Source organism: Cohnella sp. GCM10012308 (genome assembly GCF_042649185.1).
GTDB lineage: Bacteria > Bacillota > Bacilli > Paenibacillales > Paenibacillaceae > Cohnella.
Map to the genome: position 1 here is coordinate 1 of NZ_JBHRYU010000009.1, position 114,286 is coordinate 114,286.

Below are 114,286 nucleotides of genomic sequence, written 5' to 3' on the forward strand. Positions count from 1 at the left end.
GCAACCTACTGTAGCATGCCTCTGCTCTTTTTAAAAAGTCGAGCGAAATGCGGATGTAAAATTTTACATTAAGGCACTTTTTGAGGAAACTCCTCAATCCAAGGCAGCTTTTATGCAACGCTAGTGAGCCTGTGTCCGTTTCTCGCACAAAAACGCCGTTTCTTCTGAAATAGCGGCTCCTGAGTCCGTCATGACCGCGCATACCTCTCGTCGCGTACTTCTAGCCGCTATCCGCCTACGCCTACGCCTACGCCTACGTCAGCTTAACGCCGCCAGACTTTACCTTGCCCGCGCGAGCAAATAAATAAAATACGGCGCGCCGATGATCGCGACGATGATGCCCGTCGGCGTGTCGGAGATACGGCTGATCGTGTCCGCCGCGATCAGAAGCACGCTGCCCGACAACGCCGACGCGGCAAGCAAAATCTCGTGCCTCGAGCCGACGAGCCGTCTGGCGAGATGCGGCCCGATCAGCCCGATGAAGCTGATCGCGCCGCCGACGGCGACGCAGCTGCCTGCGAGCGCGACCGCCGCGAGGAGCAGCAGCAGCCGTTCGCGCTGCAGCCGGGCGCCCAGACCCACGGACAAGTGATCGCCTAAGCTTAGCACGTTCAGCGTTCTGGCCTTTGACAAGACGAACGGGATAAATACCGCCATCCAAGGGAGCAGCGTCAGCACGAACTTCCAATTGGTTCCCCACAGACTGCCGGCGAGCCAGGTCGCTGCGAACTGGTACTGCTCGGGATTGAGGCGCATCGTCAGGACGACAATCGCCGCGCTGATGCCCGCCTGCACCGCGATGCCCACGAGTATGAGACGCATCACGGAGACGCCGTCCGATTTTTTGTAGGCGAGGAAGTAAACGGTCGCGCCAGCCGCAGCCGCGCCGAAAAACGCAAGGAATGGCAACGTGTACGGCGGAGCGGCGCTAATGGAAGGGCGCAGCGCGACGAACAGGATAACCATGAGGCTCGCGCCTGCATTGACGCCGATAAGACCGGGATCCGCGAGCGGATTGCGGGTGATTCCCTGCAGGATGCAGCCGGCAAGCGCGAAGCCGGCGCCGACGAGCACCGAGATGACGATACGAGGCAGTCTGAACTGGAACAGGATGAGCTCTTGCTTGTCCGTGCCGAAGCCCATAAGCGTTTTGCCGACGTCAAGCGGGCTGAGCCGTATGTATCCGGTGTTCATGCTGATTACGAAAACGACGACGACGAGCAGCGCCAACCCGACGACGGTGGACCATGCCTTCGCTCTTCGTTTGGTGTCCGAGGCTGCATAGATCGACTTCGCGGCCATCACAGCTCCCTCCTTTCTCGTCTGGCAAGATACAGGAGGAACGGCACGCCAATAATGGCGATAAGCGCGCCGACAGGCGTCTCCGAGCCCGGACGCACCATTCTGGCGCCAAGATCCGCAAGCACGAACAGCAGCGCCCCCAGAATGGCCGAGCATGGAATGATCCATCGGTAGCTGACGCCGACCAGGTAACGGGTAATATGCGGCACCATCAGCCCGATAAAACTGACGAAGCCGACGACCGCCACGGACGCGCCGGCCAGAATCAGAATGACGATGGCTCCGATAAACTTGATCAGGCCGACGCGCACGCCGATGCCCGCTGCCGTCTCTTCGCCAAGGCTAAGCAGCGTGATGTACCGAGCCAGCACCATCGACGCGATCAAGCCGCCGCCGATCCACCACAGAATGACGTCCACCTGCGCCCACCGCACGCCCGCGGCGCCGCCGAACAGCCAAAAATCCAGGCTCTGGCCGATCCGGTACTTCAAGGCGATGCCTTCGCTGATCGCGAGCAGGAGCGCCGATACGGCCGAGCCGGCCAGCGCCAACCGGACCGGCGTCAGACCGCCCCGCGACAGGCTGCCCAGTCCGTAGATCAGCGCCGTGGCGCCCGCAGCGCCGGCGAAAGACATCCAGATCAACTGATTGAACAGCAGATGCGGGATAAACGCGAAGCTGATCGCCAGCATGAAGCCCGCGCCCGCGTTGATCCCGAGCAGTCCGGGGTCGGCCAGCGGATTGCGCGTCATGCCCTGCATGACGGAGCCGGCTACGGCGAAGGCGGCACCCGTGAGCGCGCAAGCAAGCGTACGAGGCATCCGCAGCGAGCGGATAATCTGATGATCCGTCAGATCTTTATCAAAGTGCCGGATCGCTTCCCAGACGACGGACAAACTGATATCCTTGGCCCCGATCGAGATGGATAAAGCCATGGAAAATGCGAGCAATACCAAGCCGCCGATCAAGATGACGGAAGCGGCCAGAGGCCGGGTGCGTAGCTTCTTCGTCGAAGCTGCCGCGCCCTCCCCGTTTGAAACTGTTGCCATAGGTTCAATACCTGCCTCGACTCTAACGTTAAATGACTACCGTGCCGCGCTAAATTGAGCTTGGTGAAGACGGCTGTAAATACCGCCGGTCCGTACGAGTTCTTCATGCCTGCCTTGCTCCGCGATACCGTCCTCCGTAACGACGACGATGCGGTCCGCGTCCTTGATCGTAGCGAGCCGATGCGCGATCACAAGCGTCGTGCGGCCTTCGGAAAGCTCGGACAGCGATTGCTGGATCGCGGCTTCCGTCTCGGTATCGAGCGCGGAGGTCGCTTCGTCCAGGATGAGGATCGGCGGGTTTTTCAGGAACATGCGCGCGATGGCGAGCCGCTGCTTCTGACCGCCGGACAGCTTCACGCCGCGCTCGCCGATGATCGTATCCAGACCAAGCGGCTGCGCGCGGATGAAATCCTCGAGCTTGGCTCTGCGCGCTGCAGTCCATATTTCCTCTTCGTCCGCGCCCAGCTTGCCGTAGGCGATATTTTCACGTACCGTCCCGGAGAAAAGAAAGACGTCCTGCTGCACGACGCCGATCTGTCGCCGCAGCGAAGCGAGCTTCATCCGGCGGATATCGATGCCGTCGACCGTGATCGAGCCCCCGGACACCTCGTAAAAGCGCGGCAGCAAGCTGCACAACGTCGTCTTCCCGGCGCCCGACGGACCGACGAAAGCGACCGTCTCTCCCGCCCGGATGGACAGGTCGATGCCGCTCAGCGCCTGCGTATGCGACTCATAACCGAACGATACGTTCTGGTAGCGTATTTCGCCGACGACCTTGCGGACGTCGACCGCATCGTGCGCGTCGGACACGTCCGGTTCGGTATCCATAAGCTCGATGTACCGTTTGAATCCGGCGATGCCTTTCGGATAAAGCTCGATAACCGCGTTTATTTTCTCGATCGGTCTGAACAGCACGTTGGTCAGCAAAATAAACGCCAGAAATTCGCCGTAACGGAGCTCGCCCCGAATGACGAACCAGGCACCCGCGACCATAACGACCAGCGATACGAGACGCATCAGCATATAGCTTGCAGTCGCGCTGCGCGCCAAAATCTTGTAGCCGAGCAGCTTGGCCTTCCGGAACAGCTGATTGTTGACCTTGAACAGCGACATCTCGTGGTCTTCGTTGCCGAACGCTTGCACGACGCGGATGCCCCCGATGTTGTCCTCGACCCGGGCGTTGTAATCTCCCATGCTGCCGAACATTTTGTTCATCGCGCCCGTCATTCTGCCATTGAAATAGATCGACAGCACGATCATCACGGGAACGGTTGCGAAGGTTATGATCGCCATCTCAGGATGGATGTACAGCATGAGACCGAACGCGCCGGCCAGCGTCATGACGGCGATGAACACGTCTTCGGGTCCGTGGTGAGCGACTTCGCCGATGTCCATCAGATCGGTGGACATGCGGGACATCAGATGGCCGGTCTTCGTATTGTCGTAAAATTTGAAGGACAGCTTCTGCAAATGCGCGAACAGGTTGCGGCGCATATCGGTCTCGATGTTGATGCCGAGCATATGTCCCCAGTAGGTTACGACGAATTGCATAAAGGCGTTGAGCACGTATACGGCGAGAAGCCCTCCGCACGCCCACAGGATGGGTTCCCAATCCTTGCTCGGCAAAAGCTTGTCGACAACGTGGTTCAGCGCGAGCGGAAAGCCAAGCTCCAGGAGCGCCGCAAAAATCGCACAGCAAAAATCGAGATAAAACAGGCCTTTATACGGTTTGTAATACGACATAAAACGGCGAATCAAATCCATTTCCTCCCATGGACGGCAGCCGGATAACGTTAGCTCCGCCGTGTGCGTCTGCGTTCCGTCCGTCGGAACGCGATGTGACCAGCATACCCCGCCCGCTCCGGGTTACACAAGGACGAATGCGCATGTTTCAATGATAATGAATATCATTATTGATTTCAATCATTTTTGACAAATGCATGATGAACGACAAACAAAACCGCCGCCTCTCCGAAGAGAATGCGGCGGCTTGATTTTAAGCATTTGTAAGATGCGCGCGATTAACAGCTTATTCGCTAGCGCTGGCGGAGGCCGAAGCGGCCGGGGAAGCCGACCCAGATGCGGCCGGGGAAGACTCAGGCGACGCGGACGCTGCCGGTTCTTCTTCCTTCGTCAGCAGGTTTTCGTAGCCTGCATCCTTTTTGGCCGTTTCGATCCATTCGGATGCGCCTTCGTTCACTTTTTCGTCGAGATAAGCGGACTTCACCTTGTCTTTGGCCGAGTCGTACGTGGATGCCACCGCATCTTTGCGGTCCGTTAAAAGAATGATATGGAAGCCGTTCGGAGATTCGACGACACCGCTCATTTCACCCTTCTTAAGCTTGAAAGCAGCCGTCTCGAACTGTTCGTTCATAACGCCCTTGCCGAAGAATCCTAGATCGCCGCCGTTGGCCTGAGAGCCGGTGTCGGTCGACTTCTCCTTCGCGACCGTCGCAAAGTCTGCGCCGCCTTTAAGATCCTTGAGTACAGCTTCGGCTTCTTCTTTGGTTGCCAGCAAAATATGCGAGGCGCGAACCTGCTCGGCCGTATCGAAATTGGCTTTGTTCTTATCGAAATAGGCTTTGAGATCCTCTTCCTTAGGCGCGAGCTTCTTTTCGAAAATCGCGCGAAGCTCGACTTGCGGCAGAATCTGGTTTTTCTTGTACGCTTCGAGCGTCGTGCCGCTCGAAGACAAGGCGTTTTCAAAATCGGCGTCCGTCGCGAAGTTATATTGCGCCTTGATCTTGACGACTTCCTGATCGACGGCTTCCTGCGCAGCCGCTTCGGTCAGGCCCGCTTTTTCGGCTTCGCCTTCGATCAGCTTCAGCGTCATATAGTTATCGAGCATGGAGCCCGCCTGGTCCTTGCCGACCTGATCGTACATGACCGTATAAAATTCGTTTTTGGTAATGTCCTTCCCGTTTAACGTACCGACCGCGCCCTTAAGGGTATCGCCGTCGTCGTTCTGGCGAATCAATACGACGGCAAGCGCGATGACCGCAATGACCGCGACGATCCAAGGCACGATGACAGAAGCCTTGGATCCTGCGGCCGCCGGCGTGTTTGCGGCTGGTCCCACTGCCGATTCGCGAGCCTCGGGCGCGATATCTTCTTTGTACGAATCGACCGGGTCTGCAGCGTCATCGATCGATTGTACGCGCGTTTGATCGCTATTTTCGTCCGAAGTCCCATCCCTTCTGGCTGGGTTGTTCGGGTCCTTTTCCAAGTCGCTCATTCCTATTCTTCCTCCTCAAATGTTAACGAATCATTCATCCACTATATCAAATTATGGACAAGATACCTTAAATCCAGCTAAAAATTGAAGCGCGAACGGATAAATTCGAGCGCTTTGCGATTCTGGTCGCCGCCAACCGCATGTCCCTGAAAAGGGTAAACCTCGATTCGTTTATCCGTTTCAATCCGGTTGTAGGCCGCGAATATCGTTTCGGGCATCGTGACCGGGTCTTTAAGACCGACCGAGACAAGCAGCGGAATGCGAATGCGGTGCGCCAGGTTCATCATGTCGAAGTAGCTGAGCGTCCGCAGCACCTCGTCCAGCTTGTCCGGAAAACGGTTCAAGAAATCGGATGCTTCGGTAAGCGAGCTAGTAGAGTTCAAAATGCCGAAATCCATGTGACACATGTTGGGGATATGCGCAACCGCGACCGAAGGAACTTCGGACAACGCAGCGGCAAGGAGCGCAAGTCCGCCCCCCTGGCTGCCTCCCATCGCGCAAATGCGCCCGGCGTCGACTTCCGGTTGCGCGGCAGCCCATTCCAGGGCCTTCAGCGCATCGAGCGAGATCGCTTTATAGTAACATTCGTCTTTGTCCAAAATGTTTTGCGTCAGCCATCCGCGCGTCATTCCGTGCCGCTGAGCGAGCAAATTGCCCGTATCTCCGCCTTGGCCGCGGATGTCTACGGCGAATGCGGCGACGCCCATCATCGCATACTGCGCAAAATCTTCGGGATATCCCTTGCTGCCCGTATAACCGTGATAAAGAACGACGCAAGGGAGCTTAGCATCGATCGGCCTGTTTTTCGGCAAAATGAACCAGCCGTGAATGCGGGTGCTGTCGAAGCCTTCGTATTCGACTTTAAACGCTTCCATGCCGTCGAGCGGGGTCTTTGTCAACTGCCGCGTGCCGTTAAGCGGCTTAGCCTTCGCGGCCGACAGCGTATCGTTCCAAAATGATTCCAGATCCGGCTCGGCTGTCAGCGCCGGACGGTACTGCTCAAGATCGGCGATGCGTCTTTCTATCGCATGATTCATTTTGCATGACCCCCTTGTTTCTAATGCTTGTCTCGCGTTCACCAATTGGACACAACAGGCCTATCTTACCATCCTATACCAACAGTGTCGACAATAAATAACGCCGCTCCATCGTCGGCTGCAAGCATCCGATGATGGAGCGGCGTGTCAGAAACAATTGCGCGAACGTACGATTCGCTTTATTTCGCCCCGTTTCCTAGCTAACCTTGTGCTCGATCCGAAGCTTGTCGGCCACCATCGCGATGAATTCGCTATTGGTCGGCTTGGACTTGGCGATATTGATCGTATAGCCGAAAAGGTGGCTGATGCTGTCGATGTTGCCCCGCGTCCAGGCGACTTCGATCGCATGGCGGATCGCGCGTTCGACGCGGCTCGGCGTCGTTTTGAACTTTTCGGCGATGGCCGGATACAGCGTTTTGGTAATTGCGCCCAGGATCTCGATATTATTGTAAACCATCGTGATCGCTTCGCGCAGGTATTGGTAGCCTTTGATATGCGCCGGCACGCCGATCTCGTGAATGATGCTGGTGATGTTGGCATCGAGATTTTTCGGTTTGCCGATCGGCACGATATTCGAGCGCGAGCCGCCGCTGAAGGAAGACGAGCCTGAATTGACGGATACCGGAATTTGCGACGGCGTGCCTGCAAGCTGGCGAATGCGGTTCGCGAGCACGTCCATGTCGAACGGTTTCAAAATATAATAGGAGGCGCCCAGCTGTACCGCGCGTTGCGTGATGTTCTCTTGGCCGAATGCGGTGAGCATGATGATCTTGGGCATGGGGGACAAGTTCAAGTCCCGCAGCTTTTCCAATACGCCGAGGCCGTCCAGGTGAGGCATAATAATATCCAGAATCATCACATCCGGAATATTCCGGGTTTCTTCCAGCTGACGAATGACCTCTTCTCCGTTGTACGCCACGCCGATGACGGTCATGTCCTCCTGCTCTTCGATGTACTCGGATAGCAGGTTGGTGAATTCACGGTTATCATCTGCAAGAAATACTTCGATCCGCGGCAATGTTGTATCCTCCCTCACAAGCTTAAGATAATGTTAGAAACGCTCACCGTTCCCTGCTTATCCGAATTCGACAAAGCGTTTGCAATTCCTTCTTGCCGGAATTTTTTTCTTTATTTTTTTATGTACATAACATATAATAAAGAATTTACGTCATTTGCCGATCTATTTCGGTTTTTTTCGACAAAACGATGTCGTTTTAAATAACATGAAAATCCAAGGCGTCATACCGCCTTGGATTTTGTTTGACCCGGCTTCAGCATGATGCCCGCGTCTTGAAGCATCCATTCGATGTAGCAGCCGTAGCCGGACGCCGGATCGTTGACGAAAACGTGGGTAACGGCGCCGACGAGCTTGCCGTTTTGCAAAATCGGACTGCCGCTCATCCCTTGAACGATGCCGCCCGTCCGCTTGATCAGGTCCGGGTCGGTGACGCGAATGACCATCCCCTTTGTCGCGGGAGACGACTGCCTCGATACGTGCACGATCTCGATCTTGAAGCGCTCGACCTTCTGGCCGCCGACGACCGTCCAGATCTCGGCAGGTCCTTCCTTGACCTCTTCGGCGAATGCGACCGGCACCGGCTCCGCTTGGTAGGCATGCCCCGGAAGCTCGCCCATTTGACCGAAAATTCCGAAAGGCGTATTGCGCTCCACGTTGCCGAGCGTCTTGCTGCCCGGTACGAATTCCGCCCGCTTCTCGCCCGGATCTCCATTTTCGCTTTTCGCGATGGACGTGACGTTAGACTGCAGAATTTGCCCGCTGCCCACCGTTATCGGCGTCTGCGTATCCATGTCGGTGATGACATGACCGAGCGCGCCGTACACGCCTTGGTCTGGCGCGTAGAAGGTCAACGTTCCGACTCCTGCCGCCGAATCCCGGATATAAAGTCCGATGCGCCACGCTTTGTCTTCCTGATCGTAAACCGGCGTGAGCGACGTCCGGAATTGCGACTTGCCCCGCTGTACGACAAGCTTGAGCGGATGCCCCGTCGTACCGGCTTGCTTGGCGAACGGAGCGACGCGCTTCACATCGTTGACCGGCTCTCCGTTGATGGAGACGATCAGATCCCCCATCCGAAGCTTCGCGTCCTCGCCAGGCGATACCCGAGACTGACTACCTGTCTGAACGAGGTGATGCCCGACCACCATAATTCCAGCCGACTTCACCTTCACGCCGATCGTTTGGCCGCCGGGAATGACTTTGAGATCCGGAACGACCTGCAGCTTGACGGTTTTGAACGGTATTCTGCCGAATAGCTTAAGCTTGAGTTCGGTTTGGCCGCTGCGTTTGGAATGAATGGACACCGGATGATTAAGATCGATCCGCACGTTCGCACTTGCCGAGCCATTGACTTCAGCGACCGTCGAATCCAGCGAGCCCTGCGCATGCACGGGCATCGCATAATGAAGGTGCTTGTCTTGTCCCTCGAACAACCGAAGCTCATTCGGGAATGCGGCATAATGACGCATCGGTGCGGAACAGACGGCAAATCCTAGAATAAGCGCTAGGAATAGACCAAAAACGCGACGCCAAGAGGTCTTCCCGTTCAAGTTCTCACCACTTCCCTACAGACTACACCGGCGAACCGTGACACTGCCCGGCGACGTAACTATAAGGTAACCGCGGCCTCCTCCTTTTATGTTGCCGAAAACCTTCCTCGAATCACGAATTTACGCGTCCTGGCGCGATTTTTGGGCTTCAGCCAGCGTTAACATTTCTTGCGCGTGATGGCGGGTCCGATCGGTCACTTCCACGCCGCCCAGCATTCGGGCGAGCTCCTCCACGCGTTCTTCGGCGCTAAGCATCCGGACGCGGGTCGAGGTGCGGCCGTCGTCGGTGACCCGCTTGGCAATCTCGAATTGATCGTCCGCCATGCAGGCGACCTGCGGCAGATGCGTGATGCAGAACACCTGGCAATGCGACGCAAGCCGGGACAGCTTGTCGGCGACCGATTGAGCGGCGCGTCCGCTCACGCCCGTATCGACTTCGTCGAACACGAGCACCGGAATCTGATCGATGCGGGCAAATATCGCTTTTAGCGCCAGCATAACGCGCGACATCTCGCCGCCTGACGCGATGCGGGCAAGCGGCTTCGGAGGCTCGCCGGGATTCGTGGACAGCAGAAATTCGGCCGCATCGGTGCCCGTCGGACTCAATTGCTCCGTCGTTACCAGCCGCACCTCGAATACTGCCCGCTCCATCTGCAGTCCCTTGAGCTCTTGCTCGATCTCCGCGGCGAGCAATGCGGCGGTCTCCCTGCGAATGGCGCCCAGACGGTCGGCCAAAGCACGTAGCTCCGTCTCCAGACGGACCTCGCGTTCATTGAGCTCCTTAAGAAGCTCGTCGCGATTTTCGAGGCGCTGCGTATCTTCCTGAATACGGGCATAATATTGGAGGATGTCCGCTACGCTCTCGCCGTACTTGCGGCGAAGTCCGAACAAAAGGTCCAGCCGCATCTCGATCTCGGACAGACGCTCGGGATTAAACTCGATGCCTTCTTTATAATCGCGCAGCTGGTAAGCGACGTCCTCCGCCGCATAATAAGCCGATTGAAGCTGTTCCACGAGCGGTCCGAGCTTCGCCGGATCGACCTTGACGATGTCCTCCAGCTTGGCGATCGCTTTGGACATGACGCTTAGCCCTTTGTTGCCGTAAAGCAAATCGTAGGCCTCGGTAGCCGATTCGGCCAGCTTTTCGGCATGCGAAAGCTTCCTTCGCTCCTCGGCCAGCGACTCGTCCTCTCCCGGCTTCAGGCGCGCTTCGGCGATCTCATCAAGCTGGTACCGGTAAAGGTCCAGCATCTGCATCTGTTGGCGGGTGAGCTCGTCCAGCTCCCGGCGCTCGCGGCTTACCGTTGCGTACTCCCGATACCGGTTTTGATATTCGGACTTGAGCGAGCCGATGGCGTCTCCCGCAAAAGAGTCAAGCCATTCCAAATGACGGTCGGTGCGCAGCAGGGACTGATGCTCATGCTGTCCGTGAATGTTGACGAGGTTCTCGCCGATCTCGCGCAGCATCGTCAGCGTGACGTGCTGTCCGTTGACGCGCGCGGACGATTTGCCTTGAGCCTGCAGCTCGCGGCGTACCAGCAGCGCCTCCTGCGGATCGGCGTTCACGCCGTGCCGGTCGAGCACGCCCCATACAGGATGAGCAGGATCGAGGTCGAATACCGCTTCGATCTCGGCTTTGTCGCAGCCGTGGCGGATCATCTCGGCCGAACCGCGTCCGCCGGCAATCAGGCCCAGCGCATCGATGATAATCGATTTTCCGGCGCCCGTTTCGCCTGTCAGCACCTCGAAGCCCCGTCTGAATGATACCCGAATGTTTTCGATTACCGCCAAGTGACGAATGGACAGCTCTTGCAGCATATGACGCTCATCCTCCCCAGCCGGCACAGGTCGCCTGGCTACTAACGAATAATGTCCAAAATGCGGTTGACGATTTCTTCGCCCTGCGCCTTGGTGCGGCATATGAGCAATGTCGTATCGTCTCCGCCGATCGTGCCGACGATTTCGGGCCAATCCATGCCGTCCAGCAGCGCGGCGATCGTGCCGGCCGTTCCAGGCAGGCACTTGACGACGACCAGATTCTCGGCTGCCTCTGCATGGATAAAATGGTCCATCATCGCCCTTTTCAGCTTCATCGTCGGATTGAAGCGCTGGTCCTGGGGCATGGCATATTTATACCTGCCGTCGCCAAGCGGCACCTTGATGAGTTGCAGCTCCTTAATGTCGCGCGAGACGGTAGCTTGCGTCACGTTAAAGCTTTGGGCGCGGAGGGCTTCTACCAGGTCTTCCTGCGTCTCGATCTCGCTTAAGCCGATGAGCTCGCGAATTTTCCTTTGCCGCTGACCTTTCATTCTTTGCCCTCCTCTATTTTGAATTTAACCGTTCTGAGCGTCCTGTCGCGCAGGTCGGCGACGATGATGCCTTCGCATTCGGGAAACAAAAGCGCATACACGAGCAGCCGCTCGCGAATCCCGCTGGCGGTCCAATCCATCGGTTGTCTAGCACGTTCGAGCTTCACCAGATAATATCGTTCTTCCTTGGCGGCCACATAGTCGAAGTATAAGCGTGTCGCTTCGTACGGCCCGTCATCGACCGATACGCCCAAAGGTACCCGGTGCTTGCCGGAGAGCGCTTCGTAGCCGTGCTCGAGCAACAGCGCCGCGCCTTCGTCCTCGGCACCCGGTGCGCCGTCCCGTGCAAGCCTGCGCAGGCGAGAGCTTGGCGGCTCATGCAGCCAATGCCTGAACCTGCGCCAGATCCACCATATCATCGCCGCTACCGCGGCCGCAAATATCAGACCGTCTCCGAACCGAGCCATCGCCCCGCCTCCTCCGCATTCTCATTCATTCGCGGCGGCAGGCCGGGTTTCCTCTATCGGATCATATTGGAGCAAGCAAAAAAACCGGTGCGGAGGGCGCTTGCGCGCCTACCGGCCGGCCGTGCTTCGGCGAACGCGGAATGTAAGTACCCTAACGGCCTTGCGTTCGGGACCGATTGCAGATATCGGAGTTTCAATTGAACATATTTGCTGTGCGCATCTGCATGGGCGGCCTCTATGCGCGATGCCTGAAGTTGGCCCCGGCTTCTTCGACCAAGCCTCGCAGCAGACCGTCGCTGCTCGCGTAATCGATCCGTACACCTTTACCTTCAGTCATCTCGGCCGCAGCTTGCTCATTCTCTGGTTGTTCTGGTTGTTCTCCGTCCAATTGTTCGGAACGCGGGCCGGGAATCCTCCAATACGCCAGAAATTCGATATTGCCTTCGCCCCCCGTGATCGGGGAATACGTCAGGCCCTGGAGCTCAAAGCCGAGCGCATTCGCGGTGGACAACACTTCCCGCAGAACGCTCAGATGTACGTCCGGATCGCGCACCACGCCAGACTTGCCGACCTGCTCGCGACCCGCCTCGAATTGAGGCTTGATGAGCGCGACGGTACCGGCTCCGGGTCCAAGCAACGGACGCAGCGCGGGCAGGATAAGCTTCAGTGAAATAAACGATACGTCGATCGACGCAAAAGCCGGCGTCGGTCCCGTCAGTTGGTCATGCGTCATATGCCTGAAATTGCAGCGCTCCATCACGCAGACCCTGGGCTCCTGGCGCAGGCTCCAGTCGAGTTGATTGTAGCCGACGTCTATTGCATAGACGAACGAAGCGCCATGCTGAAGCGCGCAATCCGTAAATCCGCCGGTCGAAGCGCCGATGTCCATCATAACCGTATTCTTCAAGTCGATGCCGAACTCGCGGATCGCTTTTTCCAGCTTGAGGCCGCCGCGGCTCACGTAGGGATGGACGGCGCCTTTGACTGTCAGCGATGCGTCGCGCGGAATCTTGGTTCCAGGCTTATCAACTTGCTCGGTGCCGACGAGGACCAGTCCGGCCATGATGGCTGACTGCGCCTTTGCGCGGCTTTCGAAAAAGCCTTGTTCGACGAGCAGCGTGTCGATTCGCTCTTTGGCTATCGTCGACATCGCGTCAGTTCGCCGTCTGCCGCTGACGCTTCAGCAGCGCGAACGCCCGGACCTGCTTCGCGGCTTCTTCGGCGGTCAGGCCGACTTCGGCGCGCTGCTCCTTGATCGTCGCATGCTCGATGAAGCGGTCCGGAATGCCCGCAAGCTGCACGGTCGGCTTCAATCCATGCTCCGCATAATGCTCGAGGATCGCGCTGCCGAGCCCGCCTGCGACTGCCGCCTCTTCTAGCACAAGCATCGGCAGATGTTCCTTGGCAAGCTGCGCCAGCATCGCCTCGTCAAGCGGCTTGACGAAGCGCGCATTGACGACGCGCACGCTGAGTCCCTCGCGCTTAAGTAGGTCTGCCGCTTCCTCGGCGACTTGAACCATCGGGCCGATCGCGAGGATCGCGGCATAATCTCCGTCCCGCACGACTTCCCAGGATCCGATCGGGATCGGGGTCAACTCGTCGTCCATCGCGACGCCTCGGCCTTGTTCGCGCGGATAGCGGATCGCGATCGGACCGTCGTCATAAGCGACCGCAGTTCCCATCATCCGGCGCAGCTCGTTCTCGTCCTTCGGCATCATCAGCACGAGATTCGGAATATGACGCAGATACGCGATATCGTAAACCCCTTGGTGCGTCTCGCCGTCGCCGCCGACGAAGCCCGCGCGGTCGATGGCGAAAATCACGTTGGCATTATGTCGGCAAATATCGTGGACAACCTGATCGTAGGCACGCTGCAAAAAGGTCGAATAAACCGCGTAAACCGGCTTCATGCCCTCCATTGCCAGCGCTGCGGACATCGTGGCTGCATGCTGCTCCGCGATCCCGACATCGATCATCCGTCCGGGGAAGCGCTGGGCAAAGCCAAGCAAGCCGGAACCGCCTGGCATGGCCGGCGTAATCGCCATGATCCGGTCGTCCTTCTCGGCGAGCTCGATCAACGCATTGCCGAACACCTCGGTGTACATCGGCGGGCCGACCGGCTTGAGCACCTGGCCCGACTCGATTTTGTAGGAGCCGGTAATCCCGTGCCACTTGTGAGAATCGGCCTCTGCCGGAGAATAGCCTTTCCCCTTGACCGTGATGATGTGAACGAGCACGGGACCTTCGCAATTATCCGCTTGGCGGAACGCTTCGATCAGCTTCTCCGTATCGTGACCGTCAACCGGTCCCAAATACTTGAGGCCGAACTCTTCGAACAACATGCCCGGTACGACAAGGTACTTGAGGCTGTCCTTGAGGCGCTCGGCGGTTCGGGCAAGCTTGCCGCCGATCGCCGGAACCTTGCGAAGCAGCCACTCGAACTCGTCCTTGGCTTTGCGGTACGTTTTGTCGCTGCGAACCTTGCCCAGATAATTGTGAAGCGCACCCACGTTTGGCGCAATGGACATCTCGTTGTCATTCAGAACGACAGTGAGCTTGCGCTTTTCATGGCCGATATGGTTAAGCGCCTCGAGCGCCATGCCGCCGGTGAGCGCGCCGTCGCCGATAACCGCGATCACCTTGTTGGAGCGACCCTGCATATCGCGGGCGAGCGCCATCCCCATCGCGCCGGACAGAGAGGTGCTGCTGTGACCGGCCTCCCAAACGTCATGCTCGCTCTCCGAGCGTTTGACGAAGCCGCACAATCCGTCCTTTTGCCGCAGCGTGTCGAACCGGTCCATGCGTCCGGTGAGCATCTTGTGGACGTACGCCTGATGCCCCACGTCGAACAAAAACTTGTCCGTCGGGCTGTCGTAAAGATAGTGCATCGCGAGCGTCAGTTCGACGACGCCCAGATTAGGCGCCAGATGTCCGCCCGTTACGGACAGCTTTTCAATTAGGAATTGTCTGATCTCTTGGGCCAACTGAGGAAGCTCTGACATGGACAGCCGCTTCAGGTCGGTTGGACTATGGATGCTGTCGAGCAGCAATAGGAATTCCCCGCTTTCCAAAAACGATTGCTATGTTGAATTTAGTCAACGTATCACGATTCGTCGATTTTAGTCTAAACGTATTATAGCATAATGACCGTTTAAAAACTCCTCCGCTCCCCCTAATCCCTCCCATTTGCATACGAATCTGCAATCCGCCGGGTGTCATTAAGTTAAATTTAAGCCGATCCATATGTATAAAAAGACGGCGCGCCGATTAGCGGAACACACCTGTCGACGATTTTTACCCATCCTTCCGCCGCGTCAAACAACAAAAAAGCATCTCCGCTTCGGCCCGGATTGCTGAAGGCCTCTGAGAAAATGCTTCGTTGCGCCGGCTTAATCGTACCGGCTCGTGCTTAATTGTCCCTGGAGATCAGTCGCTTGGCGATCTGCTCCAACCGCCCGCTGTCGGCGAGCTCCGCGGATCTGACCGCATGGATCGCTTGCTCCGTCAGCTCCGCGACGCGCCTGCGGCTCTCGTCAAGCCCGATCAAATAAGGATAAGTGACTTTGCCCTGTCGCTGGTCGCTGCCGACGGGCTTGCCTAGTTTGTCCTGATCGCCCGTAATATCCAGAATGTCGTCCTGGATCTGGAAGGCCAGGCCCAAGTTGGTGCCGAAGCGTCCGAGCGCATCCAGCTGCAAGTCGTACGCGCCGGCCGCATGCCCGCCCGCCCGCAAGGAGAATGCGATCAGATCGCTCGTCTTGTGCATGTGAATATGCTCGAGCTGACCGATGGAAGTGATTCCTTGCTCGCCTTCCATATCGTCGGCTTGTCCGCCGACCATGCCCGGAAAGCCTGCCAACCGGGACAAGTCCCGGACAACGGCGAGCGCCCGCTCGGCCGGCACGCCGAGCGCCGCAGCTTCGGAAGCGACATAAAAAGCATGCGTCAGCAAGCCGTCGCCGGCCAAGATCGCCGTCGCTTCTCCGAACACTTTGTGATTGGTCGGAATGCCCCGTCTGTAATCGTCGTTATCCATCGCGGGAAGATCGTCGTGGATCAACGAGTACGTATGCACCATCTCCACGGCGACGGCGAACGGCATAGCCAGTCTCGCTGCCCGCTCGTCGCCGCGCACGGCCTCTGCCGCAGCCAGTACGAGAATCGGACGAAGACGCTTGCCGCCTGCGGCAAGCGAATACATGGCGGCTTCCCTAAGCCGTCCGTTTACGCGCCAATCCCCGGGTATCGCCTTTTCGAGCGCTTGCTCGACCATCGTTTTTCGGGACGCCAGATAGACCGATATTTCTTCCGTCTGCACCTGTTCGATTACTCTCCTTTGCCGCTTGCCTCTCCCTGCTGCGGCGTGAACGGTTTGCGCTGCAAGCCGTCCCCGTCCTCCATCAGCATTTCGATCCGGCGTTCCACCTGCTCCAGCTTCTGTCCGCACAGCCTGGACAAAACCATGCCTTCCTGATAAAGCTCGATCGCCGCTTCGAGCGGTACGTCGCCGCTCTCCAGCTTGGATACGATGCCTTCAAGCCTTTCCATCGCTTGCTCGAAAGAAAGCGCCGTCTCCGATTCATTGCTCATTCGAATTCGCCTCCCCATGCACCGCCGCTACGCTGCAAGTCAGCTTGCCGTCCGCAAGCCTCACGACAAGCCTGTCGCCTGCTTGCGTCCCGCGCACGGAGCGCAGCAGTTTTTTCTCTTCTTCGTCATAAGTCAGACTGTAGCCGCGGGCCATGACCTTCAGGGGGCTGAGCGCATCGAGCTGACGGATCGCTGAGCCGAAGGCGCTCCGGCCGTCCCGCACGATACCGCGCATTGCCGCGGTCAATGCCTTTTCAGCGGACTCCTTGCGCGTGCGCGCGTATACCGCTTGCTCAGTCGGGCTTGCGCCGGCCAACCGTCCGTTCAGGCGCGCGAGCTTCTCCCGGCTGCGGTCGACGAGTGCGCCGGTCCGGTAGCCCAGCCTGTCCCGCAGCCGATCGAGCCGCTCCGCCGATGCCAGCAACGAACGCCTGGGCTGCGTAAAATACGGCGACCTGGCGGCATGGCGGTATCGCTCCCGGGCGCGGCCTAGCTGGCTGCCGAGCGAGCGCGCCATCCGCTGCTCCAGATGACCAAGCCGCTCCTGCAGCTCGCTGACATGAGGTACGGCCAGCTCGGCGGCAGCCGTAGGCGTAGCCGCCCTGAGATCGGCCGCGAAGTCCGCGATCGTGAAGTCCGTCTCGTGGCCGACAGCAGAAATAACGGGAATCGCCGACGCGCGAATCGCCCTCGCGACCGCTTCCTCGTTAAACGCCCACAGCTCCTCGAGCGAGCCTCCGCCGCGGCCGACGATTAGCACGTCCGTCTCCGCCAGCCGGTTCATCGCCTGAATCGCCTTCACGATCGACGGCGCCGCGCCTGTTCCTTGCACGGATACCGGGTACAGCACGATCGCTACCGTCGGATGCCTGCGTTGCAGCGTGATGATGATATCCCGTACGGCCGCTCCCGTCGGGGAAGTAATGATGCCGATCGCTTTCGGATATTTAGGAATAGGCCGTTTGGCAGCCTCGTCGAACAGCCCTTCTCCATGAAGCTTCTTTTTCAGTTGCTCGTAGGCGAGGAACAGGCTGCCGATGCCGTCGGGCTGCATGGCCGTCACATAAAACTGGTACTGCCCGTCCCGCTCGTATACCGACACGCCGCCGCGCGCGATGACCTTCATGCCGTCCTTGGGGCGGAATGGCAAGCGCTGGTTGTGAGACGCGAACATAATGCTCTTGAGCCGTCCGCTCTCATCCTTGAGCGTGAAGTACATATGACCGCTCGAATGGTGGGTGAAATTGGAGATCTCGCCGCGCAGCCATATATCCTGAAGCTTGGGATCTCCTTCGAGCTTCATCTTGATGTAGCGGTTGACGTCCCTGATGCTAAGTACGCGGGCCGGTTGATCCATCATGGACTCGCCCCCGTCCTATTCGATGCCGTGCGCTTGTTTGGCAGACTTCAGCGTATTCAGCATCAGCATCGTGATCGTCATCGGCCCGACGCCGCCGGGTACGGGCGTAATCCATCCGGCAACCGGCGCGACATCGTCATAATCGACGTCGCCGCAGAGCTTGCCGTCCGGCAGTCGATTGACGCCGACGTCGATGACGACGGCGCCAGGCTTCACCCAGTCGCCCTTAACAAGCTTCGGCACGCCGACGGCGGCCACGACGATGTCCGCGCCGCGGACGACCGCAGCCAGATCCGGCGTGCGGGAATGGCAGATCGTCACGGTCGCGTGTTCCCGCAGGAGCAGGATCGACACCGGCTTGCCCACGATATTGCTGCGCCCGATGACGACCGCATGCTTGCCCGCCGGCTCGTTGCCCGTACGCTTCAGCAGCTCGATGACGCCGGAGGGGGTGCACGGCTGCAGCGCGTCGTCGCCGATCAGCAGATTGCCTACGCTGACGGGATGGAAGCCGTCGACATCCTTTTCCACCGAGATCGCGTCGATTACGGCCTTTTCTTGGATATGCTTGGGCAGCGGCAACTGCACGAGAATGCCGTTAATGTCGGCTTGCGCGTTCAGCCGGCCGATAAGCGCCAGCAATTCGTCTTGCGTCGTCTCGGCGGACAAGCGATGCACCTCGGAGTAAAATCCGAGCTCCTCGCAAGCCTTCGCCTTGTTCCGTACGTATACTTGCGATGCCGGATCTTCGCCGACGAGCACGACGGCGAGTCCGGGGCGCACGCCCTTCGCCGCTAGAGATTCGGTCTCCCGCTTGATCTCCTGGCGGATCTCGCCAGCGATTTTCTTGCCGTCAATGATTTGCGCGCTCATGCTTTTTCCTCTCCTTCAACAGCGGAGTCAGATCCGGCTTCTTCTGCTTCGGCATCTTTGCCTTTCGTTTGACCGCGCTCGCGGATCAACCGTCCCAGCACGCCGTTGACGAACTTGCCGGATTCGTCCGTGCCGAAGTGCTTGGCAAGCTCGATCGCTTCATTCACGGCGACCTTGGCGGGCACGTCCTCGCGATGGTTCATTTCATAGGCTGCCAATCTTAAAATTTGCCTGTCCACCCGGGACAGCCGGTCGACCTGCCAGCCGGTCAAATACCCCGCCAACTGGGCGTCCAACGCGTCCTGATTTGACTTCACGCCTAATACGAGCTCACGCGTGAAGCCGTCCACGGCCGCCAGCTCGGCGACCTCCGTCTCCATCTCGTTGTCGCCCTTCGCTTCTTCCATGACGGCATCGACGGCTTCTTGCACCGACACGCCGTTCATTTCCATCTGGTACAGGCTCTGTACCGCAATCTCTCTCGCCAATCTGCGCTTCATGAATCCTCCCGAATTAAGTCTTAACTACGTCCGCCCGGCCACCTGTCGGTCAGCCATTCCGTCAATCTGCCCCATTGAATAAGCGGGCCCCGCCGTTCGTCTCGCTGCTTGCCGACGACAAAGCCGATGCCGACGAGCAGCGCGCAAAACAGCATGTCCCAGAATCCGACGATTAAATAAATAAGGCCGCAAAGCATGCCAGCGGCGACGCCAAGCGTCCGGCCGCCGTAATTGTCCCACCATATTCTCCACATGGATGGCTAGGCCTCCTATTCCACGCGGCTTTTGAATGTCGTCGGCGCCTGCGTCACATTTGCGATATACACGGTCACATCCGAAACGGGAATGCCGGTCGTCTCTTCGATCTGCTGGGAAACCGTGCGCTGCATATCCTCGGACAACGTCGGAATCGAACCTTCTCCGTCCACGAAAGCGCGAATCGTAATGTGCAGCCCCGCCTCCGCAATCCGGACGCGCGCGCGAAGATCCTTCACGCCCTTCGAACGGGACGCCGCCTTAAGCGCCAGATTCTCCACCGTCTCGATGGAAATCTGGATATCGCCATGTTCCGTGCGCTGGTTAATCGTCGGCGCCGTGCTGTTCAAGCGTCCGACGGACAGTACGAGGAAACGCAGGCTGATCAGGATCACCACGGCAGCCACGACGATCACGGCGATCTGAAGCGGCCGGTAATCGCCGGTCGTCTGATCGACGACTTCGGTCAGCCATTCCATCGTAAAAGCGCCGAGCGCTACCGCGACGACAAACGCCGAGGCGACGACGATCGCCAAGGAATAAATGAATAGCAGCAGCCTGTCCCATACTTTGAACACGTAACCGACTCCTCCTGTCATGGACCTATCCTAAGCGTCGAACAGCCTATATGGTCGAAAAAGCGCCCGATGCGCCCTCCCTCGTAAGGTCAGGCCATCAAGGCGCCGTCACCCGCACTTCCAAGAGAGACGACTGCCATGTCCGGCAACGCCGGCGTCATCTCACGCGCAGTTGCGCATCTTCTTCTTCGATCTTCTCCGCAGGCTTAAAAAGCACGTCATGGACATGAACATTCACTTCGACGACGTTCAGGCCGGTCATCGTCTCGATCGAACGCTTGACGCCGTGCTGAACTTCCGAAGCGATCTCCGTGATCCGCCTGCCGTACTCGACGATGATCGATACGTCGATCGCCGCTTCTCTTTGACCCACTTCAACCTTGACGCCCTTGGACAAATTCTTGCGCCCCAGCAACTCGGCGATGCCCGAGGAGATGCCGCCGCTCATTCCTGCGACGCCTTCCACTTCGACCGTTGCCAGCCCCGCGATGATCTCGATGACTTCGGGTGCGATCTGGATGGTCCCCATGTCGGTTTTCTCGTAATCAGACACCAATGTTTCCATTCGCTGGTCCACCTCCTCGCGTCTTGTCGTCGGCCAGGCCTTCATTATTAATACTATAGCAAAGGCCAAGAATTATGACAAACCTCCCTGCCGGCGTCGAAAGGAAGGCGCAACGCGCCCGCCTGTCCATCGGCCGGCCCCGGAAGCTTAGGCTTCTTCGCCGTACGGCGCGTCCACGTCATGCTCCTCGAGGAACTTGATATCGAACGTGCCTTTGTTGAAAATCGGATGATTGAGAAGTTTAAGATGAAACGGAATCGTGGTCTTGATCCCTTCGATCATGAACTCGCCGAGCGCCCTGCGGGCTCTCGCGATCGCTTCATCGCGCGTCGGTCCCCATACGATAAGCTTGGCGATCATAGAGTCGTAATGAGGCGAGATCATGTAGCCTTGATATGCGCCGCTGTCCACGCGCACGCCGGGACCGCCCGGCGGCAGATAAAAGCTGATTCTGCCCGGAGAAGGCATGAATCCGCGATCCGGATCCTCGGCGTTGATGCGGCACTCGATGCTCCAGCCGTCGAAGCGGACTTCTTCCTGCGTGAAGCTGAGCGGACGGCCTTCGGCGATGGAGATCATCTCTTTGATCAGATCGATGCCCGTGATGAGCTCGGTGACGGGATGCTCGACCTGGATTCGGGTGTTCATCTCCATGAAGTAGAAGTTGCCGTCCGGCCCAAGCAGGAACTCGATCGTCCCGGCGCCGGAATAGTCGACGGCGCGCGCCGCGCGCACGGCCGCCGTGCCCATGCGCTCGCGCAGCTCGGGCGTCATGACCGGACAAGGCGCTTCCTCGACCAGCTTCTGTCGGCGGCGCTGCACGGAGCAATCGCGCTCGCCAAGATGGCAAACGTTGCCGTGCTTGTCCGCGATGATCTGAATCTCGACGTGCTTCATGCCCGTCAAGTATTTCTCCAGATACACGCCGGAATTGCCGAACGCCTTTTGCGCCTCTTGCTGCGCGGTCGAGATCTCGCGTACGAGCATCACTTCGTCCTCGGCGATGCGTATACCCCGGCCGCCGCCGCCAGCCGTCGCCTTGATAATGACCGGATAACCGATCTCCCGCGCGACGCGGATCGCCTCGTCGATATCCTCGACGAGCCCGTCGGAGCCGGGAATAACCGGTACGTCCGCGTCCTTCATCGTCTGCTTGGCGACCGACTTGTCTCCCATCCGGCTGATCGCTTCGGCGGACGGGCCGATGAATACAATATTGCACGTCTCGCAAATATCCGCGAAATCGGCGTTTTCGGAAAGGAACCCGTAGCCCGGGTGAATCGCGTCGCATTCGGTAAGCGTAGCGACGCTCATGATGTTCGTCAGATTCAGATAGCTGTCCTTGGAAGCGATCGGTCCGATGCAATAAGCTTCGTCCGCAAGCTTAAGGTGAAGGGACTCGCGGTCTCCTTCGGAATATACGGCCACCGTGGAGATGCCCAGCTCGCGGCAGGCGCGGATGATGCGCACGGCGATCTCGCCGCGGTTGGCCACCAGAATCTTATGGATATTCAAAGCACAAGTCCCCCTTCGTAGTTCCGGCCGCCTGGTGCGGGCCGGAAATAGCGCGCGTTATTCCGGTTTGACGAGGAACAGCGGCTGCCCGAATTCGACGAGCTGGCCGTTCTGCGCCAGTACTTCGACGATCTCGCCCTTCACTTCGGCTTCGAGTGGGTTCATCAGCTTCATCGCTTCGAGAATGCACACGACCGTCTTGTCGTGAACCTTGTCGCCTTCGTTAACGAACGACGGCGCGTCCGGAGACGGCGCGCGATAGAACGTGCCGACCATCGGCGATACGATCTGGTGCAGGCCCGACAGGTCGCGTCCGGCAGGCGTCGACGCTTCGGCCGGCGCCGCTGCTGCCGCAGGAGACGGGGCCGCCTGCACGTATGTATGGGGAACCGAAGCTGCCGTCTGCACGTTCACGACCTCCGTGCGTCCGGGTTTGCGGATGGAGATTCTCGCGCCTTCGTTTTCGATCTCGAGCTCATGCACGGAGGTTTGATCCACGAGTTTGATTAATTCCTTGATTTCGCTAAGTTTGAACATATTCGCCCTACGCTCCTTGGCTGTCTCATTTGCCGTATGAAATCCAAGCGGCCTCGCCGCCCTCGTTCAAAGGGCAATAAAAGCAAGCCGCCGTTCATACTGAGCCGGTGTACGGCCCGATCTTGTCTTCGTATGAATAGCAAAGCCTGTACGTACCCATAACGGACTCATTATAACATAATCGAAAGAAATGGAAAGAGCCGGCCCGCGGGCCGGCTCCTGGCCGGTATGCCCGGCGCGCCGATTCGTATTACTGGATAAACTGAACGGACACGGCATCCGGCGTTACGCTCAGCTCTTTGGTAGCGAGCTTGACGATCTTGACCGCCTGCTTCGAGTCGAGCGCGTCCGCCTGCACGATGATCTCGAACTTGCCGCCATCCTGCTTGACGACCGCGTTCTCGTAGTCGGACACGAGTTTGTCCTGGAGGCTTGCGATGCGCTCTTCGGTTGCCGTGATGCGGCCTTGCTCTTCGGCCGCAGAAGCCGCCTCCTCCTGCGTCTTGGAGCTGTCTGCGAGAACTTTATCCAGATCTTCATACGCTTTGGACGCCGCTTGCTCGCGTTCGAGCTGAATTTGGTCGAACTGTTCGCGCGCGGAGAGGTTGTTCATGCCCTTCAGCACTTCTTTGTCGGCAGGCGATACCGCGGATTGTCCGTCCTTGCCGGCGTCCGGAGAAGCGGACGCTTCCTTATCGGTGCCGGCCGAGGCGCCAGCGGATGCCGCCGTTTCTTTGTCCGAGGCCGCAGAAGCGTCGGGGGATGCGGCCGCATCCTTGCCCGTCGCGGCTCCGCCGCTGGCGGCTGCCGCGCCGTCGTCGCTCAGGCCTCCGGCGCCGTCGACGGACGTAATCTCGATGCCGTCGTCCTTCGCCGCGCCTGTCACGCCCGTCGCGTCCGTAGCGAGCTTCTGTTCCTGCGCCGTGCGGTCGGGCTGCGTTACATCTTCGGTGAACAGGTAGTAGGCGGAAAGAATGACCATAAGCGAGAGCATCGAGACGAGCCAGATCGTTTGCCGTTTGTTATTCATTTGTTTTTGACCTCCTGCATATTGGGAATTGGTCTTGACTGGATCTTCCTTACTTCGCCGTACGCGGCATGACCGACACGCGGTGAATGGGTACGTCCAAGCCGGATGCGACAGCCTCCGAGATCATCCGGCGAACGGTCGGGCTCTCCGCCCCTTTCGCCACGATCAGCACGCCTCTTAGCCGAGGCTTGATTTTCTTGATGACGATGGGCGATTTGCCGCCGGACACCTCGTATAATACGACCTGCCCGTCTTGCGTGACATCGGAGATATGGCGTCTGGCGCCGTTTTTGTCCGTTTCGTCGGTAATTTGCTGGGTTTTCTTCTCGTTCAGCTGCACGACTGTCTCCTCCGTCGAATCGACCGTCACCATGACGTCGGTCGTACCGACGCCGGCGATTTTCTCGAGCATTTCTTTCAACCGGATATCCAGCTGCGTCTCGATCTCGGCGAAAGGGTCGTCCTTGCCTTCTCCCGTGCCGAGAAACGTCTCCTGCTGCGCCGGCTTGTCTCCGTCTCCCGGCGACACGGCGCCATCCCCGCTCGGGGGCGTCACGGGCTTCATCTTGATGAACGAGGAAGCCAGGATTAGAGCGGCGCCGACAAGCCCGATCAAGATGAGCCAGCGAAAAGTCTTCACCCGCTTGGGGCCGCCGGGTCCGCCTCCGATATAGGTCTCCAGCTTGTGCAGCCACTTGGCCATTTCCCTCGCTCCCTCCTGTCATCCGCCCGGAACGACAACCTCGACCTTGGCCGTCCCGATACCGAACCGTCCGGCGATGAGCGCCGCGATCCGACCGTCGCGCCCGCCGTCCGCCGCTTCCTGCTCTTGCGCGGCAGCGTGCACCGCCAGATCGCTCTCGGTCTCGCCGCTTCCGTCCGTCCCCTCGCCGACTTCGATATCGACGACGACCGGCGAGACCGACTCCACCTCGGCGATCGGTTCGCCGCTATCCGCCGTAATCTCCGCTTCCGAAGCCGCGAGGCGCACTTTTACCGCTTCCACTGCGATCATCCCGTCCGGTGCCGGCTCGGCCCGAACCTCGACCGAATCGACCTTCACGTTCTCTTCCTGCTCCACCGCGGCCTTGATCTGAGCTTCGAGTCCGGATACGGCAAGCTTGGCGGCTTGTTCGTCCCTTCCGGCTCCGATCCGTTTGGCTTCCGCCATGATGGCCTCGAGCTGGCTTCCGTTATTGCCGTCTAACGGCTCCCGCTCCGCCCACTCGATTCCTGCAGCCAGCTTGACGTCCATGTCTCCCTGGATCCAGGAGAGCAGCGGTCCGGCCAGCGTCAGCAGGATGAACAGTCCCGCCACGAGACGCACGTACCGCTGCATCGTTCGGTTCGGAAGCAGCAAGTCGATCAGCGCTGCCAGAAGGACTGCCGCCACGACTTGCCGAAGCCAGCCGCCGAGCGCTTCCACCACGGTAGTCGCCTCCCTTCAGTGCCGCCGTCCGGCTTATCTCATCAAAATGGATGCGTTGCCCGCCGTCAGCACAATCGTCACCGCCAGAAAAAACATCAGGCCTACCGAAGCGAGGGCGGCGAACACGTAGACGAGCGTTTTGCCGATGACCTGGAGGCACTGCACGATCGGCGTGTCTCCGAGCGGCTGGAGCACCGCCGCGGACAAACGGTAGATCAGCGCCAGCGTCAAAATCTTGATGGCCGGGAAGGCGCACAGAAAAATCAGGATGACGACGCCGGCGAGGCCGACCGCGTTTTTGACGAGCAGACTTGCCGACAACACGGTATCCGCCGCGTCCGAGAACATGCGTCCGACGACCGGCACGAAGTTGCCCGTAACGAACTTCGCCGTCCTAAGCGCGACGCCGTCCGCGATCGCGCCCGTAGCGCCCTGGATGGACAGCACGCCCAGGAACAGGGTCAGCATCGCCCCGAGAAGTCCGACGGCTACCGTACGGAGCAGATTGGCTAGCTGCGTTACCTTGAACCGCTCGGATACCGTACTGGCCAGATGCAGAACCGCCGAGAAGAACAAAAGCGGAAACACGACAAGGTGGATGACGGTACCGATCGAGTGGACCATGAACACGATAACCGGATGCAAGACGGCGACTGTCGTCACGCCCCCCGTGCTGGCGAGCAAGGTAAGCAGCAGCGGTACCATCGCGAGCATGAACTGCACCATTCCCGCGATCGCGTCGGCCGCGTAGCCCGCTCCCGTCCGGAAGCTGTTAACGGCGATAATAAGCAGGACCATATAGGCGATAGCATAGGCGACCTGGCTGACGGCCTGGCGTTCGAACGCGCTCTGCATCGTCTCCAGGAGCATCGTGAAGATGGCCAGCAGCACGATCGTGACGATCAGCTTGCCGCTGTACAGCACCTCGTGAAGGAAAAACCGCGCCAGGGCCAGCAGAACATCCTTCACGCTCCACCCTTCGCCGTCCTTCGGAAACATGAGCTCCCGAAGCGTAGGCGCTTCGCCTTCCGGAAAATATCCGCCGTAGTCGTTTTTAAGCTTGTTCCAGAATTGCTCGATCTGCCCCAGGCTGAGATCTTCGGTCTGCGATTTTGCCAGCTCGTCGGACAGCGCTCCGGGATCGGTAGCGTTTGAGCCGTTTGAGCCGTTGATACCGTAGGTGCCGTCTTTATCCGGCGCAATGACGGCCTCCGCGCGCGGCGTGCCGCCGGCGGCGGCTTGGCGTCCCTCTTGCTCGGCAGCATCGGCAGGTCGGGGCCAGAAGGACAGCAGCATGGCGCACATAAGCAGGATAAACGGGATCCAGCCCGTCCGGCGCTCGAGCAATCCTGTACGTCGCATTCTCAGGCCCCTCCCCCTGCCGGCAGCAATCCGAGCACCGTCTCGATGATGATGCTGATGATCGGCACCGCCATGACGAGGATCAGCATTTTTCCCGCGAACTCGATCTTCGAGGCGATGCTGTCGAGTCCCGCGTCGCGGACGATCTGGGCGCCGAACTCGGCGATATAGGCGATGCCGATGATCTTGAGCATCGTCTTGAGGTACACGGACTGGATACCGGAGCGGTCGGCCAGTTCTTCGATCATCGTGATGACGCCGCCGATCTTGCCGATCAGCGCGAGGAAAATCGCGATGCCGAAAAACGTCGCCAGCAGAAATGCGAACATCGGCTTCTGTTCGCGGATGACGAGAATCAGGATAGCCGTCAACAATCCAATGCCTACGATCTGCAGGATGTCCATAGGCGGCCGCCTACTGGAACAGGAAGATCGTCTTGATCTCCTGGAACAGATCGTTCAGCAGCCGGACGACCATAAACAGCACGACGACGAAACCGATCACCGTAACCCAGTGCGCCATGTCTTCCTTGTTCATCTGCTTGAGCACGGTGTGAATCATCGCGACGATGATTCCGATGCCCGCTATCTGGAAAATCGTGCTCACGTCGATATTCATGAATACGGCCCCCTACTACATCATGAGAATGACGACCAGGGCGGCCGTGAGCACTCCCAGACTTCGGCACAGCTTCTCGTATCTCTGCTGGTCTTCGCGTGCCGCCTGTTCTTCCGCCTGCAGCTGATGCATCGCCAGCTTCAGATGCTTCAGTTGGTCCTCCGCGCCGCTCGCGCCGAGCGTCTCCCCGAGCCTGAGCATCGTATCCCGCTCCGCCGGCCGCATCGAAGTGGCCGGCCAGCCTGCCTTGAAAGCCCGTTCCCAGCAGTCCGACACCGTTTCGCCGGTTCCCGAGGCCAGACGGACGGACGCCTCCGCGAACAGGGCAGACACCGGCGCGGTCAACGCAGCCGCGATCCGGGAGAGCGCTTCCGGCAGCGGCGTCTGACCGTAGCCGATCTCCGTCTCCAGCCGCTGCAGCGCATGGAGCAGTTGCCGGATCTGCCTGGGCCGCTGCGCGAACTTAGCGGCTTGCATGAAGCCGATCATCGTGCCCGCGAACAGAATGAGCGCCGCGCCTGCCAGCTTAAGCATGGCGCACCCCGTCTCCGTTCGGCGACCGGATGACCGGCACGGACCTGCAGCCGGCGGACTTGCGCGCCTCCGCTTCCGCCTCTTCCGCGCCGACGACGCGATGTCTCACGATGCCGCCTGAACGGGACAGCAGGACATAGGCGCCGAACATGCCTTCAGCTGCGAGCTCCGCCAGCACGGGCCTCGCAAACACGTCGCGCAGGTCGAGCGCGTGAGCCGTCGCGACGACCCGTACGCCGGCATGCAGCGCCTCCTTGAGCGCGTACGCATCCTCCGGACGGCCGATCTCATCGGCTACGACGACCTCCGGCGACATCGATCGCACGAGCATCATGAGCCCCTCGGCCTTTGGACAAGCATCGAGCACATCGGTGCGCGGACCGAGATCGAATGCCGGCACGCCGCGGTCGCAGGCCGCTATCTCCGAGCGCTCGTCCACGACGCCGACCTTGCGGCCTCCCCAGCGCTGCGCCTGGGGGTGATACCACTGCCCGGCGCTGATCGAGCGGGCCAGATCGCGCAGCAGCGTGGTCTTGCCCTGCTGCGGCGCGGATACGATCAAGGTGTGCTTGACGGTGCGTGCGACCGGATCCAGCAGCTCGGGCAGCAGGCTCGACGCGCAGCCGGTGCGCGCCCTAGCGATCCGGACATTGAAGCTCGCGACGTCCCGCAGATGGCGCACATGTCCGCCTTCAAGCACCGTGCGTCCTGCCAGTCCGATCCGATGGCCGCCGGCGACGGTCACATAGCCTCGCCGAAGCTCTTCTTCGACTGCATATAACGAATGGTTGGTCACGCGTTCCAGCAAAGCCCTGCAGTCTTCGCGGGTCGGGCGGTAGGCTTCGGCGCTGTCCGATGCGGTTTTCCCTTGCGGACAAACGAATGCCGAGCCGCCGGCGAAGCCGATCTCAAGCGGTCTTCCCTCTCTGACGCGAATCTCTTCGAGCGACAGCAGCACCGACTCCGGCAGCTTCTCCAGCCGCCCCCGCAGACCGGCGGGGAACAGTTCCAGCAACGGCAGCGACAAGCGTCCTCCCCCTTTCCGGCATAAGCAAGTTGTCCTTCGCTCTTCCATGCATATGCTTGGACACATCTCTTTTATGCTTGGTAAATCTCTTTTTTCGTTAATAGATTGGGCGATACGGCCCGCTTATTTTTTGAGAATGCCGATCAAGAGGCATGCGACTCCCGCGCCGATCCAGACTAATTTGACGGGAGAAAGCTTGTCCGACATGCCGACAAGGCCGATCGTCGTCGTAGAGATCAGAATCAGCGGTCCGACCAGCGCCAGCATCGCGTTTACGCTTAGCGCCTTGGTGACGTCGTTGAGCTTCAGCATGACCAGCGCCGCCGTCAATTCGATGCTCCCGGACAAAATCCGGAGCAGCGCCATGCTGAATACGGATTTATCCAAGCCGCTCTCACCTCCTTTCGATAAATCGAATCATGTCCGTGGTAATACGCTATGCGGCGAACACGGACAACTTGCCTATCTCTGCGAAAAATGAGAGATTCATTTGAAACGCAAAAAGACCCGTCCGCTGCCGGACGGGTCTGCCATAAGTTCCTGCTATTTCGCTCGCTTCAAAGCCCTGATCTCCGTATCGTGCTCAAGCACGCGGAAGGCGAGCGCCTCGATCGCTTTGCCTTGCCTGGACTGCTCGGTCTGCAGCGAATCGATCGCGATCGCATGCTCCTCTTGAACGTCCATGACCTTCGCAAGACGCTCGTTCGTGTCCATGACGGCAGTCGCCACCTGGTTTAATGTCGTCTCCAGGACGTCGAAGCGCCGATCCATGCCGTCCAACCGTTGATCGATCGCATCGAACCGCCGATCCATGCCGTCCAACCGTTGATCGATCGCATCGAACCGCCGGTCCATGCCGTCCAGCCGCTGATCGATGGCATCGAACCGCCGGTCCATGCCGTCCAGCCGCTGATCGATGGCATCGAACCGCCGCGACATCCCTTTCAACTCTACCAAAATCGTCTCCAGCACCTGCTCGCTCAAACTCGCTTCCTCCTTATGATGGATAATACCGCCGACGACAAAAACAAATTGCAATTCGACAGGTATAACCTCCATAGGGTCGGAAGGAGGCAGGGACCTTTGCTAATGCAAGCTTAGCAAAAGCGCTAGAAATATCCAATATACACTTAAAGTGCTAAAAGATGCTTGACAGGATTAGCGACGGTCCTGAGGTCCGCCAACGAAAGCCGCATCCGCCGTGTCGAGCCCGTATGCGGTGTGAAGCGCGCGCACGACCTCGTTCAGCGGCTCGGCCGCGATGACGCAAGAGCACTTGATCTCGGACGTGCTGACCATCTTGATGCTGACGCCCGTCTTCGAGATCACGTCGAACATCTTGGCAGCCACGCCGGGGTTCGAGACCATGCCCGCGCCGACGATGGACACTTTAACAAGGTTCTCTTCGTAGGTCGCCTCGTCGTAAGGCACCTCCTCGCGTACGCGTTCGATAACGCCGAGCGCGCGCGCCCGGTCCGCCAGGGACACCGTAAACGAAAAGTCCGCCTTGCCGTTCGAAATGCCGCTCTGTACGATGATGTCGACGTCGATCGACTCGTCTGCCAGCGCCCCGAAGATTTTCGCCAATACACCCGGGATATCGGCTACGCCTACGATGCTGATACGGGCTACATTTTTATCAAAAGCGATGCCGCTTACGACGACGCCTTGTTCCATTGCCGCTTCCTCCCTCACGAGCGTTCCTTCATTCTGGTTAAAGCTCGAGCGCACTACAAGATGAACGTTATTGTGCTTCGCGTATTCGACCGCGCGCGGGTGCAGCACCGCCGCGCCGAGATGGGCGAGCTCCAGCATCTCGTCGTACGAGATGACGTCAAGCTTGCGCGCGTTTTTTACGACGCGGGGATCGGTGGAATAGATGCCGTCCACGTCGGTGTAAATCTCGCATACGTCCGCTTGGATCGCTGCGGCGAGCGCTACGGCCGTCGTATCGGAACCGCCGCGACCGAGCGTCGTAATCTCGCCGTCTTCCGTCATGCCCTGGAAGCCCGCGACGATCGCGATGTTGCCGGCGTCCAGCGCAGCATTCAGACGCGTCGGCGTAATCTCGGAAATTCTAGCCTTCCCGTGCACCGACTCGGTCACGATGCCGGCTTGCCAACCCGTGAACGATTTGGCTTCATGGCCGAGTTTATGAATAGTCATCGCGAGCAGCGCGACCGAGATCTGCTCGCCGGTCGTCAGCAGCATATCCATTTCCCTGGCTGGGGGATTGTCGGTTAATTCCTTGGACTTGTCGATCAGATCGTCGGTCGTATCGCCCATAGCGGACACAACGACGACGACGCGATGACCCTGCAGCTTTTTGTCGATAATCCGCTGGGCCACGCGCTGCATCCGCTCCGTGGTCCCGACCGAACTGCCGCCGAATTTCATCACGAATAAGGACAAAGCGGTTCCACTCCTCATCTACACTGTGCATACAGCAATATATTATAGCATAAGGCCGACGGCCCAGAAACGAAAAAAAATCCTCCAGTCCGGGAAGGACGAGGAGGATTTTGTCGAGTCTTAGGCGCGAGAGATGTACTTGCCTTCGGTGGTATTGATAAGCAGCACGTCGCCTTCGTTAATGAAAAGCGGCACTTGAACGTTGTGGCCCGTCTCGAGCTTCGCATTCTTGGTGGCGCCGGTCGCCGTGTTGCCCTTGATGCCCGGCTCGGTCTCGATAACCTTCAGGTCGACGTTGTTCGGCAGGTTGATGCCGAGAATCTCGCCCTGGTAGCTGGTGATGTTAACCGTCATGTTTTCTTTCAGGAAGTTGACTTCCCACTCGAGCTGCTTCTTGTCCAGGTTGAACTGGTCGTACGTCTCGTTGTCCATAAACGTATACTCGGCGCCGGAATTGTACAGGTACTGCACGGCGCGGTTCTCGATATGGGCGCGGACGACGTTCTCGCCGGCTCGGAACGTTTTCTCGATCACGTTGCCGTTGCGCAGGTTCTTCAGCTTGGAGCGGACGAATGCGGCGCCCTTGCCCGGCTTGACGTGCTGGAAGTCGATAACGGTGCACAGATCGTTGTCCACTTCAATGGTAAGGCCTGTCTTAAAATCGTTAACGGAAATCACTGCTAAATTCCCTCCTGTAGGAACGTGGCTCCCTATTCCAGAACGATCAGTTCCTTCGGGGAACGCGTAAGTATTTTAATCCCGTCATCCGTCAGAACGACGTCGTCTTCGATCCGTACGCCGCCGAAGCCCGGTACGTAAATACCCGGTTCGACCGTGACGACATGACCCGGGAGTAAAATCGTATCCGGCGCCGAATAGCTGAGCCGCGGCTCCTCGTGAATCTCGAGTCCGATCCCGTGACCGGTGCTATGGCCGTATTGATCTCCATAACCATACCGCGTGATGATATCTCTCGTCAAGGCGTCGCCTTCCCGTCCGGTCATTCCCGGCTTCAGATGCGCGAGCGCGTGCAGCTGGGCTTCAAGCACGATGCCGTAAATCTCCCTGTGGCGATCCGTCGCAGGTCCCACGACGACCGTCCGGGTCAGATCCGAGCAGTATCCCTTGTAGTATGCGCCAAAATCAAGCGTGACGAATTCGCCGGCTCCGATGATCCGGTCGCTCGCCACGCCGTGCGGCATCGCGGAGCGCTCGCCCGAAGCGACGATCGTGTCGAACGAGGTGCCCGAGGCGCCCAGCTTCCTCATATAAAACTCCATCTCCAGGGCGATGTCGGACTCCTTGGCGCCCGGCTTGAGAAAGCCTAATATATGCGAGAACGTCCGGTCCGCAATGTCGGCGGCTTCTTGAATGACCGCAAGCTCCGAAGCGTCCTTGACGGCGCGAAGCCGTTCAAGCGCTTTGCCTGCGGGCACAAGCCCGACCGGCGACAGCCGTTCCTTCAGCAATGCATAAGCCGCGTAGCTGACCGTACCGTCCTCGAACAACAATCGCTCGGCGCCCGCACTGCGCAGTCGCTCCGCGACCCGTTCATAATAGCCGGTCGGCGGATGCTCCGCGACTTCGACGCCGTCGGCCTGGGCGCTGGCTTGCTCTGTATAGCGGAAATCCGTGAACAGCACGGCATCTGTTGCCGTGATCAGCACGACGCCCGCGGTGCCGGTGAATCCCGTCAGGTAACGCCGGTTGTGCCCGCTCGTCACAAGCATGGCGTCGCCGCCGAGAAGGTTTATCTCGTCTCTTAACTTTGCGATTCTAGCTTCGCTCATTTATCGCATCTCCTTCCTGTACCTTTAAGGTCGGACCCCCTGCCGCAGATGCCGCAGAAGCGCAAGCAAGCCGAGCTCGTAGCCATACGCGCCGAAGCCCGCGATCTGGCCGACGCACACCGGCGCAAGCATTGACGTATGCCTGAAAGACTCGCGCTTATGTATGTTGGATAAGTGAACCTCGACGGTCGGAAGCCCGACGGAGGCAATCCCGTCGCGCAGCGCGATGCTTGTGTGCGTATAGGCGCCCGGATTGATCAGGATGCCATCGTGCCGCCCGAAGGCCGCATGCATCTCATCGAGCAATCCGCCCTCGTGATTCGATTGATAAAAGGAAAGAGAAGCCCCTTCGCGATCGGCCGTCTCCCTCAGGCTGCGCTCGATGTCGGCCAGTGTAGCGGTGCCGTACACGCCCGGCTCCCTGACGCCGAGCATATTCAGATTCGGTCCGTTCAAAACCAGGATACTGGGCAAGTCCGGCACTCCTTCCTTGTTTTTCAGCAATAAATTCATCAGTCATTGTATCATAACGGCCCAAGGCGTTGCTACACGCGGCCGCTTTGATACTACGGTCAGGCAGGCTGCGGATCGCCGGAACTGCCGCTCTCCTGCCCGCCCTCCCCCCCGCCCGCGCTCTTCGGCTCGCGCGCGGATTCGTTGTGGAATTCGAACGCAAACGAATAACCGATAAAAAGGCCCCACAGCAAATATAAGGCGCATTCCGTAAATATGCTTCCAAGACCGATTTCCTTGAAGGTCGGCACGGCACCCGTCATCGGCCCGATCCACAAAAACAGTAACGCCCACCATACAGCCCCGAAAAACAACCCCGGCCATGGCCCCTTCAATTTGCCGAGAATCAACCAGTACAAATAAGCGGCTACGATGGACATGACGACAAATAGCACCAGGCCGGTACAATGCCATGCGGTCGTATCCAGACGTTCCCGCTTGATGAACGGGTCGGCCAAAAAAGCCTGCGGCACCTTGGTCAGATTCATCGCGACGGTAAGCCAGCGCAGCATCCCCCAGATCAAGCCGGCACTTAGTCCGAGCGTCAGGCAATAGACGGCGGGATGAGTCGTGCGCCCCGTGCTCCGGTTCTTGCTCGTTGTGTTTTCCATGTATATTGCACCGTCCTTTCGGAAGCTTCCGTTTGTACGGCATAGTATGGGCTTCCTGCCAAAGCGCTAGTCGAGGACAGCCGGATCATGTGGCAATGCAAGCCCTTATCCTGTAAAATAGGAACATACTCGAAGCCTCGAGCTTCCAGAGATTCAGCGAGAGATGGTGAATGGTTTGGCAGAACAACCGACCTCCATTTATGGAGGACAAGCCGTGATCGAAGGCGTCATGTTCGCCGGACGGAACGTCCACGTGACCGCGGTGCGGCGTAAGAACCAAGAGATCGCTTTTTTTGAAGTTCCCCGCAAGCAGCAGCAGAGCCGGGTGCTCGCGATGCTGAAGCGGATTCCTTTTATCCGGGGCATTGTCGGCATCGTCGAATCTTCGGCCAAAGGCTCGCAGCACCTGAACTTCTCGGCCGAAGCGTACGCGGAGGACGAGACGCAGCCGGAGGCGGCCGAGAAGCCGAAGGAAAAAGAAAAATGGAGCCTGTCCATGGTGCTGGGCGTGGCCGTCGTAGGCGTGCTGTCGTTCGTCTTCGGCAAGCTCGTGTTCACGACCGTTCCTGCGCTGCTCGAACAGTTTCTGTTCGCCCGCGTATTTAGCAGCATGATCCTGCATAACCTGTTGGAAGGCGTCATCAAGATCGCATTGTTGCTCTTTTACCTTTGGTTTATCTCCAAGACGCCTCTGATCAAACGCCTGTTCCAGTATCATGGCGCGGAGCACAAGGTGATCAGCGCTTATGAAGCGGGCGTCGATCTCACGGTCGAAAACGTCCAGCGATTTACGCGCCTTCATTATCGCTGCGGCAGCAGCTTTCTTGTTTTCACGGTCATTGTCGGCGTCGTGCTTTATTCGTTCCCGATTTTCCACTGGGACACGATCTGGGAACGCATCTGGATTCGCATCGCCCTGCTGCCCGTGGTGATCGGCATCTCCTACGAGGTGCTTCGCTGGACGAACGCGGCACGCGATATTCCGGGACTGCGCGTGCTCGGTTACCCCGGCTTGTGGCTTCAACTGCTGACGACCAAGGAACCGAACGACGATCAGGTAGCCGTATCCATCGCTTCGTTCAATCGCATGCGGGAGCTCGACCGCGAGATTCGGCCCGTATAAATTCAACTTCAACGGGAGGGACACCAATGCGCAAACGCAATCGAATGCCAACCTGGTTCGTCGCGTTCCTGGTGCTGGTCGCCATCGGAATCGCGTCCAGCATCTTGAACGGCGGACAGACGCTTATCGTTCCCGTTGTCCTCATCGCGATCATATGGCTCTTATACAAATTCCCTCCGGCCCGTTGGAGCCGCGGCGGATCCGCCCGCTCGGATTACCAAAGGGCGGCGGCGCAGAGCAAGAAGCGCCAGCAAACCAAGGAAACCGCCGCCAAACCGCGGCGCAGCTCCTCGCCCTTCCGGGTGATCGAGGGCAATAAAGGCCGCGACGATGAACCGCCGACTTATCACTGACGCCGATGCGAAAAAAAGGATTGAGGCTACCCGCCTCAATCCTTTTTAATTGGCCGCTCGGCCGGCTTGCCATATCCAAATCGAACCTTGGGAGCGCCTGGCCCGGACTGCGTATGGGGATGGGGATGGATATTCGGCAGGTCGGGCGGGCACATTCCCGTCCGATAATCGAACAAATCAAAAAACTCGCCGCCCGCATCCAGTCCAGATTGATATAAGCTTTCGCTTTGCGCGTCCGACAAGTGAAAATCCGTCGTTCGTACGCCGAGCGTCGGTATCTTGATCGTACGCACGCGGTTGTTTTTCTCGATGTAGCGCTCGTCGTGAGCGCTCAGCATCGTTTCGAACATGGCGTAGAACATCGTAAACGGCCCGCTGATCCGGTGGCCTTTCGGATTCGGCCTGCCGACCATTTGAAAGCCGACGACGGGCAATAGCGGCCCTTTCGCCTCCGGCTCCTCGAACAACCATAGCGGAAAATTGCTGAGCAGTCCGCCGTCAACGATATACGACCCGTGCGCGACCAAATGTTTGCCGTGACGCTTAGCGCGCTTGAACGGACGGTAAGCATAGGCGCTGCGTACGATGACGGGATCGAAAAAGTAAGGAATGCTCACGCTCATCCGAATCGCCTGGGCCACGCCCAAATCGCGGGGATCCATCCCATAATCGGCGATATCGTCCGGTAAAACGAGAATTTTGCCGTTCGTAATGTCCGATGCGACGATGCGCAGGCGACCCGGAGGCAAGTCTCCGAACGTTCGGATCCCGCGCGCCGCAAGCAATTTTTCGGCCCATGCCTCGAGCGCGTCCCCGCTGTAAAGTCCCTTGAACATGAGTAGACGCGCGGCAGGCCCGATGAGCTTGACGTTAAAAATAGGCGCCCGTTTTAAAAACGCGGAAAAAGGCGTGCCGTCGATGATCATCTTCATTTCAGATGCATTGTAACCCGCCGCGACCAGAGCGGCCACGATGCTTCCTGCGGAGGTGCCGGCCACCTGATTAAAGCCGTAGCCGTTCAACTCGGCTGCTCTCACCGCGCCGGCAAGCGAGATTCCTTTGACCCCGCCGCCCTCGAAAACCGCATTGATCATTTTCAATTGCATCAGGCTACCTCCGTCCGCTCTAAGCCGGCTACAGCCAGCTTATGCAGGAAAATGGCAGCGCAGACCGATGCCGAATATCCTTCTTATTCTCCTTCGAGCGGAACAAAAAAGGACGCCGCCGCGTCCTCTCCCGTCATTCGGTATCCAATTCGGTACGAATGCGCATCAGCTCAGCTCGGCGCGCATCGTCACGGTTAAAATATTCGACCAGCGTCTCGATGCAGGTGATGGAGTCCCAGCTCAGATGGTGCTCGATCCCTTCTACATCGCGGTAAATATTTTCATGCTGCACGCCGATCACGCTCAAGAACGATTCGAGCAGGTGATGCCGATCGACGAGCCGCTTTCCGATTTTTTTTCCTTTGCTCGTGAGGATAAGTCCCCGGTACTTCTCGTAAATCAAATATTGATCCTTGTCCAGCTTCTGAATCATCTTGGTCACGGACGAGGGGTGCACTTCCAGTCCTTCGGCGATATCGGATACTCGCGCGTATCCCTTCTCGTCGATCAGTCTGTAGATGCGTTCGAGATAATCTTCCATGCTTGGCGTCGGCACCGAACTGTCCCCTTTCCCGACGGTTAATAACTCTTTGTATCATACAACGCTCGACCGACAAGGGCAAGCCGTAGCCGAATGCCCTTGCGAATCCAATCCAGAAGTTAACCGGAGTCCGCTGCCCTTGGACGAAGCATACTACGGATTCAAAGGAGGGCGAGCGCACATGAGCGTCGGCGTTACTGATAAACCTCGCAAAGCCGTTACGACCAAGCCGTTCGTACCCGAGCTCGTCTATTTCGAGCCCGAAGCGCTGAATTATCCGATGGGTATCCGCATTCGCGATTGGGCGCTGCGCGAAGGCATTCCGCACCGGATGACCACTTCGCATAACCGTATTACGAATCTGCCGGGAGAGACGGAGACGGAGCAATACAAAATTGCGAAAAGAACGCTTGTCGTCGGTCTCCGCAAAACACTGAAGTTCGACACGTCCAAGCCTTCTGCCGAGTATGCGATCCCGCTCGCTACGGGGTGCATGGGCCATTGCCATTACTGCTACCTGCAAACGACGCTGGGCGCTAAACCCTACATCCGCGTATATGTCAATATCGACGACATTCTTGCGGCCGCAAAAAACTACATCGACGAACGCAGTCCGGAGATCACCCGGTTCGAGGCAGCCTGTACGTCGGATCCGCTCGGACTTGAACACATCACGGGTTCACTGGCAGAAACCATCGCATTTATGGCGAAGCAGCCGCTCGGCAGATTGCGGTTCGTCTCCAAATTCCATCATGTCGACTCGCTGCTCGGCCTCGAGCACGGCGGCCATACGCGCGTCCGCTTCAGCGTCAACGCCGATTATGTCATTCGCAGCTTCGAGCCTGCCACGTCGCGATTCGCCGAACGTATCGAGGCGGCCGGCAAAATCGCCCGAGCAGGGTATCCGCTTGGCTTCATTATTGCGCCCATCATCTGGTTCGACGGCTGGGAAGAAGGCTACGCCGAGCTGCTTAAGCGCCTGGCAGCCGAACTGCCCCCGGAGGCCGGTCGGGATCTGACCTTCGAGCTGATTCAGCATCGCTTCACCAAAACGGCCAAAACCATCATCGAGAAACGTTATCCGAAAACCAAGCTCGAGATGGACGAGGCCAAACGAAAAAAGAAATGGGGCCGCTGGGGCCAAAACAAATACGTGTATCCCGACGAGCAAGCCGATGCGCTGCGCATGTTTATAACGGAGCGCATATTCGAAGCTTTCCCGGGCGCGAAAATCGAATACTTCACTTGAACGCCGCGGTTAAAACAAAAGCCAATCCGGCGTAATCCGGTTCAGCCAAATCGTAATGGCGGTCATCCGGTCGGTGAACAGCAGAATGCCCATGAGGATCATGAGCGCGCCGCCGATTTTCATCAGCTTGTCCGAATACTTCAATATCCATCTCGCCGATCCGATAAAAAACGCGAGCACGAAAAACGGTACGCCGAAGCCCAGCGAATAAGCGGCCGTCATGCCTGCCCAGGTGCCCGGCTCGCTGGCAGCCAAAGCCAAGATCGCCGTTAAAATAGGTCCCACGCAAGGGGACCATCCGGCCGAAAATCCGATTCCGAAAATAAACGAGCCCACGTAACCGGCCGGTCGCCAGCTCAAGTTCATCTTGCGTTCTCTAAGCAGCAGTTGCGGCTGGAACACGCCAAGCAAAAATAAGCCCATGAGCACGATAAGAATGGCCGAAATCTGGCGAATTAAATCCTGATATTCGCGAAACGTATAAGCGAAAGTGTTGGCCGTGTAGCTGAGCGTAAAAAATACGGCCGAGAAGCCCAATATAAAGAAAAACGTATGCGCCATCGTTTTGGCGCGGATTTCCTTGCCCGATTCCGACTTGAGACGAGTCACGGAGATGCCGGTTATGTAAGAAAGATACGAGGGATACAAGGGCAGGCAGCAAGGCGAAATAAAGGAAGCGAGCCCTCCCGCAAAAGCGATTCCCAAATTAAGCTGACTCATAAGTTCCTCCTTACGATATGAAAGTGGGGCCGGAAAAACCGGCCCCACCGCATTAAGCTTCAACCTTCATCTGAGCGACCATGATCGAGATCAGCTGCTGAACCTGAACCGGCTTGCTAATATATGCGTTGGCTCCGGCCTCCAGGCACTTGTCCCGGTCTTCCTTCATCGCTTTGGCCGTCACCGCAATGATCGGCGTGCTTAGCTGCAGCGTATGACGGATCTCGTGGATCGCCTGGAACCCGTCCATGTCGGGCATCATGATATCCATCAGTATACAGTCGTAAGTGTCGCCGCCGCGCAGCCGGTCCATACATTCGAGACCGTCGTGCGCTATCGTGAACGTCATCTCAAGCGACTCGAGCACGTGCGACAACGCGTAAAGATTGCGAGCGTCGTCGTCGACCAGCAGGACGTGGCGCCCCTTTAATTCCGCAGTGCTGAGCGGCATCTCGGATACGGCGATAGACACCGGATCTGCAATGGCCAGCGAAGTCGAAGACGGCGCAAGCTGCTTGGACGCCATCGCCTCGTCCAATTGGCCGATCGAACGCTGCGCAGGCAAATATAAGGTGAATTCGCTTCCCTTGCCCTCTTCGCTATGCACCTCGATCCGGCCGCCGAGCATGTTCGCGAGGGAGGACGAGATCGTGAGACCCAGACCGGTCCCCCCGAACTTGCGGGCAGTGCCGCTGTCGGCTTGGGTAAAGGCTTCGAAGATCAGTCCTAGCTTGTCGTTTGCGATGCCCCTGCCCGTATCCGTAACGGTAAAGGCGATCTCCTGCTGTCCCCACGAATTGTTCGCATGAACGCCGATCAGCAGGTCTACCCTGCCCGCGTCGGTGAACTTGAAGGCATTTGACAGCAAATTCTTCAGAATTTGTTGTAGTCGGAATCCGTCGGTCTCCAGCCATGGCGGCGTTTCCGGCGCGATCCGGACCGCGAAGTCCAGTTTCTTCTTGGTGGCGACTTCCTGGAAGTTGCTCCTGATCGTAAGCTGCAGATCCTCCAGGATAATGTTACCCATCTCGATATCGAGCTTGCCGGCTTCGACCTTGGACAGGTCGAGAATATCGTTGATGAGGTTGAGCAGATCGTTGCCCGCGCTGTAAATGGTATTGACGTAGCTGATGTCGTCCTCGCTCAGATGGCCGTGCCTATTCTCGGCGAGCATCTGCGACAGGATCAGCATGCTATTGAGCGGCGTCCGCAGCTCATGAGACATGTTCGCAAGAAACTCGCTTTTGAAGTTGGAGCTGCGCTTGAGCTCGTCGTTCATCGTCAGCAGCTCGAGCGATTGGGCATTGAGCTCTTCGGATTGTACCTGCAGCTCTTCGTTCGCCGCTTGCGCCTCCGTATAGAGCTGCTCCATCTCCATGCGGCTCTTGACGGACTGGATCGTGACGCCCAGCATGCCGCCGAGCTGTTCGAGCAGCTCGATGTCGTCTCTCGCTAGCGCGGAGAACGAGCCGATCTCGACGACGCCGACGACGTGCCGTTCGAACGTAACCGGAACTAGCGCGATGACCGTCGGGGATGCCTGGCCGATGCCTGACTGAATCGCGGCATAACCGCCCGGGACGTCCCTTAAGAGGATCGTCCGATTCTCTGCCGCGCATTGGCCGACGAGTCCTTCGCCGAGCTGGAATTCCTTGCGCCCGAAATTGTCGGAAGATTGGGCGAAGGACGCTGTCTTGACCAGCTGATTGGATTGGCTGCGCACGTAGACGACGCCAAACGGAAGGTTGAACACCTGAACGAGCTGGCTCAAGAACTGTCTGCCGACCGCGTCGATGTCGTTCTGCTCCTGGAGGAGCGTGGCGATGTGTGCAACCTGATCCTTGCGCCGGTTCTGACGCTCGAGCATGTCGAGCAGGGCATTGGTCGAGTCGCCAAGCTCCATCATCTCATCCCGGGTATTCACTTCGATTCTTTGATTCAGGCTCTCTCCCTGTACCGCGATACGCCGGATCGTCGTGCTGACCGTTTTGATCGTCTTGATAACGGTATTCGAGATGATCCAAGCCGTAGAAACCGAGATCGCAGCAACGACGATCCACAGCAAGTAAAGTAGTCCAATCAGGGATTCGTTGCGGTCCTTCAGCGAAGCGGCGCGCGCGTCGGTCAAGCCGAACTCGGTCTCCTTGAAGCTCTGCAACTGATCCCGGAGTGCGTCAGTGCGGTCCTTGCCCGTTTTCTCAGAGAAAAAACGGGTCAGGCTGTCCGTATCGCCGCTTCGCTTGAAGCCGATCGCAACCTCGGTCGCGTTGGTCAGCCAATCCGCGAGACCGTTCTCGATGCTCTCCGCGTTGCGCAATTGCCCGGGATTGTCGATGACCAGCGACTTCAGCTTGTTGATATCCGTCAGATAACGGGCTTTGCCGGCATTGTAAGGCTCCAGATAGGATTCGTCGGCGGTGATGATGAAGCCGCGCATGCCGGTCTCCATATCCAGCAGATCTTTTTGTATTTGATTAACGGTCTCGTGCACTTGTATGTCATGGGAGCTGATGAATTCGATCTCTTTCTGCAACGAAGAGATACGCATGGACAGCGCGCCGATCGCGATGCCAAGGCAGATCATAACGATAATGTTGCCGGATAATATTTTCGTGCGAATCGAGATCTTTTTCCTGCGACTTGCTTGACTAGGCAAGACTTGGCCCTCCTCGTTCCAGTACTTTAATAGTTACTATCATAACTGACTTTAGAGGCCAATGGAACTAAAAAACCTGCGGAATTGTGGATTTCGCAGGTCTCAAAACCGAATATTATTTGACCAACGCCCCGTTCGGCATACCTTCCGGAACCGTCGCAAGCTTCAGTTGGCCGCCCTCGGACGCCGCCAAAATCATCCCGTGGGACCACTCGCCGCGCAGCTTGACCGGCTTTAAATTGGCGACGCAGATCACCTTGGTGCCGACGAGTTCGTCCGGTTTGTAGTATTGCGCGATGCCCGAGACGACCTGGCGAGACTCGCCGCCGAGGTCGAGCTGAAGCTTCAGCAGCTTGTCGGCCTTCGGGATCGGCTCGCAAGCCGTGACCTGCGCGACGCGCAGCTCGATCTTCGCGAAGTCGTCGATGCCGATCTCATCCTTCGCATCCTCTTTGGCGTTTTGCTGCGCGGCTTCCTCGTTCGCGGCAGGCGCGGATTTTTCCGCTGCCGCTTCCGTTTTCGCTCCGCCGCCCATCATCTCCACGATCCAGGCAACCTCGCTCTCGAGATCGAGCCGAGGGAACAGCGCATCGCCTTTCTCTACCCGGGCGCCCGCCGCGAGGCCGCTCCACGCGCCGACGCTGTCCCAGGCGGTCGCCGGACCGTCGGCGATGCCGAGCTGCGCCCAGATTCGCGCCGGCGCATGCGTCATGAACGGCTGCAGCAGAATCGAGACGATTCTGAGACTTTCCGCCAGATGGGCCATGACTGACGCCAGCGCGCCGCGATTGGCTTCATCCTTGGCGAGTACCCAAGGCTGCGTCTCGTCGATGTATTTGTTCGTTCGGCTGACGAGCGTCCAGATTGCCGTCAACGCGACGGAGAACTCCATCGCCTCGATCGCTTCCTCCACTTTGCGCACGGCCCCCGCCGCTACGGACTCCAGGTCCGCGTCGAACGCCGTAGTGCCTGTCGCCTCCGGCACGACGCCTTCAAAGTACTTGCCGATCATTGCGACGGCACGGCTAAGCAGATTGCCTAGGTCGTTGGCCAAGTCGTAATTCAGACGCTCCGCGAAGTTCTCCGGCGTGAACGTGCCGTCAGAACCGAATGGCACCTCGCGCAGCAGATAATAACGAACCGGATCGAGCCCGTAGCGGTCGATCAGCTTGACGGGGTCCACCACGTTGCCTTTGGACTTCGACATTTTGCCGTCCTTCATGAGCAGCCAGCCGTGCGCGAACACTTTTTTGGGAAGCGGCAGATCGAGCGCCATCAGCATGATCGGCCAGTAAATCGTATGGAAGCGGACGATTTCCTTGCTCATCAGATGGACGTCCGCCGGCCAGAACTTGCGCATGAGCGCATCCTCGGGCGTGCCGTAGCCAAGCGCCGTGATGTAGTTGCAGAGCGCGTCGATCCAAACGTAAATGACATGCTTCGGATCGGAACGCACCGGAATGCCCCAGTTGTACGTCGTACGGGAAACCGCGAGATCTTCGAGACCGGGCTTGATGAAGTTGTTGATCATCTCGGTCTTGCGCGACTCGGGCTGGATGAAGTCCGGATGCGCCTCGTAATGCGCAAGCAGCCGTTCCACGTAATTGCTCATTTTGAAAAAGTACGACTCTTCCTTGACCAGCTCGACCGGATGACCGCTATCCGGGCTTTTGCCGCCGACGACCTTGCCCTGCTCGTCCTTGACGACGTCGACCAGCTGAGTCTCGGTATAGAAGGTCTCGTCGGGGATGCTGTACCAGCCTTCGTATTCGCCTTTATAGATGTCGCCCTGGGCCAGCAGCTTCTCGAAAATCTCCTCTACGACCCGCGTATGACGGGGTTCCGTCGTGCGGATGAAGTCGTCGTTCGAAATCTCGAGCTTCTTCCACAAATCCTTGATGCCGACGACGATGTCGTCGACGAACTGCTGTGGCGTCTTGCCTGCGTCCTGCGCCTTGCGCTCGATTTTTTGCCCATGTTCGTCCGTTCCCGTCAGGTAGCGCACTTCAAAGCCGCGTAGGCGCTTGTACCTGGAAATGGCGTCGCCGGCGACGGTCGTGTAAGCGTGCCCGATATGCAGCTTGTCGCTCGGATAGTAGATCGGCGTCGTGATATAAAAGGTTTTGCCCGCTTCGGTCATCTTCTTCAGCTCCTGTAGGAGAAATGGGGCAGACATCGGGCCGGAAACGCAAAAAGACTCCCGTCCGTCATGGGACGAGAGTCTGCGCTCACGTGGTACCACCCAAATTCCCTCCGCCGCTCGCGCGCGCAAAGGCTCATTCGCGCCGATCGCTTGCGACCGGCAGCTCCGTTAACGCCGGAACGCGCGTCGCACTCTTATCGCTGGCCTGCGGCGGCTGCAGCGCTCGAGCACGAATCCTCCAGGACCATCTTCCAAAGTCGATCTATGCCGGCTCGCAGCGCCCCCGGCTCTCTGAGATAGATCGCTTACTTTGTACTCATCGCTTCATCGGAACGATATACGGTTGTATTGGCCAAAATATAACGCAGCGCGGGGGCCGATGTCAAGCGGACGGATGTCCTTCGTTGCGTTTCCCTTTAGGCGGAGGGACCGGATCGAAGCCGCCGGGGTGAAAAGGATGGCATTTGCAAATCCGTACCGCGGCCAAGCCAGCGCCCTTGAGCGGCCCGTGCACCTCGATCGCCTCGAGCGCATAGGCCGAGCAGGTCGGAGCGAACCGGCAGGTGGGCGGCTTGAGCGGCGAGATGAAGCGGCGGTAGAACAGGATCGGCAAACGCAGCACGGCCGTCATCCCTTTTTTCATCCTTCTCCCCCTCTCTCGGCGCCGGAGCCCATTCGCCTATCTTATTCAATCAAACCAGGTCGTCACGACGAGAATAAACGCGACGAGCGAAACCGCCGAGCCGATCATGTAACTCCAGCCTTGTCCCTTTTTCAGCTGAAAAAAACGGAGTATGCCCATGCTGAGCAGTCCTCCGACCAGCAAAATAAAAATAACGCCTACGATAAACAAACCCGCGGAAACCTCAGATACGTCGACCAGTTCCAAAAGCGCTTCCTCCCTGTCCTCTTGACGCACCGGCGCGCTGCCTGCGCGCGAGTGCCGATGTTTGCATTATAGCGAATTCGGGAGAGATTGAACACGTTTGCCGCGCTTATTCGCCGATAAAAAGCTCGACTTCTCCTTGCCGCGGCGGCTTGCGCCGGAACACGACGATCCATTTTCCGTTTTTCCATACGACTCTTCCCGTCTTCGGTACGACCAGACAGGGCAGCTTCAGCGAAGCGGAGGCATCTCCGGGCAGCCCCGAGACACGGAGCCGATCGGCCGTCGCATGCAGGCGTACGGCGCTTCTGTCCGTGCCCGGCGGCGGTTTGACGGTGGCTACGACGCGTTTCGGCTCTTTTCGCGCTTCCATCTGCGGGGTGGCGGTGACGGTCGCTTCGGGCCGCCCAACCGCGTCAGCAGCCGTCTTCTCTCCGGCCTTGCCGAATCCGAGCTTCCGTATATAATCGTCGAGCCACGAATCGTCCTTATGCTCCCATTGCTTGATCAGATCCCACGGCAGATCCTTGCCGATCAGCCGGCGTAGCTCGCTCCAATCGGGCAGCGGCCCTTCATCGAAAAATGCCATCCCTAAGCCCCTTTCCCAGGCAAAAACGGCCGCGCCGTTTTTTTTCGGCGATGATCACCATCAGCTTATGCCGCTATTGGCGGCGGAGTGCGCAGGAGGCGGAACCTCTGGGCTCCTGCCTTCATAGGATACGGCATGACAAATCGCTGAAGGAGTCGTTGCGCTATGCCCAGCATCGTAGGCGCCGTCAAAATATTGAGCGTCGGCTCCAGCGGAGTCGTCCAGTTCGGAGATTGCATCCAAATCAAGCCTTCCAGCTCCACCAAGACGTTTGCAGGCGCAGGCTCTTTCGTTACAGGCGATCTGCCCCGTACCAATTCAATCAGTTCAACGAATACCAACGATCCCGATCTCATAGATAATGCTGGGGAAACGCAAGTCGGCGGCAACTCGGGGGTCATCTAATGTCCTGGACGATCTATCAGCACATCAATATCGGCCAGCTGCGCGTGGACGCCGTATCCAACTCTTCGGTCCTCCAGATCGGCAGCGCGGGAAGCATCCAATCGCTGTCCCAACTCAACAATACCGGAGGCTTCACCGAGCCTGCCAAAGAGCTTACAGAAAGCGAGGTGTCCGAAGCCGTCTCGCCGCTGTCCCTCGTCCCCCTGCCGAATCCCACTACTTGAAGACGTGTCCGACGGCGCTGCCGCATCCGCATTTCCGCTCTCCTAAAGGAGGAATGAATCGTGAACTCGGTATGGTACTATCCCTCTCAAGGACAGGCGTGCGACGAGCTCGCCAAGCGGCTGCAGACGCTCGAGTCTCATCTGCAAGCCGCATCCGCGCAAATCGGAAGCTACGAGCAGCAGATCGCGACGCTTACGCAGCAGCAGGCGCGGATGCAGGCCCAGATCGCCGAGCTGCAGACGCGCGTCGAGGATTTGCAGCGCAAGCCGCCCGTGCACGTCGAGTATCACTTCGACCAGCTCAAGGTGAGCCGGCTCGACGGAACCCTCAACATCGGACTCAGTCCGAACGCCCAATCGGGCGTCGATGCGTTCGACGTACCGGCGCCCGGGACATGGCAGACGCCCGCAACCGGCCAGTCGGGCCCGGAGCCGCAAATTCCGGGCTTGCTTAACGATGGGGCCGCATTCATGAACGGAGAAGCGCCTGCGAATCTATCCGCGCTCGCGGCCCAGAACGGTCTCGACTTCCAGCCTTCCGAGCTTCGCGCGGTAACGGAGGACGTGAAGGCGCAGCTCGGCGCGAGAATCCAATATTATGCGCGTACGATACCGCTGCCCGAGCAAGCCGGCGATCAGGAGCTCGCAGCGTGGCGGCAAGGCGTGATGGATAAAGTGAAGAAGGACATCCGGACCGCTTTTGAAAGTTACGTCCAAAGGCGCGCCGCTGAAGCCGCCGGGCCAAGGAGAAGCTGATATGGCTCTGTTCGATCAAATGAACGTATACAACGAGCCCGTCAGAATCGGATCGATCCGCATTCTCGGCGTGTCGAGCTCGTCTTCGCTGCTGATCGGCGATACGCAGAGCATGACGCTCTATTCTTACTTCGATACGCCTCCGGAGTCCGTTATCGTCGGACCGCTGGCGCCTTTGCCTGCGCTGCCGGAAGAAGGTGAATAGCGATGCCATGCCGCGTCTCCGCCGTAGGATTCGTTGACGTCAACACGATATCCAATGCCGGCATCCTCGAAATCGGCGACAACCGGGACGGCGCGAAGCTGACTTCCCGTGTGCTGGCGGTTCAACGGTCGCTCGCGACCTTCGGCAACGACGAGTTCCGCTACGAATTTTATTCGCTATTTACAAGGCCGCTGCCGATCGCCCCGCCACCTTCGGGACCGCCCGCCTTTTTCTTTTCCGCCTCCGCACCGATCGAGATCGGAATCCTTGACATTACCGGCATCTCCGCCGCTTCTCACGTCCGCATCGGCTGCGGCGGCCCCGAGACCGCCGCGACGCGGATCGTCAACATCCGCAACCGGCTGCCCGGCGTCACGCCCCGCGTCGAAATCGATTTCAAATGACCTGCCGGAATAAACGGGCGAACGCACAAGCCGCGAGCCTTCCTCCGCATATGATGACTGTGTGATCGCTCATCACATAAACCACATCGGGAGGTTGTTACTATGGGATACGGAGTAGCAGGCGCAGGTTGCGGATACGGCGGCGGCGCTATGGCTGGTGCAGCGTTCGCGCTGGTACTGTACGTTCTGCTCGTCATCATTCTCAAAGCAGGCATTTTCTAATCGACTAGCGGCGAAGCCGCGCGCGTTTCCGATAGCGTAAAAAGCCTCCGGTCCGCATCGCTGCGGCCGGAGGCTTTTTACGCTATCGGGAGCGCCTGACGCACCGACTGTCAGTAGCTGCCCGGCGACAACTGCCCGAGCTTTAGCGACAGCTGCAGCTGCAGCCTGTCTTCGGGATCGTCGAGGGATACGCCCAGAATGTTCTGGATTTTGTCGAGCCGGTATACGATCGTGTTGTAGTGCGCGTACAGGCGCTCGGAGGTCAGCTTGATGTTGCCGTTGCACCGGAAAAACATTTCGAGCGTCTCCGCGAGCCGGCCGCCGCCTTTGCGGTCCGCCTGCTGCAGCGGATCCATATAACGGCGCAAAAACTGCTCGCGTTCCTCGCCGCCGGGAATTAAGTATAGCAGCGCGTATACGCCGAGGTTATCGTAGGGCACGACATCGCCGGCAAGCCCGCACACCTCGGCGACCTGCTTCGCCCTATTGGCTTGCGACAGGCTCGCGGGCAGCAGCTCGGGCCTCGAGACCGGGCGCCCGGCGAACAATCGCATCGCCGGCAAGTCGAGCTCCTCACGGAGCTCGTTCAGCAGCTCCTGCAGTTTCGCTTCCGCCGTCGTTTCGACCGGTCCCGGTCCTTCTTCCTCTTTTTCGGTCACGATCAACACGAGGTCGCCGCCATAGACCGCCGCAAGCAGCTCGCGTCCGGGCAACCGACCTCTCGCTCTAAGCAGGCTGGACAGCTCCGCCAGCTTGCCGTCCGCCGCTTCGCCGCCGGCCCCCGGGATGCCAACCACGGCGGCGTACAACCGGCCTTTTTGCATAATGTCGCAGCCGCATACTTCCGCACGCAACGTCCAATCCCGCTCGGAGACGATCTTGCCCGCGAGCCAGTCCTGAAGGAAAAGCTCGAGATATTTTCCTTCGACCTCGCGCACCGCGTCGATATTGGACATTTCCAAGTCTACGAACGCCGACAGACGCGCGAGCGTCAGCAAGTCCAAAGCCACGACAGGACGGTTGCACTCAATCAGCGCGATGGCTGACGGATTGTCGCCGCTCTTCGAGATCCAATGCACGTATGCTCTTCTGCCGTTCCCCGTGCCGATAAAGCCGGACGCAGCGGCCGGCCCTCCTTCTCGCTTCACATGCGCGGCAACGTCCGTGACTTCCGTAATCGCGGCAACCGCATCGATTCCGCCGGAACGCCACTCCCCTCCTCTGCGCCTGATCACGGCGACAGGATTGCCGAGCGCCTCCTCCATCGCGTCCAGCGCCTGTTCCAGGCTGCCGCCGTTCAGAAGCAAACGGGACACGCGGCCCAGCGACGATTGAAGCTCCGCCAATTGGCCGTAATCGTCGGCCGTCAGACGATCCGGCGTTTTTCGTTCATCCGTCGCCTTCATCGAAGACTCATCCTTAAGCCCCATGATCGGAAAGCTGACGCGTTTCGATCTGTTCTCGGGATTGGCGTCATTGCGGGACATTGCAGCCACGTTACTCCCCTCCTCATTTTGCTTGTTGGATTGTAGTTTAAATGAACCAACTCTTTTATGTTATATTTTATAACATACAACATTAAAAGTCTTCCTATTTAAAACTTAAATTATTATTATTTTATGAATTACACGTTTTTGCGTCATATTTTATTACGCAAATCATTTAAACCTCATCTGGACCTCAATGAATCAAAACACAAAATACCGTCCTACTCGATCGCAGATCGTCTTGACGGCTCTGTTTAAGTATGAGGGATAGCCTGATCCGGAATCTTTGGAACGCATTTCGACGGTTCATCCGCAAGCCGTTCCGGCAGGCCGCGACCCGCATATCGTCACCCGCGTTCACCCGCGTTCTCCCTTTGCTTTGCAGTAACGCCTGCAAATATACATCTTTTTCCGCCGATATCGGCGCTATTAAACAAGATAGTTGCAAAAGCGCAGTTATTTAATGCCATCAGCCGAATTTCCGACTTGCGCCTTGCATTTACCTGCACATCTGCAGGCATTCGTCAGATACCGTTGGTCGGCCAAAAAAACATGTATAAAAAGTCAATTTCATAAACATTTTTTTCCAGTATAAATCCGAACTTTTAATACGAAATAGAATCTCTGAGATTCGGAAATAATCCCAAAACCGAACGTTATTCGCCAAATCTTATGAATAAGTTTGTTTGAACTTGCGATTTTTTGAATTATGAAATTGACTTTAAATGCAGGTTTTGGGGCCGCAAGCCGCCGCAAACCTCCGCAAGCCACCGAAAAGCGCCCACAAGGTGAATTTGCGCTTACCTGCCCACGGTTCGCAGCAATTCTATACTTCTTCATGCACTCAAAAAAGCCGTCTCAGCGGCATGAAATACCGCCGAGACAGCTTTTGACCAGGCTAATATTATAAAAGGCCTTGACTTAAGTAACGGCTATACCTCAAGGGTACATCGGATTGCCGCAATCCTGGCAAAATCTCGCTTCCTCCGGCATTTCCGCCCCGCAAGCCGTACATATTTGAACGACCGGCTTGGCAGGAGGCGGCGGTTCGTGCACGGACGGCTCCTGCTCCGGAGCGGTATGACCCGCTGCCCAAGCTTCGTCCGCGGACTCATCCTCCGGATAAATATCGATGGCCTGCACCGCCCGCTCCGGCGCGGCCTCTTCGGACAATACCGACAGCTCGCCTTCGACAGGCGCCTCGGCCGCCGGCACCGGCTCCGGAAACGGCTTGCCGCAGGCCGGGCAGAAACGCGTCTGGAACGGGACGCGCTGTCCGCATTCGCATTCCTTTTCGTTGCGCAGCTCGCGAATGCGATCTTCGAGGGCATCGATATCGCGCCCCTTGTCCGCGATGACCTGGCAGGCCGGTATGACCTCGCTCTCCGCCTTGGACAAGTCGCCGGCAAGGTAGGCTTTGTAGACGGCTTCGCCGATTTCGTTATATTGACGTTCGATCTCCTTGCGCTTGCCCGCGATTTGCGAGTGGAGCTTGGTGATCTCTACGGTCTGTTGGGCCTTCTCCGTGGCGGTGCTGACCCCTTTACTGACTGTCTCCGTTAACTTTTTGAAGAAACTCATGAATTCCGCCTCCTAGACTCGAGCAACTATAACTATGTACTATGATAACCTGCCGGCCCCGTCCCGGGCAACGCCGCCTTGTCCGGACCCGCGCTGCATGCCGAGGCCGTAAAGCGACAAATAAACGATCAGGATCATCACGCCGAACAAAATCGTCAAAATGGCGCCGTTGGAATTGATGCCGCCGATGACGCTGTTCGCCAGCCTGAACGGGCTGAAAACGACGTCCCAGCTGTTAAGGCGTATGACTCTTCCCAAATAGACGCCAAAGCCGCCCAGAAACGAAACGGCCACGATAAACAACCAGCCCGCCGCAGCGCCGATATACTGAGAGACGAGACGATGGAATTGGCGCATCGACAAGTAGCCGAGCAGCAAGCCGCACCAGGCGAACAGGAAAAAGACGATCAAATCGTACCACAGAATCAACGATTCGGTAGATTGCCGCCAGCTGTAAGTGGGATTCATGATCAGGTGGATCAAGTCGGTCGTCAAGTATGGCGCATTCGGATAGAGCAGCAGCCAACCGACCCCAAGAAGCAGCAAGAGCGCGCCGCGAACGGCCGGCATTCCCGTCAGCAAGCGGTCCGCTCCCGCGGCCGCCATCGAGACGAGGAGCGGAAGCCAGGCCAGGAACAGATTCCAGAGAAGAAATCCGTAGCGGCTGTCGCCGACTTGCGCCTCCCTGACGACAAGCATAGACAAACAGAGCAGCGACGTGAAGCAAAGAATCAAAAAAGCCGGCGTGACGAGCGGCTCGGCTGCGGAGCCCGGTTGATTTCGGCTCACCGTTGCGGTCCCTCCTTTATGGCGCTTGTTACTGTCCTATTTACACCATCGCGAAGGAAAAAGTTGCGTTTATCCGCAAAAATCGAAAAAAAGCCATCCCGTCGGCTATCGTCGAGGGATGGCAACAGTCCTACGCCAAAGAACGTTTAAGGCGTACTATACGGCGTTGTCCTTGCGTGCGCCCGCGGCAAGCTCCTCGTGCTTGCGAACGTAGAGACACACGGTTTTGATGTAAGTCGCATGCGACCAGGTCAGCGGGGCTACCGAGAGCGGCGTCCCTTGCGTCGGATGAATCTGCTCCGGCATGTTCCCTCCCTCGAGCGTCGAATGAACGATTTTCTCGAGCGTGATTCGCGGCGCCTCGAGATCTGCCAGGCTCGTCGCCGTCTCGATCTGGAAGTACGCGACCCACAGCGTGCAGATGATCCACGGATTGCCGGGCACGCGCTCCAGATCGTCGGACTGTTGGAAGTAATAGTCGTTCGTATACCGGGCGATGCCGCCGATATCGGTCTTGATCGACAGTCCCTGCTGAATCGCCTGCATCGTACGGACGACGCGGTCGTCGTTAGCAGGCAGCACGCCGAATTCGAAGAGGCCGAATACGCTGCTCTCGATCGTCATGTCCTTTTCCCACTTGCCGTCCCGCAGCGCGAGACCGCGGGCGAACCGCCCGGACGCTTCGTCCCACAAATGCGTCAGCATGCCGAGCTTGATCCGCTCCGCGACATTGCGGTAACGGTCGCTGCGTTCGTAATCGCCGAACAAGTCCGCGAAGTACGCAGCCCCCATCAGGCCGCCGTATACGGACGCCGAGGTGTACGTCCAGATGCCGTAGCGCTCCTCCCACAGATCGTAGCTCGGGAGCGGCAGACCGAGCGAGGGCTCGATATAGTCGCACAGGAAGGACGCCGCCTTGCGCACGAGACTCGGGTACAGCGATTGCGGCAGCTCGATCTCGCCATGACGCTCGTAATCCTTCCAGAGGGCGAACAGCACGAGCGCCGTCTCGTCCTCCTGGATCGGTAGCCGAGGCATGCCGTGCACGACGTACGGATGCCAGCTCGAGCCGACGGTGCCGTCCGGATTGTACTTGTGATACAAATAGCCTTCGGGCGCCAGCGCATCGTTGCAGAAGTGGAAAAACGGCGCGATGGTGCCATGATAGCCGGCCAGCGACATGGCGTCCGCGATGAGTGCGCCGTCGCGCGGCCACATGTAGCTGTAGTGATCGCGGTTATATTGCAAAATGTCGGTGTCGTTGGCGGCCAGAATAGCGCCCCGTTCGTCGATCTGCGTCCGCACGATGAGCAGGCTGTGCTTGAACAGCCGCACGACCTCCGGCGGCAGATCGCCGAACTGATACTGCGTCCCCACCTTCGTCAGCCAGTGGTTCCAGTAGATGACGATGCGGCTCAGCAGCTTTTCGGGATGGCTCTCCAGCACGTACTGGTCGAGCCGCTTGACCTCCTCGAGATCGCTGCCGACGGACATCCAGTAATACAGCGAGCTCTCGGCATTCGCCTGCAGCTCCAGCCTGAAGCTGATCGTGCTGTCCACGGAGCCCTGGGCTATGGCGTTGCCCATGAGCTCGCCGTCCTCGGCGTCGCGCCACGTCCCTTCCGCCGAGTGGAACCGTTTGATGCCGGTCGTGAACTGATGGATTCCGCCGGTCTGGGAACGGCCGTTGAACATGAAGTATGAGGAGCGCTTGTAATGGAAAACGGTACGGTTCATCGGATAATAGGCCGCCGTGTCGCCGACCTCGTTGCCGTCGATCATCAGGTCCTGGTGGAAGAACACGCGCACGTCCTTCGGTTCCCCGGTCAGATTGCGAACGACGACCCGTTTCATATAGATGCTCTCCCGTTGATGGATCCCGTCGTTGACGTACAGCTCGATTCCGAGTCCGTCATGTCTGGCGACCACGTTCGTGACGAGCGAATTTTCGATGTAGCCAAGCTCGATCCGCCAGGACGGATCGTCAAGCCAGACAAAGGAGCCGTTGCACCAGATGCCGAATCGGCACTGCTGGCCGCCGATATGGTTGAGCTGGCCTACGAACGGGAAATAAAGGTCGCGGATGAAGCAATGATCGTCCAGATTCATGAGCATCTTGCCGTTGCCGATCACGAGATGTCGGGCCATGCCAGCATTCCCCTCTCCTATTGGACCGCCTATGCTGCGGACCGTCCTCTATTTTACGAGCTCTCTATATAGTAGTTCGTACTGCTTGGCCGAGCTACCCCAGCCATAGTCCCGCTTTGCGCCGTTGTTAACGAGACGCTTCCAGGCTTCGGGCTCTTCCCGGTAAAAACGAAGCGCGCGGCGCACGGTGTAGATCAGATCGTGCGCGCTTGCAGGACCGAAGGTAAACCCGGTGCCCGTGCCGGCGAACTCGTTGAACGGCTCGACCGTGTCCTTAAGGCCGCCTGTCTCCCGCACGATCGGCACCGTCCGGTACCGCAGCGAGATGAGCTGGCTAAGGCCGCAAGGCTCGAAGCGCGAGGGCATCAGGAACATGTCGGACGAAGCGTAGATCCGCCTCGCAAGCCCCTCGTTAAAGCCGAACCAACCCGCGAGCCGTCCAGGATAGCGATGAATCGCTTCGCCGAGCATGCGCTCGAAGTGCGGATCGCCCGAGCCGAGCACGACGAGCTGGGCGCCTTCGTCCATCAGGGCGGGGAGACTGTCCAATATCAAGTCGAAGCCCTTTTGCCCGACCATCCGGGAGACGACGCCGATGAGCGGCGCGTCCGCGTCTTCGGCAAGGCCGAGCTCCCGCTGCAGCGCCGGCTTGTTCTGCCGCTTCTTCGCAAGCGAATCCCGGTAACGCACTTGAAGCGCCGAATCGTTCATGGAATCGTACGATTGCGTGTCGATGCCGTTCAAAATGCCGACCAGATCGCCTGCCCGCTCGCGCAGGACGCCGTCCAGCTTTTCCCCGTACTCGGCCGTCTGAATCTCGAGCGCGTAGGTCGGGCTGACGGTCGTCAGCTTGTCCGAGAAGCGCAGCCCCGCCTTCATGCAGCTTGCCGCGCCGTAAAATTCCAGGCTGTCGCCCGTAAAAGCGTCGTCGCCGACGGAAAGCAGGTCCTGCAGCAGCTCTCGCGAGAATACGCCCTGATACTGCAAATTGTGAATCGTAAAGACCGTCCGCACCTGCTGCACGGCCGGCTCGTAAGCATACCTGGTGCGCAGCAGAAACGGCACGAGGCCCGTCTGCCAATCATGGCAATGCACGACGTCTGGCAACGTCTCCTCGCGCAGCATCGCCTCAACGGCGGCGAAGCTGAAAAATACGAAGCGCTCCGCATCGTCCCCGTAGCCGTAGGGCGACTCCCGCCTAAAGTAGAATTCATTGTCGATCAGGAGAAAGCGCACGCCGTCCGCCACGACCTCGTACAGGCCGCAATACTCTCTGCGCCAGCCCATCGTGATATAGTAATAGCCTTTGAAAATCGCGTTTTCCAGATAAGAGCCGGGTATGCTCCCATATTTGGGGAGAACGACGGTCACGTCGATGCCGCGCCCGCCGAGCGCCTTGGGGAGAGCCCCGATGACGTCGGCGAGCCCTCCCGTCTTGACGAGAGGGACGCCTTCCGACGCCACAAACCAAACGTTCATGGAACACCTCCGATGATTGGAATGAGCCTTCAGCCGCTCAGATAGCTCAGATGATTTTGCGCTTCAGCGCGATGTACGGAAGGTCGGACGCCCCCATCAGCTGCTGATCGCTGCGGATCTCCACTTCCTTGTCGAGAACGCAGTTCGACAGCAAGCCGTGCTCGCCGATGACGCCGTTTTGCATGACGATCGAATTGCGCACGACCGCGTCCTTGTGAACCTTGACGCCGCGGAACAAAATGCTGCCCTCCACGCGCCCTTCGATATCGCAGCCATTCGCGACGAGCGAGCCCGTCACGGAGGAGCCGGCGCGATAACGCGTAGGCGGTTCGTCCTTTACCTTGGTGAAGATCGGACCGGGCTCGAAGAACAGCTCGTTCCACACCTTGGGATTCAGCAGCTCGAGGCTATGTTTGTAGTAAGACGGAATATTGTTCACGACGCCCAGGAAGCCCTCGTGCATGTACGCGTCGACCTTGAGCTCGCCGAGTCTCGGCATAACGGCGTGCCGGACGAAGTGATCCTTGCCTTGGGCAAGCGAGGTATCGACCAGATCGAGGAGCAGCTCCTTGCGAAGGACATACATCTCCATCGACACGACATCGCTTGCGAGCCTGCCGAAGTGATCCTGCATGTCGACGATGCGACCGTCCGCGTCCAGCTTCGCCTTGCGCGTCAGCCCCGTCACCGCGTCCGGCCAATCCTTGCATACGACCGTAATGTCGGAGCCGCGTTCGCGGTGCTGCTCGAGCACCTTGGCGAAGTCGATGTTGCACACCATATGGCTGCGGGCGACGACGACGTATTCGACGGGGCTGCGCGCGAAGTAATCCCGATGGCGGTAAAACTGGTACAGGTCGCCTTTGCCGAAATCGGACTGGTCCTCCATCGACGGAGGCAGCACGAACAGGCCGCTTTGCTTGCTGTGGAGATCCCAGTTGCTGCCCGAGCCCAGGTGGTCCATCAGCGAGCGATACTTGGTATGGGCGAAAACGGCGACCTTGTTCATGCCGGAATTCACCATTGAGGATAAGACGAAGTCGATCAAGCGGTAGCGGGCGCCGAACGGCACCGTGGCAAGACAGCGGGCGCTCGTGAGCGGCCCCATGTCCTCCGTCTCGTGAATCAGGTTGATGACGCCCATCAGCGGCAGTTTCATTAGGACTTCGCCTCCTCGAGTTCAGCTTCGGCTTCGATGCGGTCGCCGCTGCCGACGACGGCAATCTCCGCGGCATCCACGCCGCCGACGACGCAGCCATCCCCGACGACGGCCCCGTCCCCGACGATCGCGCGCACGATCCGCACGTTTTTGCCGATCTTCGCATTCGGCATGATGACCGAGTCCTCGATGAAGCTCCCTTCGCCGACCGTGACGCATTGGAACAGCACCGACCGGTTGACGGTTCCTTCGACGACGCAGCCTTCGTTGATCAGCGAGCTCTGGACGCTCGACGACGGCGACAGGTAGTGGGCCGGCATGTTCGGATTGACGGAATAAATACGCCAGGAGCGGTCGTTGAGGTTGAGCGCCGGTTCGTCCTCCAGCAGGTCCATATTGGCCTCCCAGAGCGAATCGATCGTGCCCACGTCCTTCCAGTAGCCGTCGAATCGGTGGGTGAACAGGCGCGCGCCGTCTTCGAGCAGCGTCGGAATGATGTCTTTGCCGAAGTCGTTCGAGGAGCCCTGCGTCGCCTCGTCGCGGATCAGCGCTTCCTTCAGCACCTTCCAGGAGAAAATATAGACGCCCATCGACGCCAGGTTGCTATTGGGCTGCTTCGGTTTTTCCGCGAACTCGACGACCCGGTCGTCTTCGTCCACGCTCAGGATGCCGAAGCGGCTCGCTTCCGCCCACGGTACGGTAATGACCGCGATCGTCGCGTCGGCGCGATTGCGCTTATGGGACTCGAGAAGCTCGTCATAATCCATTTTGTAAATATGATCGCCGGAAATGATGAGCACGTACTCGGGGTCGTAGCCTTCGATGAAGCCCATGTTCTGGTAAATCGCGTTCGCGGTCCCCTTATACCAGGTGCCGCCTTTGGAGCGGACGTAAGGCGGCAGGACGTGCATGCCGCCGCCCCTGCGGTCGAGCCCCCATGGGCTGCCGATGCCGAGATATTGATTGAGCACGAGCGGTTGGTATTGGGTCAGGACGCCCACCGTATCGATCCCTGAATTCACGCAATTGCTGAGCGTAAAATCGATGATTCTGTACTTTCCGCCAAAGTGCACGGCGGGCTTCGCTAGGTCCTTGGTCAATACGCCGAGCCGGCGGCCTTCGCCGCCTGCCAACAACATGGCAATGCATTCGCTTTTATGCATCCTGCTCTCCCCGCTCTCCTTGAGAATGTGCTCGCCTTGCTAGTCCTCCGCGGACGCGTCCGGCTCGAAGAGCAGGAACGTCAGCGGAGGCAGTACGATCTCCATGCTGAAGGACTGGCCGTGCATCGGGATCCGCTCCGCCTTGAACTTGCGGGGCATGGCCGCGCCGGATCCGCCATAGTCGGCGGCATCGCTGTTCAGTGCCAGACGGTACGAAACGCCCGCCGGCACGCCCAAGCGAAACACCGGGTACGCGGCCGCCGAAAAATTGCAAACGGCAACGAGATGCGATTTTTTCTTTTTGCCGAACCGGATATAGGAAAGCACGCTCTGGGCGGCATTATCCGCATCGATCCACTTAAAACCGTCGGGCGAGTGGTCCTGCTCCCACAACGCGCTCTCGCTTCGGTATAACGATCCGAGATCCCGCGTGAACCGCCGCATCGAATCGTGAAGCGGATAGCGGAGCACCGGCCAATCCAGCTCGCCCAGGTCCTTCCATTCGTCGTACTGCCCGAACTCCCCGCCCATGAAAAGCAGCTTTTTGCCCGGGTGAGTCATCCAATAGCCGTAGAAAAGCCGCAAATTCGCGAACTTCTGCTCGTATGCGCCCGGCATCTTGTTCAGGAGCGACCGTTTGCCGTGCACGACCTCGTCGTGGGACAGCGGAAGCACGTAGTTCTCGGCATATGCGTACATCATCGAGAAGGTCGCGAGGTTGTGCAGCCCCGGACGATGCGCCGGATCGGTCTCCATGTACTTTAGCATGTCGTTCATCCAGCCCATGTTCCACTTGTAGTTGAAACCCAGCCCCCCGAGGTAGACGGGAGCCGTCACGCCCGGCCAGGCCGAGGAATCCTCTGCGATGACGAGCGCGTCGGGATAATAGCGGAATACGACTTCGTTCAGCTTGCGGATCCAGGACAGGGCGTCCAGATTTTCGCCGCCGCCGCGCTTGTTCCTCGTGTGCATCTCGGGCGGTTTGTCGAAGTTCAGGTCGATCATGCTCGCCACCGCGTCGACCCGGATGCCGTCGATATGGTACACGTCCATCCAGAACAGCGCGTTCGAGATGAGGAAGCTCTGAACCTCGGGCCGGCCGAAGTCGAAGGCCAGCGTGCCCCACAGCGGCTTCTCGGCGACGCGCCAATCGCCCGGCTCGTATAGCGGCTCGCCGTCGAAGCGGCGCAGTCCGTGATCGTCCTTGCAGAAATGACCGGGCACCCAGTCCAGGAGAACGCCGATCCCTCGCTGATGGCAGCGGTCCACCAGCTTTTTGAGTCCGTCGGGGTGGCCGTACCTGCTCGTCGCCGAGTAATAGCCGGTCGTCTGATAGCCCCAGGAGCGGTCGAACGGGTGCTCCGTGATCGGCAATAGCTCAATATGCGTATACCCGTTATCCGCGACATAATCGACGAGCTCATGCGCCAGCCGTTCGTAGGACCAGAAGAGCTCGGGACCGTCGATTCGCCAGGAGCCCAGATGAACTTCGTAAACGAGCATCGGCCGTTCGTAGGGCTTGCTCCGGCTGCGGCTCTCCTGCCACGAACGATCTCCCCAACTATAATTATCCAAATTCGCCACAACGGAAGCGGTTCCCGGGCGAAGTTCCGAGAAGAACGCGAACGGATCGGATTTGAGGAAAGCGCGGCCGGCAGCGTCAACGATTTCGTACTTGTAAGCCGCCCCCTCGCCAATGCCCGCAAAGAACCCTTGCCACACGCCGGTCGTTCCCGAAAGATGCAGGGGATGCGACTCTCCGCGCCAGCCGTTGAAGTCGCCGGCAATCCGGACTTCCCGGGCATGCGGCGCCCATACGGCAAATCTCGTGCCGCGCTCCCCGTCCCGTTCGCAAGGATGCGCGCCAAATGCGCGATAAGCGCGAAACAATTCTCCATTGTTGTACAAATACAGATCATGCTGCGATACCGAAGCCGTAGTGGTCGTCATAACGGAACCCCCTTTGCGGACGAAGCGCCGGAATCGCCAATCGCGTCAAATTTTTGTCAATTTTCCTCACATAAAGCAACTGTATTATGTTTATTATAGAGGAATATCCATGCCTTTTCATCCGCCTTTTCCAAAAAAATTTCCGGATTAGCGATAAAAATAACCTCCCGCGTCAGTCCCGTCAAATGGACTGGCACGGAAGGCCGCCAGAGCGCTTTATGCGTTTATCGGTTAAAATACGAGGCTTGCTCTTTGAGCGTCAGCGACTTGGCCCTGAGCGACTCCGACGAAGCCGCGATCTCCTCCATAACGGCCGTCTGCTCCTGCGACGCGGAGGATACTTGCTCGGCCCCTCCGCGAATCTCGCCTGCCACTTCGGCCACTCTGCGGGCTTCGCCTAGCGCCCGGCCAGCCTGTTCGGCTTGTTCGGACATCCGAACCGCGATCCGCTCGACGATAGAACCGACTTCGGCGGCTTCCCTGGCCACGATGCCGAACGCTTCCGCCGACGCCTTGCCCTGCTCGGACTCGCGCTCCGCCACTTGCGCTTGCCGCTGAATATGCCGGACGCATTCGGCGACCTCGGCCTGAATCTGCGCGATCAGCTGGCGGATATCCTTGACGGCGTTACCGCTCTGTCCCGCCAGCGTCTTGACGGCCTGCGCGACGACCACGAAGCCCCTGCCTTCCTCCCCGGCCCTTGCGGCCTCGATCGAAGCATTAAGCGCGAGCAGGTTCGTCTGTTCGGCAAAATCTCCAACCACGTTCGAGATGGACCCGATCTTGTCCGCATTGTCGCTCAGACGGTTCACGATCTCGAGCGCGGTGCGGTTTTGCTCGGCCAATTGATCCATCCCCGACACCAGCGAGCTGAAAACGGCCTCGCTTCGCATGACCGTCCCGTTCATTCGCTCTGTCTTGTCCTTCGCGGCCGCGGCACTCTCGTCAGCCACGCGCGCCGCATCGGCCAGCCGTTCGACCGACGCCTGCATCGCCTCTGCGGAAGCGAATTGGCGCTCCGTGCCCCCGGTGATCCGCTCGGCGTGCTGCGACATCTCTTCGATCCTGAGCGCAGCCTGCGAGATCGCGCCCTGGAGCTCGGCAGCATGCTGATCCGCTTGCGCCGTGTTGTCCAAAATGCCGCCCGTAATCGTCTTCAAGCGGTCTAGCATGCCTTGGAACGCCGTACCGAGCTGCGCCAGTTCGTCTCCCGAGCCGCTCGTAAGAACGCGCACGCCAAGATTGCCCTTCTCGGCTTCCTGGGCCGCTGACGTCAGCGAGAGGAGCGGACGCAGCAGCCACTTGGCCGCGAAAAAGCCGAACAGCCCCGTCCAAAAAACGCCTAGCGCCAGCGTCAAAAGAACGAATACCCAGAAAGGCATGAAATCGAACGCACCTTTCATTTCAAGCAGTACGAATGCGCTGGTCGCATAGGTAATACCCGACACCAGGGTAATGCCGACGACCATCTTCGCCACGATCCCCATCCGTTTGTTCATTGTCGAAGCCTCCGTCATTCTGTCAATTAGACTATAAGACAAAATTCGACTTCGACGCGCCGCATCCTCTTGTCTATCCGGTGACAATCGTCCGCAAACTTGTGTCCAAATTGCAGCCAAGAAGTGTCGGAATTGCAGCAAAGAAGTGTCCGTTATGTGTACGGGACGCGATTTAACGATTTGAAAACGCAAAAAAAACCGCCGGAATCTCGTTCATTCCGACGGCTGTCGTGAAATCGATTAACGCCCCCAGGCGACTTGGCCGAAGCGCAGTTCGTTTTTAAGCTGCCTCGTATTCGTCGAAGCGTCGATAACGACCGCCTCGATGCCGGCCAGCTCGGCAAAGTCGAGCAGTTGCTCCGTCGTGACGACGAACGAGTAAACGGTGTGGTGCGCGCCGCCTGCCAAGATCCAGGCTTCCGCCCCCTCCGCGAGCGACGGCTCGGGCTTCCACAATACGCGCGCGACCGGCAGCTTCGGCATCTCGCGTTCCACCGGCACGCCCTTCACTTCGTTTACGATCAGCCGGAAGCGGGTGCCCAGATCAATGATGGATGCGTTTAACGCCTTGCCGCCCTTGCCGTCGAATACGATGCGGGCCGGATCGGCCTTGCCGCCGATCCCGAGCGGATGTACCTCGATGCGAGGCTTCGATGCGGCGAGCGTCGGGCACACCTCCAGCATGTGGGCGCCCAGCACGAGCTCGTTGCCGGGCTCGAAGTGATACGTATAGTCCTCCATGAAGGAGGTGTCCTTGCCGTCCGCGATAATCTTCATCAGGCGCGTGAGCGCGGCCGTCTTCCAGTCGCCTTCGCCCGCGAATCCGTAACCTTGCTCCATTAGACGTTGTACGGCAAGGCCCGGCAGCTGGTCGAGACCGTGCAAATCCTCGAACGTCGTCGTAAATGCGGTGAAGCCCCCTTCGTCCAGGAACCGCTTGATCGCGATCTCGAGCCGCGCCTGATAGGCGATCGCGTCGCGCACCGCACCTTCCGCGCGACCCGCCTCTACGATTTCGTAACGCTCTGCGTATTCGCCCAGAAGCGCCTCGACCTCATCGGCTGCTACCGCGTTGACGTATTGAACGAGGTCTCCGACGCCGTGCGTGTTGACCGACCAGCCGAACTTGATTTGCGCTTCGACCTTGTCGCCCTCGGTTACCGCAACCTGGCGCATGTTGTCGCCGAACCGCACGACCTTAAGCCGCTTGCTTTCGTTCCAGGCGACGGCCGTGCGCTGCCAGGCGCCGATGCGGGCAAGGACGCCTTCCTCGCTCCAGTGGCCGACGACAACCTTGCGGGCAATGCCCAGGCGGGCGCCGATGAAGCCGTATTCTCGATCCCCGTGAGCGGCTTGGTTCGTATTCATGAAATCCATGTCGATCGAATCCCAAGGAATGTCGCGGTTATACTGCGTATGCAAGTGGAGCAATGGCTTGCGCAGCTCCGTCAGCCCGGCGATCCACATCTTGGCCGGAGAAAACGTATGCATCCAGGTGATGACGCCGGCGCATTCCTCGTCGACGTTAGCTTCGTTCAAAACGCGACGGATCTCGTCCGGCGTCGTCACGACAGGCTTGAACACCACCGGATAGGAAACGCGCCCGGACAATGCGTCTGCGATCTCCCGCGAATGGGCCGCCACTTCCTCCAGCGTCTCCGGACCGTATAAATGCTGGCTGCCGGTGATGAACCAAAACGTATAAGGCTTCACTTGAAGCATGTCGTTACCTCCCTGGATTAAAAGCAAATAAATGCGAATGATGTCGTTTTCAACTTGTACGTACCTTTACATTATCATAATACCTAAGGTTACGCATACAAGCAACACTTGTATGTACATGTTTGAAAAAGAAGCAAAAAAAATCAAAAGGCCGCCGAAGCCGCCTGCGAGGCAAGCGGTTCAGCGGCGCTATTGAAGCGCATCTCCCCTTAGAAGCCGGGCAGATTGTCGAGATTGTTGTCTTCCCGGCCGTCCGGGTTCGAGCGCAGATGCTCGTCGCCGTCGCGGCCGCGGAAAACGTTGACGTTTTCGATCCGGTCGTTCTTGGCCATCTGCTGCGCTTCTTTGTAGCCTACCACTTGGCCCGAAGACAGCTTCAGTTCCACGATGTCGCCATCCCCGTTCTTGCGAACGGCAACGACTTGTTCACGATCCGCCATGTCTTCCACCTCCTGTCGAGGTTTAGCATGCCGCCTTTTACGACCTTTTATCCGCCGCTCGCGATTCGTTCTCCGCTCAGCTTCGAGCGGCAATGATCGCAACGCCGCGTCCCGGAACTTCGACGCGTCCCGGCGCATCGGCGCCCGTCAGCAGGTCGATGCCTTCCACGTCGAACTTGACGACCGCAGGCGTAGGCGCATGATTTAGCAGAAACACGAAGCGCTCATCGCCCTTCGCCCGTACGGTCGACTCGACGCCGGCCGGCGCGCTGACGAGCGGCAGAATTCCTTTGTCCTCGCACAACTGCCCGAGCAAATCCTCGAGGAAAGAAGCTTCGGGACTCGAAGCGACATACCAAGCCTCTCCCTCGCCAAAGCGATTCACGGTCAAGCATGGCATGCCCGCATAGAAATCGCGGCCGTACGTCGCGACGACTTGCGCGCTCTCCGCATGAATCAAATCGCACAGAATGCCGCATTCGTAGCTGCCGGATAGTCGTCCTTGGCCTTCGTCTTGAACGACGATCGCATTTTTCGTATCCGGAAAGAGCGCATCGATCTCTTCGGCCCATACGCCGAGCAGCTTGCGGAGTTCGCCGGGATAGCCGCCGACCGTGACGATATCCGACTCGTTCACGATGCCGCTGAAAAACGTCGTTACGAACGTACCGCCCGCAGCGGTGAACGCTTCCGCCCGCTTGGCGAAGCCTGGCTTCACCATATAGAGCACCGGCGCAATGACGACGTCGTACGCGGAGAGATCGTCCTCCACGCCGATCATGTCTACGGGGATATGCTGCTTGAACAAGGCAGCGTAATATTTGTGCACTTCGTCGACGTACTTCAGATGCACGGTCGGACCGCTGGACAGATCGAGCGCCCAGCGATTTTCCCAATCGAACAAAATCGCCGCGCGCGCGCCGCTTCTGGCGTCGAGCAGCTTGTCGCCGAGCCGGCCGAGCTCCGCGCCCAGCTCCGCGCTTTCGCGGAAGACCCGGGTATGCTCATGGCCTACGTGCTCGATGACGGCACCGTGATATTTCTCGCAAGCTCCGATCGAACGGCGAAGCTGGAAAAACATGACGGTATCCGCTCCGCGCGCGACCGCCTGGTAGCTCCACAAACGCATCACGCCGGGACGCTTCAGCGAATTGACCGGCTGCCAGTTTTGCTGGCTCGGCGTCTGCTCCATCAGCATGAAGGGCTGGCCCTGCCGCAAGCCGCGCATCAGATCGTGCGTCATCGCTGTCAGGCTGACCGGCGTATCGAGCGACGGATAGTTATCCCAGGAGATAACGTCCAGATATGGCGCCCACTTAAAGTAATCCAGTTCCGGATATAGCCCCATCAGGTTCGTCGTAATCGGCAGGTGCGGGGTATGCTTCTTGATCTCGTCGTATTCGATGCGATAGCATTCCAGGAGGCTGTCGGACATGAATCGCCGAAAATCGAGGGAGATGCCCTGGAAGTTCGTTCGGTTGCCGTCCCACTCCTCGCTCAGCGCATTCGGAAGCACGATTTCATCCCAGTCGTAAAACGTGTGCCCCCAAAACCGCGTGTTCCAAGCCTTGTTGAGCGCCTCGAGCGTGCCGTAGCGCGACTTCAGCCACTCCCGGAAAGCCGCTTCGGATTGCTCGCTGTAGTCGTAGCCGCCGTATTCGTTGGATACGTGCCAGATCAGAACGGCCGGATGGCCCTTGTAACGCTCGGCGAGCTTGCCGGCAAGCGTCCTGGCAAATTGTCTGTAAACATGGCTGTTCGGATTGGAATTGTGCCGGCCGCCGAACTTACGCTTGCGCCCTTGGTAGTCGACTCGCGTAACCTCGGGATATTTGCGTGCCATCCAAGCCGGATGCGCACCGGTACCCGTGGCCAGACAGACGTAAACGCCGTTCCGGTACAGTCGGTCGATCGTTTCGTCAAGCCAAGCGAAGTCGTAGGTGTTTTCGTCCGGTTGGATCAGCGCCCAAGAGAAGACGTTGACTGTAGCTACGTCGATGCCGGCAAGCTTGAACATGCGATCGTCCTCGGCCCAAGTTTCCGCGTCCCATTGCTCCGGATTATAGTCTCCGCCATACCAGATTTTCGGCAGCTTATCGTTGATCATGTGCGCGCACATCCTTTATCATATAATTATATCTTCATATTATCGCAGTCCGAAGTCCTGCTAAATATAATCTTCTCCCGATTCGATATAATAAAACAACAGGGATGTGCTTCCCCCATGCGAACGTATAGAAGATTCGCGATCCCCTCCGGGCAGACAGGCCAGCTCCCGCTGTTCGTCGAGACGATCGGAACGGTGCGCGAGGCGGGAAAAATAGCCCGTCCCACCGGTTACCCCTTTTACCACTGGCTGCAAACGCTTGGCGGAGAAGGCGCTTTTTCCGTCGACAGCCACAAGTACAGCCTGCCTGCCGGCTCGGGCATTTTGGTGCCGCCCGAAGCGCCGCATGTCTACGAGCCTGCCTCGGAGGAATGGGAGACGGCTTATTTGACGTTTGGCGGAAGCGCTGCCGCAACGATGCTGATCGCGCTCGGGCTCATCGAGCCGGCGCCTATTCGCTGGGAGCAAGCTTCGCCGCTGGCCGACTATCTGGAGAAGATGCTCGATCGGATCGAATCCGATGCTGATCCGTTCGGCTTGGAGGCGTCCGCCGACGCTTACCGTTTCCTGCTGACGCTCCGGCGGCATGGCAAGTCGGGCAGGCAGGACTCGGTCGACCGCGCGTCCTGGCGGCTGCGTCCGCTAATCGAATGGATGGAACGGCATTACGACGATCCCGACGCCGGGCTGACCGATATGCGCTCGGTGCTCGGCATGCCGCCCAGTACGATGAACGAACTGTTCAGACGGGCGTTCGGCCAATCCCCCTACAACTACTTCATCGAGCTGCGCATCCGCAAAGCAAAAGAAATGCTGATCGGACGCCCGCAGGAGACGGTCTCCCGGATCGCAACGCTCGCGGGCTTCCGCGACACGAGCCACTTCGTCGCCACTTTCAGGCGCAAAACCGGATTGCCGCCGGACAAATTCAGGCAACTTTACGAATAAAAAACGCGGTAATCCGGTCGGTCAGGCGTATGAGGCCCGAAATGGCTTCGATTGCGCGCTTCGCTTTCACAGCAGTATGCGTGGACACAGAATACGTTATTTCACAGTAAACAGCGATTTCCTCGGGGAAATGGACTCAGGAGCCGTTATTGGCGCTAAAATGGTGGGGTTGAGACGCTGAAATGAAAAATAACGGATTTCCCGTCCGGAACAGGCCGGAGAGCACCGTATTATACGAAAATAGGGGAACTGTGGTCAGCTAGGCAATCGCGGTGTGGTGGTGCTGCATCTGCCAGTCGGGGCGTGCAGATTAGATGAATAGCGATGTCGCGCATCGTTATTTCGTTTAAAAGCGTTACTGGGGAGTTACCGGTGGCACGCTGGGATATTTGGCCGGCTTCAAAACGCGCCGCAGAGAAATAGCGATGCCGCGCATCGCTATTTCCGTCCCCCGGCATGAAGCCGGCGTGCTTGTTTTAACGCGTCACTTCGCGGCCGCCGCCGAGCAGACGGAGCATTTCCTCGCGGCGGGGCATGCCTTCCCAGTCGCCTTTAAACTGCGTCGCAAGCGCGCCGAGCAGATTGGCACGATCGAGCGCGGCCTTGAGATATTGGCTGTCGCTCTGGCGCTCGTTCTCGAGCCAGGCGGACAGGAAGCCTGCCGCGAAGGCATCGCCTGCGCCGACCGTATCGACGACGCGCTTCACGACATGCGGCTCCGCCATGACGGCGGCCTGCGAGGAAAAAGCGACGGAGCCCTGCTCGCCCAGCTTCAGCACGACGGTCTTGGGCCCCATGCCCATGAAGTCGGCGCCGTATTCGGCCTCGCTCTTCGCCCCGAGCAGAAACTCGGCTTCTTCGAGTCCTGGCATGAACACGTCGCAGAGCGGTATAAGAGACAGCAGCGTCTGACGCGCTTTTTCCTCGGACCACAGCTTGCGGCGCAGATTCGGATCAAAGGAAACGGACAGCCCTGCGTTGCGGGCGGCGATCATGGCGGCCCTGACAGCATTCTCGGCGCCGTGGCTGAGCGCGGGCGTGATGCCCGTCACGTGCAAATGGCCGGCATTCGCGAACCATTCGGGACGAATATGCTCCTGCGTCAGCGTGCTGGCAGCCGAGCCTTTACGGTAATAGTAGACGTTGGGATCCCCGTAGCCTTTGAATTCTTTGAAGTAAATCGCCGTCGGATGGCTGTAGTCGCGTTCCGCCAGGCTCGTATCCACGCCTTCGCCCGCCAGCGTCGACAGGATCAGATCGCCGAACGGATCCTGGCCGAGACGGCTGATCCAGCGTACCTTCAGCCCCATCCGCGACAATCCGATCGCGACGTTCGACTCGGCGCCGGCGACGGAACGCGTGAATAGCGGGGCGTAGGCCAGCGGTCCGTCGTGCATCGGCTGCATCAGCACCATGCTTTCGCCGATCGTGACGACGTCCGCCCAGTTCGCGCTCATGCTCCCGCTCCTTCGCGTACAGCGTCGGCGAACGCGCGAGCACGTTCTGTCAGCTCGTCGAACCGGCCTTCGGCGATCAACTGCTTGTCGACGAGATTGCCGCCCAAGCCGACCGCCACCGCTCCGGCGTCGAATACGGATTGTATATTGCCCAGATTGACGCCGCCCGTCGCGATCATCGGAATATGGTTGAGCGGCGCGCGGATTTCCTTGAGATATCCCGCGCCAAGCGAGGCGAACGGAAATACTTTGACACCCGAAGCGCCGGCCTTGTAAGCCTTGACGATCTCGGTTGGCGTCATCGTGCCCGGCCACACCTCGATGCCGTTCTCGGCGCCGTAATAGACGATCTCTTCGTCCAAGTTAGGAGAGATAAGATATTCCGCTCCCGCCGCCACCGCTTCCTTGGCTTGCCCGATGTCCAGCACCGTGCCGGCGCCGATCCGAAGCCTGCCCGCGTATCCTTCGCGGAAGCGGGAGATCATCCCGAGCGCGCCGTCCGTATTGAGCGTAACCTCCAGGAACACGATCCCTCCGTCTGCCAGCGCCTTCGCCGTACGGTCTCCGTTCGCTTCATCGATGCCGCGGATGATCGCCACGATTTTTTCGCGGGACAGCTCCTCAAGCAGCTTTTTCATCAACAACCACTCTCCCCCATGCGATTCAAAACGCCAATGTTTTCAGTTTATCACCATCATCGGACAAGTTAAAGTTAGGAATGCGACATAAATAAACTTAAATAAACGCAAATAAACCGCATCCCTGTCGTTTCATACAGAGATGCGGTCTACGATTTGTTGAAATGAAGCTGCGATCAGGCGCCCGCGGCAGCCTGCTGGCCGTTCGACTGCGCTTGACCCTGGCCTTGACCTTGATCCTGCCCTTGGCCTTGACCGCCTCGCATCCCGCCGCCGAAGCCGCCGCCAAATCCGCCAAGGCGGATCGATTCTGCCTCCTGCGTGCCTTCCTTAAGCGTCACGGTAATGACGTCGTCCGCCTTCAAGTCCCCGATCGCGACCTCCGTCTCGGTCCGCTGGCCGTCCGCCATCTCGGTCTTGTAGATCTTCGTCGCGTCCGTAACCGTGATGTCCTCCGTTTCATCCGTGAACATGTTGGCCATATCGGGACGCTGGGCACCCTGGCCGCCTTGCCGGTCTTGTCCCGCCTGTCCGCCGGCTTGGCCATCCGCGCCCTGCTGCGGCGGATCGCCGCTCGGCGGCTGCTCGTTGCCGCTTGGCGCGGCCCCGTCTCCCGCATTTTGGCCGTCGCCTTGGCGGTTGCCGCCCATCCGGCCGCCGCCTTGTCCGGGTTGGAACGAAGACTTGTAGATCGTGATCGTATTGCCGTTCACGCTCTTGATCTTCCCGAGCGTGCCCATCGCCTGCATGCCGCCGAAGCCCCCGCCCTGACCTGCCGCGCCTTGATCGCCCGCGGCGGCTCCTCCAGATTGATCGCCGGCAGCCGCAGCGGCGGCTGCCCCGTTGTTCTCGCCTTTGGAGCCGCACCCCGCCAACAACGCGACGGATAATGCCACTCCTGCGAGCATCGTCCATTTTTTGTTCATACCCCAACCATCTCCTCCCATGTCCTATGTGCAAGGTATCACGGGCAAATGAATGGATCATGAACAAACACTGAAATTTGGATAAAACTTCCCGTCAGCTAGCGTCCTCGGAAAATTTCCCGCCGGAAAATTGGCTGTTGTACAGATCCGCGTAAAATCCGCCGCTTGCGAGCAGCTCCTCGTGCGTTCCTTGCTCGATAACGGTCCCTTTGTTCATCACGAGAATCAGATCGGCCTCGCGGATCGTCGACAGCCGGTGCGCGATGACAAAGCTTGTGCGGCCCTGCATAAGGCGATTCATTGCCGTCTGAATGTTGGCTTCCGTACGCGTATCGACGCTGCTCGTCGCTTCGTCGAGAATCAGAATCGCCGGATCGGCCAATATGGCGCGGGCGATCGTGAGCAGCTGCCTTTGTCCCTGCGACAGGTTGGAGGCCTCTTCGTTCAGCACGGTATCGTAACCCTCGGGCAGCGTGCGGATGAAATGATCCGCGAATGCCGCCTTCGCGGCATCCACGACCTCAGCCTCGGACGCGCCTGCGCGGCCGTACGCGATATTGTCGCGGATCGTCCCGCCGAACAGCCACGTATCCTGCAGCACCATGCCGAACAGGCTGCGCAGGTTGCCGCGTTTCAGCTTGGCGATGTCGGTTCCGTCGACCGTGATCGTTCCGCCGTTCACCTCGTAGAAGCGCATGAGCAAGTTGACGAGTGTCGTCTTGCCCGCGCCCGTCGGCCCGACGATGGCCACCGTCTGCCCCGCCTTCACGTCGATATTCATGTCCGCGATGAGCGGCGCGTCGTCCTTGTAGCTGAAATCCACATGCTTAAAGGCGACGTGTCCGGCCACGCGGGAAGGTTCGAGTTCCTTGTTTTCCTCAGGCTTCTCCTCGCTCTCGTCGAGCAGCTCGAACACCCGCTCGGCCGAAGCGATCGTCGACTGAATGATATTGGCGATATTGGCGGTCTGGGTGATCGGCATCGTGAACTGCCGCGCGTATTGAATAAACGCCTGAATGTCCCCGATGTTGATCGCCTGCCGCGTGACGAGCACGCCGCCTACGACGCTGATCGCCACATAGCCGATATTGCCGATAAAGCTCATGAGCGGCATCATGATGCCGGAGACGAACTGCGCGCGCCAGCCGGCATCGTACAGCCGGTCGTTGATGCCTTCGAACTTCTCGACCGCCTTCCGTTCATGTCCGTACGCCTTGACGACTTGATGGCCCGTGAACATCTCTTCGACATGGCCGTTCAGCTCGCCGAGGTTTTTTTGCTGGCCGATAAAGTAGCCCTGCGACTTGCCCGCGATCGCCTTGATGACCAGGAAGCTGAGCGGCAGCGTCAGCAGTACGATGACCGTCAACAGCGGACTGATCGTGAGCATCATGACGATAACGCCGACGATCGTGACGATGGACGTGATCAACTGCGTCAAGCTTTGCTGCAGCGTGTTGCTGATATTGTCCACGTCGTTGACGACGCGGCTCAAGATCTCCCCGTGCGTCCGCGTGTCGAAAAACTTGAGCGGCAGCCGGGCGAGCTTTTCATTGACGTCGTTACGCAGCTTGTAGACGGTACGCTGAGCGACGCCGGCCATCAAATATTGCTGGATATAGCTGAAAATGGCGCTGAGCACGTACAATCCGATCAGCCATACGATGATCATCTCGATGCCGTGCCAGTCGATCACGGCGTTCGGATCACCGTTCATTTTCCCCATAATGCCTGCGAACAGCTTCGTCGTCGCATGCCCGAGAATCTTGGGGCTCAAAATGGAAAAAATCGTGCTGACGATCGCCGCGGCGAACACCGTAATCAACGTAATTCGGAAGGGCTTCAGATAGCCCATCAGCCTGCGAAACGTACCCTTGAAGTCTTTGGCCTTTTGAACCGGCATGCCGGGTCTGCCGCCCGGATGTCCGCCGAAAGGACCCGGTCCGCCTGGCCCGCCGGGTCCGCCGCCCTGCCGCGGAGGACCGCCTCTGCCTGCGCCTGGTTGCTGACTCATGCGATCTCCTCCTCCGTCAGCTGCGATGACACGATCTCTTTATAGATCTCGCTCGTTTGCAGCAGTTCCTTATGCGTGCCGACGGCGGCAATCTCGCCATCGTCGAGCACGATGATCCGGTCGGCGTCCATGACCGTGCTGACACGCTGCGCAACGATCAGAACGGTCGCTTCCGTCGTCTCGCTTTTCAACGCGGCTCTAAGCTTCGCATCCGTCTTGAAGTCGAGCGCCGAGAAGCTGTCGTCGAAAATATAAATATCCGGCCGCCGGACGAGCGCGCGGGCGATGGAAAGCCGCTGCTTCTGGCCGCCCGATACGTTGGTCCCGCCCTGGGCGATATGCGCTTCGAATCCGCGTTCCATCCCCGAAATGAAATCGGATGCCTGAGCGACCTCGGCGGCATGGCGAAGCTCCTCGTCGGTCGCGTCCTCCTTTCCGTAACGGATATTGTCCGCGATCGATCCCGTGAAGAGCACCGCTTTTTGCGGCACTAGGCCGATTTGCGACCGCAAATCCGCTTGCGGACGCTCCCGTACGTCGGTGCCGCCGATCCGGATGCTGCCGGAATCTACGTCGTAGAAGCGTGGAATCAGATTGACGAGCGTCGACTTGCCAGAGCCCGTACCGCCGATGATCGCGGTCACCTCGCCCGGCTCCGCCCGGAAGCTGACGTTTTTCAGCGCCGGCTGCTCCGCGCCCGGATAGCTGAAAGTGACATCGTCGAACTCGACGACGCCGCGCAGCTCCGTGCGGCCGACGCGCACATGCGGCGCGTCGTTCACGACGGGCGACATGTCCAGCACTTCGTTGATGCGGACGGCCGAAGCCGACGCGCGCGGCACCATGACGAACATCATCGACAGCATGAGCATCGAGAACATGATCTGCATCGCGTATTGGAGGAACGCCATCAGATCACCGACCTCCATATGGCCGTGACTGACCCGGAGGCCGCCGAACCAGATGATCGCGACGCTCGAAAAGTTCATGATCAGCATCATGAGCGGCCAGAGAACGGCCATGATCTGGTTGACCTTGACCGATGTCTCGGTTAAATCCCGGTTCGCTTCGACGAAGCGCGCCTGCTCATGTCCGATGCGTCCGAACGAACGGATGACGCGGATGCCCGTCAGCCCCTCGCGGAGGACAAGATTCAGCTTGTCGAGCTTTTTCTGAATGACTCTGAACAAAGGGATGCCTTTGCGCGCGACCAGGACGATCGTCAGGACGAGCACGGGAATCGCCACGACGAGCACGAGCGACAGCTGGGCGTCCTTGGAAACGGCCATAATGATGCCCCCGATGCTCATCATCGGCGCCATGACCATCATCCGCAGCATCATCATGAGCACCTGCTGTACCTGATTGATGTCATTGGTCGTGCGGGTGATCAGCGAAGCGGTGCCGATCTTATCGAATTCCTGCAGCGAATACTGCTCGACGCGCGAAAACACCTTGCCCCGCACGAGCCGGCCAAAGCCCGCCGAAATGCGCGACGAGTAGTAGCTCGCCAGGATCGATACGCCGGTGCCTACCAGCGCGACGGCTAGCATAAAGCCGCCGATCCGCATGATGTAAGCGGTGTCCCCGCCGCGTTTGACGATGCCTTCGTCTACGATGTCAGCCATCAAGGTCGGCAGGTACAGCTCGGATAGCGACTGCAGCAGGATCAGCGCCATGACCAGGACGACGAGGGCCCGGTAAGGCGCGAGAAGTCTGAACAGCTTTAACATGGACGTCATCCTTTCCAGATTCCTAGGTTTGCGGCTTTTGAACAAAAGGATACCCATACCCTATCCTTCAATTATGAATTCAATATGAACCAATGCAAGTTTGTCCGCAAGTCTCAAATATCATAAAATAAGAAGAACGCACATTCGACGGGAGGCAGACGGCATTGCTTTTTATCGACAACGGCGGAGGCAACGATCCCGCACTTAATCTGGCTCTCGAGGAGCACACCCTTCGCAAGCTGTCCGGCGACGAGCCGATTCTGCTTTTTTACATCAACAAGCCTTCCATCATCATCGGCAAAAACCAGAACACCGCCGAAGAAGTCAATTCGGCGTACACCGAGGCGCACGGCATCGACGTCGTCCGCAGACTGTCCGGCGGCGGCGCGGTATACCATGATCTCGGCAATCTGAATTTTAGCTTTATCACCAAGGACGACGGCAATTCGTTCCACAACTTCCGCAAGTTCACGGAGCCGGTCGTCAAGGCGCTGCGCGACATGGGCGTCGAAGCCGAGCTGTCCGGCCGCAACGACATTCAAGTCGGCGAGCGCAAAATATCGGGCAACGCGATGTTCGCGACCGGCGGACGAATGTTCTGCCACGGCACGCTGCTGTTCGATTCCCATATGGAGGACGTCTCCGCTGCGCTGAAGCCCAATCCGCTCAAGTTCGAATCGAAGGCGACCAAGTCCATCCGCGCGCGCGTCGCCAACATCTCGGAGTTTCTGACCGAACCGATGACGATCGAGCAGTTCAGGAGCCGCGTTCTCACCTCGATCTTCGGCGGCGCCTCCGAGATTCCGCAGCATCGGCTTACCGAAGCCGATTGGGAAGCGGTGCGCCAGCTTGCCGACCGGCGATACCGGAGCTGGGATTGGAACTACGGGCTGTCGCCGGCATTTAACGTCCAGCAGCGCAAGCGCCTGCCCGCCGGCACCGTCGATATCCGCATGAACGTGCAGGAAGGCCGCATCTCGGATGCCGCCGTCTACGGCGACTTCTTCGGACGAGGCGAGATCGGCGACGTAGCCGAGATGCTGCAAGGGCTTCGGTACGACCGGGAGTCGCTCGCGGCGGCCTTCGAGGGCGTGGACTTGACCTTCTACTTTGGGGCTGTCACGATGGATGAATGGCTCGAACTTCTGATCTGAAGCCCGTACGAACCACACACTTACTCCACTGGAGGCTCTCGCTATGACGCAATCTCTTCAATCCGTCACCGTTCTTCACAATGGCGTTCGCATGCCTTGGCTGGGGCTTGGCGTCTGGAAAATGGATAACGATGCGCAGGTCGTCTCGGCCGTACGCGCCGCGATCGACGCCGGCTACCGGAGCATCGACACGGCCGCGATTTACAAAAACGAAGTCGGTGTCGGTCAGGCGATTCGCGAAGGCGGCGTGCCGCGTTCCGAACTGTTCGTTACGACGAAAATTTGGAACGACGATCAAGGCTACGACAAGACGCTCGCCGCTTATGACGCCTCGCTCGAACGCTTGGGTCTCGATCATGTCGATCTTCTCCTCATTCACTGGCCGGGCACCGACAAGTTCGTCGACACCTGGCGCGCATTCGAGAAGCTGTATGCGGACGGACGGGTGAAGGCCGTCGGCGTCAGCAACTTCAACATCCGCCATCTGGAGGAGCTCAAGCGGCATAGCGACCTCGTCCCGATGGTCAATCAGGTCGAATACCACCCGCTGCTGTCCCAGCGCGATCTCCGGACCTATTGCCGGGAAAACCGCATCCAGCTCGAGGCCTGGAGCCCGCTCATGCAGGGCAACCTCGATCACGAGGTGCTGCGCTCGATCGGCGAGAAGCACGGCAAATCGCCCGCCCAGGTCGTGCTGCGCTGGGATATCCAGCACGGCGTCGTCACGATTCCAAAGTCGGTGACGCCGGCGCGGATCGCGGAGAACGCGAACGTGTTCGACTTCGAGCTGAGCGCCGACGAGATGGCGCTGATCGACGACCTGAACCGGGATCAGCGGTTCGGCTCGGATCCCGACAAGTTTTTGTTCTGAAAATAATAGAAGCCGTCCGTCCGCAGGGCCCAAGGCCCGCGGAGGCGGCTTTTTTTCGTTTGTCGCGCCATACAATTATCTCGCAGAACAACGCCCGTGTCTCTACCGGCAAACACGCTCGATTGTTCCCGGTGAAGAACGATATCTGCCTTCCCCGCGCGATGGGGGCCCGGTTGTTCCCAAACAAGAACGCCCGCTACCTCTTCCGCTCCAAGATTGTCCGGTTGTTCCCATTCAGGAACAACCTTCGTCCTCCAAAGCCAATAGCGTCGGGGTGTTCCTAATCAGGAACACCCTTCGTCCTCCATAGCCAAAAGCGTCCGTTTGTTTCTAATCAGGAACACCCTTCGTCCCTCCAGCGCCATCCCCTTCGATGACCAGCTGGCGAGCAATCACCTTATGTAACTGACGCCAGGCCAGATCCGGTCCCAGCGCTTGGCCTCGATTCTGCGCTCGAAGATCGCATAGAGCGCAGGATCGGACGCGAACGCCGGCGTCGGGCGAATCCGCATGGCTACGGCATCTTTCAGCCCGTAAGGCGCTCCGAGCTTCGGGCGGCCCGCGGCATCCAGCGTCACAGCCAGCGCCGTGGCGGTTTCCGGGTAGTTCGCGACGGCATCGAGCGACGACAGGTATGGCGCACGGCCGTTAATGACGTGCATGCGCGCCTGGTTTTTGACCGACCATGGTACGTCCGGCAGGTGCCGGCGAAGCTCGGTTTCATATCGTTTTTCGGTTGCTTCGTCCGTATCCTCGGCTTCGAAGTAGATCACGTCGACATCCGGCAAACGCGTACGCAACGGCATGTCGCATAATACGTCCCACAGCTTGCTCCTTACGAATCCGGCGGCGATCCACCAATCGGGCAGGTTAAGCATGCGTGCGACACGCAATGCGGACATCATTGCCTCGTCCGCCTGAACAAGCGCAAGCAGCTTGCTTTTGTCCATCGCCTTAGATGCCCTGAAGCCCCAGCTTGTCCGCCGTTCGCTTCAGAATCGGCGGCGCCGGCGCGCGGAACTCGCGTCCGTCCGGCAAAACGATGCGCCACGCATGCAGCAGCTGATGATTGATGCCCGCGTAGATTTTGCCGCCGTACTTCACGTCTCCGAGCAGCGGATGACCGATGCTCTGGAAGTGCGTCCGGATCTGATGCGTCCGCCCGCTGACGAGTTCGATCTCGACAAGACTGTAGCCGTCTCCCTGCGAAAGCGACTGGTAACGCGTCATTGCGGACAACCGCTTCTCGTCGCCGCCGCTCCCTGCCGAGACAACCCGCGTGCGGTTGCGTTTCTCGTCTCGCACGAGCTCGTCCGTCAGCTCGCCCTCGCCCTCAAGCCGGCCTTCGACGATCGTCACGTAATATTTCTGAAGCTCGTGCTTCTGGATCCACTGATTGAGCTGATGGAGCATTCCCGCCGTCTTGCCGACCAGCACGAGCCCGCTCGTATTGCGATCGAGCCGGTTCGCCGTCGCCGGCATGAATATCGGGCTGTCGAGCTCCCCTTTCCGGTACAAGTATGCATGCACTCGGTTGATCAGCGTGTCCCGTTGATCCGTCTGATCCGGATGCGTGAGCATGCCGGCAGGCTTCAACGCGACGAGCAGCTGATCGTCCTCGAAGACAACATGGATATCGGCGTTGACGCCGACGTATTTCGTCTTTTGCTGTCCGATCGAAGCTTCCTTGTATTGTTCATCTTCCATATAGATCGCCAGCTCGTCGCCCGCTGCCAGCTCATAGTCCTGCTTCTTGCGCTTGCCGTTCACCCGGACCTTGCCCGAGTCGATCATCTTGTAGATCTGGCCAAGCGGAATGTTCGGAAGCAAATTGCGGAGAAAGCGGTGCAGGCGTTTGCCGCTCTCCGAGGGAGTAACCTTGCGATTAATCATGGGGGATACGCTCCTACCTTCGATTCGGTCGATTCGAAATTTCACTTGTTCGTTATTGCCGATTATACCCGATTTAAGAGGCATGCGCAGCGATCATGAACGGACGGTGACGTTGTCCGCTTCGCCGTCAACCGCCGGGCAACAGAAAACGCCGCCCGATCCATAGCGGATGCGAGCGGCGCTGAGTACCATGCAAGACAGCTAACGCTTCGACGGATCGTAAGCTTCTCCGGCCGCCGCCGGTCCGCGAACCGACTTGCCGATTGCCCCCGCAAGGACGATCAGAGTCAGTACGTACGGCAGCATGTAGAGGAATTCCGTCGGTATCGACTGGGAAAACTCGAACCGGGTCAGGAAGTTTCTAAGCGCCTGCGCCATGCCGAAGAAAAACGCGGCGCCGAATACGCCGTAGGGGTTCCAGCGGCCGAAGATCAGGGCCGCGATCGCGATGAAGCCCTGGCCCGAGATCGTGCTGTGCGAGAAGTTGCTTGTCGTCGTCAGCGTGATCGTAGCTCCGCCAAGGCCGGCAAGCGCGCCGCTGATCAGCACCCCGATGTAGCGGTACTTGATGACGTTGATGCCGACCGTGTCGGCGGCGCCCGGATGCTCGCCGACGGACCGCAGGCGGAGGCCGAACGGCGTCTTGAACAGCAGGTACGAGCTGAGCGGCACAAGGATATATGCGATGTACGTCGTCGGGTAGCTGTTGAAAAACGCTCTGCCGATGAACGGAATGTCGGACAGCAGCGGAATCGGCCACTTGGCGAATACGTTTTGCAGCTGTGCCGTATCGCCCGCTCCTTCGAAGATGATCTTGACGAGATAAAGCGTAACGGCGACCGCCAAAATGTTGATGACGACGCCGACGATCGTCTGATCCGCCTTAAGCGATACGGTGGCATAGGCATGCAGGAGCGCGAATACGAGACCGCAGACGACGCCGGCGATCAGGCCGACCCATGGCGAGGACGTCGTTGCGCCGCCGTCCGTCTCCATGTAATAGCTGGCGATGGCCGCGCCGAACGCGCCGGCCGTCATCATGCCCTCGAGGCCGATGTTGAACACGCCCGAGCGTTCGCTGAACACGCCGCCGAGCGCGGCAAAAATCAGCGCGACGGAAAATACAAGCGTGGAACTGATCAGATCAGCCAACGTTCCCATTCATGTCAGCTCCTTTCCGCTCGCGCGATTTGCGCTTTTTGAACAACGGCTGAATCACGGTGCGGATCAGGCCGTGGGAGGCGACGAAGAAGATGATGCTGCCGATGACGATCCGGACGATCTCCGACGGCACGTCGGCCTCGAAGTTCATCCCGGCCGAGCCGTAGGTGAGACCGCCGAACAGGATCGCGCCAAGCAGGATGCCGACCGGGTGATTGCCGCCGAGCAGCGCGACCGCGATGCCGTCGAAACCGTAGCCTGCGGATGCGGCCTGCACGACCTGGTAGTGGAATACGCCGAGCACCGAGAAGACGCCGCCGAGTCCGGCGAACGCGCCGGAGATCATCATCGTCTTGATGAAGCTGGCCTTGATGTTGATGCCCGCGGCTTTGGCCGCGTCGGCATTGTGCCCGACGGCGCGCAGCTCGTAGCCCTGCTTCGTGCGCCACAGAAGCACGTAGAAGATAACGACGCACAGAAGGCCGATCCAGATGCCCCAGTCCATACGCGCGCCTTCCATGAAGTTCTTGAGCCAGCCGATCGACAACGATGCGGTCTCGTCGATGTTAGGCGTCTTCTGCTCGCCCTTCTTGACGAGAAAATCGCGAAGGATATAGTTGGACAGATATAGCGCGATCCAGTTCAGCATAATCGCCGAGATAACCTCGTTCACGCCGCGGTAAGCCTTAAGCCAGCCGACAAGCGCGCCCCAGAGCGCGCCGCACAGCATGCCGACGATCAGCGCCAGCGGCGCGTGAATGAACGCCGGCAAATGCACCTTGAGGCCGATAAACGTCGCCGCCGTCATGCCGATAATGTATTGGCCGTCAGCGCCGATATTAAAAATGCCGGCGCGGAAGGCAAATCCGACGGCAAGGCCCGTGAACAAAATCGGCGTGATCGCGACGATCGTCTCGCCGAAGTCGTACTTGGTGCCGAACACCGTCTTCCAAAGCGCGCCATACGCTTCGAAAGGATTGTAGCCGCCGATCCACATGACGATCCCGCCGCACAGCAGACCGAGCACGATCGCGATAAAAGGGATGTAAGTGGATGGTTTATTGAAAATTTCAGCCGCCTTGTTCATGCCGACGCTCCTTTGTCAGCCTGCATTTTGCCCGCCATCATAAGTCCGATCTCGTCGTCCCCGGCCTTCTCTGGATCGACCTCGCCCATGATGCGGCCGTCGAAAATGACCTGAATCCGATCGGACAGCCGGTGAAGCTCGTCCAGCTCATAGGAGATCAACAGCACGGCCTTGCCTTCGGCCCTCGCTTGCAGGAGCCGATCGTGGACGAAAGAGATCGCGCCGATGTCGAGCCCCCGCGTCGGCTGGACGGCGATGAGCAGCTGCGGGTCACGTTCCATCTCGCGCGCGATGATCGCCTTCTGCTGGTTGCCGCCGGAGAGCGAACGGGTTTTGTTATGAATATCCGGCGTCCGCACGTCGTAAGCTTCGATCAGCTTCGTTGCGTGCCGGTCGATTTCGGATTTGTTCAGGAAGCCGCCCTTAAAAAACCGTTCTTGCTCGGCGGATCCCAGGATTAAATTCTCGCTGACGCTAAAATCGAGCACGAGTCCGTGCTTCTGGCGGTCTTCGGGTATGTTCGACATGCCCGCCTTGATGCGGTCCTTGATCGAATCCTGCGTAATGTCTTTGCCATTCAGTCGAATGATGCCTTCCTGCACCGGCCGCATGCCGGTGAGCGCTTCCACCAGCTCGTGCTGCCCGTTGCCGTCGACGCCGGCAATGCCCACGATCTCGCCTGCGCGGATGTTAAACGAGACGCCCTCGACGACCGGCTTTCCTTTATCGGCGCCCGCGACCGTTACGCCGGACAGCTCTATAACGATATCGCCAGGCTTCGCGGCCGCCTTCGGCTTGTCGAGCGACACGCGTCTGCCGACCATCTTTTCCGCGAGCTCGCTTTCACTTGTTTCCGCCGTATTGACGGTACCGACGACCTTCCCTCTGCGGATGATCGTCACGCGGTCGGAGACTTCCATGATCTCCTTGAGCTTGTGCGTAATCAGGATGATGGACTTGCCTTCCCCGGCTAGCCGCTTCAAAATCTGCATCAGCTCGTGAATCTCCTGCACGGTAAGCACCGCCGTCGGCTCGTCGAAAATCAAGATCTCGGCGCCGCGATAAAGGGTTTTCAAAATCTCTACGCGCTGCTGCATGCCAACCGTGATGTTCTCGACCTTGACGGTCGGATCTACCATAAGGCCATACCGCTCGGAAAGTTCCTTGACCTTGGCGTTGGCCTGACGGTAGTTGATGGACAGCCCTTTGGAAGGCTCGATGCCGAGCACGATATTCTCCGCGACCGTAAAGGGCTGGACCAGCTTGAAGTGCTGATGAACCATGCCGATGCCGAGCTCGATCGCCTTGCCCGGGCCGTCGATCGTCTGCGGATTGCCGCCTACGCGAATCTCGCCTTCGTCGGGCTGATACAGACCGAATAGAATGCTCATCAGCGTCGATTTGCCGGCCCCGTTCTCCCCTAGCAATGCATGGATCTCGCCCTTGCGCAGCTCCAGACTGATGGCGTCGTTCGCGACGATGCCGGGAAAACGCTTCGTAATGCCTCTAAGCTCGACCACCGGTACCGCTTGCTCCATCTGTTATCAGCTCCTGTCCCCATATCAAAAGCGTTAAAACGGAAGAAAGGACAAGGCTCGCTGAATGCGGCCTTGCCCTTGCGGAGATTCCGTGCAGCGCGGAATTATTCCGTCGGAACCGTGATCTCTCCGCTGATAATCTTGCTCTTGTATTCTTCGACCTTGGCGAGGATGTCCTGGGACACGTTCGGGTTGTCCGTAGGCAAGCCTACGCCGCCTTCGGCCAAGCCGAGCTCGACCGTTTGGCCGCCCTTGAAGTTGCCTGCGAGCAGCTCGTTGGAGACGCGGTAAACCGCTTCGTCTACCTTCTTGACCATCGAAGTCAGCGTCACGTCGTTGCCGAATTCAACCGATTGGTCCTTGTCGACGCCGATAACCCATACTTTTTTGCCGGCCTTAAAGCGATCTTTCGCTTCGTTGAAGACGCCGTTGCCGGAACCGCCTGCAGCGTGGAAGATGATGTCGGCGCCGCCGTCGTACATCGTAGCGGCAGCCAGCTTGCCTTGGTCTGGCTTGCTGAAGTCGCCGACGTAGTTGACTTCGACCGTCGCGTTCGGGTTGACGGCCGCGATGCCCGCCTTGAAGCCCGCTTCGAATTTCTTGATGACAGGCAGCTCCATGCCGCCGACAAAACCGATCTTGTTCGTCTTCGTCGTCAGACCAGCGACGACGCCGACGAGGAACGAACCTTCGTTCTCCTTGAACAGGACGGATTCGACGTTCGGCAGTTCCTTGGTCGGCGTCGTGTCGATCAGGGCGAGCTTGGCGTTAGGGTTATCCGTCGCGACGGTCGTAGCCGCTTCGGAGAACAGGAAGCCGATCGCCCACGTCAGGTCGTAGCCGTCCTTGACGAACTTGGTCAGGTAAGGGATGTAGTCGCTGTCCTTTTTGGACTCAAGGTACTTGGTGTCGGCTCCCGTATCCGTCTTGATCTTCTGCAGGGCTTCCCAGGCTTGCTGGTTAAACGACTTGTCGTTTACGCCGCCGAGGTCGGTAACCATGCCCACTTTTTTGCCTTTGCCGTCGGCCGGCGTGATGGATTCGCTCGGAGCGGCGGACTCGGAGGCCGGAGCCGAAGCGCTGGCGGACGCGCTAGGGCTGGCGGACTCGGAGGCCGGCGCGCTCGCGCTAGGGGACGCTGCGCCTTCGTTGTTGTTGTTCTTGCTTCCGCAGCCGGACAGCACCAGCAGCATCGCCATCATGGCGACCAGCATCAGGCTTAGCGGCTTCATCGTGCTCTTTTTCATGCTTGATTCTCTCCCCGTCTCTTGTGCTTGTATTTGCATCTACGGCGCGTGGGCCGGTCCGATAGCCGCTGCGCGAGCCGGCGAAACGGTTCCGCGAGCCGCGGTAGCCGAAATTAATCTTACTTCAGCAATTCGGTCATATAAGCGAAAAATCCGTCGCGGTCGACGTCGTAAATCAGGTTGACCGGTCTGCCGCCCTCCGACAGCTCCGTACGCCCCTGCGCCATGCCGTCGGTCCTTACGATGCTGTTCACCGTCTTGACCTTCACCAGATCGGGCTTGCCGACATAAGCGGCGGTGAGCACGTCCCACAAATAATAAGTCGAATTCGTCGCATGGAAAATGAGCGGCGGCACCAGCGCGTAGCATTGGCCTACGAAATCGATCGCCTCGTGCCTGCGGAGCTTGGCCCATGCGTCTCTGGCTTCCAGCGTAAGCGGCACCTGGTTCGTGCTCTCCAGCGCGACCATGTCGATCCGGAGGCCGCTGGCCCATACGCGCGCCGTTCCTTCGGGATCCCAGAACGCGTTCCACTCGGCGGTGCCGTCGTGCTCGGGCTCCTCGACGTTGCCCTTCGGCAAAAACGTGCCGCCCATCCAGACGACCCGTTCGATCCGCTCTTCGATGTCCGGCGCAACGTCAAGCGCGCGCGCAAGGTCCGTCAATGGTCCAGTGAACACTAGCGTCGTCTTGCCTTCGCCCGCACGGACGTTGTCGATCAGATGAAGATGCGCCGGCTTGTCCGAGACCGGCGTCAGAATGGCCTCGGCCTCGTTAAGAATCGGAAACGCATCAACATAATAAGACATGATGCGCCAAGCCGCAGGGAACGGATTTTTGCCGCGCGAATCGGAACGGGACAGGTCCAGCCCTTCGCGCGCCTCGCCTCCGAACCGGTCGATGATCTTCCGGCTGGCCTGCACGGAGGGCTCCAGATAGCCGTCGGCCCCGATGACGGATACGCCCGTAAGTTCCATATTCGGCATGCGGAGCAGCAGGAGCAGCGCGACAAAATCGTCGCCGCCGCCGTCGTGATTCATATAAACTCTCAACGTTCGACCATCCTTTTTGAACCTTTTTGCATTCCGCGTTGAACGAATGTCCTGTAATCTTTTATAACCCATTAATCACACAAACGCCAGACCCAATTGAAAATACCTTTTACCCGCTCCCTCGGCTTGTGAACCAGGCCGTATTCCCTGGCGAATTTTCGTCTGAAATGACAAATCACGTTTAAATCGCTCGGAATTAAAGGCTTAACCAGAAAGACAAATGTCAACTAAATTGACAGAATCAACGCCAACCATCGCGCAAACACTTCAATCAAGCGTTTAACCCGTGATACAATGCTATAATAACACAAGCAAAGGACGGTGGGCAGATGAATTGGATTGTCTCCATTGCCGAGCAAAAAATACGCGAAGCTGAAAAATCGGGACAGTTCGAAGGACTGTCCGGGCAAGGAAAGGCGCTTCCCGAAGACGACCTGGCGGGCGTGCCAGAAGAGCTTCGCCTCTCCTACAAGCTGCTTAAAAACGCAGGCGCCTTGCCCGAAGAGCTGCAGATTCGCAAGGATCTCGTCTCGCTGTCCGATCTGCTCGAAGCCTGTCGGGATCCCGAGCAGTCCGCGAAGCTGAAGGGCGAACTGTCGCAAAAGCGGCTGCGCTACCGGCTTATGATGAACGAGCGGGGCTGGACGCACCAAGACGCGTACGAACAGTACGCGGACGCAGTCTATGCCAAGCTGACGCGCGAAGATGCGTAACCGCGCCCTACAGGCGCACTAGACGATGGACGACGGGAGAGATCGCGATGGACAACTGGCTTGAAGCGCTGCCGAAAGCGGACCTGCACCTGCATCTGGACGGATGCGTGAAGCCTTCTACGCTGCTCCAACTGGCCGCGGACCGCGGCTATCCCCTGCCCGCGGACCGGGCGGAGGACTTGCTGCCCTATATGCAGGTCGATGCGGACTGCGACAGCCTGAAGACTTATTTGGATAAATTCAGCTTCGTGCTCCCGCTGCTGCAGGATGCAGCGTCGCTTAAGCGCGTCGCCGAGGAAGCGGTGGAGCAGTCTGCGGCTCGCAACTGCCTCTATATCGAAGTCCGTTTCGCGCCTGCGCTCCATATCAATGCGGGCCTTACGCCAGAAGCCGCCATCGACGCCGTGCTGGACGGTCTGAAGCAGGGTGAAGCGGCGTACGGGACCGTCGCCCGTCTCATCGTTATCTGCATGCGTCATCAAAACGAAGAGATCAATCTCCCCGTTATCCGCGGGGCGATTGCCCGGCAAGGTCAAGGCGTCGTGGCGGTCGACCTGGCCGGGGACGAGGCCTCCCATCCTGCGGAGAAATTTCGGGGCACGTTCGCCGCCGCGCGCGAAGCCGGTATCCCGATCACGATTCATGCCGGCGAAGCTGCCGGATCCTTTAATGTCCGCGAAGCCGTGGAAGGACTCGGCGCGACGCGCATCGGCCATGGCATCCGGCTAAGGGAGGACCCCGAGCTGCTAGCGTGGATCCGCGAACGGCGCATCCCGCTCGAGCTGTGCCCGACGAGCAACATTCAGACAAAAGCGGTTGCGGATTGGGACGACTACCCGATCCGCAGCTACTACGACGCGGGTCTCTACGTCACCGTCAATACGGACAATCCGACCGTGTCGGGCACCGATATGACACGCGAATGCGAAGCGATCGCGACTCGCTTCTCATTCACGCCGGCCGAGCTTGCGGATCTGATGCGAGGCGCGCTGCTGGCGGCGTTCGCCGAGCCGCCAGTCAAGGAGCTGCTGCTCGCCCGGTTCGACGAGCTCGTCGGCCGCTTGACGACGGACGTCTCCCGCGAGGACTAAACGCTCCCGAACGACAACAGTCCGGCCCCTCGGAAAGGGACCGGACTTTTTTACTTCATTATAGTAACGCTTTCAAGCGCTTCGTTCAGGCTAATCGTCCGAACGGTATTTTTGCACTTCTTCGTTCAAGGAGAACATACGCTTGTCCAGCGAATTGATGAGATCGGCCGTGTCCTTCAGCTGCAAGCCGATCTCGTGCGGCACCTGCGCGTTGAACTTGTAATAAATCTTGTGCTCCAGGCTCGCCCAGAAGTCCATGGCGATCGTGCGGATCTGAATCTCGACGGGCACCTGCTCCATCCGGTCGGTCAGGAATACCGGCACCAGAATGATCAGATGCAGGCTCTGATAGCCGTTGGGCTTGGGATTCGCGACATAATCTTTGACTTCGAGCACGGTGACGTCCTGCTGCTTGCTGATCATCTCGTACATTTGATAAATATCGGTGGAAAAAGAACAGATGACCCGGATGCCCGATATATCCCGAATATGGTTCACCGCATTGTCGATCGTCACCGCGAGCCCTTTGCGGATCAGCTTGTCCCGGATGCTCTCGGGGGACTTGATGCGCGTTTTCATATGCTCGATCGGATTGTAATTCTGGATGAAGTGCAGTTCCTCGTTCAAAATGTTCAGCTTCGTGCTGACTTCGTCGAGAGCGAACTTGTATGTCAGCAGCATCTTGCCCCATTCCCGCATGCTGCTCTGATCGATTGCCATCTTCGTATGTCTCCCTTAAACGTGTTCGCCGAGCTCAATTAATGTCTGTGGCGCAAAACCCTGCGCGCCCGCCAAAACGAAAGCGCGCCGTACGCGAGAAATAGTACGCCCAGCAGAATCGGCAGTACTTCCGGCAGCGCCGGCGCGGTCTCTTCGATATAATCGCCGATCCACGGATCGCCGGCCAGCATCTCGCCCGCGGAATAACCAAGCAACCCCGCCCCGAACCATACGAGCGGCGGGAACCGCGTCATCAGCTTGGTCAGGAATTGGCTGCACCAGATAATCAGCGGAACGCTGATCGCGAGTCCGATGACGATAAGCGTAAGATTGCCGTGCGCCGCGCCCGCGACGGCTACGACGTTGTCAAGGCTCATGACGAGATCCGCGATGACGATTGTGCGGATCGCGCCGCCGAGCGTCGTCTTCGCTTCGATCTCCTCGTCGTGAGAATCCTCGTTCAGCAGCTTCCAGGCGATGAACAGCAGCAGCAATCCGCCGCAGGCCTGAACCAAGGGGATCTTTAGCAGCGTTACCGCGGCGAACGTCAGAACGATCCGGAGTCCGACAGCGCCGAACGTCCCCCAAAATATCGCTTTTTTCTGATGCGCAGGATCCAGATTTTTGCTCGCCATCGCAATGACGACCGCATTGTCGCCGCTCAGGACGATGTTGATCAGAATCATATCCAGCAATGCAAACAGCCAATCGTTTCCCATCTTGCGCGCTCCTCGTCCGATTCGAGCCTTCCCGCAGCCGCGTAGCGGCGCGAAAAGCCGGTCATATTGCACCTCAAGTTACCATTTTACCCGAATCGGGGGCATGCGAACAAACCCGTCCGCGTGTGGGACCGGGTCTTGTCCGTCGTCCTTCGGCCGTTTGTCGAATCGGTACGCACAGGCAAGCTCACCAGCCCATGCGTTCTCTCAGCCGTTCGATATGCGCGGTATGGTGCTTGCCATGCCATACGTACATGCCGAGACAACGATCGAGACGCGTCGTCTCGCCGCTGCCGGGATGGTAGAATTCGCGGGCGAACTGCTCGTCCGTCAGCGAAGCGAGCAGCGCCGTCCAGCGCACGTGCACGGCTGCCAGCAGCGCGAGCGAAGGCCCGATCGGCAAGTCTCGCGAATCGGCCAGCTCCGCCCAAAGGTGCTCCTCGTAAGGCTTGATCGTCGGCCGCTCTTCGGTAAGAGCCAGCTTAAAGCGCGTCAGGCTGTTCATATGGCTGTCGCCGAGATGGTGCACCACCTGCCGTACCTTCCAACCGCCTTCCCTGTATGGCGTATCGAGCTGCGCATCGCTCAGCCCGCGCACCGCCTCGGACAGCAGGTCCGGCAGCGCCGCGATCTCCTGGATCCACTGTCTGCGCTGCTCGGGAGAGATGTCGCCTTCAAACGTAAACTCGCCGATCGGATAACGCAAATCGTCCATACCATTCGCTCCAGTCATTATTCCGTTTGTAAATTTTTCTTTTTCCAGTATAGCACATTCGACCAGCCGATCTCTCTTGGCGTCGCGTACCGGCATGCTTTGCGGCGCACCGCAGCAGGCTTCGTCATAAAGAGTCTTCATTCGACTTTTTCCCTGTCGTCCGCTCCTCCGTTTTGCCGCCTTTGCATGCTCACGTGAAAGTATCCAAAAAATCATGTGCAAATTCACAAAATAATGCTAGCCAAGACAAAGCCCCATGCGCTATAATGAAAGCGCTACCACCCAAACTTTCGATGACAGGGGGATACGAAAAGATGGATGCAGCGATGAATTTATACGATCAGTTCGAACCGAGAAACGATTGCTACTTCTTCCGCATCGGCGCCCAAGGGCAAATTTGTTGTCACGGCCGCAACTATACGATAAAGAAGCGAATGTCGGCCGAGCAGGCGGAAGCCTTGACGAGAGACGCGCTTTTCGTTCGGATCTCCTCGGACTGCTACGTCAACGTAGCCAAGATCACCTATTTGACGGACAATGCCGTATACTTCGGCGACGGTCCTGCCTTGAACCATATGCTCCCCGTTCCCAAGCGCAAGCAGCATCTCATTCGCCAGGGCATCTCGCAGCTGCAGGGACTTCGCATCAGCGTCTGAACGGACAAAAGGCCATCCGCAGAGCGGTTCTGCAGCGGAAGGCCTTTTTTGTTATGACCGGCGGTTGGCGGCGCAATGCAAGCGCGTTGACGAGCGGAGCCGATGCCCGCCTCAGGTCGCGAGCCGGACGAGCGGAGACTTCAGCCTTTTCGGCCGTAGTCCGCTTTGACCTCTCCCCAGCGCTCCGTCTCCCACTTGAGCACCTTGTTCGGGTACGAATGGACGCGCAGCCAACTGAGCGCGCGGTCTACGAGGGCCCAGATCTCAAAAGTCGAGTCGTCCCGCGGCAGCGTCGTCACGACTTCTTTTTGCTTCAGCCATTTGAGCGCCGTGCGCGAGTCGCTGTAAATCGTCTTGGCGCTGCCTTTTTGCCTCAGATAGGCAAGCGCGTGGACAATCGCGAGAAATTCGCCCAGATTGTTCGTTCCCTTTTCGATCGGCCCGACCGAAAACAGCACCTCGCCCGTCCGCGTATCGACGCCTCTGTACTCGACCGGGCCCGGATTGCCGCGCGTGCCGACGTCGACCGAGACGCTGTCGAAGTCAATCTCGCCTGCCGCCTGCTCCGGAGACAGCGGCAGCTTTTCTCCCGCTCCGGCGGACTTGGACGAAGCGCCCGCTGCGCTTTTCCCGCCGCCTTGGCCCCAATGCTTTTTCCAGCCTTCGCGATAGGCCCGCTCAGCCTCCGGCTTGCTGCCGTACGATTTGTACTTCGCATCCTTGCGTCCGGATACTTGAGCTTGGCATGCCGGCCATGAATCATAAATGCCCGGCGCGCCGCCTTCCCAGACGACGTAATATTTTCCTGCCATATCGTTGTCCTCCATGCAGCCGTCGCCTTGCGCGCGGCCCCGCGTTCAAACATTGATTGTAACATATTAACCGCGCTCGTTCCCGATCGCGGCGATACGTTCACGCTTGCGTTTGCGCGGATAGCGAACGCACGACGCCGTCTGCGGTTGATCATCCGACATGGGCATGAGACAATCAGTTATCGCGAGGTTTGAGTGAGAAAAGAGGAGGTTGAATGTATGCAGTATCGTTCATTGGGTCAAAGCGGGCTTCAGGTATCGGCGATCGGGCTCGGCACGAACGCGTTCGGCAAGCGATCGGACCGGGAGACGTCGATCCGGATCGTTCATGAGGCGCTGGACAGCGGGATCAACATGCTGGATACGGCCAACATATACGCGGGAACGCAGTCGGAGTCGATCATCGGGGAAGCGCTGGCTGGAAGGCGGCATCAAGCGGTGCTGGCGACCAAGGCCGGCATGCCGATGGGACAAGGTCCGAACGACAGAGGGTCGTCCCGCTTTCATCTTCGGCGTGAGCTGGAGGGCAGCCTGAAAAGGCTGAATACGGACTATGTAGATCTGTACCAGATCCACACGTTCGATCCGGGAACGCCGCTCGAGGAAACGCTGCGCACGCTGGACGACCTGGTCGCTTCGGGCAAAGTGCGCTATATAGGCGCGTCCAACTATGCGGCGTGGGAGCTCATGAAGGCGCTCGGCATCAGCGAACGTCGCGGTCTCGAGCGCTTCGTCTGCACGCAGGCCAGCTATTCGCTCGCCGATCGCACGCCGGAGACCGAGCTCATCCCGCTGTGCCTCGATCAAGGGGTCGGACTCATTCCGTACTTCCCGCTGGCGGGAGGCATTTTAACCGGCAAATACGGCGCATCGGGCGACACGGCGCCGGAAGGCTCGCGTGCGGACACCGATCCGTCGTTCCGCCGCTTCCTGGGCGGCCGGGCGGACGAGCTTGGCGGCCAGGTCGCCGCGCTGGCCGAGGAGCTTGGCGTTCAGCCGGCCGTGCTCGCGATCGCTTGGCTGCTCTCGCGTCCAGCCGTCGCCACGGTCATCGCCGGCGCGACCCGGCCCGAGCAGCTTCGCGCCAACCTGGAGGCGGATGCGCTTCATTTGTCCGAAGAGACGCTTGGCAGGCTGGACAAGATCAGCGAGGACTTCCGGCAGGGCGGTCCGTTCGCCGTCTATCGGCTGTCTTAACCGCGAATCTACGGCGAAGCATGATGTCCCTCGCCCTTTCCCGGCATATCCTGCGCCGGGTCGGGCGAGATTTTGCGCGGAATCTCCCCTTGCGGCAGCGGTCCCTCTTCCCCTAGGTAGTAGTGCTTGACCGGCTTCATGTCGTCTCCGAATTCGTAGACAAGCGGTATCGCCGTCGGAATGTTGAGATTGACGACGCCGTCCTCGGGCAGGTCATCCAAGTAGCGGATCAGCGCCCGCAGCGTGTTGCCGTGCGCGCATAGCAGCAGCTTGCGACCCGCCGACAGCTCGGGCACAATATTTTTCTCCCAATAGACAAGCACGCGGTCAGCCGTGTCGTCCAAATTTTCCGTCAACGGAACGTCTCCGTCGATGTCCTTGTAACGGAGGTCGTTGCCCGCATACCTCTCGTCATCGCGCGCAAGCGCCGGCGGCCGCTCGCTCACGGATCTGCGCCAGAGCAGCACCTGATCGGCGCCGTAACGGTCCGCCGTCTCCGCTTTGTTAAGGCCCTGCAGCGCGCCGTAATGCCGTTCGTTGAGCCGCCAGCTCTTCGAGACCGGAATCCAGAGCTGGTCGAGCTCATCCAAGATGATGCCCATCGTGCGAATCGCCCGCGTCAGCACCGACGAAAAGGCGGCGTCGAAGGCGAATCCGTTCGCGCGCAGCACCTTCCCCGCCTGCCGCGCTTCCTTCAGCCCTTGCTCGGACAGATCCGAGTCGGTCCAGCCGGTGAATCGGTTTTCCAGGTTATATTCGCTCTGACCATGCCTCACGAATACGATTTTCATGCCGCTCCCTCCATTTCCTACCGCTTCTCGTATTATAACCGCATTCCCGCTCCCGCGACATTCGCCCAGGGTGTTCAAATCGGCCGATAGCATGTATAATGAACCGGACGATAATCGGACCCGGCTTTTCTGAGAGTGGAAAGCCTACTGCCAACGGACAATTCGGAGCGAACCGCGATCGGTACGACAGCGCATCAACGATCCCGGCAACTCCGTTCATATGCGAAAGGAGTTTTTTTGTTGTTGCAAAAATTGAAAAGCAACTGGTTCTTCAACACGCGCAGAGACATTCTGTCCGGGTTGACGGTCGCTTTTGCGTTGATTCCGGAAGCGATCGCTTTCTCGATCCTGGCCGGCGTCGATCCGATGGTCGGCTTGTACGCGTCTTTCTGCATCGCCGTGACGATCTCGATCGTCGGCGGCCGTCCCGGCATGATCTCCGCCGCGACCGGCGCGATGGCCTCCCTCATGGGGCCGATCGTCGCCAAGTACGGCATCGAATATATTTATGCCGCCGCGCTGCTGACCGGCATCATCCAATTCATCATGGGACTGTTGCGGTTCGGAAGATTCATTACGTTTATCCCGCACTCCGTCGTGACCGGCTTCGTTAACGCGCTCGCGATCATTATATTTATGGCGCAGCTGCCGAACTTCGAAGGCGCGAGCTGGCAAATGTATGCGATGGTGGCGGGTACGCTGGCCATTATTTATTTGTTCCCGCTGCTGACCAAAGCCGTCCCCTCCGCGCTCGTCGCGATTATCGCAATGACGATCGTCTCCGTCGGCCTCGGGCTCGACCTGCGGACGGTCGGCGACATGGGACCGATCACGCAGAAGCTGCCGCTTTTTCATTTTCCGGACATCGACTTCACCTTCGACGCCATCTGGCGCATCGTGCCGATCTCGCTCGCCCTTGCGGTCGTCGGCTTGACCGAGTCTCTTATGACAGCGACGATCGTCGACGAGATGACCGAGACCAAGAGCGACAAAAACCGCGAGGTTCGCGGGCAAGGCATCGCCAACGTCGTCTCCGGCCTATTCGGCGGCATGGCAGGCTGCGCCATGATCGGCCAGACGGTCATCAACGTCAAATCCGGCGGGCGTTCGAGGCTCTCGACGTTCGTGGCGGGCGTCTTCCTGCTGTTCCTGATCCTCGTGCTGGGCGACGTCGTCCGCGTGATCCCGATGGCCGCGCTCGTAGGCGTCATGATCATGGTGTCGATCGGCACGTTCGACTGGCGCTCGCTTACAACGCTGGCGAAGATTCCGCGCAGCGACGCGCTCATCATGATCGTGACCGTCGGCATCGTCGTCGCCACGTCCAACCTCGCGCTCGGCGTGCTCGCTGGCGTCGTGCTCAGCGCCGTCTATTTCGGCTGGCGCTCCGCCCGGATCAAGGCGCATGCCGAGCTAGCCAAGGACGGCCGCAAAGTATATCGCATCGCCGGCCAGCTCTTTTTCGGTACGATGAACCACTTCGTGAACTTGTTCGACTTCAAGGAAGATCCTTCGGACGTGACGATCGATTTCTCGGCTTCCCACGTATGGGACCACTCGGCCGTGACCGCGATCGCGAAGACTATCGAGAAGTACGCGCAGTACGGCAAGACGGTTCGGATCGTCGGCCTCAACGAAGACAGCCGCCGCCTCATCGAGCGCGCCGGTCTTCCGGTCGCCGCATCCCGTTAACGCGCGGACTGTGCACAACAAGCTGCAATAAAACGCAAAAGGTACGAAGCGCGAATCATGCTTCGTACCTTTTGCGTTTTAGATCCTTCCCCTTTTCCGTCGCCGAACCATATCGGTTGGCCTGTCGCTGGCCCGCCGACTCCCGCACCGTTACGCCGCAATGCCTGCAAATATACATCCTTTTCCTCCCACGACGACCCTTTGGAGAAGAAAAGATGCAAATATACATGCATTTTCCTCCATAGACCTCATTTCCGGCTTGAGCTTCGAATTTGCCTGCACATTTGCAGGCATTTCATAAAGCGTCGATGGTCGGCAGAAAATACATGTACAAATGCAGGTTTTGATGCCCGCCAAACATCCGAAAAGCGCCGGCATGCAGAAAAAGCGTCTCCTGTCCGCGAATCCTTGCCATTCAAGCGTCGTTCAAGCTTGCGAATCCGCTGGATAGACGATGCCGATCTGCCGTCTGGCTTCGTCCATGACGTCGAGAACCGCGATCATCCGCTCATGCGTGTTGATCTCCGATTCCGTCTTGCCTTCCCGAACGAGGTTCACGAACGCCTGCAGCTCGTAAACCATCGATTGCTCGGATTGCGGCGCGGTCAGTTCCTCTTCCCTGCCGTCCCGGTAGCGGACGCGCACGCGCTCCGGCTGGCTGATCTGATCGATCAGGATGCAGCCCTCTTCCCCCTGAATCTCGCTTGGCGCATACGAATTGGTGATCTTGGAGTACATGACGACCGCCTCCATGTCCGCATACCGCAGCAGCAGGCTGCCCTCGCCGTCGGCGCCGGATTCGAGCATGACGCCGCTCGCCTTGACCTCCAGCGGTCGGCCGAACCAGCAGATCGCCGGATACAGGCAGTAGATGCCCAGATCCATCAACGCCCCGTTCGAGAGCGCCGGATTAAAGGCGTTCAGCACCGTTCCCGCACGGTAGGCGTCGTAGCGCGAGGAATATTGCCCGTAGTTGCCGACATAGCGGCGCACCTTGCCGATCGAAGGCAAAGCGCGCTCGATGGCCCGGAAGCTGGGCATGAACGTCGGCTTCATCGCCTCCATGAGCAGCACGCCGTGCTTGCGCGCTTCCTCGATCATGCGCCGCGCCTCGGCGCCGTTCGAGGCGACCGGCTTTTCGCAGAGCACGTGGATGCCGCGCCGCATGAACAGCATCGCTTGCTCCGCATGATAGACGTTCGGCGTCGCGATGTAGACGGCATCGATCCGGCCGTCCGCCGCCATCGCTTCCATATCGTCGTAGGCATGCGGGATGCCGTGCTGCGCGGCATAAGCCTGAGCCCGCTCCAGCGAGCGCGAGCATACCGCCGCCGCCTCGAAGCCTTCCGCTTCCTTTGCTGCCGCGAGCAGCCTGTCCGTGATCCAATTGGTGCCGACAAGTCCGAATCTTACCGTCATGAGTGTATGGCTCCTTGCGCATTTGGTATAGGATAGCGGATTACTTTACAGTCCTAATTAGATCACAAGCCTTCGCGGAAAAACAAGTTTCGGTAGACGTACTTCGAGCCGGGCGGTTTGAAATCGAGGGCGAGATAACCCGGCTCGCCGTCCACGGCGCGCAGGCCGCCGGCGATCACGCAGCTTCGGACAAGCCGGTTTACGGCGCTTCGGTCGCGCCGCGCCATCGCGGAGGCCAGTGCGAGCGCAAATTCGCGGTCCGTCGCCAACGCGCGGCAAAACGGAAGCAGCGCGGCAGCGACGGTCCGATGCGCGCCGGGCGCAAAGTAAAACTGGACGCTGCCCGGCGGTATCGTGATGCCCGTGGCATAGGCATCCTGCGTTCCCGGCGACGGGTAATCGATAAAATAACCGATGCCGTTGGTCCCGAGGCCTTGTTCCAGCCGGCCTGCGAGCGGTGAAGCCTCTCTCAGCTGCCTCTTCATGTCGTCCAGCCGGAGCTCGACGACGCTGCGCGACCAGCGCTTCGCAAACCGGCCGTTCGCGGCGACTTTCCGATAGAAGGGCAGCATGGCGTGCGCCGACAGCCGCAGCGCGTTAGCTACGCTGCGAATGTCCGGCGTAGCACCGCCGCATCGGCAGGACGTCTTCTCGCCCATGCCGCAAATATCTCCTCGCAGTAACAGAGGCCGGCTGTGTTTATGCCCGACCGTTCCATAACCCGACCCAAGCCGGCATGCCTTAGTCCCGACTTTCCTCGCAACCGTCATCGCGAAGCTCCTCTCTTCTTCCTTGCGTATCGCCGCTCTCCCGATAGGATATGAGGAACACCGCTTGCGCGGAAGCGAATCGCCCGACAAGAAATCCCGAAATAATAAAACTTCGCTTGTCAAATCGGAATGAACTGTATAGAATCGACAAAGGATTTATACATATCGTAGAACAATGGAGGTTAACATCAAGTGACGAGGCAAGAAATCGGCATTCACGAACGGCCTCCGCTGGGCCAGAGCCTCATGCTCAGCCTGCAGCATCTGTTCGCCATGTTCGGCTCCACGGTGCTCGTGCCGAACCTGCTTGGCGTCGATCCCGCCATCTGCTTGTTGATGAACGGAATCGGCACGCTGCTTTACATTTTTATATGCCAGGGCAAGATTCCCGCTTACCTCGGCTCTAGCTTCGCGTTTATCGCGCCGGCCGGCGCGGTCATCGGGAATTACGCCGATCCCGGCGACGGATATGCGGCGGCGCTCGGCGGATTTTTAGCGGCAGGCGTCGTTTTCGTCATCGTCGCACTAATCGTGCAACTTGCCGGCACGCGCTGGATCAATGTCGTCTTCCCGCCGGCCGCCATGGGCGCGATCGTGGCGGTTATCGGTCTCGAGCTGATTCCCGTCGCGGCCGGCATGGCCGGCTGGATTCCGAACTCGGGCAGCGCGGACTGGTCGCCGGACGGCACCGTCATTACCGTGAGCGTATTCACGCTCCTCGTCACCGTTCTCGGCTCGGTGCTGTTCCGCGGATTCATGAAGATCATTCCGATTTTGTTCGGCATCGTGGCGGGTTACTTTCTCTCCTGGACGCTCGGGCTTACCGACTTTACTAACGTGAAGAGCGCAGGCTGGCTGGCGTCGCCGACTTTTACGGCGCCTTCGTTCGAATGGTCTGCCATGCTCACGATCCTGCCGGCAGCGCTTGTCGTCGTCGTCGAGCATATCGGTCACTTGATCGTGACCGGCAATATCGTCGGCAAGGATCTGTCCAAGGATCCGGGCCTGCACCGCTCGATGCTGAGCAACGGCATCTCGACGATCCTGTCCGCCTTTACCGGCTCGACGCCTAACACGACCTACGGTGAGAATATCGGCGTTCTTGCCATCACGCGCGTCTATTCCACCTTCGTCATCGGCGGGGCCGCCGTCATCGCGATCGTGCTCTCCTTTTTCGGCAAGCTGTCCGCGCTGATCGCGGCGATTCCTCCAGCGGTCATGGGCGGCGTGTCGCTCCTCCTGTTCGGCGTCATCGCGGCCTCGGGCCTGCGGATGCTCGTCGAATCGAAGGTCGACTACAGCAAGCCGGTCAACCTGTTCCTGACGACGATCGTGCTCGTCACCGGGCTGTCCGGCGTCAAGATTACCGCCGGAGACTTCTCGCTCTCCGGCATGGCGCTCGCCACTGTCGTCGCGATCGTCATGAGCCTCTTGTTCAAGCTGTTCGAAAAGCTTGGCTGGTCGAACGAGAAGGAATCCTCGCATTAACTAACGCAATGCGCCAAAAAAACGTCGTCGGCATGATGCCGGCGACGTTTTTTCGATATGATGCTCCTTCAAGCCATCCCGAACCGCTCCAGCTGCTCCCACTGCCCTTCGATCCGCAGGATCTCGGACTGCTTGTCGCCGATCAGGTCGAAGTGCGGAAAAGGTCTCCGCACATGAATGTATGCCGGGTTCAGTCCGTGCAGCGAGCACCAGTCGGAGAGCTTGCCCAGGTCCGCACAGCCCACCTTGGTGATCGTCTTGACGCCGGGGAATCGGGGCTCGAACCAATAATGCGTTAAAAAAGCGATCTCGCCTGCGGCCACCTTCCGCTTCCAGGCCTCGAGCTCCTCGCGCTTAACCCCGAACGCCATGCTCCTTGCCTCCTTGTCTTATCCGCGGATCGAGCGCCTCGCCCGTATATCGTCCGCCCACTTGGACAGCATCTCTTGAATCTCGGCCGGACGGGTCGGCTTGCTCAAGAAATCGTTCATCCCCGCGGCCAGACAGGCTGCCTTGTCCTCCTGACGGGCGAACGCGGTCAGCGCCACGATGATCGGACGCCGCTGCTCGGGCAACAGCTCCCTGATCATCGCGGCGGCCTGCAAGCCATCCATCGCCGGCATCTGCACGTCCATCAACACGAGGTCGAACGGTTGCGCGATCGCCGCGTTCACGGCGGCTTGCCCGTCCGATGCAATGACCGGCTCATAGCCAAGCTTGTTCAGCATGGCACGAATAATTTGCTGGTTCACCGCGTGATCCTCGGCTACCAGAATCCGCATCGGTCCGAAACGCGTCTTATCTTCCGTCCCGTCAGAAGCGTCCGCAGGCGATTCGGCGGACGCATCCGTGTCAACCGCTTGCTCGGGCTGCGCATGCGAGGACAGCGTGAACCGGAATGTCGATCCCTGACCCTCGATCGTATCGAAGCCGATCGTGCCTCCCATGAGCTCGACCAGCTTTTTGCAAATGGACAGACCGAGCCCCGTGCCTCCGTATTTGCGATTCGTGCCCGAGTGCAGCTGGGAGAATGCTTGAAACAGCTGGCCCTGCTTATCCTTCGGAATGCCGATGCCCGTATCCTGCACGGCGAATTCGACCAGCATCGCTTCCTTGTTCCGGGTCGGCATCGCCCTGACGAACAGGAATACCGACCCCGTATCCGTAAATTTAATGGCATTGCTGAGCAGGTTGACGAGCACCTGGCGCAGCCGCACGGGATCGCCGAACATCAGATCCGGCACGCCGCCCTCGAACTGGAGCCTCAGCTCGATTTTTTTGTCCGCGGCCTGAACCTTGAACAGCTCGAGCGCTTCTTCTACCGTGCTGCGCACCGCGATCGGCTCATAGTGAAGCACAAGCTTGCCCGCTTCGATCTTGCTGAAGTCCAGAATCTCGTTCAGGATATGCATCAGAGACTCGCCGCTTCGACCGATGACCTCCGCATAGCTCCGCTGCTCTTCGGTCAGCTCGGTGTCGAGCAGCAGCCCCGTCATCCCGATGACGCCGTTCATCGGCGTCCGCAGCTCGTGGCTCATCACCGATAAAAATTCGGACTTGGCACGGTCCGCGCGTTCGGCGCTTTCCTTTGCCTGGATGATCTCCTTTTCGCCGGTCACGTCGCGGAACACGACGACGGCGCCACTGGGCGCGCCGTCCTCGTAGGTCGGCGAGATCTGATAGTCCGCGAGGAAGCTTGTGCCGTTGCTTTTCCAGAAGACCGCGTCCTTGTCCTGATAAGCGCGCCCCTCGCGCAGCGCGCGAAGCAGCGGAGATTCGTCGTCCCAGTAGCTCGCGCCGTCCGTACCGGTCTGCAGCAGGTGGCGCAGAGCGGATACGTCGGGCAGACTGTCCTCGCGCAGGCCGAGCATCAAGGCGCCCGACTGATTGATAAACGTAAAATCCCCTTCCTCGTCCAACCCGAAGATGCCCTCGGAAGCCGAGTTCAGAATCCGCGCATGCTCTTCGTTCAATTTGTGAATGCGCTCGGTATGCTGCTTGGCCGCCGTAATGTCCGTCGCGATGCCGTAAAATCCGACCGTCTCGCCGTTCACGACGATCGGCACGTTCGTGATGCTGAGCGTAAGGATGTCCCCGCCTTTGCGAATCAGCCGCGCCTCGTACGTCTGCGGCGCCCCTTGAATCGCAAGATTGACGTGGTGCGTTAACTTCGGCAGATCTTCAGGATAGGTGAGCGGCGCAAACGTCAGCTCCCGAAGCTCCTCCTGATCGTATCCGGTCAACTGCTCCATCGCCGGATTAATCTTCGTAAAATTGCCTGCCAGATCGAAGGAGCAAATCGGCGTATTATTCAGATCGAACAGGCACCGGTACCGGCTCTCGCTTTCCGTCAATTTGTCCTCGGCGCGCTTGCGGGCGGTTATATCGATGGAAATGCCGTAAACGCCGACCACCTCGCCGTCTACGACGATCGGGATGTTGGACACGTTGGTCTCGATCTCGCTGCCGTTCTTGTGGATGATCGTCACTTCGTAATTCTGCGCTTCGCCGCGCGCCGCAAGCGCGAAGTGCTGCGCCGTCTTCGCCTCGTATTTTGGCGGCACGAGCGGACCGTAATGCATCCCGATCAGCTCTTCGAGCGTGTACCCGGTCAGCTTTTCCAGATTCGGATTGGCCGTTAAATACTCCCCTTTAAGATTCATCGAGTACACGGCGGACTGGTTGTATTCGAAAAGCGACTTGTAGCGCTGTTCGCTCTCCTGCAGCCGCTGCTCGAACTGCCTCTGCTCGGTAATGTCCTGGACGGAGCCGAGCAAGCGAGACGGCCGGCTGGAGTCGGTGTCGAGCACTTCCCAGGTTCCTTCGAGTATACGCGTCGATCCGTCGGGATGGATAAGCCGGTAAATGACTGAATCCTTAAGCGTATCTGCGGATACCTGGTCCAGATGGCGGTGAATTCTTAAACGGTCTGCCTCCGGAATGTTCGCCATAGCGGAGTCGATGCTGCCCATCTCGTAGCCCTCCGGCAGGGCGAGCACGCGCCTCGCGCCCTTGGACAACGTAATAAGGTCCCTGTCCAGGTCGATCTCGTAGGTACCCATCCTGGCGATCCGCTGCGCCTCGTCGAGCTTGTCCTCGTATTGCTTGCGGTCGCTTACGTCCCGGGCGACGGACAATACGCGGTCCGCTTGTTCCGAGTCGTCCCAGATTACCTGGGACCATACCTCGAACCAGAGGTATCGGCCGTCCTTGCGGCGGACGCGGCGGAGAAAAAATTGATCGTTCGAGTAGAGTTTGCCCGGACGGCTCATCTCGCTCGCATCTTCGGGATGGTAATAGCTCTGCCGCATGTTCCGGGTCATTTCCTCCGGCGTGTATCCGAGCACTTCCTTGCAGGAAGGAGAAATATAGAGCAGCTCTCCGTCCAGCGAGCTCACCGATACGAGATCGTGAGAATTGCGGGTAAGCAGCATATACAGATGACGGTTGTTCAGCACCGGGATCCGTTCCGTCTTCTGACTCGTAATGTCCAGCATCTCCGCATATAAGTAAAGCGCTTCGTCCGTCCGGGGATCTCTCACCGACGACAAGCGCATGCGTACCCAGATCGAGCGTCCATCTTTGTGCAGCAGCCGCTTCTCGATTTCTTCCATATAGCCGCCCTGCGCCTTGCACCTGTCCGCTGCCGCCCGATAAAACGATGGGCGGTTCGGATCGCGGTCGGTAATATCGGGAAAAGGCACTCCGAGCAGCTCTTCTTCCCGATAACCCAGCATATCGCACAAAGCGGGATTGAGCTTAAGCAGCGTATCGTCCGATGCCGAGATAACAGCAAATCCGTTCAACGAAAAATTGCTGGCTTGCTGGAAGATAATGCCGTAATCCAAGGAAGAAGTCATCCGCGAGCCTCCAGGTTTTCGGGTGAATCGCCTGTCTATTTAAGCCGAGTGGCGAAATTTTTCGTAATGATTATACCATGCGCTTCTTGCGAAAAAACTAACAATCATAAACGCCGGATTATTGTCTTCTCCAATAATAAACCGTTCGGACCTTCGCGAATCATCCCCGGGCACCCTCGAACCGCTCGCGAGCGAGCTCGATCCAGGCCTTCGCGGCAAGCGGCAGGTACCCTTCCCTCCTCCATGCCATCACCAGCTGCCAAGGCAGCCCTGGCGGCGCAAGCTCCACGGTCCGGACGCGCCCCGGATGAAGCTGCGCGCAGATCGTCGCGGGCAGCAAGGCAATGCCCAGCCCTTCGCCCACCATCTGAACGATAAAGTCCCATTGGGAGCTCTCGGCGACGATATTCGGGCTGAAGCCAGCGGCTTCGCAAGCGGCCGTGATCCTTCCGCGAAGCGTAAATTCCGCGCGGAACAGCACGAACGGCTCGGCCGACAGATCCTCCAGCGCCAACGCGGTCTCGCTTGCGAATCGATGGCCGGCCGGGAGCACGGCCATCATGCGGTCGTCGATGACGATAAACGAGTCGTAGAGCGAGTCGTCGATCGGCGTCTGCAGAACGCCGGCATCCAACGATCCCGCCCGCAGATCCTCGTCCAGCCGTATGGCGCCCGCTTCGGACAGACGGATGGCGACGCCCGGGTACAGCCTGCGATATTCTCCGATGAGACCCGGAAAAAAATTGGAGCCCGCCATCGGCGGCAGGCCGAGCCGGAGCGTTCCCTGGCGCAGCTCGGCCAGGTCGGCCAACTCCCGGTGCAGCGCGTCCATCTGCGCCCGGATCGGGGCGCCGTAACGAAGCACCGCCTCCCCCGCTTCCGTCAGTCGCGGCCGCTTGCCTTCCCGGCTGAAGAGACGGACGCCAAGTTCCTCCTCCAGCTGAATAATCGTCTTGCTGAGCGTCGGCTGCGCGATATGCAGGGCGTCCGCCGCCAGCGTGAAGCTGCCCCGTCTCGCGATCTCCGCTACGGCTTCCAAATGTCGGATATCCATTACGTTTCCTCTTTCATAGCCATATGGAATGATATCTATTCTATATATTCATTTTACCTATGACAAAGGGGTTCGTATACTATTTTTACGGTCAAGTAAAGGAGCATGAAAAAAATGAAAGCAGAAACGATCGTCAAAACCGCGTTGCAAGTCGGCTTTTTTATCGTCTTGTCCCGCTTGTCCGATCTGGCGGCCGAAGCGCTCCGTCTCCCTATACCCGGCAGTATCCTCGGCTTGCTCCTGCTGTTCGCGCTGCTTGAGCTCAAAATCGTCAAGCTCGCCTGGATCGCACTTGGCGCAGAATGGCTCGTCGCGCAAATGCTGCTGTTTTTCGTTCCCGCAACGGTCGGCATCGTACGCTACAAGCCGCTCGTCTTGCATAGCGGCGCAGCGATCCTCGCCACGATTCTGCTGAGCACGGCCATCGTAATGGCGATCGCGGGGTATGCCTGCGAGCGATCGGGCAGAGCACACGGCGAAGAGGCCGCATCATGATACCGTTCGCCTGGCTCGCGCTGACCGTCCTCGTCTACTTTTGCGCCAAACGGCTGTACGCGCGCACACGCAAGCTGTATCTGACCCCGCTCGTCGTCACGCCCGCCGTCGTCATCGCCGCGTTGTCGCTGAGCGGCTCCTCCTATGAAACGTTCGACCGAGGCGCGCACTGGATCGGCGAGATGATCGGGCCGGCGACGATCGCGCTCGCCGTCACGCTGCACAAGCATATGAACGTGCTGAAAAAGCATGCGCGCGCCATCGCCGCCGGCGTGACCGCAGGCGGGCTCGCTGCCGTGGCCGTCTCCGCCGGCCTCGCGCGCCTGTTCGGTCTGGCGGCGCCGATCATGGACAGTCTGGCGCCCAAGTCGGCAACGACGCCTGTCGCCTTGTCGGTCTCGGACGCGATCGGCGGCGTGCCGACGATCACGGCGGTCGCAACGCTCGCAACGGGACTGACGGGCATGCTCGTCGGCCCCTTGCTCGTGCGCTGGCTGCGCATCCGCAGCTCCGTCGGGCGCGGCGTCCTGCTGGGAACCGCGGCGCATGCCGCGGGCATCGCGAAGGCGTTCGAATACGATGCCGACGCCGGCGCCTGCGCGGGCATCGCCATGGTATGCACGGCATTCGTGACGCTGTGCGCCTCGGCGCCGATTATGTCCCTGTTTCAATAAAAGCCCCGCTTTTAAATGGATGCCTGCGTGCCGGACTTGGACGTCCTGGCCCCGATGACGAACCGCATGACGACGTACAGCGCGAGAAAACCGGCCATGATCAGCGCGGAATACCCGTACATCCGGGAATAACCGGTCTGGGCGGCGATCGTCCCGAGCAGCACGGCGCCAAGCGCAACGCCGAGGTCCGTAGAGTTGTAGTACATGCTGTTGGCAAAGCCGTGACGCTCCCGGGGCGTGCTGCGCAGCATCCAGGCTTGCAGCGTCGGCTGGATCGCGCCGAAGCCGAATCCGTAGAGCAGCGCGGAGACAATAAGCTGCGGCATGCCCGTCGCGCCAGAGAGCACGAGCATGCTGGCCAAAACGCAGGCGGCGGCCGGGATCAGGACGGCGGCATGTCCCCTGCGGTCGAAAATACGTCCGGCGATCGGCCGAACGAGGATGACTGTGATGGCATTAAAAAGAAAAAACAATCCGACTTGCGCGATATGCACGCTTTCGCCGAACAAGGCGATAAAGCTGAGCAAGCCGCTATACGTGATGGACAGCAACATATTCAATATCGCGGGAAGAACAAGCGGCTTGACTGTATTTGTAGAAGCGCTTGAAGTCGGGGAAAGGGCTGTCGATTTCGTCTCGCTCGCGGATTCAGTTTCCTTCGCGGCGCCGGATGCCGCTTCCCGCTTTCCCCTTTTTCCGCCGCGAGCGGATCCGGACACCAGCAGTACGCCCGCCGACAATGCCGCCGCTGCGGCGCTCGATAACGTCAACGCGGGAAATCCGAGCCCTTTCATCAGATTCATGCCGATCACCGGGCCGAGCGACATCGCAAGACTCGTGGACAATCCGAAATAGCCGATGCCCTCGCCGATTCGATCCTGCGGAATGATCCGCGCCACGAGCGTCGGGATGATCGTGCTCGCCGTCCCGAAACCGACGCCGTAAAGTATGCGGATGACGATGAGCGATCCGATCTCGTTCGCGTAGGCGCACAGAAAAGTCGTCAGCACGGCAGCCGCCAAGCCCGTATACAGCAGCGCCGTACGACCGAGCTTCGGCATAAGCGACGCCGTCGCGAAGCGGCTGGCGATCGCGGCTAAAGCAAATGTCGCGGTCACGAGGCTGACGGTCAAATCCCCGCCGCCCAATTCCCCTTTTACGTATACCGGCAGGGAAGACAGCAGCATTTGCAAATTCAAAAACAATAAAAAGAAGCCCAGGGTCAGGCCGATAAAAGCCTTTGTCCAGAGCGGGGCGGTTCGTTCATTCTCGATCATGCTGCGTAAACTCCTTCGTTTGATTGACCTGGATGACTTGGAGCACTTGGAGCATTTGGAGCACTTGGATAAAAGCAGGTCGCCGGCTCCGCGATCGCGAGCCTTCGCTAACCCTTAAGCTGGTCCACATGCTTGCCCACGCGGTGGAGCAGATCAAGCAGCGTCTCGTGCTCGTCCGCCGTCAGGCAAGAAGTCGCTTCGGCCAGCACGGCCGCCTCGATCGGCGCGGTCTCCCCGATCAGCCTGCGCCCCTCCGCCGTAGCCTCGATGAAAATCGCCCGCCTGTCAGCAAGATCCGGCCGCCTCAAAATCCAGCCTTTGCGGACGAGATGGTCCACGATTCGCGTCGTCGTCGGCTTGTCCTTGCCCGCCCGCTCGCCGAGCTCGCGTTGTATTAACCCGTCGGACCGCGTTGCGTAATATAGCACCGACCATTGCTCGGGCGTAATATCGTAAGGTCTTAGCCGCTGCATCAGGCGATTGGACATCCGACGATAGACAAGCCCCGTCGTGAAGCCGAGCGAGCCTTCCAATCCTTCTCTGGTCATAACAGGATCACCCCATTTAGTTGTCTTGACAACTATATAACTTTAAAGCCGCCTCGTCAACAGGATATCCTGCGCTCCTGCTTAAAAATAAGCCGTCCTCCGCACGATTAAGGAGAGGACGGCCCGTTATTTAACCTGCGATAATATGGAAGCCGGCATCCACATGGAGCACTTCGCCGGTGATGCCCCGGGACAGCCCGCTGATCAGGAACATCGTGGCGTCCCCCACTTCGGATTGATCGACGTTGCGGCGCAGCGGCGCCTTTTCCTCGACCGCATTTAAAATATCGTTGAAGCCCGAGACGCCCTTGGCCGCAAGCGTACGGATCGGACCGGCGGACACCGCGTTGACGCGAATGCCGTATTTGCCGAGATCCTCGGCCAAATAACGGACGCTCGCTTCGAGCGCGGCCTTGGCGACGCCCATCACGTTGTAATTGCGCATGACGCGCTCGGCTCCCAAATAAGTCTGCGTCACGATGCTGCCGCCTTCCGTCATCAAAGGCTTGGCAGCTTTAGAGACGGCTACGAGGGAAAATGCGCTCGATTCCTGCGCCAGCAGGTAACCTTCGCGCGACGTGTCGACGTACTCGCCGCCCAGCTCGTCCTTGTCCGCAAAAGCAAGCGAGTGCACGACGCCATGGACAACGCCCGCTTCGGCGCCGATTCTGGCGAACGCCGCTTCGATCGACGCGTCGTCGGATACGTCGCACTGCACCGTCAACAGCGGCTCGATGCCGCTCTCCGCGAGCAGCTTGGCAAGCTTTTCGTACGATCTTTCTTTGCGATAAGTAAAAATCAGGCGGGCGCCCTGAGCGTGCAGCGACTTGGCGATCCCCCAGCCGATGCTCCGTTCGTTGGCGATTCCCATCACGATGACGTTTTGACCGTTAAGCAATCCAGACACTTTCATCTACCTCCGCTTGCGCTATTCATTCAAGATGATTCATTATAGCCCAATGCGGCGGCGAAGGACAGGCTGGCAGCGCCTGAGCAGCTTGGCATCGTCCACGTTAGCCTGAGTTTCAGGCCTGCTCGGCTGCAGCGTCGGGATCCAAGCCCCGGGTTTCCTTGCCCCATGCCAGCAGCACGATGACCCCGACAACGATCGCGGCGCAGAAAATCAAGAACACGCCGGTGATTCCCGTCCCGCGTTCGAGCAAATAACCGACCAGATAAGGCCCGATCACGCCGCCGATGCGGCCGAATGAAGCGGCCATGCCGGCTCCGGTCGAACGGATGCGCGTCGGGTACAACTCCGGCGTATAGGCATACATCGCGCCCCAGGCGCCTAGATTAAAGAATGAGAGACAAGCGCCTGCCGTCATGAGCATCGCGTCGCTCGTCGCCCAGCCGAACCACCACGCGCAGATCGCCGTTCCGATCAAATAAATCGTCAGCACGAGCTTGCGCCCCAACTTCTCGATGAGCCATGCCGCGCTGAAGTAGCCGGGAAGCTGGGCGAGCGTCATGAATAGTACGTATTCAAAGCTTTTGACCAGGCTGAAGCCCTTGAGCACCATCACCTGCGGCAGCCACAGGAACATGCCGTAGTAGGAAAATACGACCGTAAACCACAGCACCCAGAGTGCGAAGGTCGATGCCCGGTATCGCGGCGCCCATAGTTTAGCGAACCGCTCGCGAAGCTTGATCCGCTCGCGGGTCAGCTGCTGTTCTCTGAATCTCGGCGCATCCTGAACCGCGCGGCGCAAATAAATCGCGTACAGGCAGGGCAGCGCGCCGATGACGAAGGCGGCACGCCAGCCGTGGTCCGGGATGACGAAGTAACCGATGAGTGCAGCGGCGATCCAACCGACCGCCCAAAAGCTCTCGAGCAGCACGACGGCTCGTCCGCGGTCCTCCGGCCCCACCGATTCGGATACGAGGGTCGAAGCCACGGGCAGCTCGCCGCCAAGACCGAAGCCCGCCACGAACCGGAACAGGCACAGTACGGCAAAGCTTGCGGCAAGCGCCGACAAGCCGCTGGCGACGCTGAATACCAGCAGCGTGGCGAGCAGTACGACGCGCCTACCGTAGCGGTCCGCCATCGAGCCGGCCACGGCTGCGCCGAATACCATCCCTACGGATCCGATCGCGGCCAGAAATCCGAGCTGCTGCTTGCCGAGATCCCAGTCGGCCGCCAGCGCAGCCGCGACAAACGAGATCAGACCGACGTCCATCGCGTCGAACAGCCAGCTAAGACCCGCGCTGACCATGAGCTTGCGCTGTCCCGTCCGCCCTGTCGGTCCCGGCGACCCGGTCGATCCGGTTTGTCCGAACGACTTGGAACGTCGCTCCGTCCTTCCGTTCGTTATCGCTTTGTCCATGCGACGCCGCCTCCTTGTACTCGTCGAATCGCGCTTTCACTAGTCTTACCCGATTTCGGCCGATTTTTTGTTTGCCGGTCCTTTTTTTGATACATTTAGAAAATGGGAGAAGGAGGAAGCGTCATGTCGAACACGGAATGGTTATGGTTGATCGGCGTAGCGGCTGCGTTAATTGCCTTCTTCTTGGCATGCGGCGTCTACGTTTTTTTCGTCGAGCCGTTCAGGCTCGCCGTTACCCGCCGCGAGATCGAATCCCCTTGGCTGCCCGCGGGCTTCGACGGCATCAAGATCGTACAATTCAGTGATACGCATGTCGGACCCAACTATCCAGTGAAGAGACTGGAAGGCCTCATCGCGACCATCGCCGCAGAAAAGCCCGATATCGTCGCGTTCACGGGCGACCTGTTCGATGCCAGAAGGAACAATCCCGATCGGGCATTAGACCTCTCGCCTTTGCTATCGCGCATCGAGGCTCCGCTAGGCAAGTTTGCCGTCTACGGCAATCACGACTTCGGCTACGAGCGGACCAAGCGGAGCACCAATCCGACGCTGGCGAAGGCGGGCTTCGAGCTGCTGCTGAACGAAAGCAAAAAAATACGGCTGGAAAACGGCGAGCATTTGTCGGTATCCGGGCTGGACGACTATGTGCTTGGCAGGCCCGATCCGACGCGCGCGCTCGCGAAGCTCCGTCCGGACGGCTTCAATCTGCTGCTCGTGCACGAACCCGATGTCGCGGCGTCCCTCGTCCGCTATCCGATCGACCTGCAGCTGTCCGGCCACAGCCACGGCGGACAAGTCAAGCTGCCGATCGTCGGCGCGCTCGTCCGCACGCAGCTCGGCAGACGATTTCTGTCCGGTCTGCATGTCGTCTCCGACAGGCGCCGGCCGCGCAGACCGTACCTGCTGTACGTCAATCGCGGCATCGGCACGACGCGTCTTCGCGTCAGATTCGGCAGCGTGCCGGAGCTGTGCGTGTTTACGCTGCGGCGCAAGGTGCAGGCTGACGGATGAGTGCGTTGCTTTTTAGAAGTACTACATAAGGTGTGCATTTCGCGTGGCGGGGCGACGGCATGAGCTTGAAGAGCTGAGATCGAGCATGGCGAAGCTGAAGCGTCACTCCCGGTGAAGTAGCGCTGTACAGAGTCACTTTGCAAGACTGCGGCTCCAGCCGTAGCGATGTAACAGATCTTAGGTCCAACCGAGGCGATGTCACGCTGTACAGAGTCACATTGGCAAATTGCGGGGGCCAAATGCGGTATGTAGCGCTATTCCAACGCCAAAACCCTTCCCGAACTGCTCGGGAAGGGTTTTGGCGTGACAATGCATCATTTGAGATCCGGCTTGAGCAGCGAAGCGAACGCGGGCAGCAGGCAGTCACGCATCCGCGCGTAGCCAAGGTCCGACGGATGCACGCTGTCCGCGGAGCATTCGCCGTAATCCTCGCCGAGCATGTCCTCGCCGCTCAGGAAAAAGACTTGCGTATCGCCCGCGTCGCGCAGCCGCTGTACGATGTCCCGCTGCAGCGTCAGCCGCCGGCGCCGCTCGGTGTCGAACAACGGAACGAACGCCTCGCGTCCCATCCTGATCTGGGAGACGACCAGGATCGGCGTCGCCGGATGAACCTCTCGGTAGATGGAAATAAACGCAGGCAGCGTCTCTCCGAGCCGCTCGGTGCTCGGCGTATTTCCCTCGTAATCGAGCACGAGCAGCGCCGGTTCGTCGATCTCCGTAGCCAGGCTGGCCAGCTCGGGCTCGCCCTGCGCGTTGCCCGAGAAGGCCAGGCTGACGAATTCGATCGGCAGCCGGCGGCTGAGCTGATTCGGATATGCCATTCCCGGGCGCGAGGCGCCGGCCCCGTGCACGATGGACGTGCCGTAGATGACGACTTTTTTATCGCTGGCGAAGCCCGTAAAGGGCGCAGCCGTCGCATCCGGCGCCAGCCCGATCTCGAGGCTGTGGATTCCCTGATAGAGCGGCAAATAGAGCGTGACCTCCTTCTCGGACGCGTCCTGATTCTCGAACAGCAGCGATTCATACGCCTCGTCGTCGTAATGGAACTTCGTCGAGCAGACATAGCGCTGGCTGCCCTGCGGACCTAAATAGCAGTCGATGCCGCACTGCGCGATCGGCGACAGCTGGGCATATTCGGCCCGTCCGAACAGCCGGACGCGAACCGCCAGCTTGGCCGAATTCGTGCGAAAACGGATCTGCGCCCCCGTCGGAAAATTGGCCAGCCGGTCGATCTCCGGCCTGATCGGCCACGCCGGCGCAAGCGGGAGACGGCGGAAACGCTTTTCGCTATCGAACCATGGCAGCCCGCATTTGCGAAAGGACGCATCCTCGGCATCGAGCCAGCGCCACGGACCGCCGGCGAGCGAATCGACGGCGAACGCGCCGTCGACCGGTTTGCGCGATTGTCGCGCGTTTTGCATGCTGCTTCCTCCTTGATCGGATCGGCCCGCGCGTGCGCGGGCTTTTCCTATTAGCGTAGCGGCAGGGGCCTTGCTTGGGTAGGAGGAGGACCACGATTATTGGAGCCTGTCTACGATCGCTTTGTGCATGGCAGCCAGTTTACTTATCGAATGGCATCGGGATTCGATCGCTCCGACCGATTAGCATCCGAAGGCAGCCCTGTTTGTTGGCCTAGGCGTCTCACGTATCGCCCCGCATTACCCCGCCTTGCTCCGCATTGATTCTCATTGCCCCGCATTGCTCCGAATTCGCAAAACCTGCAATCATACATCTATTTTCGCTTGGATCAGCCATTTTTGAGCGAATAAACGCTAAAGTGCATCTAATTTCTTATAAATCCTAGTTTTTCGGCGCATTCTTCGAATATTCCTGTACGTTTGCAGGTATTTCACCGTCAGTCTCTTATCAGCAGAAAATACATGTACAAATGCAGGCTTTTCCACTCGCATCGCATGAGGGGGCTCGGCGTAGTGCGACGAATCTGCATGGTCGTTTGACGCAGCAAAAATGCCGGCACGAATGCCGGCACTAGTAAGAACATCGTATTATTCGGCCGCAGGCGGCGTGAAGGTACGCTTCGCGAACTCGGCGTCCATCATGAAAAACGCGTTGCTGTCGTCGGCGATGCGCTTCAGCTTGGAGATGATGCTGTCGAACAGCGCTTCCTCTTCCACCTGCTCGTCGATGAACCACTTCAGGAACTGAATGGTCGCATGCTCGCGATCGTTCAGCGCAAGGTCGGACAGATGATAGATGCGGCGGGTGACTTCCTGCTCGTGCTCATAGGCATGCTCGAATACTTCGAGAATGGAGCCGTAGTCGTTTTGCGGATCGGGAATGCCCTTCAGCTTGACCTTTTTGCCCCGGTCGTTCAGATACTTATAGATCTTGGACGCGTGGAAGCGTTCCTCTTCGGCTTGGATGACGAAAAAGTTCGCGAAGCCGTCCAGGCTCTCTGCGGAGCAGTAACCGGCCATCGCAAGGTAGACGTGCGCGGAATGCAGTTCAAAGTTAAGCTGCTCGTTCAGCGCGTCGTGCAGCGTGTCGTTCATCATGTGAAGCGCACCTCCAGTATTGTTGTTCGGACGCTAATCAGTTTACCACAATCTGTCTCGCTCGCCCATGGCGGCAAGCGACAATTTGCGCGTGCGATCATCGATGTTCGATCCGCGGCGTTCGATGCCCGGTTTCCGGGCCTTTGCCGGCAGGCCGGGCGAACACGGGTAAGAAATCATGGACCCGACGCCCGGGTCATGGCATAATCGAAGCAGGCTTGGGTATCTATGGAAGCAGCAAAGCGAGGTGAATCGATGGAAACGGAATCCCTGCGAATGGTCGAAAAGCTGGCCGAGAAAAAAATGAAGATCTTTAAGCAAAGCAAGCTCCGCTATCTCGCCCGATCGGCGCTGGCCAGCATGTTCATCGGCTTCGGCGTCATCGTCGCCTTCAAGACGGGCAACTATTTTTACCTCGAGCACTCCCCGCTGACGTATCCGATGGCGGCGATTACGTTCGGCGCGGCGATCATTCTGATCGTGTACGGGGGCGGCGACCTGTTCACCGGCAACACGTTTTATTACTCCTACACCGCTCTCCGCAAAAAAATCCGTTGGTCCGACACGATCAAGCTGTGGTGCTGGAGCTACTTTGGCAACATCATCGGCGCCTGCCTGTTCGCGTTCATGATCTTCGCCACCGCCCTGTTCAAGGACGCCAGCGTCAACGGCTTCCTCCTGAGCGTCGTGGACAAGAAGATGAACACGCCGGTCGTCGAGCTGTTTTTCCGGGGCATCCTGTGCAATTGGCTCGTCTGTCTCGCCTTTTTCATCCCGATGTCCATGAAGGAAAACGGCGCCAAAATGTTCGCCATGATGCTGTTCGTCTTCTGCTTCTTCATCTCGGGCTACGAGCACAGCATCGCCAACATGTGCACGTTCGCCATTGCGCTCGTGCTGCACCACCCGGGCACGATCTCGCTCGGCGGCGTACTGCACAATCTCATTCCGGTCACGCTGGGCAACCTGATCGGAGGCGGCGTACTCATGGCGTACATGTATTATTATGTAAATAAGCCGTTCATGGACGATCTTCCGCAAGAAGAACACTAATCGCGACACAAGGAGAGGATTTCGGATGAAAAAAACGAGAATCGTGGTCGTAGGCGCGGGAGCCGTCGGCTCGACGACCGCCTATACGCTTATGCTTCGCAACCGTGTGGACGAGCTGGTGCTCATCGACGCCAATCACAAGAAGGCCGTCGGCGACGCGCTCGATATGAACCACGGGATGCCTTTCCTCGGCGGCGGCGATCTGTGGGCGGGCAGCTACGAAGACTGCAAGGATGCGGACATCATCGTCATCACCGCAGGAGCCGCCCAGCGGGAAGGCGAGTCGCGGGTCGACCTGCTCAAGCGCAACGCCGTCATTATCGACAGCATCGTAGAAGAGGTGCTCAAGTACAACACGACGGGCATCCTGCTCATCGCTTCGAATCCGGTCGACATCATGAGTTACATCACGTGGAAAAAATCGGGCTGGCCGGTCGAACGGATCATCGGCTCGGGGACGCTGCTCGACAGCGCGCGCTTCCGCTACCTGATCGGCGAGAAGCTGAAGATCGACCCGCGCAGCGTGCACGGCCACATCGTCGGCGAGCACGGCGACTCCGAGCTGCCGCTCTGGAGCCTCGCGAACATTGCCGGCGCAGAGCTGTCCTTAAGCGACGCCGACAAGGACGAGATCTTTACGAACACGCGGGACGCCGCCTATCAGATTATCAGCGCTAAGGGCGCTACTTACTACGCCATCGCTCTCGCGCTCGACCGGATCTGCACGGCGATCCTGCGGGACGAAGGCGCCGTGCTCAATGTCTCCACCCTTCTGCACGATTACCACGGCGTTTCGGACGTGTTCCTCGGCGTACCGTGCGTCGTCGACCGCCAGGGCGTGCGCGGGATCATCGATATCAAGATCTCGGACTTCGAGCGCGAGCTGCTGCACCGTTCGGCGGACAAGCTGCGCAATCTCATCGCGAGCATCGGCGTCTGATCGCGTCAATACCAAGACAACACACAAACAGCCCCCCTGCCGTCCTGTTGGACGGTCAGGGGGGCTGCTGCTTGGACGCGCGCACGGCGCGGTTACTCTTGCGCGATCAGGCCGAGACGGTTGCGCCAGGCGACCGGCACGTCCGTCGCCATGGAGCTGCGCTCCCCTGCCGCGGACTGCAGGCCCGCGAGCTCGCTCGTCAGCTCGCCGAACCATGCCGTATCGCGAATCGCGAGCGATACGTCGATCAGGTTGCGAAGCTGCTCCTCATTGTACTTGGTCGTCTGCGGCAGCGGCCGCAGCTTGCCGACAGGCACCGCGATCTCCGTGCCGATCGCCTCGACGCGATCCGAAGCGGTGACGTATATGCCTGCGGCGCCTTGCACCGACAGAATCGAATTGACGAAGCCTTGTATCAGTTCACCTTGACCCGTTCTGCCGGCCACCCATTCTCCCATTTCAAATCGCATGCAAATCACCGCCTGTTCTAAAGTATCAGCCTAAGGGCTCTTATCGGCTCCGGCTATACTGTCATTATAATGGTTACAGTTAAATTCGTCAAGCGTTCCCACTTTTCTCCGCCCTGACGACCTCGGTCAGCATGCGGCCGAGATCCGCATATACGCTCCCGAGCAGCTTGAGCCGCTCCAGATCCGCGCCGGCCATACTCCGACCGAAGCTCTCGATCTGCACTTGACGCGCGCGATCGGCAGCTTCCCGCAGTCTGTCGTGCGCTTCCGGCGATGGATCGGTCACCGTATCCGCGAAGCGGTCCACGCAATCCGCGGCCGCGGCAAGCGCCGGAACGAGCCCCGGAACCTGCAGCCCGGCTTCGTCCAGCTCGATCAGGCTGCGGGCAATGCCCCGCGCTTGTACGGACAGATGCTCCAGCCGCTCCATCGCGGCCGAGACGCGCTCCACGCGCTCGCGGCGCATGCGTCCGAGCGGCACGAACTTTAGGCTCTGCCGGGCGAGCGCCGTCGCTTCATTGCCTCTCTGGATAAGCTGCAGCAGTCCGCGTGCTTCCTCGAGCGCCTGTGCCGGGCGGCGATTCCCGCGCACCGCTTCGTCGTAATGCCGCAGCACGGAGGCGATTCTTTTACCGAGGCCCGATGCCGCATACAGCGCTTCTTGCGTCGTGTCGCGCGGCACGAGCGCGAGATTGACGGCGACCGCTACGCCCGAGCCAAGCAGCGTCTCCAGTATCCTGTAGGCCGCATAACCGTTCGTATTGCCGAAAGCCAGCACAAGCAGCGCCGAAACGCCGATCTGCGCGCCGATCTGCGCATTCAGGCGCAGCGCGTTCGACACTGCCAGCCCTGCCAGGATGACCAAGGCGATCGTCCATGCGTTCACGCTCAGCCATTGACCGGCCAGCAGGCTGATCCCGATGCCGACGACGATTCCGACGATGCGGTACATGCCCTTCTGGATCGAATCGGCAACCGTCACCTGAAGCGTTAGAATGGCTGCGATCGGCGCGAAGTACGGATAAGAATGGGGCGTGACGGCTTCAGCCAGCAACCACGACAACCCGCACGCCAACGCCGTTTTGACCGATTGCAGATCAATGCCGAGCTTGCGCAAAAGCAGGAACGCGTCCCGTATCATTCCGTCACTTCCCTTATCCTCGTTAACCTTATTATAACAATCAAGCGGCATCGATCGGAAATATCTATGAGCGGCGCGGTTGACACTGCTGCGAGTTCCACCTATACTCGAAATATAACCAATTATTTCAATAATTTTACTTTGATATATGCCGTCTACCGGATTACCGGGGATCGGACGTATCCGCGATGCGCTTGGCTCGCGGATACGCCGGTCCCTTTTTTAATAGAAGAAGGAGGAATGTCGGATGATTCAGATCAAGACGCCCGCTCAATATTGGAATCGGCCCGGCGCGTTGGGAGATGAAGCTCCTTGGGCGCCTTATTCCGGTCAAAAGGCGGTCGTGATCGCCGGGCATACGGCATGGAGCAGCGTATCGGAGAAGCTGCTCGGACGATTCTACGACGACGGCATAGCGTTCGCTTATTATCCGTTCGACGGATACTGCACCGCGCAGAAAATCAACGTATATGCGGATAAAGCGGCCGCCTTCGGCGCCGAGCTCGTCGTCGGCGCAGGCGGCGGCAGCGCGCTGGACTTGAGCAAGGCCGTCGCACAACGGCTTGGCCTGCCCGTCGTGACAGTACCGACCGTCCCCGCCACTTGCGCGGCATGGTCGGCGCTAACCGTGCTATACGATGACGCGGGCAGCGTCGTCAGCCATCGGCCGCTGACCGGCTCTCCCGCGCTTGTGCTGGCCGATGCCGACCTGCTCGCGGCCGCGCCTCTTCGGTATTTGTCGGCAGGCATCGCCGACAGCGTGGTGTTGTGGTACGAGACGCGCATCAACGTCTCCTATGGGAAGTACGGCCGCCTGGACGGCCGGATCGGCTGGCATACGTCGCTGCTTGCGCTCGAGATTTTGAAGCGCGAGGCGGTCGCCGTATACCGAGAAGCCGAGAAGGACAAGACGCATCCGGCGTTTCCCGACGTCATCGACGCGATTTTTCTGCTGGCGGGTCTCGTCGGCAGCATCGACGGCGACGGCAAGCGCGCGGCCTTCGCCCATGCGATCCACGACGCGCTTACCTGGTTTCACGAGACGAAGGGCACGCTGCATGGGGAAAAGGTCGCGTTCGGCCTGCTTGCGCAGCTCGCGCTGGAAGGGCAATTCGAGGAAGCCGCCTATTGGGCGGGCTTTTATCTGCAGTTAGGACTGCCGGTCACGCTCGCGGAGCTCGGCTTCGCCGGCGCTCCCTCCGATATCGCCGCGCGAATCGCCGCTTACGTCCCGTTCGATGCCGAT

Annotated in this window: 111 protein-coding genes (1 of these 111 cut by a window edge); 24 read left to right on the forward strand and 87 right to left on the reverse strand. The window is 59.1% G+C overall.

The window, feature by feature from the left end; translation table 11 throughout:
• Positions 1 to 279: 279 nt before the first annotated feature.
• The 37 genes from ACFOTD_RS12535 to ACFOTD_RS12715 all read right to left on the reverse strand — a co-directional run bounded on the left by ACFOTD_RS12535 (position 280) and on the right by ACFOTD_RS12715 (position 34,066).
• On the reverse strand, positions 280 to 1,302 hold the full coding sequence (locus ACFOTD_RS12535) for a FecCD family ABC transporter permease (protein ID WP_378119161.1): 1,023 nt from the start codon (positions 1,300 to 1,302) through the stop codon (positions 280 to 282).
• Entirely contained in the window at positions 1,302 to 2,351 is a 1,050-nt protein-coding gene (locus tag ACFOTD_RS12540; protein WP_378119163.1) for a FecCD family ABC transporter permease, read from the reverse strand. The genes ACFOTD_RS12535 and ACFOTD_RS12540 overlap by 1 nt, the downstream gene beginning before the upstream one ends.
• A 36-nt stretch (positions 2,352 to 2,387) precedes the next feature.
• Complete coding sequence (locus tag ACFOTD_RS12545) at positions 2,388 to 4,109, reverse strand: ABC transporter ATP-binding protein (RefSeq protein WP_378119165.1); 1,722 nt, start codon at positions 4,107 to 4,109, stop codon at positions 2,388 to 2,390.
• A 271-nt stretch (positions 4,110 to 4,380) separates the two neighbouring features.
• Positions 4,381 to 5,586: a peptidylprolyl isomerase gene (locus ACFOTD_RS12550; protein ID WP_378119167.1), complete on the reverse strand. Its 1,206-nt coding sequence runs from the start codon at positions 5,584 to 5,586 to the stop codon at positions 4,381 to 4,383.
• Positions 5,587 to 5,663: 77 nt separating this feature from the next.
• Positions 5,664 to 6,623, reverse strand: a complete 960-nt coding sequence (locus ACFOTD_RS12555) for an acetylxylan esterase (protein ID WP_378119169.1) — start codon at positions 6,621 to 6,623, stop codon at positions 5,664 to 5,666.
• A 196-nt stretch (positions 6,624 to 6,819) separates the two neighbouring features.
• Positions 6,820 to 7,641, reverse strand: a complete 822-nt coding sequence (gene spo0A, locus ACFOTD_RS12560; protein WP_378119170.1) for a sporulation transcription factor Spo0A — start codon at positions 7,639 to 7,641, stop codon at positions 6,820 to 6,822.
• 221 nt (positions 7,642 to 7,862) lie between these two features.
• Positions 7,863 to 9,191, reverse strand: a complete 1,329-nt coding sequence (gene spoIVB, locus ACFOTD_RS12565) for a SpoIVB peptidase (protein WP_378119172.1) — start codon at positions 9,189 to 9,191, stop codon at positions 7,863 to 7,865.
• 120 nt (positions 9,192 to 9,311) lie between these two features.
• Complete coding sequence (gene recN, locus ACFOTD_RS12570; protein ID WP_378119174.1) at positions 9,312 to 11,009, reverse strand: DNA repair protein RecN; 1,698 nt, start codon at positions 11,007 to 11,009, stop codon at positions 9,312 to 9,314.
• Positions 11,010 to 11,050: 41 nt separating this feature from the next.
• Positions 11,051 to 11,500, reverse strand: a complete 450-nt coding sequence (gene ahrC / locus ACFOTD_RS12575; RefSeq protein ID WP_378119176.1) for a transcriptional regulator AhrC/ArgR — start codon at positions 11,498 to 11,500, stop codon at positions 11,051 to 11,053.
• On the reverse strand, positions 11,497 to 11,967 hold the full coding sequence (locus ACFOTD_RS12580) for a hypothetical protein (protein ID WP_378119178.1): 471 nt from the start codon (positions 11,965 to 11,967) through the stop codon (positions 11,497 to 11,499). Before ACFOTD_RS12580 ends, ahrC begins: the two co-directional genes overlap by 4 nt.
• Positions 11,968 to 12,202: 235 nt before the next feature.
• Complete coding sequence (locus ACFOTD_RS12585; protein ID WP_378119180.1) at positions 12,203 to 13,117, reverse strand: TlyA family RNA methyltransferase; 915 nt, start codon at positions 13,115 to 13,117, stop codon at positions 12,203 to 12,205.
• Between the two features lie 4 nt (positions 13,118 to 13,121).
• Positions 13,122 to 15,017: a 1-deoxy-D-xylulose-5-phosphate synthase gene (gene dxs / locus ACFOTD_RS12590; RefSeq protein ID WP_378119182.1), complete on the reverse strand. Its 1,896-nt coding sequence runs from the start codon at positions 15,015 to 15,017 to the stop codon at positions 13,122 to 13,124.
• A 359-nt stretch (positions 15,018 to 15,376) separates the two neighbouring features.
• Entirely contained in the window at positions 15,377 to 16,240 is an 864-nt protein-coding gene (locus ACFOTD_RS12595; RefSeq protein ID WP_378119506.1) for a polyprenyl synthetase family protein, read from the reverse strand.
• A gap of 53 nt (positions 16,241 to 16,293) precedes the next feature.
• Positions 16,294 to 16,557 (reverse strand): exodeoxyribonuclease VII small subunit, encoded by a 264-nt coding sequence (gene xseB, locus ACFOTD_RS12600; RefSeq protein WP_378119184.1) that lies wholly within the window; start codon positions 16,555 to 16,557, stop codon positions 16,294 to 16,296.
• Complete coding sequence (xseA, locus tag ACFOTD_RS12605) at positions 16,547 to 17,917, reverse strand: exodeoxyribonuclease VII large subunit (protein WP_378119186.1); 1,371 nt, start codon at positions 17,915 to 17,917, stop codon at positions 16,547 to 16,549. The genes xseB and xseA overlap by 11 nt, the downstream gene beginning before the upstream one ends.
• Positions 17,918 to 17,932: 15 nt before the next feature.
• Positions 17,933 to 18,790 (reverse strand): bifunctional methylenetetrahydrofolate dehydrogenase/methenyltetrahydrofolate cyclohydrolase FolD, encoded by an 858-nt coding sequence (folD, locus tag ACFOTD_RS12610; RefSeq protein ID WP_378119188.1) that lies wholly within the window; start codon positions 18,788 to 18,790, stop codon positions 17,933 to 17,935.
• Entirely contained in the window at positions 18,787 to 19,290 is a 504-nt protein-coding gene (gene nusB, locus ACFOTD_RS12615) for a transcription antitermination factor NusB (RefSeq protein WP_378119190.1), read from the reverse strand. The genes folD and nusB overlap by 4 nt, the downstream gene beginning before the upstream one ends.
• 20 nt (positions 19,291 to 19,310) lie before the next feature.
• Positions 19,311 to 19,544 carry a DUF2273 domain-containing protein gene (locus ACFOTD_RS12620; protein ID WP_378119192.1) on the reverse strand — a complete coding sequence of 78 codons (234 nt, stop codon included), beginning with the start codon at positions 19,542 to 19,544 and terminating at the stop codon, positions 19,311 to 19,313.
• Positions 19,545 to 19,559: 15 nt separating this feature from the next.
• Positions 19,560 to 20,123: an alkaline shock response membrane anchor protein AmaP gene (gene amaP, locus ACFOTD_RS12625; RefSeq protein WP_378119194.1), complete on the reverse strand. Its 564-nt coding sequence runs from the start codon at positions 20,121 to 20,123 to the stop codon at positions 19,560 to 19,562.
• A 157-nt stretch (positions 20,124 to 20,280) separates the two neighbouring features.
• Entirely contained in the window at positions 20,281 to 20,688 is a 408-nt protein-coding gene (locus ACFOTD_RS12630) for an Asp23/Gls24 family envelope stress response protein (RefSeq protein WP_378119195.1), read from the reverse strand.
• Between the two features lie 147 nt (positions 20,689 to 20,835).
• Complete coding sequence (gene accC / locus ACFOTD_RS12635) at positions 20,836 to 22,203, reverse strand: acetyl-CoA carboxylase biotin carboxylase subunit (RefSeq protein WP_378119197.1); 1,368 nt, start codon at positions 22,201 to 22,203, stop codon at positions 20,836 to 20,838.
• A gap of 57 nt (positions 22,204 to 22,260) precedes the next feature.
• Positions 22,261 to 22,740 carry an acetyl-CoA carboxylase biotin carboxyl carrier protein gene (gene accB / locus ACFOTD_RS12640; RefSeq protein WP_378119199.1) on the reverse strand — a complete coding sequence of 160 codons (480 nt, stop codon included), beginning with the start codon at positions 22,738 to 22,740 and terminating at the stop codon, positions 22,261 to 22,263.
• 250 nt (positions 22,741 to 22,990) lie between these two features.
• Positions 22,991 to 23,770, reverse strand: a complete 780-nt coding sequence (locus ACFOTD_RS12645) for a SpoIIIAH-like family protein (RefSeq protein ID WP_378119201.1) — start codon at positions 23,768 to 23,770, stop codon at positions 22,991 to 22,993.
• A 49-nt stretch (positions 23,771 to 23,819) separates the two neighbouring features.
• On the reverse strand, positions 23,820 to 24,473 hold the full coding sequence (gene spoIIIAG, locus ACFOTD_RS12650) for a stage III sporulation protein AG (RefSeq protein WP_378119203.1): 654 nt from the start codon (positions 24,471 to 24,473) through the stop codon (positions 23,820 to 23,822).
• Positions 24,474 to 24,491: 18 nt separating this feature from the next.
• Positions 24,492 to 25,199 carry a stage III sporulation protein AF gene (locus ACFOTD_RS12655; protein ID WP_378119205.1) on the reverse strand — a complete coding sequence of 236 codons (708 nt, stop codon included), beginning with the start codon at positions 25,197 to 25,199 and terminating at the stop codon, positions 24,492 to 24,494.
• 33 nt (positions 25,200 to 25,232) lie between these two features.
• Positions 25,233 to 26,561 (reverse strand): stage III sporulation protein AE, encoded by a 1,329-nt coding sequence (gene spoIIIAE / locus ACFOTD_RS12660; protein WP_378119207.1) that lies wholly within the window; start codon positions 26,559 to 26,561, stop codon positions 25,233 to 25,235.
• Positions 26,562 to 26,563: 2 nt separating this feature from the next.
• Entirely contained in the window at positions 26,564 to 26,965 is a 402-nt protein-coding gene (spoIIIAD, locus tag ACFOTD_RS12665; protein WP_378119209.1) for a stage III sporulation protein AD, read from the reverse strand.
• A 10-nt stretch (positions 26,966 to 26,975) separates the two neighbouring features.
• Positions 26,976 to 27,179: a stage III sporulation protein AC gene (gene spoIIIAC, locus ACFOTD_RS12670; protein ID WP_090113099.1), complete on the reverse strand. Its 204-nt coding sequence runs from the start codon at positions 27,177 to 27,179 to the stop codon at positions 26,976 to 26,978.
• A 15-nt stretch (positions 27,180 to 27,194) separates the two neighbouring features.
• Positions 27,195 to 27,713: a stage III sporulation protein SpoIIIAB gene (gene spoIIIAB, locus ACFOTD_RS12675; RefSeq protein ID WP_378119212.1), complete on the reverse strand. Its 519-nt coding sequence runs from the start codon at positions 27,711 to 27,713 to the stop codon at positions 27,195 to 27,197.
• Complete coding sequence (gene spoIIIAA / locus ACFOTD_RS12680; RefSeq protein ID WP_378119214.1) at positions 27,706 to 28,740, reverse strand: stage III sporulation protein AA; 1,035 nt, start codon at positions 28,738 to 28,740, stop codon at positions 27,706 to 27,708. The genes spoIIIAB and spoIIIAA overlap by 8 nt, the downstream gene beginning before the upstream one ends.
• A gap of 123 nt (positions 28,741 to 28,863) precedes the next feature.
• Positions 28,864 to 29,127: a YqhV family protein gene (locus tag ACFOTD_RS12685; RefSeq protein WP_378119216.1), complete on the reverse strand. Its 264-nt coding sequence runs from the start codon at positions 29,125 to 29,127 to the stop codon at positions 28,864 to 28,866.
• Between the two features lie 156 nt (positions 29,128 to 29,283).
• Entirely contained in the window at positions 29,284 to 29,724 is a 441-nt protein-coding gene (locus tag ACFOTD_RS12690; RefSeq protein ID WP_378119218.1) for a hypothetical protein, read from the reverse strand.
• 174 nt (positions 29,725 to 29,898) lie between these two features.
• Positions 29,899 to 31,152 carry an aspartate kinase gene (locus tag ACFOTD_RS12695; protein WP_378119220.1) on the reverse strand — a complete coding sequence of 418 codons (1,254 nt, stop codon included), beginning with the start codon at positions 31,150 to 31,152 and terminating at the stop codon, positions 29,899 to 29,901.
• Between the two features lie 120 nt (positions 31,153 to 31,272).
• Entirely contained in the window at positions 31,273 to 31,830 is a 558-nt protein-coding gene (gene efp / locus ACFOTD_RS12700) for an elongation factor P (RefSeq protein WP_378119222.1), read from the reverse strand.
• 32 nt (positions 31,831 to 31,862) lie between these two features.
• Entirely contained in the window at positions 31,863 to 32,942 is a 1,080-nt protein-coding gene (locus ACFOTD_RS12705) for a M24 family metallopeptidase (RefSeq protein WP_378119224.1), read from the reverse strand.
• Positions 32,943 to 32,966: 24 nt separating this feature from the next.
• Entirely contained in the window at positions 32,967 to 33,416 is a 450-nt protein-coding gene (gene aroQ / locus ACFOTD_RS12710; protein ID WP_378119225.1) for a type II 3-dehydroquinate dehydratase, read from the reverse strand.
• A gap of 98 nt (positions 33,417 to 33,514) precedes the next feature.
• A complete protein-coding gene (locus ACFOTD_RS12715) occupies positions 33,515 to 34,066 on the reverse strand; it encodes a YqhR family membrane protein (protein ID WP_378119227.1) in 552 nt (183 codons plus the stop codon).
• A 163-nt stretch (positions 34,067 to 34,229) separates the two neighbouring features.
• On the opposite strand from ACFOTD_RS12715, the gene ACFOTD_RS12720 reads away from it, so the two are divergent.
• Both ACFOTD_RS12720 and ACFOTD_RS12725 read left to right on the forward strand, forming a co-directional pair.
• Positions 34,230 to 35,189, forward strand: a complete 960-nt coding sequence (locus tag ACFOTD_RS12720) for a DUF1385 domain-containing protein (RefSeq protein WP_378119229.1) — start codon at positions 34,230 to 34,232, stop codon at positions 35,187 to 35,189.
• A gap of 26 nt (positions 35,190 to 35,215) precedes the next feature.
• Positions 35,216 to 35,542: a hypothetical protein gene (locus tag ACFOTD_RS12725; RefSeq protein WP_378119231.1), complete on the forward strand. Its 327-nt coding sequence runs from the start codon at positions 35,216 to 35,218 to the stop codon at positions 35,540 to 35,542.
• 35 nt (positions 35,543 to 35,577) lie between these two features.
• On the opposite strand, the gene ACFOTD_RS12730 is transcribed toward ACFOTD_RS12725, so the two are convergent.
• Entirely contained in the window at positions 35,578 to 36,648 is a 1,071-nt protein-coding gene (locus tag ACFOTD_RS12730; protein ID WP_378119233.1) for a patatin-like phospholipase family protein, read from the reverse strand.
• Between the two features lie 133 nt (positions 36,649 to 36,781).
• A complete protein-coding gene (gene mntR / locus ACFOTD_RS12735) occupies positions 36,782 to 37,204 on the reverse strand; it encodes a transcriptional regulator MntR (RefSeq protein WP_378119235.1) in 423 nt (140 codons plus the stop codon).
• Between the two features lie 166 nt (positions 37,205 to 37,370).
• Here mntR and splB point away from each other — a divergent pair, with 166 nt between their 5' ends.
• The gene (gene splB, locus ACFOTD_RS12740; protein WP_378119237.1) at positions 37,371 to 38,438 is read left to right on the forward strand and encodes a spore photoproduct lyase; all 1,068 of its coding nucleotides are present in this window, start codon (positions 37,371 to 37,373) and stop codon (positions 38,436 to 38,438) included.
• A gap of 9 nt (positions 38,439 to 38,447) precedes the next feature.
• Here splB and ACFOTD_RS12745 read toward each other — a convergent pair whose 3' ends face one another.
• The 6 genes from ACFOTD_RS12745 to ACFOTD_RS12770 form a co-directional block, all read right to left on the reverse strand.
• Entirely contained in the window at positions 38,448 to 39,158 is a 711-nt protein-coding gene (locus tag ACFOTD_RS12745; protein WP_378119239.1) for a cytochrome c biogenesis CcdA family protein, read from the reverse strand.
• A 52-nt stretch (positions 39,159 to 39,210) separates the two neighbouring features.
• Positions 39,211 to 41,814 (reverse strand): CHASE3 domain-containing protein, encoded by a 2,604-nt coding sequence (locus ACFOTD_RS12750; protein WP_378119241.1) that lies wholly within the window; start codon positions 41,812 to 41,814, stop codon positions 39,211 to 39,213.
• Between the two features lie 115 nt (positions 41,815 to 41,929).
• Positions 41,930 to 43,954: a methionine--tRNA ligase gene (metG, locus tag ACFOTD_RS12755; protein WP_378119243.1), complete on the reverse strand. Its 2,025-nt coding sequence runs from the start codon at positions 43,952 to 43,954 to the stop codon at positions 41,930 to 41,932.
• Between the two features lie 385 nt (positions 43,955 to 44,339).
• Entirely contained in the window at positions 44,340 to 44,588 is a 249-nt protein-coding gene (gene yidD, locus ACFOTD_RS12760) for a membrane protein insertion efficiency factor YidD (RefSeq protein WP_378119508.1), read from the reverse strand.
• A 57-nt stretch (positions 44,589 to 44,645) separates the two neighbouring features.
• Positions 44,646 to 44,846: a hypothetical protein gene (locus ACFOTD_RS12765; RefSeq protein WP_378119245.1), complete on the reverse strand. Its 201-nt coding sequence runs from the start codon at positions 44,844 to 44,846 to the stop codon at positions 44,646 to 44,648.
• A 106-nt stretch (positions 44,847 to 44,952) separates the two neighbouring features.
• Positions 44,953 to 45,432, reverse strand: a complete 480-nt coding sequence (locus tag ACFOTD_RS12770) for a hypothetical protein (protein ID WP_378119246.1) — start codon at positions 45,430 to 45,432, stop codon at positions 44,953 to 44,955.
• 165 nt (positions 45,433 to 45,597) lie between these two features.
• Here ACFOTD_RS12770 and ACFOTD_RS12775 point away from each other — a divergent pair, with 165 nt between their 5' ends.
• From ACFOTD_RS12775 to ACFOTD_RS12800, 6 genes are all read left to right on the forward strand, one after another.
• Positions 45,598 to 45,837 carry a spore germination protein gene (locus ACFOTD_RS12775; RefSeq protein WP_378119248.1) on the forward strand — a complete coding sequence of 80 codons (240 nt, stop codon included), beginning with the start codon at positions 45,598 to 45,600 and terminating at the stop codon, positions 45,835 to 45,837.
• Entirely contained in the window at positions 45,837 to 46,061 is a 225-nt protein-coding gene (locus tag ACFOTD_RS12780) for a spore germination protein GerPB (protein WP_378119250.1), read from the forward strand. Before ACFOTD_RS12775 ends, ACFOTD_RS12780 begins: the two co-directional genes overlap by 1 nt.
• Before the next feature lie 60 nt (positions 46,062 to 46,121).
• The gene (gene gerPC, locus ACFOTD_RS12785) at positions 46,122 to 46,817 is read left to right on the forward strand and encodes a spore germination protein GerPC (protein ID WP_378119253.1); all 696 of its coding nucleotides are present in this window, start codon (positions 46,122 to 46,124) and stop codon (positions 46,815 to 46,817) included.
• Between the two features lies 1 nt (position 46,818).
• Positions 46,819 to 47,022, forward strand: coding sequence for a spore gernimation protein GerPD (locus tag ACFOTD_RS12790; protein ID WP_306795289.1), 204 nt, complete (start codon positions 46,819 to 46,821; stop codon positions 47,020 to 47,022).
• Positions 47,023 to 47,024: 2 nt separating this feature from the next.
• Complete coding sequence (locus tag ACFOTD_RS12795; RefSeq protein WP_378119255.1) at positions 47,025 to 47,426, forward strand: spore germination protein GerPE; 402 nt, start codon at positions 47,025 to 47,027, stop codon at positions 47,424 to 47,426.
• A gap of 102 nt (positions 47,427 to 47,528) precedes the next feature.
• Positions 47,529 to 47,648: a sporulation protein YjcZ gene (locus ACFOTD_RS12800; protein WP_090113152.1), complete on the forward strand. Its 120-nt coding sequence runs from the start codon at positions 47,529 to 47,531 to the stop codon at positions 47,646 to 47,648.
• 110 nt (positions 47,649 to 47,758) lie between these two features.
• On the opposite strand, the gene ACFOTD_RS12805 is transcribed toward ACFOTD_RS12800, so the two are convergent.
• The 12 genes from ACFOTD_RS12805 to ACFOTD_RS12860 form a co-directional block, all read right to left on the reverse strand.
• Positions 47,759 to 49,135, reverse strand: a complete 1,377-nt coding sequence (locus tag ACFOTD_RS12805) for a PucR family transcriptional regulator (RefSeq protein WP_378119510.1) — start codon at positions 49,133 to 49,135, stop codon at positions 47,759 to 47,761.
• 939 nt (positions 49,136 to 50,074) lie between these two features.
• The gene (locus ACFOTD_RS12810) at positions 50,075 to 50,716 is read right to left on the reverse strand and encodes a zinc-ribbon domain-containing protein (protein ID WP_378119257.1); all 642 of its coding nucleotides are present in this window, start codon (positions 50,714 to 50,716) and stop codon (positions 50,075 to 50,077) included.
• A gap of 39 nt (positions 50,717 to 50,755) precedes the next feature.
• The gene (locus ACFOTD_RS12815) at positions 50,756 to 51,505 is read right to left on the reverse strand and encodes a DUF1361 domain-containing protein (RefSeq protein ID WP_378119259.1); all 750 of its coding nucleotides are present in this window, start codon (positions 51,503 to 51,505) and stop codon (positions 50,756 to 50,758) included.
• 156 nt (positions 51,506 to 51,661) lie between these two features.
• Entirely contained in the window at positions 51,662 to 53,653 is a 1,992-nt protein-coding gene (locus ACFOTD_RS12820) for a glycoside hydrolase family 15 protein (RefSeq protein ID WP_378119261.1), read from the reverse strand.
• 48 nt (positions 53,654 to 53,701) lie between these two features.
• Entirely contained in the window at positions 53,702 to 55,132 is a 1,431-nt protein-coding gene (gene glgA, locus ACFOTD_RS12825; RefSeq protein ID WP_378119263.1) for a glycogen synthase GlgA, read from the reverse strand.
• 46 nt (positions 55,133 to 55,178) lie between these two features.
• Complete coding sequence (gene glgD / locus ACFOTD_RS12830; RefSeq protein WP_378119265.1) at positions 55,179 to 56,291, reverse strand: glucose-1-phosphate adenylyltransferase subunit GlgD; 1,113 nt, start codon at positions 56,289 to 56,291, stop codon at positions 55,179 to 55,181.
• Positions 56,291 to 57,454 (reverse strand): glucose-1-phosphate adenylyltransferase, encoded by a 1,164-nt coding sequence (locus tag ACFOTD_RS12835; RefSeq protein ID WP_378119267.1) that lies wholly within the window; start codon positions 57,452 to 57,454, stop codon positions 56,291 to 56,293. Before ACFOTD_RS12835 ends, glgD begins: the two co-directional genes overlap by 1 nt.
• Before the next feature lie 39 nt (positions 57,455 to 57,493).
• Positions 57,494 to 59,404 carry a 1,4-alpha-glucan branching protein GlgB gene (glgB, locus tag ACFOTD_RS12840; protein ID WP_378119269.1) on the reverse strand — a complete coding sequence of 637 codons (1,911 nt, stop codon included), beginning with the start codon at positions 59,402 to 59,404 and terminating at the stop codon, positions 57,494 to 57,496.
• A gap of 224 nt (positions 59,405 to 59,628) precedes the next feature.
• The gene (locus ACFOTD_RS12845) at positions 59,629 to 60,903 is read right to left on the reverse strand and encodes a methyl-accepting chemotaxis protein (protein WP_378119271.1); all 1,275 of its coding nucleotides are present in this window, start codon (positions 60,901 to 60,903) and stop codon (positions 59,629 to 59,631) included.
• A gap of 240 nt (positions 60,904 to 61,143) precedes the next feature.
• Positions 61,144 to 62,625: an L-arabinose isomerase gene (gene araA / locus ACFOTD_RS12850; protein WP_378119273.1), complete on the reverse strand. Its 1,482-nt coding sequence runs from the start codon at positions 62,623 to 62,625 to the stop codon at positions 61,144 to 61,146.
• A 209-nt stretch (positions 62,626 to 62,834) separates the two neighbouring features.
• Positions 62,835 to 63,065, reverse strand: coding sequence for a DUF3892 domain-containing protein (locus ACFOTD_RS12855; RefSeq protein ID WP_378119275.1), 231 nt, complete (start codon positions 63,063 to 63,065; stop codon positions 62,835 to 62,837).
• A gap of 76 nt (positions 63,066 to 63,141) precedes the next feature.
• Positions 63,142 to 65,172, reverse strand: a complete 2,031-nt coding sequence (locus ACFOTD_RS12860) for a beta-galactosidase (protein WP_378119277.1) — start codon at positions 65,170 to 65,172, stop codon at positions 63,142 to 63,144.
• Positions 65,173 to 65,289: 117 nt separating this feature from the next.
• On the opposite strand from ACFOTD_RS12860, the gene ACFOTD_RS12865 reads away from it, so the two are divergent.
• Positions 65,290 to 66,120, forward strand: a complete 831-nt coding sequence (locus tag ACFOTD_RS12865; RefSeq protein WP_378119279.1) for an AraC family transcriptional regulator — start codon at positions 65,290 to 65,292, stop codon at positions 66,118 to 66,120.
• Between the two features lie 476 nt (positions 66,121 to 66,596).
• On the opposite strand, the gene ACFOTD_RS12870 is transcribed toward ACFOTD_RS12865, so the two are convergent.
• The 5 genes from ACFOTD_RS12870 to ACFOTD_RS12890 all read right to left on the reverse strand — a co-directional run bounded on the left by ACFOTD_RS12870 (position 66,597) and on the right by ACFOTD_RS12890 (position 72,888).
• Positions 66,597 to 67,577, reverse strand: coding sequence for a sugar kinase (locus ACFOTD_RS12870; protein ID WP_378119280.1), 981 nt, complete (start codon positions 67,575 to 67,577; stop codon positions 66,597 to 66,599).
• Complete coding sequence (locus ACFOTD_RS12875; RefSeq protein WP_378119282.1) at positions 67,574 to 68,215, reverse strand: bifunctional 4-hydroxy-2-oxoglutarate aldolase/2-dehydro-3-deoxy-phosphogluconate aldolase; 642 nt, start codon at positions 68,213 to 68,215, stop codon at positions 67,574 to 67,576. The genes ACFOTD_RS12870 and ACFOTD_RS12875 overlap by 4 nt, the downstream gene beginning before the upstream one ends.
• Before the next feature lie 176 nt (positions 68,216 to 68,391).
• Positions 68,392 to 69,141 (reverse strand): hypothetical protein, encoded by a 750-nt coding sequence (locus tag ACFOTD_RS12880; RefSeq protein WP_378119284.1) that lies wholly within the window; start codon positions 69,139 to 69,141, stop codon positions 68,392 to 68,394.
• Positions 69,142 to 69,235: 94 nt separating this feature from the next.
• Positions 69,236 to 71,155 (reverse strand): ABC transporter ATP-binding protein, encoded by a 1,920-nt coding sequence (locus ACFOTD_RS12885; protein ID WP_378119286.1) that lies wholly within the window; start codon positions 71,153 to 71,155, stop codon positions 69,236 to 69,238.
• The gene (locus ACFOTD_RS12890; RefSeq protein ID WP_378119512.1) at positions 71,152 to 72,888 is read right to left on the reverse strand and encodes an ABC transporter ATP-binding protein; all 1,737 of its coding nucleotides are present in this window, start codon (positions 72,886 to 72,888) and stop codon (positions 71,152 to 71,154) included. The genes ACFOTD_RS12885 and ACFOTD_RS12890 overlap by 4 nt, the downstream gene beginning before the upstream one ends.
• A gap of 164 nt (positions 72,889 to 73,052) precedes the next feature.
• Between ACFOTD_RS12890 and lplA the strand changes: the two genes are divergently transcribed.
• Complete coding sequence (gene lplA, locus ACFOTD_RS12895) at positions 73,053 to 74,042, forward strand: lipoate--protein ligase (RefSeq protein WP_378119288.1); 990 nt, start codon at positions 73,053 to 73,055, stop codon at positions 74,040 to 74,042.
• A gap of 43 nt (positions 74,043 to 74,085) precedes the next feature.
• On the forward strand, positions 74,086 to 74,913 hold the full coding sequence (locus tag ACFOTD_RS12900) for an aldo/keto reductase (protein ID WP_378119289.1): 828 nt from the start codon (positions 74,086 to 74,088) through the stop codon (positions 74,911 to 74,913).
• Between the two features lie 392 nt (positions 74,914 to 75,305).
• On the opposite strand, the gene ACFOTD_RS12905 is transcribed toward ACFOTD_RS12900, so the two are convergent.
• The 7 genes from ACFOTD_RS12905 to ACFOTD_RS12935 all read right to left on the reverse strand — a co-directional run bounded on the left by ACFOTD_RS12905 (position 75,306) and on the right by ACFOTD_RS12935 (position 82,879).
• Positions 75,306 to 75,863 (reverse strand): nucleotidyltransferase family protein, encoded by a 558-nt coding sequence (locus ACFOTD_RS12905; protein ID WP_378119291.1) that lies wholly within the window; start codon positions 75,861 to 75,863, stop codon positions 75,306 to 75,308.
• Between the two features lie 4 nt (positions 75,864 to 75,867).
• A complete protein-coding gene (locus tag ACFOTD_RS12910) occupies positions 75,868 to 76,806 on the reverse strand; it encodes an RluA family pseudouridine synthase (RefSeq protein ID WP_378119293.1) in 939 nt (312 codons plus the stop codon).
• A gap of 201 nt (positions 76,807 to 77,007) precedes the next feature.
• Positions 77,008 to 77,967 carry an ABC transporter permease gene (locus tag ACFOTD_RS12915; RefSeq protein WP_378119295.1) on the reverse strand — a complete coding sequence of 320 codons (960 nt, stop codon included), beginning with the start codon at positions 77,965 to 77,967 and terminating at the stop codon, positions 77,008 to 77,010.
• Positions 77,951 to 79,054, reverse strand: coding sequence for an ABC transporter permease (locus tag ACFOTD_RS12920; protein ID WP_378119297.1), 1,104 nt, complete (start codon positions 79,052 to 79,054; stop codon positions 77,951 to 77,953). The genes ACFOTD_RS12915 and ACFOTD_RS12920 overlap by 17 nt, the downstream gene beginning before the upstream one ends.
• Positions 79,051 to 80,592 carry an ABC transporter ATP-binding protein gene (locus tag ACFOTD_RS12925; protein WP_378119299.1) on the reverse strand — a complete coding sequence of 514 codons (1,542 nt, stop codon included), beginning with the start codon at positions 80,590 to 80,592 and terminating at the stop codon, positions 79,051 to 79,053. Before ACFOTD_RS12925 ends, ACFOTD_RS12920 begins: the two co-directional genes overlap by 4 nt.
• A 104-nt stretch (positions 80,593 to 80,696) precedes the next feature.
• Positions 80,697 to 81,839 carry a BMP family lipoprotein gene (locus ACFOTD_RS12930; RefSeq protein WP_378119301.1) on the reverse strand — a complete coding sequence of 381 codons (1,143 nt, stop codon included), beginning with the start codon at positions 81,837 to 81,839 and terminating at the stop codon, positions 80,697 to 80,699.
• 119 nt (positions 81,840 to 81,958) lie between these two features.
• Entirely contained in the window at positions 81,959 to 82,879 is a 921-nt protein-coding gene (locus tag ACFOTD_RS12935; protein WP_378119514.1) for a nucleoside hydrolase, read from the reverse strand.
• A gap of 341 nt (positions 82,880 to 83,220) precedes the next feature.
• Between ACFOTD_RS12935 and ACFOTD_RS12940 the strand changes: the two genes are divergently transcribed.
• On the forward strand, positions 83,221 to 83,604 hold the full coding sequence (locus ACFOTD_RS12940) for a DnaJ family domain-containing protein (RefSeq protein WP_378119303.1): 384 nt from the start codon (positions 83,221 to 83,223) through the stop codon (positions 83,602 to 83,604).
• A 47-nt stretch (positions 83,605 to 83,651) separates the two neighbouring features.
• Positions 83,652 to 84,695 (forward strand): adenosine deaminase, encoded by a 1,044-nt coding sequence (add, locus tag ACFOTD_RS12945; protein ID WP_378119305.1) that lies wholly within the window; start codon positions 83,652 to 83,654, stop codon positions 84,693 to 84,695.
• Positions 84,696 to 84,785: 90 nt separating this feature from the next.
• On the opposite strand, the gene ACFOTD_RS12950 is transcribed toward add, so the two are convergent.
• From ACFOTD_RS12950 to ACFOTD_RS12960, 3 genes are all read right to left on the reverse strand, one after another.
• On the reverse strand, positions 84,786 to 85,409 hold the full coding sequence (locus tag ACFOTD_RS12950; protein ID WP_378119515.1) for a GTP pyrophosphokinase: 624 nt from the start codon (positions 85,407 to 85,409) through the stop codon (positions 84,786 to 84,788).
• A gap of 44 nt (positions 85,410 to 85,453) precedes the next feature.
• Complete coding sequence (locus tag ACFOTD_RS12955) at positions 85,454 to 86,134, reverse strand: TerC family protein (protein WP_378119307.1); 681 nt, start codon at positions 86,132 to 86,134, stop codon at positions 85,454 to 85,456.
• A 187-nt stretch (positions 86,135 to 86,321) separates the two neighbouring features.
• On the reverse strand, positions 86,322 to 86,849 hold the full coding sequence (locus ACFOTD_RS12960) for a YfiT family bacillithiol transferase (protein WP_378119309.1): 528 nt from the start codon (positions 86,847 to 86,849) through the stop codon (positions 86,322 to 86,324).
• A gap of 314 nt (positions 86,850 to 87,163) precedes the next feature.
• Between ACFOTD_RS12960 and ACFOTD_RS12965 the strand changes: the two genes are divergently transcribed.
• Positions 87,164 to 87,505: a hypothetical protein gene (locus tag ACFOTD_RS12965; RefSeq protein ID WP_378119311.1), complete on the forward strand. Its 342-nt coding sequence runs from the start codon at positions 87,164 to 87,166 to the stop codon at positions 87,503 to 87,505.
• Positions 87,506 to 87,645: 140 nt separating this feature from the next.
• Here ACFOTD_RS12965 and rnhA read toward each other — a convergent pair whose 3' ends face one another.
• Positions 87,646 to 88,317, reverse strand: a complete 672-nt coding sequence (rnhA, locus tag ACFOTD_RS12970) for a ribonuclease H (protein WP_378119313.1) — start codon at positions 88,315 to 88,317, stop codon at positions 87,646 to 87,648.
• A gap of 219 nt (positions 88,318 to 88,536) precedes the next feature.
• On the opposite strand from rnhA, the gene ACFOTD_RS12975 reads away from it, so the two are divergent.
• The gene (locus ACFOTD_RS12975) at positions 88,537 to 89,514 is read left to right on the forward strand and encodes an aldo/keto reductase (protein ID WP_378119315.1); all 978 of its coding nucleotides are present in this window, start codon (positions 88,537 to 88,539) and stop codon (positions 89,512 to 89,514) included.
• A gap of 8 nt (positions 89,515 to 89,522) precedes the next feature.
• Here the strand turns inward: ACFOTD_RS12975 and gpmA are convergent, their stop codons facing one another.
• Positions 89,523 to 90,305 (reverse strand): 2,3-diphosphoglycerate-dependent phosphoglycerate mutase, encoded by a 783-nt coding sequence (gene gpmA / locus ACFOTD_RS12980; protein ID WP_378119317.1) that lies wholly within the window; start codon positions 90,303 to 90,305, stop codon positions 89,523 to 89,525.
• 240 nt (positions 90,306 to 90,545) lie between these two features.
• Between gpmA and ACFOTD_RS12985 the strand changes: the two genes are divergently transcribed.
• Entirely contained in the window at positions 90,546 to 91,997 is a 1,452-nt protein-coding gene (locus tag ACFOTD_RS12985; protein WP_378119319.1) for a SulP family inorganic anion transporter, read from the forward strand.
• Between the two features lie 426 nt (positions 91,998 to 92,423).
• Here ACFOTD_RS12985 and ACFOTD_RS12990 read toward each other — a convergent pair whose 3' ends face one another.
• Positions 92,424 to 93,416, reverse strand: a complete 993-nt coding sequence (locus ACFOTD_RS12990) for a Gfo/Idh/MocA family protein (protein WP_378119321.1) — start codon at positions 93,414 to 93,416, stop codon at positions 92,424 to 92,426.
• A gap of 62 nt (positions 93,417 to 93,478) precedes the next feature.
• Positions 93,479 to 94,075 (reverse strand): hypothetical protein, encoded by a 597-nt coding sequence (locus ACFOTD_RS12995; protein WP_378119323.1) that lies wholly within the window; start codon positions 94,073 to 94,075, stop codon positions 93,479 to 93,481.
• Positions 94,076 to 94,378: 303 nt separating this feature from the next.
• Between ACFOTD_RS12995 and uraA the strand changes: the two genes are divergently transcribed.
• The gene (gene uraA / locus ACFOTD_RS13000) at positions 94,379 to 95,674 is read left to right on the forward strand and encodes a uracil permease (protein ID WP_378119325.1); all 1,296 of its coding nucleotides are present in this window, start codon (positions 94,379 to 94,381) and stop codon (positions 95,672 to 95,674) included.
• Between the two features lie 68 nt (positions 95,675 to 95,742).
• Here uraA and ACFOTD_RS13005 read toward each other — a convergent pair whose 3' ends face one another.
• From ACFOTD_RS13005 to ACFOTD_RS13015, 3 genes are all read right to left on the reverse strand, one after another.
• On the reverse strand, positions 95,743 to 96,045 hold the full coding sequence (locus tag ACFOTD_RS13005; protein WP_378119327.1) for a hypothetical protein: 303 nt from the start codon (positions 96,043 to 96,045) through the stop codon (positions 95,743 to 95,745).
• Positions 96,046 to 96,063: 18 nt separating this feature from the next.
• Positions 96,064 to 99,534, reverse strand: a complete 3,471-nt coding sequence (locus tag ACFOTD_RS13010; RefSeq protein ID WP_378119329.1) for a PAS domain-containing hybrid sensor histidine kinase/response regulator — start codon at positions 99,532 to 99,534, stop codon at positions 96,064 to 96,066.
• A 160-nt stretch (positions 99,535 to 99,694) separates the two neighbouring features.
• Positions 99,695 to 100,588 (reverse strand): LysR family transcriptional regulator, encoded by an 894-nt coding sequence (locus tag ACFOTD_RS13015; RefSeq protein ID WP_378119331.1) that lies wholly within the window; start codon positions 100,586 to 100,588, stop codon positions 99,695 to 99,697.
• A 114-nt stretch (positions 100,589 to 100,702) separates the two neighbouring features.
• On the opposite strand from ACFOTD_RS13015, the gene ACFOTD_RS13020 reads away from it, so the two are divergent.
• Complete coding sequence (locus ACFOTD_RS13020) at positions 100,703 to 101,083, forward strand: CidA/LrgA family holin-like protein (protein WP_378119333.1); 381 nt, start codon at positions 100,703 to 100,705, stop codon at positions 101,081 to 101,083.
• Positions 101,080 to 101,757, forward strand: coding sequence for an LrgB family protein (locus tag ACFOTD_RS13025; RefSeq protein WP_378119335.1), 678 nt, complete (start codon positions 101,080 to 101,082; stop codon positions 101,755 to 101,757). Before ACFOTD_RS13020 ends, ACFOTD_RS13025 begins: the two co-directional genes overlap by 4 nt.
• 11 nt (positions 101,758 to 101,768) lie before the next feature.
• On the opposite strand, the gene ACFOTD_RS13030 is transcribed toward ACFOTD_RS13025, so the two are convergent.
• From ACFOTD_RS13030 to ACFOTD_RS13045, 4 genes are all read right to left on the reverse strand, one after another.
• Positions 101,769 to 103,034, reverse strand: coding sequence for an MFS transporter (locus ACFOTD_RS13030; protein WP_378119337.1), 1,266 nt, complete (start codon positions 103,032 to 103,034; stop codon positions 101,769 to 101,771).
• Between the two features lie 107 nt (positions 103,035 to 103,141).
• Positions 103,142 to 103,582: a MarR family winged helix-turn-helix transcriptional regulator gene (locus tag ACFOTD_RS13035; RefSeq protein WP_378119339.1), complete on the reverse strand. Its 441-nt coding sequence runs from the start codon at positions 103,580 to 103,582 to the stop codon at positions 103,142 to 103,144.
• Positions 103,583 to 103,712: 130 nt separating this feature from the next.
• Positions 103,713 to 104,489 carry an enoyl-ACP reductase FabI gene (gene fabI / locus ACFOTD_RS13040; protein WP_378119341.1) on the reverse strand — a complete coding sequence of 259 codons (777 nt, stop codon included), beginning with the start codon at positions 104,487 to 104,489 and terminating at the stop codon, positions 103,713 to 103,715.
• 118 nt (positions 104,490 to 104,607) lie between these two features.
• Entirely contained in the window at positions 104,608 to 105,798 is a 1,191-nt protein-coding gene (locus ACFOTD_RS13045; protein WP_378119517.1) for an MFS transporter, read from the reverse strand.
• 234 nt (positions 105,799 to 106,032) lie between these two features.
• Between ACFOTD_RS13045 and ACFOTD_RS13050 the strand changes: the two genes are divergently transcribed.
• Positions 106,033 to 106,920, forward strand: coding sequence for a metallophosphoesterase (locus ACFOTD_RS13050; RefSeq protein WP_378119343.1), 888 nt, complete (start codon positions 106,033 to 106,035; stop codon positions 106,918 to 106,920).
• Between the two features lie 314 nt (positions 106,921 to 107,234).
• Here the strand turns inward: ACFOTD_RS13050 and ACFOTD_RS13055 are convergent, their stop codons facing one another.
• Positions 107,235 to 108,341 (reverse strand): SGNH/GDSL hydrolase family protein, encoded by a 1,107-nt coding sequence (locus tag ACFOTD_RS13055; RefSeq protein WP_378119345.1) that lies wholly within the window; start codon positions 108,339 to 108,341, stop codon positions 107,235 to 107,237.
• Between the two features lie 585 nt (positions 108,342 to 108,926).
• Positions 108,927 to 109,433, reverse strand: a complete 507-nt coding sequence (locus ACFOTD_RS13060) for a ferritin (RefSeq protein ID WP_378119519.1) — start codon at positions 109,431 to 109,433, stop codon at positions 108,927 to 108,929.
• A gap of 258 nt (positions 109,434 to 109,691) precedes the next feature.
• Here ACFOTD_RS13060 and ACFOTD_RS13065 point away from each other — a divergent pair, with 258 nt between their 5' ends.
• Together ACFOTD_RS13065 and ACFOTD_RS13070 are read left to right on the forward strand one after the other, a co-directional pair.
• Positions 109,692 to 110,489 carry a formate/nitrite transporter family protein gene (locus tag ACFOTD_RS13065; RefSeq protein ID WP_378119347.1) on the forward strand — a complete coding sequence of 266 codons (798 nt, stop codon included), beginning with the start codon at positions 109,692 to 109,694 and terminating at the stop codon, positions 110,487 to 110,489.
• A gap of 25 nt (positions 110,490 to 110,514) precedes the next feature.
• Entirely contained in the window at positions 110,515 to 111,429 is a 915-nt protein-coding gene (locus tag ACFOTD_RS13070) for an L-lactate dehydrogenase (protein ID WP_378119349.1), read from the forward strand.
• Between the two features lie 92 nt (positions 111,430 to 111,521).
• Here ACFOTD_RS13070 and ACFOTD_RS13075 read toward each other — a convergent pair whose 3' ends face one another.
• Entirely contained in the window at positions 111,522 to 111,899 is a 378-nt protein-coding gene (locus ACFOTD_RS13075; protein ID WP_378119351.1) for an IDEAL domain-containing protein, read from the reverse strand.
• An 88-nt stretch (positions 111,900 to 111,987) separates the two neighbouring features.
• Positions 111,988 to 113,040: an FUSC family protein gene (locus tag ACFOTD_RS13080; protein ID WP_378119353.1), complete on the reverse strand. Its 1,053-nt coding sequence runs from the start codon at positions 113,038 to 113,040 to the stop codon at positions 111,988 to 111,990.
• A 247-nt stretch (positions 113,041 to 113,287) separates the two neighbouring features.
• On the opposite strand from ACFOTD_RS13080, the gene ACFOTD_RS13085 reads away from it, so the two are divergent.
• Positions 113,288 to 114,286: the 5' portion of an iron-containing alcohol dehydrogenase family protein gene (locus tag ACFOTD_RS13085; RefSeq protein WP_378119355.1), read on the forward strand. It continues 120 nt past the right edge of the window; 999 of the gene's 1,119 nt are visible here — the first part of the coding sequence; its start codon is at positions 113,288 to 113,290; its stop codon lies beyond the right edge, outside the window.

Excerpts from the sequence above, each read along its gene's own strand:
- xseA (WP_378119186.1), bottom strand. The coding sequence starts at position 17,917 with ATGATGGATCAACCGGCCCGCGTACTTAGCATCAGGGACGTCAACCGC.
- ACFOTD_RS12910 (WP_378119293.1), bottom strand. The coding sequence starts at position 76,806 with ATGATTAATCGCAAGGTTACTCCCTCGGAGAGCGGCAAACGCCTGCAC.
- ACFOTD_RS13060 (WP_378119519.1), bottom strand. The coding sequence starts at position 109,433 with ATGAACGACACGCTGCACGACGCGCTGAACGAGCAGCTTAACTTTGAA.
- ACFOTD_RS12540 (WP_378119163.1), bottom strand. The coding sequence starts at position 2,351 with ATGGCAACAGTTTCAAACGGGGAGGGCGCGGCAGCTTCGACGAAGAAG.
- ACFOTD_RS12705 (WP_378119224.1), bottom strand. The coding sequence starts at position 32,942 with ATGAGCGAAGCTAGAATCGCAAAGTTAAGAGACGAGATAAACCTTCTC.
- ACFOTD_RS13020 (WP_378119333.1), top strand. The coding sequence starts at position 100,703 with ATGAAAGCAGAAACGATCGTCAAAACCGCGTTGCAAGTCGGCTTTTTT.
- ACFOTD_RS12930 (WP_378119301.1), bottom strand. The coding sequence starts at position 81,839 with ATGAAAAAGAGCACGATGAAGCCGCTAAGCCTGATGCTGGTCGCCATG.
- ACFOTD_RS12555 (WP_378119169.1), bottom strand. The coding sequence starts at position 6,623 with ATGAATCATGCGATAGAAAGACGCATCGCCGATCTTGAGCAGTACCGT.
- ACFOTD_RS12835 (WP_378119267.1), bottom strand. The coding sequence starts at position 57,454 with ATGCATAAAAGCGAATGCATTGCCATGTTGTTGGCAGGCGGCGAAGGC.
- araA (WP_378119273.1), bottom strand. The coding sequence starts at position 62,625 with ATGCTTCAAGTGAAGCCTTATACGTTTTGGTTCATCACCGGCAGCCAG.
- ACFOTD_RS12960 (WP_378119309.1), bottom strand. The coding sequence starts at position 86,849 with ATGGACGATTTGCGTTATCCGATCGGCGAGTTTACGTTTGAAGGCGAC.
- ACFOTD_RS12800 (WP_090113152.1), top strand. The coding sequence starts at position 47,529 with ATGGGATACGGAGTAGCAGGCGCAGGTTGCGGATACGGCGGCGGCGCT.
- accB (WP_378119199.1), bottom strand. The coding sequence starts at position 22,740 with ATGTTCAAACTTAGCGAAATCAAGGAATTAATCAAACTCGTGGATCAA.
- ACFOTD_RS12780 (WP_378119250.1), top strand. The coding sequence starts at position 45,837 with ATGTCCTGGACGATCTATCAGCACATCAATATCGGCCAGCTGCGCGTG.
- ACFOTD_RS12870 (WP_378119280.1), bottom strand. The coding sequence starts at position 67,577 with ATGAGCGCGAACTGGGCGGACGTCGTCACGATCGGCGAAAGCATGGTG.
- ACFOTD_RS12935 (WP_378119514.1), bottom strand. The coding sequence starts at position 82,879 with ATGAATCACGACGGCGGCGGCGACGATTTTGTCGCGCTGCTCCTGCTG.
- ACFOTD_RS12720 (WP_378119229.1), top strand. The coding sequence starts at position 34,230 with ATGGTGAATGGTTTGGCAGAACAACCGACCTCCATTTATGGAGGACAA.
- ACFOTD_RS12745 (WP_378119239.1), bottom strand. The coding sequence starts at position 39,158 with ATGAGTCAGCTTAATTTGGGAATCGCTTTTGCGGGAGGGCTCGCTTCC.
- ACFOTD_RS12920 (WP_378119297.1), bottom strand. The coding sequence starts at position 79,054 with ATGAACAAGGCGGCTGAAATTTTCAATAAACCATCCACTTACATCCCT.
- ACFOTD_RS13030 (WP_378119337.1), bottom strand. The coding sequence starts at position 103,034 with ATGATCGAGAATGAACGAACCGCCCCGCTCTGGACAAAGGCTTTTATC.
- spoIIIAG (WP_378119203.1), bottom strand. The coding sequence starts at position 24,473 with ATGGCCAAGTGGCTGCACAAGCTGGAGACCTATATCGGAGGCGGACCC.
- ACFOTD_RS12820 (WP_378119261.1), bottom strand. The coding sequence starts at position 53,653 with ATGGCCCGACATCTCGTGATCGGCAACGGCAAGATGCTCATGAATCTG.
- glgD (WP_378119265.1), bottom strand. The coding sequence starts at position 56,291 with ATGAAACTGCCGCTGATGGGCGTCATCAACCTGATTCACGAGACGGAG.
- ACFOTD_RS12845 (WP_378119271.1), bottom strand. The coding sequence starts at position 60,903 with ATGAACAAACGGATGGGGATCGTGGCGAAGATGGTCGTCGGCATTACC.
- ACFOTD_RS12975 (WP_378119315.1), top strand. The coding sequence starts at position 88,537 with ATGCAGTATCGTTCATTGGGTCAAAGCGGGCTTCAGGTATCGGCGATC.
- ACFOTD_RS13010 (WP_378119329.1), bottom strand. The coding sequence starts at position 99,534 with ATGACTTCTTCCTTGGATTACGGCATTATCTTCCAGCAAGCCAGCAAT.
- ACFOTD_RS12875 (WP_378119282.1), bottom strand. The coding sequence starts at position 68,215 with ATGAAAAAGCTGCTTGAGGAGCTGTCCCGCGAAAAAATCGTGGCGATC.
- ACFOTD_RS13075 (WP_378119351.1), bottom strand. The coding sequence starts at position 111,899 with ATGCGATTTGAAATGGGAGAATGGGTGGCCGGCAGAACGGGTCAAGGT.
- ACFOTD_RS13005 (WP_378119327.1), bottom strand. The coding sequence starts at position 96,045 with ATGGCGTTCGGGGTTAAGCGCGAGGAGCTCGAGGCCTGGAAGCGGAAG.
- ACFOTD_RS12810 (WP_378119257.1), bottom strand. The coding sequence starts at position 50,716 with ATGAGTTTCTTCAAAAAGTTAACGGAGACAGTCAGTAAAGGGGTCAGC.
- metG (WP_378119243.1), bottom strand. The coding sequence starts at position 43,954 with ATGACCGAAGCGGGCAAAACCTTTTATATCACGACGCCGATCTACTAT.
- splB (WP_378119237.1), top strand. The coding sequence starts at position 37,371 with ATGAGCGTCGGCGTTACTGATAAACCTCGCAAAGCCGTTACGACCAAG.
- ACFOTD_RS12630 (WP_378119195.1), bottom strand. The coding sequence starts at position 20,688 with ATGGAAACATTGGTGTCTGATTACGAGAAAACCGACATGGGGACCATC.
- glgA (WP_378119263.1), bottom strand. The coding sequence starts at position 55,132 with ATGAACGTTTGGTTTGTGGCGTCGGAAGGCGTCCCTCTCGTCAAGACG.
- folD (WP_378119188.1), bottom strand. The coding sequence starts at position 18,790 with ATGAGCGCGCAAATCATTGACGGCAAGAAAATCGCTGGCGAGATCCGC.
- ACFOTD_RS12865 (WP_378119279.1), top strand. The coding sequence starts at position 65,290 with ATGCGAACGTATAGAAGATTCGCGATCCCCTCCGGGCAGACAGGCCAG.
- ACFOTD_RS12955 (WP_378119307.1), bottom strand. The coding sequence starts at position 86,134 with ATGGGAAACGATTGGCTGTTTGCATTGCTGGATATGATTCTGATCAAC.
- ACFOTD_RS12775 (WP_378119248.1), top strand. The coding sequence starts at position 45,598 with ATGCCCAGCATCGTAGGCGCCGTCAAAATATTGAGCGTCGGCTCCAGC.
- ACFOTD_RS13080 (WP_378119353.1), bottom strand. The coding sequence starts at position 113,040 with ATGATACGGGACGCGTTCCTGCTTTTGCGCAAGCTCGGCATTGATCTG.
- ACFOTD_RS12725 (WP_378119231.1), top strand. The coding sequence starts at position 35,216 with ATGCGCAAACGCAATCGAATGCCAACCTGGTTCGTCGCGTTCCTGGTG.
- spoIIIAB (WP_378119212.1), bottom strand. The coding sequence starts at position 27,713 with ATGCTTAAGCTGGCAGGCGCGGCGCTCATTCTGTTCGCGGGCACGATG.
- ACFOTD_RS13065 (WP_378119347.1), top strand. The coding sequence starts at position 109,692 with ATGGAAACGGAATCCCTGCGAATGGTCGAAAAGCTGGCCGAGAAAAAA.
- ACFOTD_RS12585 (WP_378119180.1), bottom strand. The coding sequence starts at position 13,117 with ATGTCGACGATAGCCAAAGAGCGAATCGACACGCTGCTCGTCGAACAA.
- nusB (WP_378119190.1), bottom strand. The coding sequence starts at position 19,290 with ATGAAGCGCAGATTGGCGAGAGAGATTGCGGTACAGAGCCTGTACCAG.
- yidD (WP_378119508.1), bottom strand. The coding sequence starts at position 44,588 with ATGACGGCCGTGCTGCGTTTGCCGATCCTGTTCTACCGCCGCTTCATC.
- ACFOTD_RS12620 (WP_378119192.1), bottom strand. The coding sequence starts at position 19,544 with ATGTGGAGAATATGGTGGGACAATTACGGCGGCCGGACGCTTGGCGTC.
- ACFOTD_RS12805 (WP_378119510.1), bottom strand. The coding sequence starts at position 49,135 with ATGTCCCGCAATGACGCCAATCCCGAGAACAGATCGAAACGCGTCAGC.
- ACFOTD_RS12715 (WP_378119227.1), bottom strand. The coding sequence starts at position 34,066 with ATGGAAAACACAACGAGCAAGAACCGGAGCACGGGGCGCACGACTCAT.
- ACFOTD_RS12790 (WP_306795289.1), top strand. The coding sequence starts at position 46,819 with ATGGCTCTGTTCGATCAAATGAACGTATACAACGAGCCCGTCAGAATC.
- ACFOTD_RS12885 (WP_378119286.1), bottom strand. The coding sequence starts at position 71,155 with ATGAGTCAGCAACCAGGCGCAGGCAGAGGCGGTCCTCCGCGGCAGGGC.
- ACFOTD_RS12795 (WP_378119255.1), top strand. The coding sequence starts at position 47,025 with ATGCCATGCCGCGTCTCCGCCGTAGGATTCGTTGACGTCAACACGATA.
- ACFOTD_RS12940 (WP_378119303.1), top strand. The coding sequence starts at position 83,221 with ATGAATTGGATTGTCTCCATTGCCGAGCAAAAAATACGCGAAGCTGAA.
- ACFOTD_RS12880 (WP_378119284.1), bottom strand. The coding sequence starts at position 69,141 with ATGAACAAAAAATGGACGATGCTCGCAGGAGTGGCATTATCCGTCGCG.
- rnhA (WP_378119313.1), bottom strand. The coding sequence starts at position 88,317 with ATGGCAGGAAAATATTACGTCGTCTGGGAAGGCGGCGCGCCGGGCATT.
- ACFOTD_RS12580 (WP_378119178.1), bottom strand. The coding sequence starts at position 11,967 with ATGGCTCGGTTCGGAGACGGTCTGATATTTGCGGCCGCGGTAGCGGCG.
- ACFOTD_RS12900 (WP_378119289.1), top strand. The coding sequence starts at position 74,086 with ATGACGCAATCTCTTCAATCCGTCACCGTTCTTCACAATGGCGTTCGC.
- ahrC (WP_378119176.1), bottom strand. The coding sequence starts at position 11,500 with ATGAAAGGTCAGCGGCAAAGGAAAATTCGCGAGCTCATCGGCTTAAGC.
- ACFOTD_RS12990 (WP_378119321.1), bottom strand. The coding sequence starts at position 93,416 with ATGACGGTAAGATTCGGACTTGTCGGCACCAATTGGATCACGGACAGG.
- glgB (WP_378119269.1), bottom strand. The coding sequence starts at position 59,404 with ATGACGACCACTACGGCTTCGGTATCGCAGCATGATCTGTATTTGTAC.
- ACFOTD_RS12905 (WP_378119291.1), bottom strand. The coding sequence starts at position 75,863 with ATGGACAAAAGCAAGCTGCTTGCGCTTGTTCAGGCGGACGAGGCAATG.
- ACFOTD_RS12965 (WP_378119311.1), top strand. The coding sequence starts at position 87,164 with ATGGATGCAGCGATGAATTTATACGATCAGTTCGAACCGAGAAACGAT.
- ACFOTD_RS13025 (WP_378119335.1), top strand. The coding sequence starts at position 101,080 with ATGATACCGTTCGCCTGGCTCGCGCTGACCGTCCTCGTCTACTTTTGC.
- ACFOTD_RS12550 (WP_378119167.1), bottom strand. The coding sequence starts at position 5,586 with ATGAGCGACTTGGAAAAGGACCCGAACAACCCAGCCAGAAGGGATGGG.
- ACFOTD_RS12925 (WP_378119299.1), bottom strand. The coding sequence starts at position 80,592 with ATGGAGCAAGCGGTACCGGTGGTCGAGCTTAGAGGCATTACGAAGCGT.
- recN (WP_378119174.1), bottom strand. The coding sequence starts at position 11,009 with ATGCTGCAAGAGCTGTCCATTCGTCACTTGGCGGTAATCGAAAACATT.
- add (WP_378119305.1), top strand. The coding sequence starts at position 83,652 with ATGGACAACTGGCTTGAAGCGCTGCCGAAAGCGGACCTGCACCTGCAT.
- ACFOTD_RS12770 (WP_378119246.1), bottom strand. The coding sequence starts at position 45,432 with ATGGCATTTTTCGATGAAGGGCCGCTGCCCGATTGGAGCGAGCTACGC.
- ACFOTD_RS12890 (WP_378119512.1), bottom strand. The coding sequence starts at position 72,888 with ATGTTAAAGCTGTTCAGACTTCTCGCGCCTTACCGGGCCCTCGTCGTC.
- spoIIIAC (WP_090113099.1), bottom strand. The coding sequence starts at position 27,179 with ATGAATATCGACGTGAGCACGATTTTCCAGATAGCGGGCATCGGAATC.
- ACFOTD_RS12595 (WP_378119506.1), bottom strand. The coding sequence starts at position 16,240 with ATGGTCGAGCAAGCGCTCGAAAAGGCGATACCCGGGGATTGGCGCGTA.
- ACFOTD_RS13015 (WP_378119331.1), bottom strand. The coding sequence starts at position 100,588 with ATGGATATCCGACATTTGGAAGCCGTAGCGGAGATCGCGAGACGGGGC.
- ACFOTD_RS12535 (WP_378119161.1), bottom strand. The coding sequence starts at position 1,302 with ATGGCCGCGAAGTCGATCTATGCAGCCTCGGACACCAAACGAAGAGCG.
- spoIIIAD (WP_378119209.1), bottom strand. The coding sequence starts at position 26,965 with ATGGACATCCTGCAGATCGTAGGCATTGGATTGTTGACGGCTATCCTG.
- ACFOTD_RS12860 (WP_378119277.1), bottom strand. The coding sequence starts at position 65,172 with ATGATCAACGATAAGCTGCCGAAAATCTGGTATGGCGGAGACTATAAT.
- ACFOTD_RS13045 (WP_378119517.1), bottom strand. The coding sequence starts at position 105,798 with ATGGTCAGCGCGGGTCTTAGCTGGCTGTTCGACGCGATGGACGTCGGT.
- ACFOTD_RS12855 (WP_378119275.1), bottom strand. The coding sequence starts at position 63,065 with ATGGCGGATCGTGAACAAGTCGTTGCCGTTCGCAAGAACGGGGATGGC.
- ACFOTD_RS12915 (WP_378119295.1), bottom strand. The coding sequence starts at position 77,967 with ATGGGAACGTTGGCTGATCTGATCAGTTCCACGCTTGTATTTTCCGTC.
- ACFOTD_RS12730 (WP_378119233.1), bottom strand. The coding sequence starts at position 36,648 with ATGCAATTGAAAATGATCAATGCGGTTTTCGAGGGCGGCGGGGTCAAA.
- xseB (WP_378119184.1), bottom strand. The coding sequence starts at position 16,557 with ATGAGCAATGAATCGGAGACGGCGCTTTCTTTCGAGCAAGCGATGGAA.
- ACFOTD_RS12995 (WP_378119323.1), bottom strand. The coding sequence starts at position 94,075 with ATGGGCGAGAAGACGTCCTGCCGATGCGGCGGTGCTACGCCGGACATT.
- ACFOTD_RS13050 (WP_378119343.1), top strand. The coding sequence starts at position 106,033 with ATGTCGAACACGGAATGGTTATGGTTGATCGGCGTAGCGGCTGCGTTA.
- ACFOTD_RS13055 (WP_378119345.1), bottom strand. The coding sequence starts at position 108,341 with ATGCAAAACGCGCGACAATCGCGCAAACCGGTCGACGGCGCGTTCGCC.
- spoIIIAE (WP_378119207.1), bottom strand. The coding sequence starts at position 26,561 with ATGCGACGTACAGGATTGCTCGAGCGCCGGACGGGCTGGATCCCGTTT.
- ACFOTD_RS12645 (WP_378119201.1), bottom strand. The coding sequence starts at position 23,770 with ATGAATAACAAACGGCAAACGATCTGGCTCGTCTCGATGCTCTCGCTT.
- ACFOTD_RS13035 (WP_378119339.1), bottom strand. The coding sequence starts at position 103,582 with ATGACCAGAGAAGGATTGGAAGGCTCGCTCGGCTTCACGACGGGGCTT.
- gpmA (WP_378119317.1), bottom strand. The coding sequence starts at position 90,305 with ATGAAAATCGTATTCGTGAGGCATGGTCAGAGCGAATATAACCTGGAA.
- ACFOTD_RS13070 (WP_378119349.1), top strand. The coding sequence starts at position 110,515 with ATGAAAAAAACGAGAATCGTGGTCGTAGGCGCGGGAGCCGTCGGCTCG.